At 70.4% G+C, this 115343-nt stretch carries 101 protein-coding genes and 4 pseudogenes (2 of these 105 cut by a window edge); 40 read left to right on the top strand and 65 right to left on the bottom strand.

The genetic code is table 11. The features are described from left to right. Together Afe05nite_RS25690 and Afe05nite_RS25685 are read right to left on the bottom strand one after the other, a co-directional pair. A protein-coding gene (locus Afe05nite_RS25690) for a sigma-70 family RNA polymerase sigma factor (protein ID WP_203819760.1) crosses the window boundary here: on the bottom strand, positions 1–523 show its 5' portion. It extends 92 nt beyond the left edge of the window; the window shows 523 of its 615 coding nt (coding positions 1–523); the start codon lies at positions 521–523; the stop codon falls past the left edge of the window. A 71-nt stretch (positions 524–594) separates the two neighbouring features. Next, the gene (locus tag Afe05nite_RS25685; protein ID WP_203819759.1) at positions 595–1194 is read right to left on the bottom strand and encodes an alpha/beta hydrolase; all 600 of its coding nucleotides are present in this window, start codon (positions 1192–1194) and stop codon (positions 595–597) included. A 186-nt stretch (positions 1195–1380) separates the two neighbouring features. Between Afe05nite_RS25685 and Afe05nite_RS25680 the strand changes: the two genes are divergently transcribed. Next, entirely contained in the window at positions 1381–2049 is a 669-nt protein-coding gene (locus Afe05nite_RS25680; protein WP_203819758.1) for a DUF1365 domain-containing protein, read from the top strand. Between the two features lie 116 nt (positions 2050–2165). On the opposite strand, the gene Afe05nite_RS25675 is transcribed toward Afe05nite_RS25680, so the two are convergent. Beyond that, positions 2166–5297, bottom strand: coding sequence for a diguanylate cyclase (locus tag Afe05nite_RS25675; protein WP_203819757.1), 3132 nt, complete (start codon positions 5295–5297; stop codon positions 2166–2168). 244 nt (positions 5298–5541) lie between these two features. Here Afe05nite_RS25675 and Afe05nite_RS25670 point away from each other — a divergent pair, with 244 nt between their 5' ends. From Afe05nite_RS25670 to Afe05nite_RS25655, 4 genes are all read left to right on the top strand, one after another. Beyond that, complete coding sequence (locus Afe05nite_RS25670) at positions 5542–5970, top strand: ATP-binding protein (protein WP_203819756.1); 429 nt, start codon at positions 5542–5544, stop codon at positions 5968–5970. A 123-nt stretch (positions 5971–6093) separates the two neighbouring features. Further along, positions 6094–6480, top strand: coding sequence for an ATP-binding protein (locus Afe05nite_RS25665; protein ID WP_203819755.1), 387 nt, complete (start codon positions 6094–6096; stop codon positions 6478–6480). A gap of 137 nt (positions 6481–6617) precedes the next feature. Beyond that, positions 6618–7424 carry a SigB/SigF/SigG family RNA polymerase sigma factor gene (locus Afe05nite_RS25660; protein ID WP_203819754.1) on the top strand — a complete coding sequence of 269 codons (807 nt, stop codon included), beginning with the start codon at positions 6618–6620 and terminating at the stop codon, positions 7422–7424. Between the two features lie 67 nt (positions 7425–7491). Continuing rightward, positions 7492–9669 carry a PAS domain-containing sensor histidine kinase gene (locus Afe05nite_RS25655; RefSeq protein WP_203819753.1) on the top strand — a complete coding sequence of 726 codons (2178 nt, stop codon included), beginning with the start codon at positions 7492–7494 and terminating at the stop codon, positions 9667–9669. Between the two features lie 167 nt (positions 9670–9836). On the opposite strand, the gene Afe05nite_RS25650 is transcribed toward Afe05nite_RS25655, so the two are convergent. The 3 genes from Afe05nite_RS25650 to Afe05nite_RS25640 form a co-directional block, all read right to left on the bottom strand. Then, positions 9837–11396, bottom strand: coding sequence for a PstS family phosphate ABC transporter substrate-binding protein (locus tag Afe05nite_RS25650; protein ID WP_203819752.1), 1560 nt, complete (start codon positions 11394–11396; stop codon positions 9837–9839). Between the two features lie 310 nt (positions 11397–11706). Further along, positions 11707–12411, bottom strand: a complete 705-nt coding sequence (locus Afe05nite_RS25645; RefSeq protein WP_203819751.1) for a VIT1/CCC1 transporter family protein — start codon at positions 12409–12411, stop codon at positions 11707–11709. A 105-nt stretch (positions 12412–12516) separates the two neighbouring features. Next, positions 12517–13095, bottom strand: a complete 579-nt coding sequence (locus tag Afe05nite_RS25640) for a DUF2231 domain-containing protein (protein ID WP_203819750.1) — start codon at positions 13093–13095, stop codon at positions 12517–12519. 156 nt (positions 13096–13251) lie between these two features. Here Afe05nite_RS25640 and Afe05nite_RS25635 point away from each other — a divergent pair, with 156 nt between their 5' ends. The 5 genes from Afe05nite_RS25635 to Afe05nite_RS25615 all read left to right on the top strand — a co-directional run bounded on the left by Afe05nite_RS25635 (position 13252) and on the right by Afe05nite_RS25615 (position 19219). Beyond that, a complete protein-coding gene (locus tag Afe05nite_RS25635) occupies positions 13252–14670 on the top strand; it encodes a ferredoxin reductase family protein (RefSeq protein ID WP_239118182.1) in 1419 nt (472 codons plus the stop codon). Between the two features lie 31 nt (positions 14671–14701). Further along, the gene (locus tag Afe05nite_RS25630; protein ID WP_203819749.1) at positions 14702–15163 is read left to right on the top strand and encodes an FMN-binding protein; all 462 of its coding nucleotides are present in this window, start codon (positions 14702–14704) and stop codon (positions 15161–15163) included. Positions 15164–15189: 26 nt separating this feature from the next. After that, entirely contained in the window at positions 15190–15867 is a 678-nt protein-coding gene (locus Afe05nite_RS44650; RefSeq protein WP_275407509.1) for a response regulator transcription factor, read from the top strand. Beyond that, positions 15864–17108 (top strand): sensor histidine kinase, encoded by a 1245-nt coding sequence (locus Afe05nite_RS25620; RefSeq protein WP_203819747.1) that lies wholly within the window; start codon positions 15864–15866, stop codon positions 17106–17108. Before Afe05nite_RS44650 ends, Afe05nite_RS25620 begins: the two co-directional genes overlap by 4 nt. A gap of 149 nt (positions 17109–17257) precedes the next feature. After that, a complete protein-coding gene (locus Afe05nite_RS25615; protein WP_203819746.1) occupies positions 17258–19219 on the top strand; it encodes a putative bifunctional diguanylate cyclase/phosphodiesterase in 1962 nt (653 codons plus the stop codon). A gap of 58 nt (positions 19220–19277) precedes the next feature. Here the strand turns inward: Afe05nite_RS25615 and Afe05nite_RS45145 are convergent, their stop codons facing one another. The 9 genes and pseudogenes from Afe05nite_RS45145 to Afe05nite_RS25585 all read right to left on the bottom strand — a co-directional run bounded on the left by Afe05nite_RS45145 (position 19278) and on the right by Afe05nite_RS25585 (position 28844). Beyond that, positions 19278–20042 (bottom strand): sensor histidine kinase, encoded by a 765-nt coding sequence (locus Afe05nite_RS45145; RefSeq protein ID WP_438868862.1) that lies wholly within the window; start codon positions 20040–20042, stop codon positions 19278–19280. Positions 20043–20066: 24 nt separating this feature from the next. Beyond that, a pseudogene (locus tag Afe05nite_RS45140) lies at positions 20067–21182 on the bottom strand (PAS domain-containing protein); the annotation flags it as partial. 93 nt (positions 21183–21275) lie between these two features. After that, positions 21276–22244, bottom strand: a pseudogene (locus Afe05nite_RS45135) (GAF domain-containing protein); the annotation flags it as partial. 18 nt (positions 22245–22262) lie between these two features. Further along, a pseudogene (locus Afe05nite_RS45130) lies at positions 22263–22700 on the bottom strand (GAF domain-containing protein); the annotation flags it as partial. 121 nt (positions 22701–22821) lie between these two features. After that, on the bottom strand, positions 22822–23877 hold the full coding sequence (locus Afe05nite_RS25605) for a methyl-accepting chemotaxis protein (protein WP_203819744.1): 1056 nt from the start codon (positions 23875–23877) through the stop codon (positions 22822–22824). Positions 23878–24060: 183 nt separating this feature from the next. After that, positions 24061–26709, bottom strand: coding sequence for a pyruvate, phosphate dikinase (ppdK, locus tag Afe05nite_RS25600; RefSeq protein WP_203819743.1), 2649 nt, complete (start codon positions 26707–26709; stop codon positions 24061–24063). Between the two features lie 127 nt (positions 26710–26836). Beyond that, positions 26837–27658, bottom strand: coding sequence for a nitroreductase (locus Afe05nite_RS25595; RefSeq protein WP_203819742.1), 822 nt, complete (start codon positions 27656–27658; stop codon positions 26837–26839). Positions 27659–27662: 4 nt separating this feature from the next. Then, a complete protein-coding gene (locus Afe05nite_RS25590; protein ID WP_203819741.1) occupies positions 27663–28181 on the bottom strand; it encodes a GyrI-like domain-containing protein in 519 nt (172 codons plus the stop codon). Positions 28182–28253: 72 nt separating this feature from the next. Beyond that, positions 28254–28844, bottom strand: a complete 591-nt coding sequence (locus Afe05nite_RS25585; RefSeq protein WP_203819740.1) for a hypothetical protein — start codon at positions 28842–28844, stop codon at positions 28254–28256. A gap of 208 nt (positions 28845–29052) precedes the next feature. Here Afe05nite_RS25585 and Afe05nite_RS25580 point away from each other — a divergent pair, with 208 nt between their 5' ends. Together Afe05nite_RS25580 and Afe05nite_RS25575 are read left to right on the top strand one after the other, a co-directional pair. Then, positions 29053–29502 (top strand): universal stress protein, encoded by a 450-nt coding sequence (locus Afe05nite_RS25580; RefSeq protein WP_203819739.1) that lies wholly within the window; start codon positions 29053–29055, stop codon positions 29500–29502. Positions 29503–29724: 222 nt separating this feature from the next. Further along, the gene (locus Afe05nite_RS25575; protein ID WP_203819738.1) at positions 29725–30444 is read left to right on the top strand and encodes a hypothetical protein; all 720 of its coding nucleotides are present in this window, start codon (positions 29725–29727) and stop codon (positions 30442–30444) included. A 57-nt stretch (positions 30445–30501) separates the two neighbouring features. On the opposite strand, the gene Afe05nite_RS25570 is transcribed toward Afe05nite_RS25575, so the two are convergent. Both Afe05nite_RS25570 and Afe05nite_RS25565 read right to left on the bottom strand, forming a co-directional pair. Then, on the bottom strand, positions 30502–32253 hold the full coding sequence (locus Afe05nite_RS25570; protein WP_203819737.1) for a sensor histidine kinase: 1752 nt from the start codon (positions 32251–32253) through the stop codon (positions 30502–30504). A 170-nt stretch (positions 32254–32423) separates the two neighbouring features. Next, complete coding sequence (locus Afe05nite_RS25565; RefSeq protein WP_203819736.1) at positions 32424–33161, bottom strand: sulfite exporter TauE/SafE family protein; 738 nt, start codon at positions 33159–33161, stop codon at positions 32424–32426. A gap of 252 nt (positions 33162–33413) precedes the next feature. On the opposite strand from Afe05nite_RS25565, the gene nhaA reads away from it, so the two are divergent. Then, entirely contained in the window at positions 33414–34730 is a 1317-nt protein-coding gene (nhaA, locus tag Afe05nite_RS25560; protein ID WP_203819735.1) for a Na+/H+ antiporter NhaA, read from the top strand. A gap of 36 nt (positions 34731–34766) precedes the next feature. Here nhaA and Afe05nite_RS25555 read toward each other — a convergent pair whose 3' ends face one another. Together Afe05nite_RS25555 and Afe05nite_RS25550 are read right to left on the bottom strand one after the other, a co-directional pair. Further along, entirely contained in the window at positions 34767–37691 is a 2925-nt protein-coding gene (locus Afe05nite_RS25555; protein ID WP_203819734.1) for a PAS domain S-box protein, read from the bottom strand. Between the two features lie 427 nt (positions 37692–38118). After that, on the bottom strand, positions 38119–38697 hold the full coding sequence (locus tag Afe05nite_RS25550) for a TetR/AcrR family transcriptional regulator (RefSeq protein WP_203819733.1): 579 nt from the start codon (positions 38695–38697) through the stop codon (positions 38119–38121). A 95-nt stretch (positions 38698–38792) separates the two neighbouring features. Here Afe05nite_RS25550 and Afe05nite_RS25545 point away from each other — a divergent pair, with 95 nt between their 5' ends. Next, positions 38793–39935 carry an FAD-dependent oxidoreductase gene (locus Afe05nite_RS25545; RefSeq protein WP_203819732.1) on the top strand — a complete coding sequence of 381 codons (1143 nt, stop codon included), beginning with the start codon at positions 38793–38795 and terminating at the stop codon, positions 39933–39935. 13 nt (positions 39936–39948) lie between these two features. On the opposite strand, the gene lysX is transcribed toward Afe05nite_RS25545, so the two are convergent. From lysX to Afe05nite_RS25525, 4 genes are all read right to left on the bottom strand, one after another. Further along, positions 39949–43203, bottom strand: coding sequence for a bifunctional lysylphosphatidylglycerol synthetase/lysine--tRNA ligase LysX (lysX, locus tag Afe05nite_RS25540; RefSeq protein WP_203819803.1), 3255 nt, complete (start codon positions 43201–43203; stop codon positions 39949–39951). A gap of 87 nt (positions 43204–43290) precedes the next feature. After that, positions 43291–44859: a methyl-accepting chemotaxis protein gene (locus tag Afe05nite_RS25535; RefSeq protein WP_203819731.1), complete on the bottom strand. Its 1569-nt coding sequence runs from the start codon at positions 44857–44859 to the stop codon at positions 43291–43293. A 182-nt stretch (positions 44860–45041) separates the two neighbouring features. Beyond that, positions 45042–45437: a TIGR03618 family F420-dependent PPOX class oxidoreductase gene (locus Afe05nite_RS25530; protein WP_203819730.1), complete on the bottom strand. Its 396-nt coding sequence runs from the start codon at positions 45435–45437 to the stop codon at positions 45042–45044. 14 nt (positions 45438–45451) lie between these two features. Then, positions 45452–46072: a TetR/AcrR family transcriptional regulator gene (locus Afe05nite_RS25525; RefSeq protein ID WP_239118181.1), complete on the bottom strand. Its 621-nt coding sequence runs from the start codon at positions 46070–46072 to the stop codon at positions 45452–45454. A gap of 75 nt (positions 46073–46147) precedes the next feature. Between Afe05nite_RS25525 and Afe05nite_RS25520 the strand changes: the two genes are divergently transcribed. Next, positions 46148–47317, top strand: a complete 1170-nt coding sequence (locus Afe05nite_RS25520; RefSeq protein ID WP_203819728.1) for an epoxide hydrolase family protein — start codon at positions 46148–46150, stop codon at positions 47315–47317. 436 nt (positions 47318–47753) lie between these two features. Continuing rightward, positions 47754–49802 carry a hybrid sensor histidine kinase/response regulator gene (locus Afe05nite_RS25515; RefSeq protein WP_203819727.1) on the top strand — a complete coding sequence of 683 codons (2049 nt, stop codon included), beginning with the start codon at positions 47754–47756 and terminating at the stop codon, positions 49800–49802. Between the two features lie 352 nt (positions 49803–50154). On the opposite strand, the gene Afe05nite_RS25510 is transcribed toward Afe05nite_RS25515, so the two are convergent. The 15 genes from Afe05nite_RS25510 to Afe05nite_RS25440 form a co-directional block, all read right to left on the bottom strand. Continuing rightward, positions 50155–50409 (bottom strand): hypothetical protein, encoded by a 255-nt coding sequence (locus Afe05nite_RS25510; RefSeq protein ID WP_203819726.1) that lies wholly within the window; start codon positions 50407–50409, stop codon positions 50155–50157. Between the two features lie 97 nt (positions 50410–50506). Further along, positions 50507–51901, bottom strand: coding sequence for a TfuA-like protein (locus Afe05nite_RS25505; protein ID WP_203819725.1), 1395 nt, complete (start codon positions 51899–51901; stop codon positions 50507–50509). A gap of 10 nt (positions 51902–51911) precedes the next feature. Next, positions 51912–53048 (bottom strand): YcaO-like family protein, encoded by a 1137-nt coding sequence (locus Afe05nite_RS25500; protein WP_203819724.1) that lies wholly within the window; start codon positions 53046–53048, stop codon positions 51912–51914. Further along, complete coding sequence (locus Afe05nite_RS25495) at positions 53045–54037, bottom strand: aKG-HExxH-type peptide beta-hydroxylase (RefSeq protein WP_203819723.1); 993 nt, start codon at positions 54035–54037, stop codon at positions 53045–53047. Before Afe05nite_RS25495 ends, Afe05nite_RS25500 begins: the two co-directional genes overlap by 4 nt. After that, positions 53976–55259, bottom strand: coding sequence for a radical SAM protein (locus Afe05nite_RS25490; RefSeq protein ID WP_203819722.1), 1284 nt, complete (start codon positions 55257–55259; stop codon positions 53976–53978). The genes Afe05nite_RS25495 and Afe05nite_RS25490 overlap by 62 nt, the downstream gene beginning before the upstream one ends. Beyond that, positions 55256–55414, bottom strand: a complete 159-nt coding sequence (locus Afe05nite_RS25485; RefSeq protein WP_203819721.1) for a hypothetical protein — start codon at positions 55412–55414, stop codon at positions 55256–55258. The genes Afe05nite_RS25490 and Afe05nite_RS25485 overlap by 4 nt, the downstream gene beginning before the upstream one ends. Before the next feature lie 150 nt (positions 55415–55564). After that, the gene (locus Afe05nite_RS25480) at positions 55565–56740 is read right to left on the bottom strand and encodes a nucleotidyltransferase family protein (protein ID WP_203819720.1); all 1176 of its coding nucleotides are present in this window, start codon (positions 56738–56740) and stop codon (positions 55565–55567) included. Then, entirely contained in the window at positions 56737–57240 is a 504-nt protein-coding gene (locus Afe05nite_RS25475) for an NUDIX hydrolase (protein ID WP_239118180.1), read from the bottom strand. The genes Afe05nite_RS25480 and Afe05nite_RS25475 overlap by 4 nt, the downstream gene beginning before the upstream one ends. After that, entirely contained in the window at positions 57237–58292 is a 1056-nt protein-coding gene (locus Afe05nite_RS25470; protein ID WP_203819719.1) for an aldo/keto reductase, read from the bottom strand. Before Afe05nite_RS25470 ends, Afe05nite_RS25475 begins: the two co-directional genes overlap by 4 nt. 20 nt (positions 58293–58312) lie before the next feature. Further along, positions 58313–59218 carry a protein kinase gene (locus Afe05nite_RS25465; protein WP_203819718.1) on the bottom strand — a complete coding sequence of 302 codons (906 nt, stop codon included), beginning with the start codon at positions 59216–59218 and terminating at the stop codon, positions 58313–58315. Continuing rightward, a complete protein-coding gene (locus Afe05nite_RS25460; protein WP_203819717.1) occupies positions 59211–59906 on the bottom strand; it encodes a dTMP kinase in 696 nt (231 codons plus the stop codon). Before Afe05nite_RS25460 ends, Afe05nite_RS25465 begins: the two co-directional genes overlap by 8 nt. Next, positions 59899–60552, bottom strand: coding sequence for a TylF/MycF/NovP-related O-methyltransferase (locus Afe05nite_RS25455; RefSeq protein WP_203819716.1), 654 nt, complete (start codon positions 60550–60552; stop codon positions 59899–59901). The genes Afe05nite_RS25460 and Afe05nite_RS25455 overlap by 8 nt, the downstream gene beginning before the upstream one ends. Positions 60553–60590: 38 nt before the next feature. Then, the gene (locus Afe05nite_RS25450; protein WP_203819715.1) at positions 60591–61286 is read right to left on the bottom strand and encodes a 2OG-Fe(II) oxygenase; all 696 of its coding nucleotides are present in this window, start codon (positions 61284–61286) and stop codon (positions 60591–60593) included. Then, entirely contained in the window at positions 61273–62118 is an 846-nt protein-coding gene (locus Afe05nite_RS25445) for a hypothetical protein (protein WP_203819714.1), read from the bottom strand. Before Afe05nite_RS25445 ends, Afe05nite_RS25450 begins: the two co-directional genes overlap by 14 nt. A gap of 25 nt (positions 62119–62143) precedes the next feature. Continuing rightward, positions 62144–63052: a class I SAM-dependent methyltransferase gene (locus Afe05nite_RS25440; protein WP_203819713.1), complete on the bottom strand. Its 909-nt coding sequence runs from the start codon at positions 63050–63052 to the stop codon at positions 62144–62146. 196 nt (positions 63053–63248) lie between these two features. Here Afe05nite_RS25440 and Afe05nite_RS25435 point away from each other — a divergent pair, with 196 nt between their 5' ends. Continuing rightward, positions 63249–63986, top strand: a complete 738-nt coding sequence (locus tag Afe05nite_RS25435) for a class I SAM-dependent methyltransferase (RefSeq protein WP_203819712.1) — start codon at positions 63249–63251, stop codon at positions 63984–63986. Here Afe05nite_RS25435 and Afe05nite_RS25430 read toward each other — a convergent pair. From Afe05nite_RS25430 to Afe05nite_RS25400, 7 genes are all read right to left on the bottom strand, one after another. Continuing rightward, positions 63967–65025 carry an LLM class flavin-dependent oxidoreductase gene (locus tag Afe05nite_RS25430; protein WP_203819711.1) on the bottom strand — a complete coding sequence of 353 codons (1059 nt, stop codon included), beginning with the start codon at positions 65023–65025 and terminating at the stop codon, positions 63967–63969. The two genes, Afe05nite_RS25435 and Afe05nite_RS25430, sit on opposite strands and share 20 nt — an antisense overlap. Further along, positions 65022–65618 (bottom strand): helix-turn-helix transcriptional regulator, encoded by a 597-nt coding sequence (locus Afe05nite_RS25425; RefSeq protein WP_203819710.1) that lies wholly within the window; start codon positions 65616–65618, stop codon positions 65022–65024. The genes Afe05nite_RS25430 and Afe05nite_RS25425 overlap by 4 nt, the downstream gene beginning before the upstream one ends. A gap of 156 nt (positions 65619–65774) precedes the next feature. Next, complete coding sequence (locus Afe05nite_RS25420; protein ID WP_203819709.1) at positions 65775–66923, bottom strand: ParB/RepB/Spo0J family partition protein; 1149 nt, start codon at positions 66921–66923, stop codon at positions 65775–65777. Positions 66924–67297: 374 nt separating this feature from the next. Beyond that, complete coding sequence (locus Afe05nite_RS25415; protein WP_203819708.1) at positions 67298–68260, bottom strand: transglutaminase-like domain-containing protein; 963 nt, start codon at positions 68258–68260, stop codon at positions 67298–67300. Beyond that, complete coding sequence (locus Afe05nite_RS25410; RefSeq protein WP_203819707.1) at positions 68257–68502, bottom strand: phosphopantetheine-binding protein; 246 nt, start codon at positions 68500–68502, stop codon at positions 68257–68259. The genes Afe05nite_RS25415 and Afe05nite_RS25410 overlap by 4 nt, the downstream gene beginning before the upstream one ends. Before the next feature lie 4 nt (positions 68503–68506). Further along, positions 68507–71332 (bottom strand): AMP-binding protein, encoded by a 2826-nt coding sequence (locus Afe05nite_RS25405; RefSeq protein ID WP_203819706.1) that lies wholly within the window; start codon positions 71330–71332, stop codon positions 68507–68509. Positions 71333–71352: 20 nt separating this feature from the next. Beyond that, a complete protein-coding gene (locus tag Afe05nite_RS25400; protein WP_203819705.1) occupies positions 71353–71592 on the bottom strand; it encodes an acyl carrier protein in 240 nt (79 codons plus the stop codon). Between Afe05nite_RS25400 and Afe05nite_RS25395 the strand changes: the two genes are divergently transcribed. The 9 genes from Afe05nite_RS25395 (at position 71591) to Afe05nite_RS25355 (ending at position 80108) form a co-directional block, all read left to right on the top strand. Then, a complete protein-coding gene (locus Afe05nite_RS25395) occupies positions 71591–72601 on the top strand; it encodes a transglutaminase-like domain-containing protein (RefSeq protein WP_203819704.1) in 1011 nt (336 codons plus the stop codon). The two genes, Afe05nite_RS25400 and Afe05nite_RS25395, sit on opposite strands and share 2 nt — an antisense overlap. A gap of 156 nt (positions 72602–72757) precedes the next feature. Continuing rightward, positions 72758–74455, top strand: a complete 1698-nt coding sequence (locus Afe05nite_RS25390; RefSeq protein ID WP_307835649.1) for an AMP-binding protein — start codon at positions 72758–72760, stop codon at positions 74453–74455. 37 nt (positions 74456–74492) lie between these two features. Next, positions 74493–74834: a hypothetical protein gene (locus tag Afe05nite_RS25385; RefSeq protein ID WP_203819702.1), complete on the top strand. Its 342-nt coding sequence runs from the start codon at positions 74493–74495 to the stop codon at positions 74832–74834. Then, positions 74831–75820 carry a ferritin-like domain-containing protein gene (locus Afe05nite_RS25380; RefSeq protein ID WP_203819701.1) on the top strand — a complete coding sequence of 330 codons (990 nt, stop codon included), beginning with the start codon at positions 74831–74833 and terminating at the stop codon, positions 75818–75820. Before Afe05nite_RS25385 ends, Afe05nite_RS25380 begins: the two co-directional genes overlap by 4 nt. Before the next feature lie 19 nt (positions 75821–75839). Beyond that, complete coding sequence (locus tag Afe05nite_RS25375) at positions 75840–76181, top strand: acyl carrier protein (RefSeq protein ID WP_203819700.1); 342 nt, start codon at positions 75840–75842, stop codon at positions 76179–76181. A 4-nt stretch (positions 76182–76185) separates the two neighbouring features. Continuing rightward, a complete protein-coding gene (locus Afe05nite_RS25370; protein WP_203819699.1) occupies positions 76186–77139 on the top strand; it encodes a transglutaminase-like domain-containing protein in 954 nt (317 codons plus the stop codon). Continuing rightward, positions 77136–78614 carry a class I adenylate-forming enzyme family protein gene (locus Afe05nite_RS25365; protein WP_203819698.1) on the top strand — a complete coding sequence of 493 codons (1479 nt, stop codon included), beginning with the start codon at positions 77136–77138 and terminating at the stop codon, positions 78612–78614. Before Afe05nite_RS25370 ends, Afe05nite_RS25365 begins: the two co-directional genes overlap by 4 nt. Next, positions 78611–79864 (top strand): type III PLP-dependent enzyme domain-containing protein, encoded by a 1254-nt coding sequence (locus Afe05nite_RS25360; protein ID WP_203819697.1) that lies wholly within the window; start codon positions 78611–78613, stop codon positions 79862–79864. The genes Afe05nite_RS25365 and Afe05nite_RS25360 overlap by 4 nt, the downstream gene beginning before the upstream one ends. Further along, complete coding sequence (locus tag Afe05nite_RS25355; protein WP_203819696.1) at positions 79848–80108, top strand: phosphopantetheine-binding protein; 261 nt, start codon at positions 79848–79850, stop codon at positions 80106–80108. The genes Afe05nite_RS25360 and Afe05nite_RS25355 overlap by 17 nt, the downstream gene beginning before the upstream one ends. Before the next feature lie 41 nt (positions 80109–80149). Here Afe05nite_RS25355 and Afe05nite_RS25350 read toward each other — a convergent pair whose 3' ends face one another. Genes Afe05nite_RS25350 through Afe05nite_RS25335 form a run of 4 tightly spaced genes read right to left on the bottom strand, consistent with a single transcriptional unit; the run spans position 80150 to position 86728 of the window. Continuing rightward, entirely contained in the window at positions 80150–81844 is a 1695-nt protein-coding gene (locus Afe05nite_RS25350) for an acyl-CoA dehydrogenase family protein (protein ID WP_203819695.1), read from the bottom strand. Continuing rightward, the gene (locus tag Afe05nite_RS25345) at positions 81834–83651 is read right to left on the bottom strand and encodes an ATP-binding cassette domain-containing protein (RefSeq protein ID WP_203819694.1); all 1818 of its coding nucleotides are present in this window, start codon (positions 83649–83651) and stop codon (positions 81834–81836) included. The genes Afe05nite_RS25350 and Afe05nite_RS25345 overlap by 11 nt, the downstream gene beginning before the upstream one ends. Beyond that, complete coding sequence (locus Afe05nite_RS25340; RefSeq protein ID WP_203819693.1) at positions 83648–85456, bottom strand: ABC transporter ATP-binding protein; 1809 nt, start codon at positions 85454–85456, stop codon at positions 83648–83650. The genes Afe05nite_RS25345 and Afe05nite_RS25340 overlap by 4 nt, the downstream gene beginning before the upstream one ends. Before the next feature lie 3 nt (positions 85457–85459). After that, complete coding sequence (locus Afe05nite_RS25335) at positions 85460–86728, bottom strand: aspartate aminotransferase family protein (RefSeq protein WP_203819692.1); 1269 nt, start codon at positions 86726–86728, stop codon at positions 85460–85462. Between the two features lie 230 nt (positions 86729–86958). Between Afe05nite_RS25335 and Afe05nite_RS25330 the strand changes: the two genes are divergently transcribed. Genes Afe05nite_RS25330 through Afe05nite_RS25320 form a run of 3 tightly spaced genes read left to right on the top strand, consistent with a single transcriptional unit; the run spans position 86959 to position 92193 of the window. Beyond that, positions 86959–89919 carry an AMP-binding protein gene (locus Afe05nite_RS25330; protein WP_203819691.1) on the top strand — a complete coding sequence of 987 codons (2961 nt, stop codon included), beginning with the start codon at positions 86959–86961 and terminating at the stop codon, positions 89917–89919. After that, positions 89903–90997, top strand: a complete 1095-nt coding sequence (locus Afe05nite_RS25325; protein WP_203819690.1) for a glycosyltransferase family 2 protein — start codon at positions 89903–89905, stop codon at positions 90995–90997. Before Afe05nite_RS25330 ends, Afe05nite_RS25325 begins: the two co-directional genes overlap by 17 nt. A gap of 56 nt (positions 90998–91053) precedes the next feature. Then, on the top strand, positions 91054–92193 hold the full coding sequence (locus tag Afe05nite_RS25320; RefSeq protein ID WP_203819689.1) for an inositol-3-phosphate synthase: 1140 nt from the start codon (positions 91054–91056) through the stop codon (positions 92191–92193). A 54-nt stretch (positions 92194–92247) separates the two neighbouring features. Here the strand turns inward: Afe05nite_RS25320 and Afe05nite_RS25315 are convergent, their stop codons facing one another. From Afe05nite_RS25315 to Afe05nite_RS25300, 5 genes and pseudogenes are all read right to left on the bottom strand, one after another. Then, complete coding sequence (locus Afe05nite_RS25315) at positions 92248–92820, bottom strand: DJ-1/PfpI family protein (RefSeq protein ID WP_203819688.1); 573 nt, start codon at positions 92818–92820, stop codon at positions 92248–92250. 16 nt (positions 92821–92836) lie between these two features. Then, positions 92837–93121 (bottom strand): annotated as a pseudogene (locus Afe05nite_RS44970) (helix-turn-helix domain-containing protein); the annotation flags it as partial. After that, on the bottom strand, positions 93121–93600 hold the full coding sequence (locus tag Afe05nite_RS44965) for a DJ-1/PfpI family protein (protein ID WP_369077027.1): 480 nt from the start codon (positions 93598–93600) through the stop codon (positions 93121–93123). The pseudogene Afe05nite_RS44970 and the gene Afe05nite_RS44965, both read right to left, overlap by 1 nt. Before the next feature lie 143 nt (positions 93601–93743). Further along, the gene (locus Afe05nite_RS25305) at positions 93744–94805 is read right to left on the bottom strand and encodes a hypothetical protein (protein WP_203819686.1); all 1062 of its coding nucleotides are present in this window, start codon (positions 94803–94805) and stop codon (positions 93744–93746) included. 124 nt (positions 94806–94929) lie between these two features. Beyond that, a complete protein-coding gene (locus Afe05nite_RS25300; protein WP_203819685.1) occupies positions 94930–95901 on the bottom strand; it encodes a helix-turn-helix transcriptional regulator in 972 nt (323 codons plus the stop codon). 98 nt (positions 95902–95999) lie between these two features. Here Afe05nite_RS25300 and Afe05nite_RS25295 point away from each other — a divergent pair, with 98 nt between their 5' ends. Next, positions 96000–96398: a VOC family protein gene (locus Afe05nite_RS25295; RefSeq protein WP_203819684.1), complete on the top strand. Its 399-nt coding sequence runs from the start codon at positions 96000–96002 to the stop codon at positions 96396–96398. 305 nt (positions 96399–96703) lie between these two features. Continuing rightward, a complete protein-coding gene (locus tag Afe05nite_RS25290; protein ID WP_203819683.1) occupies positions 96704–98152 on the top strand; it encodes a non-reducing end alpha-L-arabinofuranosidase family hydrolase in 1449 nt (482 codons plus the stop codon). Positions 98153–98214: 62 nt separating this feature from the next. On the opposite strand, the gene Afe05nite_RS25285 is transcribed toward Afe05nite_RS25290, so the two are convergent. The 3 genes from Afe05nite_RS25285 to Afe05nite_RS25275 all read right to left on the bottom strand — a co-directional run bounded on the left by Afe05nite_RS25285 (position 98215) and on the right by Afe05nite_RS25275 (position 100043). Continuing rightward, positions 98215–98865 carry a DUF6518 family protein gene (locus Afe05nite_RS25285; RefSeq protein WP_203819682.1) on the bottom strand — a complete coding sequence of 217 codons (651 nt, stop codon included), beginning with the start codon at positions 98863–98865 and terminating at the stop codon, positions 98215–98217. A 125-nt stretch (positions 98866–98990) separates the two neighbouring features. Continuing rightward, positions 98991–99167: a hypothetical protein gene (locus Afe05nite_RS25280; RefSeq protein WP_203819681.1), complete on the bottom strand. Its 177-nt coding sequence runs from the start codon at positions 99165–99167 to the stop codon at positions 98991–98993. A gap of 96 nt (positions 99168–99263) precedes the next feature. Beyond that, positions 99264–100043 carry an oxidoreductase gene (locus Afe05nite_RS25275; protein ID WP_203819680.1) on the bottom strand — a complete coding sequence of 260 codons (780 nt, stop codon included), beginning with the start codon at positions 100041–100043 and terminating at the stop codon, positions 99264–99266. Between the two features lie 80 nt (positions 100044–100123). Here Afe05nite_RS25275 and Afe05nite_RS25270 point away from each other — a divergent pair, with 80 nt between their 5' ends. Further along, the gene (locus Afe05nite_RS25270) at positions 100124–100714 is read left to right on the top strand and encodes a TetR/AcrR family transcriptional regulator (protein ID WP_203819679.1); all 591 of its coding nucleotides are present in this window, start codon (positions 100124–100126) and stop codon (positions 100712–100714) included. Between the two features lie 353 nt (positions 100715–101067). Here Afe05nite_RS25270 and Afe05nite_RS25265 read toward each other — a convergent pair whose 3' ends face one another. The 3 genes from Afe05nite_RS25265 to Afe05nite_RS25255 all read right to left on the bottom strand — a co-directional run bounded on the left by Afe05nite_RS25265 (position 101068) and on the right by Afe05nite_RS25255 (position 103976). Next, positions 101068–101706, bottom strand: coding sequence for a class I SAM-dependent DNA methyltransferase (locus tag Afe05nite_RS25265; RefSeq protein ID WP_239118178.1), 639 nt, complete (start codon positions 101704–101706; stop codon positions 101068–101070). A gap of 59 nt (positions 101707–101765) precedes the next feature. After that, on the bottom strand, positions 101766–102095 hold the full coding sequence (locus tag Afe05nite_RS25260; protein WP_203819677.1) for a transcriptional regulator: 330 nt from the start codon (positions 102093–102095) through the stop codon (positions 101766–101768). A gap of 108 nt (positions 102096–102203) precedes the next feature. After that, positions 102204–103976 (bottom strand): FAD-dependent oxidoreductase, encoded by a 1773-nt coding sequence (locus Afe05nite_RS25255; RefSeq protein WP_239118177.1) that lies wholly within the window; start codon positions 103974–103976, stop codon positions 102204–102206. A gap of 349 nt (positions 103977–104325) precedes the next feature. Between Afe05nite_RS25255 and Afe05nite_RS25250 the strand changes: the two genes are divergently transcribed. After that, positions 104326–104778, top strand: coding sequence for a hypothetical protein (locus Afe05nite_RS25250; RefSeq protein ID WP_203819676.1), 453 nt, complete (start codon positions 104326–104328; stop codon positions 104776–104778). Between the two features lie 188 nt (positions 104779–104966). Here Afe05nite_RS25250 and Afe05nite_RS25245 read toward each other — a convergent pair whose 3' ends face one another. Continuing rightward, a complete protein-coding gene (locus Afe05nite_RS25245; protein ID WP_203819675.1) occupies positions 104967–105341 on the bottom strand; it encodes a winged helix-turn-helix transcriptional regulator in 375 nt (124 codons plus the stop codon). Between the two features lie 98 nt (positions 105342–105439). Between Afe05nite_RS25245 and Afe05nite_RS25240 the strand changes: the two genes are divergently transcribed. The 4 genes from Afe05nite_RS25240 (at position 105440) to Afe05nite_RS25225 (ending at position 108558) form a co-directional block, all read left to right on the top strand. Continuing rightward, positions 105440–106243: an alpha/beta fold hydrolase gene (locus tag Afe05nite_RS25240; protein WP_203819674.1), complete on the top strand. Its 804-nt coding sequence runs from the start codon at positions 105440–105442 to the stop codon at positions 106241–106243. A gap of 142 nt (positions 106244–106385) precedes the next feature. After that, on the top strand, positions 106386–107093 hold the full coding sequence (locus Afe05nite_RS25235; RefSeq protein WP_203819673.1) for a hypothetical protein: 708 nt from the start codon (positions 106386–106388) through the stop codon (positions 107091–107093). 45 nt (positions 107094–107138) lie between these two features. Beyond that, positions 107139–107522: a nuclear transport factor 2 family protein gene (locus tag Afe05nite_RS25230; RefSeq protein WP_203819672.1), complete on the top strand. Its 384-nt coding sequence runs from the start codon at positions 107139–107141 to the stop codon at positions 107520–107522. A gap of 91 nt (positions 107523–107613) precedes the next feature. Continuing rightward, on the top strand, positions 107614–108558 hold the full coding sequence (locus Afe05nite_RS25225; RefSeq protein ID WP_203819671.1) for a serine hydrolase domain-containing protein: 945 nt from the start codon (positions 107614–107616) through the stop codon (positions 108556–108558). A 70-nt stretch (positions 108559–108628) separates the two neighbouring features. Here the strand turns inward: Afe05nite_RS25225 and Afe05nite_RS25220 are convergent, their stop codons facing one another. After that, positions 108629–109180 (bottom strand): RICIN domain-containing protein, encoded by a 552-nt coding sequence (locus Afe05nite_RS25220; RefSeq protein ID WP_203819670.1) that lies wholly within the window; start codon positions 109178–109180, stop codon positions 108629–108631. Positions 109181–109386: 206 nt separating this feature from the next. Here Afe05nite_RS25220 and Afe05nite_RS25215 point away from each other — a divergent pair, with 206 nt between their 5' ends. Continuing rightward, positions 109387–111633 carry an ATP-binding protein gene (locus Afe05nite_RS25215; RefSeq protein ID WP_203819669.1) on the top strand — a complete coding sequence of 749 codons (2247 nt, stop codon included), beginning with the start codon at positions 109387–109389 and terminating at the stop codon, positions 111631–111633. A gap of 12 nt (positions 111634–111645) precedes the next feature. On the opposite strand, the gene Afe05nite_RS25210 is transcribed toward Afe05nite_RS25215, so the two are convergent. After that, positions 111646–112719 (bottom strand): helix-turn-helix domain-containing protein, encoded by a 1074-nt coding sequence (locus Afe05nite_RS25210; protein WP_203819668.1) that lies wholly within the window; start codon positions 112717–112719, stop codon positions 111646–111648. A 188-nt stretch (positions 112720–112907) separates the two neighbouring features. Between Afe05nite_RS25210 and Afe05nite_RS25205 the strand changes: the two genes are divergently transcribed. Together Afe05nite_RS25205 and Afe05nite_RS25200 are read left to right on the top strand one after the other, a co-directional pair. Beyond that, positions 112908–113273 (top strand): PadR family transcriptional regulator, encoded by a 366-nt coding sequence (locus Afe05nite_RS25205; RefSeq protein WP_438868817.1) that lies wholly within the window; start codon positions 112908–112910, stop codon positions 113271–113273. After that, positions 113270–114643 (top strand): permease prefix domain 1-containing protein, encoded by a 1374-nt coding sequence (locus tag Afe05nite_RS25200; RefSeq protein ID WP_203819667.1) that lies wholly within the window; start codon positions 113270–113272, stop codon positions 114641–114643. Before Afe05nite_RS25205 ends, Afe05nite_RS25200 begins: the two co-directional genes overlap by 4 nt. A gap of 84 nt (positions 114644–114727) precedes the next feature. On the opposite strand, the gene Afe05nite_RS25195 is transcribed toward Afe05nite_RS25200, so the two are convergent. Continuing rightward, positions 114728–115213, bottom strand: coding sequence for a MauE/DoxX family redox-associated membrane protein (locus Afe05nite_RS25195; protein ID WP_203819666.1), 486 nt, complete (start codon positions 115211–115213; stop codon positions 114728–114730). Between the two features lie 2 nt (positions 115214–115215). Further along, on the bottom strand, positions 115216–115343 hold the 3' end of the coding sequence (locus Afe05nite_RS25190; RefSeq protein ID WP_275407506.1) for a S24/S26 family peptidase. 175 nt of this gene lie beyond the right edge of the window; the window shows 128 of its 303 coding nt (coding positions 176–303); the start codon falls outside the window, past its right edge — the gene reads right to left on this strand; it ends in the stop codon at positions 115216–115218.

The following is a 115343-nucleotide window of genomic DNA, read 5'->3' as shown; positions in this document are numbered from 1 at the left end:
GATCGGCGACCTGCGGGTAGGTGTTGCCCTTGTAGTACGCCAGGGTGACCGCCTCGCGCTGGAGCTCGGTCAACTCGTCCAGGCAGTGCCGCACCTGCTGGCGTTCGAGGCGGACGGCGACCTCCTCGGCCACCGCGTCGAACGGGGTGTCGATCGCGGCCGCGCCGACGCGTACGGTCCGGTTGGTGGACGCCTGCTCGGCCCGGGCCCGGTCGACCGACCGGCGGTGCGCGATCGTGAAGATCCACGCGGTCGGCGAGCCCCGGTCCGGGTCGAACTGCGACGCCGAGCGCCACACCTCGACGAGAACCTCCTGGGCCACCTCCTCGGCCTGGGCCGGGTCGCGCAGCACCCGCCGGACGAGGCCGTAGACGCGCGGCGCCACCAGCTCGTACAGCTTGCCGAAGGCCTTCTCGTCGCCGCGGGAGACGTCCTGCAGCAACGCTGCCGCGTCCGGGGCCGGCTCCGGGTCGGGCACCGATCTGAGGTGCTCGGGCCGCCGGTTGGTGTCGCGCTCGCCCATGGTTGCCATCCTTCTTGCGGAACGTACCGCTCAGGGCGGTATTCGGAGCGGTACCCCCACCGGATGGGTGGTCACCCTCGCGGGCGCGGGGCGGTGACGAAGCCGGTCACGAGGCGCTGCCAGACCAGCGGGTGCCGCAGCATGGTGTGCCCGTCGCCGTCGACCCGGACGAACCGGGCACCTGTCCGGGCGGCGTAGGAGCTGGCGGCCGCCGGGTCGGTGACGTGATCGCGGGACCCGTGGATGATCAATGTCGGCGCCGGCTGGGCGGGCACCGGCTCGCCCGGCTCGATCCACGGGGCGAGCGCGCACACCCCGGCCACGTCCGGGTCGCCGGCCAGCCGCAACGCGACCCGGCCGCCCATCGAGTGACCGACCACGACGATCGGTGCGCCCGGATGCCGGCGGCGGGCCTCGGCGAGCGCCCAGCGGGCGTCGATCACCGGGTCCTCGGCGGGTGCGTTCCAACCCTGTACGCGATAACGCAGCACCCAGACCGCCACGCCGGAACCGCGGGTGGCCCGCGCGGCGCCCACGGCGAAGGGGACCATGCGCGCCCATGCGGGACCGCGGCGGGCCGGCCTGGTGCCGTGCTCCCGGCCGCCGTGCAGCAGCAGGACCACGGCACGGCCGTCGCGGGCGGGACCGCGTACCTCGACTGTCGGTGACATCGCCACGTCTCCGCTCCGGAACCGGACAGGGGCCGGATCGCCACCGATCCGCGGGCCACCGCGCTCCGAAGCACCTTCTGTCGAGCGTCAGGAGAGGGGAGAGCCTATGCGAACGGTAGCCGTCATCGGTGCCGATGCCCGGCCGGCCGCCGGCGGTGCGGTGGCCCGGTCGCTCGGGGTGACCCGGTGAGGCCCGCGTTGTACGACTGCGCCGTGCGCCACGTGCGGGTCACCCCGGTCGAGCGCGCCGTCTCGTACCGCACCTACCAGTGGTTCGTCGACGTCGACGAGCTGCCCCGCGACCGGTGGCTCGCGTCCTTCCGGGCGGCGGACCACTTCGGCGACCCGGCCGCGAGCATCCGGCAGAACGTCGAGGCCTACCTGGCCGGGCACGGCATCGACCTGGCCGGCGGGGCGATCCGGCTGCTCACCAACGCCCGGGTGCTCGGCCACGTGTTCAACCCGCTGAGCGTGTACTGGTGCCACCACGCCGACGGGCGGCTCGTCGCGGTCATCGCCGAGGTCCACCACACGTACGGCGCCCGGCACTGTTATCTGCTGCACACCGACACGCGCGGCCCGGCCGAGACACCGATGGGCTTCTACGTCTCGCCGTTCGACGAGGTCGCCGGCGACTACCGGACGAGCCCGCCGGAGCCCGGCGGGCGGCTCGCCCTGACCGTCGCCCTCGACCTCGACGGCGGGCGGCGGTTCGTCGCCTCGCTGCGCGGCCGCCGCCGGCCCGCGGACCCCGGCTCGCTGATGCGCATCGCCGCCCGGCATCCGCTGGTCACGGCGGCGGTGAGCCCGCGGATCCGCCGCCGGGGAATCCGGCTCGCCGCCATCGGGGGCTGAACGCCGGCATCGCCGACGCCTCCGGCGTGCCGCCGAGCGACGTCTCTGCGGCTCCGCCGGCCGACGACAGCAGGACCGAGATCGGGTACGCAGTGACCGGCGGGGCGGCGACTCGGTCAGCGGGCGGCCCGGATGGTGTCGCGACCCCCGCTCTTCGCCGCGTACAACGCTTCGTCGGCGCGGCTGAGCAGCCGCTCGGCGGTTTCGGTGCCGTCCCAGGTGGCGTAGCCGATGCTGCACGTCTGCGCGTCGGGGCTGGCGGTGCGGACCCGGTCGAGGACGGCGACCGCGTCGTCGCCGGCGCAGTCGACGAGCGCGACCGCGAACTCCTCACCGCCCCAGCGCACGATCAGATCGCCGTCGCGCAGCACGTCGGTGAACGCGGCGGCGCAGCGGCGCAGCAGGTCGTCGCCGGCGGGGTGGCCGTAGGTGTCGTTGTAGCGTTTGAAGTGGTCGAGATCGATGATGGCGACGGTCAGCGGCTGCCGGTTGCGGCGGGCTCGGGCGAACAACCGGGGCAGGTCGGTCTGCCAGGTACGGCGGTTGGCCAGGCCGGTGAGGGTGTCGGTGTGCGCCATCCGCTCCAGCCGGCGCAGCAGCTGTTCGTGGATCATCGCCAGGGCGGTCTCGTCGGCGAGCAACGCCATCGCCCGGGCCCGATGATCGCTCATCGACTCGGCCCGCGCCCGCCAGAAGGCGATCAGCACGGCGACGACCTCGTCGCCGGCGACCACCGGCTGCGCCAGCATGGAACGGGCGTCGATGAGCTGCTGGAGCCGGACCGAGACGCGGGGGTCGGCGGCGATGTCGGGCACGAAGATCGCCGCGGCGCCGCGGTAGACCTCGACGGCGACAGCGCTCTCGTCGAGCGAGATCCGCGTGCCGACGAGCGGGGCGCCGATGCTCGCCGTGACGCTGAGCCCGGTGCCGGGGCCGGTCGAGTCGGGCTCGACCAGGCCGACGTAGTCGGCGTCGGCCAGCTGCTGAATGGCGGCCATGATGGTGGTACGCGCGTCCTCCCCGCTGCGGATCCGCCGGGAGACCGCCCCGACCGCGGCGAGCAGTTGCTCGGCCTCCTGAGCGGTTCGGGTGGCCGCGCGCTGCTGATCGGCCAGGCGGTGACGTTCGGTGACGTTGGTGCTGATCCCGTCGGCGAACAGCCGGTCGCCTTCGCGGCGCGGGGTGGCGCGCGTCCACACCCAGCGGGTGATGCCGTCGCCGCCGTGTACCCGGCATTCGATCTCGGCCGTTCGCCCGTCGGCCACCTTGCGCTGGAAAGCGGCGAAGGCCGGCATGTCGTCCGGATGCATCCGGCCGGCCATCTCGGCGGCCATGTCGGCGTCGGTGGGCAGCACGGTGCCGAAGACGCCCGAACCGTCGGGGCTCGCGTAGACGGGCCGCGTTCGACCGTCGGGAGTGATCTCGATGGTCCAGACGTAGTCGTTGACCCGGTCGATGACGCGATCGAAGTCGCGGCGCGTGGCGGCCAGCGCGAGGGTGAGGTCTTCGGTGTGCCGGCGCTCGATGAACCGGCCCACATGGGTGCATGCCGCGTCCAGCATCGCCGAGGTTCCCTCGTCGTAGAGCGGCCGGCCGCCGGTTGCGAAGGTCAGGACGCCGAGCACCACGTCGTCGGAGCGGATCGGGACGCCGACGCATGCCCCGAGGCCCGGGTGCGGGGAACCGGTCCACAGCTCGGTGCCGCGCCGCCACACCTGTTCGGTGAGGTCCGTGAAGGCCGCCGGGTCGGGCGGCTCCCGCAGGTCCGGGTCGCAGTACGTGCCGGCCGCAGCGATGTGTTCGTGGGTCTCGTCGACCTGCCAGTACTGTCCGCACGCCCAGCCCAGGGTGGCGGTGATGGCGGCGACCGCGCCGGCGGCGGCGTCCTCGGCGTTGGTGGCGTCGGCCAGTGCGCGAGTGACCGCGTGCCGGGCTCGGTGCAACTGTTCGGCATGATGTTGTTCGGTGACTTCGTGCATCGTGGCGACGGCGCCGAGTCGCCGCCCGTCGGGACTGTCGATCGGCTTGGCGTTGGCGACGAATCGGCGCGGTGGCCGGCCCGGGGGCTGCACCACGAGGTTCTGTCCACTCACCGTCTCCCCGGCGAACGCGCGTCGCAAGGCGATCTGGTCCGGTCCCAGTGGCGTCCGGCCGTCCTCGGCGTACAGGTGATAGTTGTCGGCCCAGCCCTCCCCGCCGCCCTTGGTGGGGTCGATTCCGTGGATCTGCCGCAACGCCCGGTTGAACAGGCTCAGCCGGCCCGCGCTGTCACACGCGACCACGCCGGTGTCGAGGCTGTCGAGCAGGGTCTGCAGGAAGGTCCGCTCGTCCGCGAGCTGGTCCTGCCGGTGCAGCCGGTCCCGTTCGGCCGCGTCGTCGACGGTGATGTCGCGCAGGAACAGATGGAATTCCGCCGGCTCGCCGGTCGTGGCCTGCACCGTGACCTCGGCCAGCAGCGACCGTCCGGCGGTGTCGACGACCGATTGTCGCAGCCGCGCCACCGACAGCGGCATCCGTGCCGCCTCGGCCAGGTCGGCCAGGAACGTGTCCCGGTGCCGGGCCGGCAGGATCAGGGACGTGACCGGCTTTCCCACGGCGTCGGCCGCCGGGCAGCCGAACATCGTCTCGGCCGCGGTGTTCCACTCCAGCACCCGGCCCTGCTCGTCGACCGAGATGAAGGCGTCGCGGGCACCGTCGAGCACCGCCCGCATCCGCGCCGCCGAACGCAGCAGCTCGGCCTGCGCCGACCGGGCGGCGATCTCCGACTCCGCCGCCACGGCAAGATCCCGCAGGACGGCCAGTTCGTCGGGCGTCCACTGCCGGGGCCGGGAGTCGATGACACAGAACGAGCCGAGTACCCATCCCGCCGGCGTGCGCACCGGGACACCCGCGTACGCGACCGCGGCGTACCGCTCAATCGCCGCGTTGCCGGCGACCCGCTTGTCGGTGCGCGCGTCGGTGATCACCACCGGCTGCCCGTCCCGCACCACCAACCGGCAGTACGAGTGCGCCAGCGGCAGCTCCCGGACCCCCGGCAACCCGTGCGCCGACCGGAAGACATGCGTCGTGTCGGACACCAGCGAGACGGCCGCAACCGGCGCCTTGACAAGTCGGGCGGCGAGGTCCGTCAGCCGGTCCAGTGCCGGGACCGCGGCTACCCCGATCAGCCCGGACGTCCGCAGCGCACGTAACCTGCCCGGATCTTCGAGCGGATCATGGACGGGCATGCCGTGGGGCGGCTCGTTCACTTTCTCCTCATCGGCCACTGGAAGGAACTGCCGGATCGGCCACCCCGGTCCGACGACCGGGCTTCGCCACCTCAGACGCTAGTTCCAGATCGCGGCACGGACCGTCGAATCGTGCCGGTCCACGAAAACGGCGCGTGGTCGTTCTCGCCGGCGGCCGGAGATCCGTCCCCGGCAGCGTGACGAGTGCCCGAAAGCGACGACCGGCGATGCTTCAACTGGTGGGTGGCCGGGCAATGCACCGGCCATGAGCCACCTTCCGCAGGCGCTTCCGCCGGACGCCGACGTGCTGAACACCTGGGTCCTGGACAGCACCGTCGAGCTGACCGGGTTACGCGCCGCTCTGGGCACGGCGCTGCGAGGCTCGGACACCGGGGACGACGACCGGCTCGGCGATGTGCCGGAACGGATGCTGCTGGTCGCGACGGAGCTCGCGACCAACGCCATCTGTCACGGTCTGGCGCCCACCGAGGTCCGGCTGCTGCGCGCCGGTGAGATGTTCGTCCTCGACGTCACCGACCACGACCCGGACACCGTTCCGGCGCCGACGGCCGCCAGCCCGCAGGACATGGGTGGCCGCGGGCTCGCCCTCGCTCAGTCGTTCGCGCTGGATGTCGGCTGGTACAGCACGCCGTCGACCAAACACGTGTGGGCGACCTTCGCCAGCACGAACTGACCCGGGGCGGCGGGTCACCGGCCGAGTCCGGCCACGGCAGTGCCTCGACCGGCGTGCTCGGGCGGGTACGGCATGATGGACGTCGGACGCGGCGAAACGGGGGTGCAACGGGCGGTGGAAGTGATGCGCTGGTCCTTTGCCCACGGCGAGCCGGCCGGGCCGCTGCGTCGGTGCGCGCAGGCCGCCTTCGCCCCGTGGCTGACGCCGGACGACCTCGACGACGCCATGGTGGTCGTGTCGGAGCTGGTGCAGAACGTCACCCAGCACACCAGCGGCGGCGGTGAGCTCGTGCTCGTCGCCGAGGCCCGGACGGTCACCATCGAGGTGCGCGACCACAGCCCGGTGCTTCCCGAGGTGCAGCCGCCCGATGCGCATCGCCTCGGCGGCCGGGGGTTGTTGCTGGTCGCCGGCATCACCGTCGCCTGGGGTGTGCGGCCGGAGGAGTCCGGGAAGGTGGTCTGGGCGCGGCTGTCCACCTCGGCCGCCGAGCCGGCCGGCGCGGCCGCGTAACGACCCGGCGGGTGACATCCACCTTTCGGCGGCGCAACCAAGCTGATCGTACGAGTTTGAGCAGACCAGCGATTCGGGCATGTACGGTGGGCGCGCCGAGCCGCTGCCCGGCGCCGAACACGCGAGGAGTCTGCTCCATGACGGTTGTCGCCAGCCCCGCCACCAGCACCGTGCAGACGGTCGAGGAGCCGGCGACCGCCGACCGGGCCGGTGAACTGATCGCCGCCCTGGCCGCGCTGCCGGCCGGGCACCCCTCGCGCCCCGCCGTGCGGGACCGGACCATCGAGGCGTGGATGCCGCTGGCCCGGCACCTGGCCAACCGGTACGCCGGCCGGGGCGAGCCGACCGACGACCTGTTCCAGGTGGCGCTGGTCGGCCTGATCAAGTCGGTGGACCGGTTCGACGCCGACCGAGGCGTCGAGTTCGCCGGGTTCGCGATCCCGACCATCGTGGGCGAGCTCAAGCGGCACTTCCGCGACCGCACCTGGTCGATCCGCGTGCCGCGCCGCCTGCAGGAGCTGCGCCTGGCGATCACCGGCGCCAACACCACGCTGACCCACACGCTGGGCCGGTCGCCGACGGTCGCCGACATCGCCGCCCACCTCGAGATCAGCGAGGAAGACGTCCTCGAGGGTCTCGAAGGCGCCCGTGCCTACAACGCGACCAGCCTGTCCACGCCGATCAGCGCCGACGGCAACACCGAGCTGGGCGAGACGCTCGGCGGGGTGGACCGGGAGTACGAGCACGCCGAGACCCGGCTGGCGCTGGCCCCGGCGATGGCCGCGCTCGACGAGCGCGAGCAGAGGATCGTCAGCCTGCGGTTCTACGGCAATCTGACCCAGTCGCAGATCGCCGAGCGCGTCGGCATCTCGCAGATGCACGTGTCGCGTCTGCTGACCAAGGCGCTCGGCAAGATGCGCGGTCACCTGGACGCCACCGTCTGAGCCGACGTCGGCATCGATCCGGCATCCGTTCCGCAGCGCTTCGGATTGTTTATCCTACTATGTCCGAATGGGGCATGAGGATGATCAGGATGGCACGGGAAGCCGGGAGGAGCGGGTCGACCATCAATCCCTGTTCCAGGCCCTCCCCACACCGGTACTGGTCCTGGACAGCGCACTGGTGATCGTCGAGACCAACGAGGCCTATCTGACGGCCACCATGCGCCGGCGCGGTGAACTCGTGGGCCGGCCGCTGTTCGCCGCGTTTCCCGACAACCCCGACGATCCCTCGGCCAGCGGGGTGCGCATGTGGGGCGCCTCGCTGCAGCGGGTGCTCAGCGAGCGGGTCACCGACGTGATGGCGATCCAGAAGTACGACATCCCGCGACCCGGAGGCGGGTTCGACACCCGGTACTGGGCGCCGATCAACGCCCCGGTGTTCGGCCCCGACGGCGAGTTGCGGTGGATCCTGCACCGCACCGAGGACGTCACCGCCTACGTGCGGTCCCGCCGAGGTGAGGCGGCTCCGGCCCAGGACCTCACCGCCGAACTGCGGGCGCGTACCGAACAGGCGGCCGCGGAGGTCTTCGCCCGGCGCGAACTGCAACAGCGGAACGAGACTCTGCACGCGCTGCTGGACAGCCTGGACACCGCTGTGGTGGGGTGCGACACGACCGGTCGGCTGGTGCTGTTCAACGAGGGTGCCCGGCGGTTGTTCGGTGACGTGATCGCCGACGGCGTGCCGATCGGACACTGGACGCAGCTCCGGTGGCTGTTCCACCCGGACGGGCGGCGCATGCGGGGCGAGGACGTACCCCTGGTGCGCGCTCTGCGTGGTGAACAGGTCCGCGATGCCGAAATCATGGTCTGGGCTCCCGCCGCGCCGCGGCGCTTCTTCCGGGTCAACGGCCGCCCGGTCAACGGTCCGCCCGGCCTGGCGGCGGTCGTGGCGTTGCACGAGGTCACCGCGCATCGCCACGCCGCCCGCTACAAGGAGTGCGAGCTGGAGATCTCCCGGCTCACCGGCCGGCCGGACCCACCGGACGAGGTGCTGTCCGACATCGTCGAGGTCATCGGCCGGACGGCCGGCTGGGTGGCGGTGGAACTCTGGCTCGTCGACGACGTGGCCCAGGTGCTGCGCCGGGCGACCGGCTGGACGGAACCCGGTTTCGACCTGCCGAGCCCGGCGCCCGGCCCGCTGCTGCCCGGCCAGGGCCTCGCCGGTCGCGCCTGGCAGAACTCGGAGCCGGTGTGGGCGGCCGACCTGCCCGCCGACCCCGTCGCGGCCCCGCCGACCGGCGACCGGGGGCCGCTGCTGGCCGCCCTCGCCACCCCGGTGCCCAGCGGCACAGCCATCCTGGCGGTGCTGGTCTGCTACAGCGACACCGCCGAGATCCCGGACGACGCCCGCACGGCGATCATGACCGGCGTCGGGGCGCACATCGGCGAGTTCCTCGCCCGCCGCCGCGCCGAACGCCTCACCACCGAGCTCGATCAGTCCCGCGACGAATACATCGCCCTGGTCGGCCACGAGCTGCGGACCCCCTTGACCAGCGTGCAGGCCTACACCGAGATGATGCTCGAGGAACCGGACCTGACCGCGGAGCAACGGTCCATGCTCGAAGTGGTGCAGCGCAACACCGACGCCCTGCGCGGCATCGTGGTGAAGCTGCTCGACGTGGCCGGCATGCGCTCCGGACACATCGACATGCACCCGCAGCCGATGGACCTGGCCCCCGTCGTGCACGCGGCCGTCGAAGCCGCTCGGATCATCTCGACGGCGCCGGTCTCGATCGACGCCAACACCCCGCCCGCGGCACCCCTGCACGGCGATCCGGCACGCCTGCGCCACGCCCTCGACGAACTGCTCTCCAACGCGTTGACCTGGGCCACCCCGGGCAGCACGGTGGGCGTCAACCTGCACACCGACGCGCATGCCCTGACCCTTGCCGTGTCCAACACCGGCAGCCGCATCCCGGCCGACGAACGCGACCGGCTGTTCGACATGTTCTTCCGCAGCGACAGCGCCCGGCACGGCGGGATCCCCGGCACCGGCCTCGGCCTGACCATCGCCCGCACCATCGTCGAACAGCACGGCGGCACCCTGTCGGTCAGCGAACCGGGCGAGGCCGCCACCACCTTCACCATCCGCCTGCCCATCCACCAGCCCGCCCCCGCGCCGGATCCCGAGCAGAACGACGGCCGGGCCGACGGGAACTTCGAGACCACCGACACCCCCTTCGCCTGATCGTCGACCTGTCCGGCGTCGATGCCATCAACCTGGGCACCCTCGCCGCGGCGTGCCACCTCGGCGACGATTACCGGGTAGCCGTGTTCCTCGACCGGGCGTCGTCGGCGCTGCGGGAACGCCTCATCGTCTCCGCAACGGGGATCCGGCCACCTGAGACAGTTCCGTCAGCGCGACTTGCAGAGTTCCTGGTGTGCGCTGCAGGGCGGATACCCGGCGTTCCGCAATGCCGCCCCCTGCGCCGGGCTGGTCAGGTAATCCGCGTAGTTCGCCGCCAGCGCGGCCCCGTCGGCCCGGTAGTACGCGTGCTCCACGGTCCAGAACGGATAGCCGGCGGTGATGTCCTGGATCGTGCCGGCGCGCCCGTCCAGCGTCACGATCAGCAGACGCGCGTTCGAGCGGGTGGCGTCCGGAGCGTCCGCGTAACCGATCGCGCCGGCGAGCTGACCGACTCGGCTGACGACCGCCGAGGTGGAACTCTCCTCGCACAGGAAGGTCTTCGACTTGTCCACGTCGTCCTGGTCGGCGCAGTTGGTCGAGGTCCGCTGGCCCTGCGACGCCTGCTGGCGGCCGTTGCCGAGCACGTACCGTTCGAAGGCGTTGCGACTGCCGGACTGACCCCGCGCGACGATCCTGACAGGCAGGTCGGCCAGCCGCGGATCGACGTCGGCCCAGCTCTTCTGCCGGCCGTCGAAGACCCGGCGTACCTGGGCGATGGTGAGGCTCAGCGTTCCGCCGGCGGCGGGGAAGACCTTCTGGTTCACCACGATGGAGTACGGGACGACCGCGACCGCCCGCTGTGCCGTCCTCGCGGTCACCGAGTCGTCGGCCAGACCGTCGGACATCGCCACTCGCTGGACCTTGTCGTTCGCGGTGATGCCGGCCTGGAGCTCGGCCAGGCCCTGTCCGCTGTTGCCGGTCCGCACGGACACCGTGGCCTGCGTGCAATAGCTCGAATAGGACCCGGCGACCTGGGCGGACGCGGTGGCGAAGGCGCTGGATCCGCCGACGACCAGGGTACCTCTGCTGCAATGCGGCGGGGACTGGGTCGGCCGGGTGAAGTAGAGCAGGCCGGCGGCGATCAGCGCGCCCAGCGACAGCGAGGCGATCGACACCGTGGCGATCCGCCACCGCCGTGTGGCGGCCCCGCGCGGCCGGCGGGCGTCCACGACGTCACCGCCGCGGATCAGCCCCGACACCGTCACGTCCTCGACGCGGCCGCCGCCGCCGGAGAGCAGGATCAGCAGTTTGAAGCGCTCGCCGGAGTTGAGGTGCTTGCGCGGGAGAATGACCGCGTTCTGGTCGATGGCGATGCCTTGCGAGATCAATTGGCCGAGCTCGCGTGGGTGCGCGTCGGTCACGTCCACCGTGCGCACCGTGCCGTCGGCGAACTCGATGCGGGTGGCGGCACGGTAGTCGTCCTCGCCGATGTCCGAGTCGCTGTCGTTGGTGATCCGTACGACCGCCAGCGACGGGCTCACGATCAGGTTGTCGTTGCGGTCGTTGAGGCGTACCACGTCACCGGCGTCGGGCGGATCGAGGCCGAGGCGGGAGTTGAGAAGGACGTTGTAGAGCAGCTTGCGGCGCTGTCGGCTCCGTTCCCGGCGGCGCAGCAGGACGTTCGCGACGATCGGCAGGACGACGCCGAGGATCAGCGACGTGAGCCCGGCGCTGGTGAGAAGTGACTGACCGAGTTCACTGAAGACGCCCCCGAGAATCCCCGTCACGGCGCTCAGGTTATCGATCGGTCCGCCCGTGGACACGGATGTCGCCCGCCGTTCCGCGAGCGTTCAACCGGTGGTTCATCAGTGCGACATGCATCTATCCCGACGGTTTGTAGGAGCCGAGCGGGGGAGAGGCATGGACACACTGCTCGCGGTCCGGGCGCGAGGCATCACGAAGTGCTTCCCGATGCGCGCCGCCTTCACCACCAAACCCGACTTCACGTCGTACGCGGCGCTGCCCAACCGCACGTCGCTGACGCTCGGGCCGTCCACTCCGCCGTCCTGCCGAGAAGGGACGCCGCCGCGGTGGGGGTCACCCCACGGTGTCACCGACCAGTTGCCCGATGCCGAAGGTGACGGCCATGGCCAGGGCGCCGCCGGCGACCAGCCGCACGACGGCGCGGGGGATGCCGGCCGAGCCCAGTTCGGCGCTGACCACGCCGGTGACCGCGAGCGCGGCCAGGACGACGCCGAAGGTGACCGGGACGCGCACCGTGGGTGGCGGGAGCAGGATCGCGGTCAGGGGGAGCAGCGATCCGAGGGTGAAGGCGAGTGCCGAGGCGCCGGCGGCGTGCCACGGGTTGGTCAGGGCGTCGGGGTCGATGCGGAGTTCGGCGTCCGCGTGGGCGGCGAAGGCGTCGACGGCGGTGAGTTCTTCGGCGACCTGCCGGGCGGTGGCCGGGGTCAGACCTTTGGCCCGGTAGATCTCGGTCAGTTCGTCGAGTTCCTGGTCGGGGAACTCGACGAGTTCGGTGCGTTCCTTGGCGAGCAGGGCCCGTTCGGTGTCGCGTTGGCTGCTGACCGACACATATTCGCCCAGGGCCATGGAGACCGCGCCGGCTACGAGGCCGGCCGCCCCGGCGGTGGCGATCGGTCCGCTGGACAGGGTTGCTCCGGCTACCCCGACGACCAGGCCGGCGGTGGAGACGATGCCGTCGTTGGCACCGAGGACCCCGGCGCGCAGCCAGTTGAGCCGTCCGGACAATCCGCCGGCGTGCGGTTCATCGGGGTGCGGCATGGCCTCGTCCTCCGTTGCTTCGTCGGTCGGATGACCATCGTCGTTCGCCTCGCGGGGCCGGGGAAGAGGCAGCCGGCCCCCTTCGCGGGGGCGCGTGCCCGGTGCTCAGTCGCCGTCGGGCCGGTCGGAGCCGGCATGTGCTGGCGCGGAGGTGAAGCTGTCGGTCCAGGCGGCCTTGGAGCCGGAGTCGCCGATGCGGTAGGTCTGCAGGACCGCGAAACCGGCGATGACGACTGCCAGCACCATGACGATCCGGGTGAGGGTCGTGGACAGCGGCGCCAGGTAGGTGCGGCGGCGAGTTGCCGTCGTGATCGACGAGCCCCCGGTCTCGGCGGCCCCGGCCCCGGCCCCGGCCCCGGCCCCGGCCTCGCGGTGCCGCCACCAGATCACCAGTGCCAGCAGGGCGACCGGGACGGCGGCCCAGATGGCGGTGTCGCCGAGCTCGGTGTGGGCTCGTAGCAGAGCGGTCTCGTCGACCCGGTGCTCGAGCCATTCGCCGGCGTCGGTGGTCACCGGCACCAGGGCGACGACGAGCACGGACAGGATGGCGTTGGGGCCGGCGAAGCGCCGTCGTGCCGCCGGCCAGACCGCTGTCAGCACCAGCAGCAGCGCGGCGAGCGGGAGCAGGACGACGATGGCGTGCACCAGCAGGATGTGGGCCGGTAATCCGTTGACGGTGCTCATGGAGTTCCTTCCGGTGCGGCAGAGGAGGACCCGGCGGAGCGCGCTGACGGCCGGCTCCCGCCTCGGCAAAGGCTAGGGAGTGAATCTTCGAGTTCTCCCATTTCTGGCGGCGACGCTGGACCGGTCAGCCGAACAGGAAAAGGAGCGAGAGCGGTCATGAGCTCGACGAACGTGATGGGCCGGGTCCGGCTCGCCGGCTCGGGCAGGCCCGCCGCCCGGCGAACTCCCGGGCGGCGCTGGTGGGCTGATCTGGCCGGCTCGGCGGCACTGCTCAGCGTCGTCGCGGTGGTCGCGTTGTGGCTGCACGACGGCGGGATCCGCGCCTTCGCGCAGCCGGGTGGCCCGGCCACCACGGCCGGCCGGCTCACCGGCCTGGTCGCTTCGGACCTGCTGCTGCTCCAGGTCCTGCTGATGGCGCGGATTCCCGGGGTGGAGCGCGGTTACGGGCAGGACACGCTGGCCCGCCGGCACCGGGTCGTCGGGTTCGTATCGTTCTGGTTGATGATCGGCCACCTCACGCTGATCACTGTGGGCTACGCGCAGTCCGGCGGTGCGGGTGTCGTCGCCGAGGCCTGGGATCTCGTCGTCACCTATCCGGGCATGCTCCTGGCGGCCGCGGGCACCGGGCTGTTGTTCCTGGTGGTGGTGCTGTCGGTCCGGCTCGCTCGGCGCCGGCAGCGGTACGAGACGTGGCACCTGATCCACCTGTACGCGTACCTCGGGGTGGGTCTGGCCCTGCCGCACCAGCTGTGGACCGGCGCCGACTTCGTCGCCTCGGCACCCGCGCGGATCTACTGGTGGGGTCTGTACGCCGCGACGCTGGGCGCGGTGGTGGTGTTCCGGGTCGGCCTGCCGGTGTACCGATCGGCTTATCACCGGCTGCGAGTGCACGCGGTCGTGCCGGAGGCGCCCGGTGTGGTGTCGGTGTACCTGCGGGGGCACCGCCTGGATCGGCTGCCGGCCCGGGGCGGCCAGTTCTTCCTGTGGCGTTTCCTCGACGGGCCGGGCTGGACCCGAGCACACCCGTACACGCTGTCGTCCGCACCCTCCGGTGATCTGCTGCGGATCACCGTCAAGGAGCTCGGCGACGGCAGCTCCCGGGTGGCGACTCTACGACCCGGTACCCGGGTGCTGGTCGAAGGTCCCTACGGCGCCCTGACCGCCGATCGCCGCGCCGCCGGGCGCAAGGTGCTGCTGGTCGCGGCGGGGGTCGGGATCACCACCATGCGGGCGCTGCTCGACGACTTCGCCCGCTCCGGGGCGCAGGTGACCCTGCTGTACCGGATTCGGCGGCCGGCGGACGCCGTGTTCCGCACCGAGCTGGACGAGGCGGCCCGCCGCGGCCTGGCCCGGGTGATCTACCTCGACGGCGGCCGGGCCCGGGCCGGCTCCTGGCTGCCCGCCCAATTCGCCCGGGTCGGCGACCTGGCCGGGCTGCGCCGGCTGGTGCCCGACGTCGCGCAGCACGACGCGTTCGTCTGCGGGCCGCCGCCCTGGATGGCCGGGGTCCGGACCACGCTGCGCGCGGCCGGGGTCGACCCCGACCACATCCATGCCGAGGAGTTCGCCTGGTGAGCCCACCGCACCGACCGGGGAGACGATGAGAATGCGCCGGATAACCCTGCTGATCGTGTCCACCCTGGCCGCTCTCGTGCTGCTGTTCAGCTACCGCACCAGCACCGGCGGCACACTGCCCGGCGCCACCTCGGCCGCCGCCGCACCGGGTGTCGTCCCGGACGTGTCCTCGGCCCCGCCGTCCGGCTCTCCGTCGCGCCGTCCGGCCCCGCGGACCACGACCGTCAACGGCACGGTGGCGCAGACCCGGTGGGGGCCGGTCCAGATCCAGGCCAGGATCGTCGGGAAGAAGATCATTGACGTACGGGCGCTGCAACGGCCGACCGGCAACAGCCACGACGACCAGGTCAACGCGTACGCCCTGCCGGTGCTGCGCCAGCAGGTGCTGCAGGCCCAGAGCGCCCGGATCGACGGCGTCAGCGGGGCCACCGTGACCAGCGACGGCTACCGTGAGTCGCTGCAGGCCGCTCTCGACGCGGCACACCTGGGATGACTGGACGGGCCTGCGACAGTGACATCATGACCGACGCTGTCCTACCCGGGGCCCGGGTCCTGGTGGTCGAGGACGACCGCGAGCTGGGCCCGTTGCTGGTGCGCCTGTTCCGTGGTGCCGGCTACGAGCCCGACCTCGCCCCGGACGGGCAGGCCGGGCTGCACCTGGCCCTGACCCGCCGCTACGACGCCCTGATCCTGGACCGGGGACTGCCCGCCATCGACGGCCTCGACCTGCTCGGCCGGCTGCGGCGCACCGGCATCACCGTCCCGGTCCTCGTGCTGACCGCGCTCGGCACCGTCGCCGACCGGGTCGCCGGGCTGGACCGTGGCGCCGAGGACTACCTCGTCAAACCGTTCGAGGTCGACGAGTTGCTGGCCCGCGTCCGGGCACTGCTGCGCCGGCGCCCCGCGGTGGGGGAGCAGATGGCAGTCGGCTCGGCGACCTTCGACCTGCTGGCGCGGACGGTGACCGGTCCGGACGGCTCGGTGACGGCCCTGTCCGGCCGGGAGAGCGATCTGCTGCGGCTGCTGGCCCGGAACCCGGCGCGGGCGTTCACCCGGGAGCAGATCGTCGCCCAGGTCTTCCCCGACGCCGCGGGCGTCGCGCTGGTCGACACCTACGTGCACTACCTGCGGCGCAAACTCGGGCCGGCGGCGGTCGCCACCGTACGAGGTGTCGGTTATCGGCTGGGCAGCGGATGAAACGCCTGGGCGGAGTCCGGACCGACCCTGATCAGGCTCTGCTGCTGCGGGCCCGGCGGGTGATCGCGGTGCAGACCGCGGCGGCGATCACGGTGAGTCTGCTCGTCCTCGGCGCGCTGGCCCTGGTCGTGATGATCCACAGCCAGAACACCGCCGCCGCGACCCTGCTGCGGCAGACCGCGGCGACCGCGGAGGACGTGGACGATCCGCCACCCGGTGTCTGGATCTTCATGCGGGACGCCGCCGGGCGGATCGACGCCACCGAGGACGCCCCCGCCGGACTTCCCGACCGGGTGACGCTCGACCGGGTTCGCGCCGGCGCGTCGGCCACGACCACCCGCATCGACGGCCGCGAAGGGGGCTACCTCGCCCTGACCCGGCAGCGGGGGACCCGGACCGTCCAGGTCGTGATGAGCCGGCACGAGCAGCACGACGAACGCGAACGGCTGCTCGGCGCGCTCCTTGCCGGCGAGGTGGTCGGTCTGCTCATCGCGGCGTTGTCGGCGGCGCTGCTCGCCCGTCGCGCCACCGCCCCCCTCGCGGAGGCGCTGACCCGGCAGCGGCAGTTCGTCGCCGACGCCAGCCATGAATTGCGGACCCCGCTGACCCAGCTGCACACCCGGGCGCAACTGCTGCAGATGGACCTGCGCGCCGGTGCCGGCCCGGCCGAGATCACCACCGATGTGGACCATCTCGTCACCGGCACCCGGCACCTCGGCGAGGTCGTCGAGGACCTGCTGCTGTCCACCCAGCTCGGCCGTCGCGACGACTCGCGGGCCCCGGTCGACCTGTGCACCGTCGCCGCGGAGGTGATCACCGAGCAGGCCGGCCGAGCCCGCAACCAGGACGTGACCCTGACGCTGGACCCGGGCGCCGGTGGGCCGGCCGTGGTCCGCGGCCATCGGGCGGCCCTGCGGCGGGTGCTGACCGCGCTGGTCGACAACGCCTTGAGCCACACCTCGGCGGGTGGACACGTGAGCGTCGCCGTCGGCCGGGAACACGCCACGGTCACCGTGGTGGTCCGTGACGACGGCACCGGTTTCGACCCGGCCGACGCCGAACGCCTGTTCGCCCGGTTCGCCCGGGCCGGCGGCAGCGATCACCGCCGGTTCGGACTCGGTCTCGCCCTCGCCCGGGAAGTGATCTCCGGACACGGCGGCACCATCGAGGCCTGGGGCAGCCCCGGGCAGGGCGCCGCCTTCACCTTCCGGCTGCCGCAGGCCAAGGACGACCTGTCTTGAACTCGGCACCGCACAGTGCAAGACGCTCCCGCACCGCAGACCCGCGAGTGAACTGACCGACAGGTCGCAAAGACCTGCGTCCAGCAACCCGGCCATCGTAAGGTCCGCTGAGAGATCGGCACGGGCCGGTGAGCCGAGGAGAACCAACGATGGTGCGTTCCCAGCGGGTACAACGCGCTGCGATCGTCGTTCTGGCCGCAGTGCTGATGGCTCTGACGGCGCTGAGCGTAGCGGGCGCCGCGGTGACCAGGAGCGCCGCGCGGGCCGCGGACCGGTCCGTTGCGCTGGCCGAGGCATATCGGGCTGCGGAGAGCGCTGTGGCGGCGGAGGAATCGCTGGAACGGCTGTATCGGCTGGAACCGGAACCCGCCACCCGCCGCGAACACCTGGCGGCGGGTCAGCGGCTCGATCATGCTTTGGCCGACGTCGCGGCCCTCGGGAACGACGGGGACGATCGCGTTTCCGTTCGCCTGTCGGCCGATCATCAGACGTATCTCGCGGCAGTGAGCCGCATGTTCGACGCCGTCGACGCCGGTGACCAGATCGCGGTACACACCATCGACGACGGCCAGACCGACCCGGCCTTCACCCGGATCAGTGAGGTGATAACCACGGCCAGCGCCCGGCACGCGAGAGCCGCCGATGAGGCTCTGCAGCGCCTGCAGCGCATCGAGGACGGCGTTTTCGGCACCACGGTGGCCGGCTTCGCCGTGGGATTGGCCCTGGTGGCGGGATTCGCCGTCGTGGTCGGCGCGTACCGGCGGACGTTCCTGCGGCAGGCCGCGGAAAGCCAGCACCGGGCCACCCATGACCCGTTGACCGGCCTACCGAACCGGGCCTTGCTGACCGAGTGCTTGCAGCGGGCGGTAACCGAAGCGGCGGACGGCACCGGCACCACTGTCATCGTGCTGGACATCGACCGGTTCCGCGAGGTCAACGACACCCTCGGACACGCCAGCGGCGACCAATTGCTGCGGCAACTGGCCGACCGCCTCGCCGGTGTCGCCCGAGAGGGCGATCTCATCGCCCACGTCAGCGCGGACGAGTTCGCGCTCCTGCTCCCCGGCGCATCCGACAACGACGCGATGCGGCTGGCCGACCGGCTGATCGAACGGCTCAACCGCAGTTTCAGCATCGAAGGCATCGACGTCGACATCGAAGCCAGCATCGGTATCGCCGTGTCCCCACGCCACGGCACTGAGGCGGGGGTATTGCTTCGCAACGCCGAGACAGCGATGTACACCGCGAAATCGGAAAAGACCGGTGCGGTCATGTACCGGGAGGCGATGAACAGCGACGGCGCGGCACACCTGCTGCTTCTCGGTGACCTACGCCGGGCGTTGGACGCCGACGACCAGCTCAGCCTGCATTACCAACCGAAGATCGACCTGCGAACCGGCGCCCTGAGCGGGGTGGAAGCCCTGATCCGCTGGCGGCACCCCGCCCGCGGGATGGTCTCCCCGGCCGACTTCGTCCCGGTCGTCGAGAACACCAGCCTGATCAACTCGTTCACCGTACGCGTCCTGCGGATGGCGGTTCGGCAGGCGCACGAGTGGCTGGTGGCCGGGAATGCGGTGCCGGTCGCGGTGAATCTGTCACCTCGCTGCCTGCTCGACTCCCAGCTGACCGACAAGGTCACCGAACAGCTCCGAAGCGCCGACCTGCCGGCTGGCCTGCTTCACCTCGAGATCACCGAGACCGCAGTGATGGCTGATCCCACGACGGCGCTCGTCACCCTGAATCAGCTTCGGGCGGCCGGTATCCTGCTGTCCGTCGACGACTTCGGGACCGGCTACTCCTCGATGGCCTACCTGAAACAACTGCCGGTCAGCGAGCTCAAGATCGACCGTACGTTCGTCGGTTCCATGGACACCGCCCCAGACGACGCCGTGCTCGTCCAGGCGGCGATCGATCTAGGCCACAATCTGGGACTCACGGTCACCGCTGAAGGCGTCGAGACGAAGGAACAACTGGAGGCACTCGGAGCGCTCGGATGCGATACCGCGCAGGGCTACTACCTGGCGCGACCGATGCCCGCCGCCGACCTGACCAGATGGATTCTCGCGCGCTCCGGGGTGCCGGCGCTGAGCAACGATCAGCACCCCCGATAATCGCCTGCACCGAAGGGGTGGGCTCGGTGACGACCCGGCTGACCTCCTGGTCTGACCTTCAGCCGGGCGGCTCGGCCGGTGAGGACTGGGCCGCTGACTGTGCGTGCGAGGCCGGGACCATGAGGTCGGCCGTCGGCGGCAGAAGCAGGGTGAAGATGGAGCCGCCGTCGGGATGTGGCCGGTAGGTGATGTCGCCATGGTTGGCGCGGGCAAGTTCCCGGACGATGTAGAGACCGAGGCCGGTGCCGCTGACCCGGCCGGCGGTGTTCTCGCTGCGGGCGAACCGCTCGAACAGGTGCTCCCGGAACGTCTCGGGCACGCCGGGACCGTGGTCCTCGACGCTGATCTGCACCTGGCCTCCGATCGGGTGGACCGTGACCGCGGTCGCGCCGCCACCGTATTTGGCGGCGTTGGACAGCAGGTTGGTGAGGATCTGGTCGAGGTGACCGGGCTGGACCAGCGCGCTCATCCGGTCGGTGCAGTCCACCGGAAAGGTCTCCCGGGTGGCGGCCATGGCGGCGGCGACGCGCGGAGCGAGCAGGGTCGGTTGCGGGTACGAGGTGAGTTTGCCGGCGTCGAGACTGACCAGGGCAAGGACCTCGCGGACGACGCCGCTGAGGCGGCGGGCGTTGCGGTCGATGACGGTGATGATGTTCTGCTGAGCCATGCCGGTGAGGCTGTCCCAGCCCGTCATGGCCTGCTCGGAGAAGCCGAGGATCGCCGTCAGCGGATTGTTGATCTCGTGGCCGAGCATGCCGATGAGATCGACTTTGAGCTGGTTGGCCTCTTCGAGCTGGCTGTTCTTGGTGGCCAGGTCGGCCATGGCGGTGTCGCGCTGGTTCTCGGCGGTCCTGCGGTCGGTGATGTCCTGGAAGATGCCGACGAAGCGCTGCGGACGGCCCTGCACGTCCCGGACCGCGGAGATGTTGAGGTGCACGTCGAGTAGGGTGCCGTCGGCCTTGACGAGGTGACCTTCGCGGCTGACGGAGTCCTTTTCGCCGGCGAACATGGCAGCCAGCGCCCGCTGCCGCGCGTCGGTGCGGGTGGGGTCGAACACGCGGGCGGCGGGGCTGCCGATCAGCTGCGCGGGGGTGTAGCCGAGCATGGCGGCGAATGCCGGGTTGACGTCCTCGATCGTGTCGTCGAGGGCCCGGATCATCTGACCGACGGTCGAGTGCTCGAACTGCGACCGGAAACGTCGTTCGCTGGCGGTCAGGGCGAGTTCGGCGGTGCGGCGTGCGGTGATGTCGGTGTTGATGGACAGAACCCCGATCGGCTGGCCGTCGGCGCCACGCTGCAAGGCCTTACGGGAGAGCAGGACGACCCGGCGGCCGTCGGCCCGGCGGTGTTCGACCTCGCCGGCCCACAGCCCGTGTTCACGCAGGGCGGCGTCGACCTCGGCCCGGGTGGTACCGTCGGTCCAGGTGGTGTCCAGCAGCCGGTCGAAGTCGTGACCGTGGGCGACCTGTGCCGGCCAGCCGTAGATACGTTCGGCGGCGGTGTTCCAGAACCGGATCTCTCCGTTCAACGAGCGCACGATCACCGCGTCCTGGGTCAGGTCGAGCAGCTGGGCACGTTCGGCCAGCTGGCCGGCGGCGGCGCGTTCGGCATCGATGTCCTCGATCTGCGTGACCAGATAAGCCGGTTGTGCGGTGTCGTCGTGCGCGACGGCGGTATGCAGGCGTACCCAGATGTAGTGGCCGTCGGCGTGCCGATATCGCTTGTCGAAGGTCATCTGTTGCACGCGTCCGGTGGCCAGGGCCGCCAAGGCCTCGACAGTGCCGGGTACATCGTCGGGGTGCTGCAGGTCGCGTACGTTCATGCCGGTCAGCACATCGATCGGGTATCCGGTGATGGCGGCGAGCGCCGGGTTGGCCTGCAGGAAGGTTCCGCTTTCCGGGCCGTGCAGGCCGGTCAGCGCCATGCCGAGCGGCGACTGGTCGAAGCTGAGCCGGAAACGTGTCTCGCTGGCCTCCAGCGCGGTCAGCGCCTCGGTCGTCCGGTTCAGCAACGCGGTCTTGCGGGCGGTGTCGTCGGCTTGGCGCAGGGCCGCGCTGAAGGCGTCGGCGAGGAGGGTGAGTTGTTGCTCGTCGTTCTCGTCGAAGGCGTCGACGACCCCGGCGATCAGGGTGACCGCCCCGATCACGCGGTCACCGCTGAACAGGGGCGCGGACATCATGGACATGATGTCGGCGGCCTCGCACACGGCTTTGTCGGACCGCGGATCGGCCGGCGCGTTGCCGGTGCGCAGCGTGGTCCCGGTGCGGACCGCCTCGCCGGACAGCGATGTGCCCGCCGTGCCCACTTCGATGCCGATCAGGTGTCTCAGGCCCGGGCTGACCGCTCCGGCCCGCAACGTCGTGCCGTCGAGCAATCCCACGATGACGTCCCGGCAGTTGCCGAAGATGTCACAGACCCGCTCGGTGACCAGGTCGAGCAGCCGAGCTCGATCGGTCGCGGCCCCGGTGAGTTCCCGCTGTACCGCGATCGTGGCGCGCAGGCGTTCGGTCTCGCGGGCGGCCTGCTTCGCGAGCACCTCCGCCTGAGCACGCTCGTCGGTGACGTCTCGTTGGACCACGACGGCGCCCAGCACCTCGCCGTCCGCACTGGTCAAGGCGCGGCCTGAGGCCACCAGCCGGACGGCGGGACGGTGCTGGGGGGCGACCACGAACTCGGCATCTCGCACACTGCCGTTCTGCAGGGCTCGCGCGAGTGGAACCTCGGCGGGTGCGAGTGGGGTCAACCCGTCCGTGGCGAACAGGCTGTAGTGGGCGGCGTGCTGATCGGGCTTGAGGGCGGGGTCGGCGTCGATACCGTGGCTGTCCCGGGCCGCACGGTTGAACAGCGTCAAGTGACCGGTGGCGTCGGCGGCGACGATGCCGACGTCCACCGTCTCGAGGAGGGCGTCGGTGAAAGCCCGCCGGACCTCGGTCTCGCGCAGCGCTTCGGCGAGGGCGACGCTCTGCCGTTCGGCCTGTGCCGCCAGCTCTCCGTAGACGCGAGTCTCGCGATGGCGTTCGAACATGGTCATCAGGGCCGTCGCGGCGTCCCCGAGCAGTGCGAGTTCCGCCGTACCGATCTGTCGCGCCTCGGAGTCGAAGACGCAGAAGGAACCGAGGGCGTAGCCGCCGGGGGTGACCAACGGGACCGACGCGTAGAACCGGACCTTGCCCAGGGTGCCGTCGACCCACGGGCTGTCCGCGAAGTCGGCGTGGTCACTGGCATCGGGAGTCCAGAAGACCTTCCCGGTCCGGAAATGCAGCGCACACATCGAATCCGCGCGCCGCGTCTGCGCCGCGGCGAAGCCGACCGTCGTCAGCTGGCACTGCAGGTGCTCGTCGATCAGGTTGACCGCCGCGAACGGCACTCGCACCGCGGCGGCCGCCAACCGGACGACTGCCTGCAACTCGCCGTCGGCCGGCCCGTCGAGTAGTCCGTACTCGCGCAATGCCGTCAGCCTCGCCGCCTCGGCCACGTCCATCTCGACTCCCCTGCCCGATCCCGTGCATATCATCCGCTGCGATCGGCGAGGAAACGGGCGGTCGGCGGAACCGGTCGGGTGCGAAACGAGAGCGGTCGCATGCGTCGTGCCCGGTTTGTCGTCAGGAGTCCTGACGGAGGAATTCGGATACCTCCCGGGTGACCGCGGCCGCGTCCTGCGCGGCGTTGTCCAGGCCGCGGGCGATTTCCTGGCTGGTGGCGGTCTGCTGCTCCACGGCCGCCGCGACGGCGCTCTGGTTTCCTTGGACGACGTCGACGATCGAGGCGATCTTCTGCATCTCCGCGGCCGCGGCCTGACTGAGCTGCTGGATGTTGCCGACGAGTTCGCCGATCTGCTCGGTTGCCGCCTGGGTCGCGCTGGACAGGTCCTTGACCTCGCCGGCGACCACGGCGAAGCCCTTGCCGGCCGCACCCGCTCGGGCCGCCTCGATCGTCGCGTTCAGGGCGAGCAGATTGGTCTGCCGAGCGATCGACGAGATCGTCGTGACCATGTCGTCGATCCGGCCCGAGGCGTCGCCGAGCCGAGTCATCGTCTCGGAGGCACTTCCGATCGCGGTGACCGCGTTGGTGACGACTTCGGCGGCGCCGTTGCCGGTCCGGGAGATCTCGTTGACGGCATCTGTCATCTCCCCCATGGCCGTGGATACAGCATGCAGCGAAGCACTCACCCGCTGGGTCTTGCCGATCGTCTCCTCCAAGCGGCCGGTCATCAGTTGGGCCTGGTTCTCCGCCGCGACGCGGTCACTGATGTCCTCCCAGGCCACCACGTAGCCGACGACCGTACCGGCCCGGCGGATCTGGTTGATGTGGGTGTCGAGGGTGATCGACCCGAAGCTGAACACCGCGTCCCGCGGCTGGAACCGCGGGTCGGTCAGGATCGCTTCGATGCGGCCCGGGTCCCGGTGGAAGCGATGAATGCTGCCGCCGAGGATGTCGGCCACGGAGACGTGGAATACGCGTTCGATCTCCGGACCGATCACCCGTAACGTCTCCAGCGCCTTCGGACTCGCATAAACCAGACTGAAGTTCAGATCGGCCAGGAAGATGTTGGCCTGAACGGCGTCCAGGATCTCTTCGCCGCCGAAACCCGCCACCATGGGTTCCGTCGTCGGACCGGGGCGCACCCGCACCCGCCGCCCCGGAAGTTCTTTCAGCAATACCCTCACCCACTCTCGCGTTCGTCTCTACCCGATCTTGCGTCCCCTCGCCCGGTGGTGCAGCCAACTGACTAATTAATCAGCCATAGGTCCTGAACCGGGCAAACGGCCTCAGTACGATCTGATGTGGGCATCCGACCGGCCGCCACATCGAGCACCTGACGGCCGGTCGTCGATCGTGGGTCATCTGCTGTCGGACCCGTTGGTGCAGGCAAGACCGGCGCGGCCGGCTTCGAGCCGGGCGACCGGGACCCGGAACGGGGAACAGGACACGTAGTCCAGGCCGGCGTCGGCGAAGAACCGCACCGAAGCGGGGTCTCCGCCGTGTTCGCCGCAGACCCCGATGGTCAGACCCGGCCGGGCCGCGCGGCCCCGTTCGACGGCGATGCGTACGAGTTCACCCACGCCGTCGCGGTCGATCGTCTCGAACGGGGAGACGGCGAAGATACCGAGCTCCAGGTAACGGCCGAAGAAGGCACCCTCGACGTCGTCGCGGGAGAAACCCCACGTCATCTGGGTGAGGTCGTTGGTGCCGAACGAGAAGAACTCGGCTGCCGAGGCGATCTGGCCGGCGGTCAGCGCCGCTCTCGGGACCTCGATCATGGTGCCGATCCGGATCGGGGGCGCGCCCGGGACCGATGCCACGATCCGTTCGGCCTCCGCCCGTACCGTCTCAAGCTCCTGCACGGCACCGACCAGCGGAACCATGATCTCCGGCCGCGGGTCGCCGCCCGCGGCGACCCGCGCGGCGGCGGCCTCCGCGACCGCCCGGACCTGCATCGCGAACAGGCCGGGAAGCACGAGGCCGAGGCGTACGCCGCGCAGGCCCAGCATCGGGTTCCGCTCGTGTATGCGCCGCACGGCCGTCAGCAGGGCACCGTCATGCCCCGGGTCCGCACCCAGGGCCTGCGCACGAGCAACGTTCGCGATCAGGTCCTCCACCGCGGGCAGGAATTCGTGCAGTGGTGGGTCGATGAGCCGGATGGTGACCGGGGCTCCGTCCATCGCCTCAAGGATCTGCTCGAAGTCCGCACGCTGAAGCGGCAGCAGTGCGTCGAGCGCCTCCTGGCTCTGCTGCAGGATCAACCGCTCGATAAGCACCCGGCGGTCGCCGAGGAACATGTGCTCGGTGCGGCACAGGCCGATCCCGGTGGCGCCGAACCGTGCCGCTCGCCGCGCGTCCGGGCCGTTGTCGGCGTTGGCGTGGACCTCGATCCGGGCGGTGCGGTCGGCGTGGATCATGAGTCGTTCGACGGCGGAGAGCAGCGGATCGCCGGATGCGGTCAGTTCGCCCTCGAAATAGCGGACGACCTTCGACGGACGCACCGCGACGGCGCCGAGGTAGATGTGGCCGGTGGTCCCGTCGATCGAGATGACGTCACCGGCGCGCAGCGTGCGACCGGCGACCGTCACCTGGTCGTCGCCGATGTCGAGGGCCTCGGCACCGCAGACGCACGTCTTGCCCATGCCTCGGGCGACCACGGCCGCGTGTGAGGTCTTCCCGCCGTGGCTGGTCAGAACGCCTTGGGCGGCGATCATGCCGGGCAGGTCGTCGGGGTCGGTCTCCCGGCGGACCAGGATGACCGGACCCGTCGCGGCGACCGCGGCGGCGGAGTCGAGAACGATCGCGCCGACCGAGGCACCGGGCGATGCCGGCACGCCGGTGGCCAGCGGTGCCGGGGCCGCGGATCGGTCGAAGCCGGGGAACATCAGGTGGGCGAGCTGCGCGCCGGTGACCCGTTGGAGCGCCTCGTCGAGGGTGATCGTGCCCTCGTCGAGCAGTTGCGCGGCGATGACGAAAGCGGCTGCCGGCGTGCGTTTGCCGACCCTCGTCTGCAACATCCACAGCTTGCCGTTCTCGATGGTGAACTCGATGTCGCACAGATCCTGATAGCGCTGTTCGAGCCGCTGCATGATCGCCAGCAGCTGCCGGTAGCTGCTCGGGTCGATGTCGGCGAGCTCGCTCAGGGCGACGGTGTTGCGGATGCCGGCGACGACGTCCTCGCCCTGGGCGTTGGGAAGGTAGTCGCCGTAGACGCCACGCCGCCCGGTGGCCGGGTCGCGGGTGAAGGCCACCCCGGTTCCGGAGTTCTCGCCGCGGTTGCCGAAGACCATGGCCATCACGTTGACGGCGGTGCCCAGGTCCTGGGGGATGCGTTCCTGGCGGCGATAGAGCACGGCCCGCTCGGCGTTCCATGACCGGAACACCGCGCTGATCGCGAGGAACAGCTGCTCGTGCGGAGCCTGCGGGAAGTCCCGGCCGGTGAACGAATGGAAGATCTTCTTGTCCGCCTCCACCAGGTCCCGCAGTGCCGGGGCGGCCAGTTCCGCGTCGCAGACCACGCCGGCGGACGCCCGGGCCGCGCCGAGTGGCGCCTCGAACTCGTCGCCGGGCACGCCGAACACTGTCCTGCCGAACATCTGAATGAGTCGGCGATAGGAGTCCCAGGCGAACCGTTCGTCACCGCTGCGCCGGGCCAGTCCGGCCACGGTGGTGTCGTTGAGCCCGATGTCGAGGATCGTCTCCATCATCCCGGGCATGGAGAACTTGGCCCCGGAGCGGACCGACAGCAACAGCGGGTCGGCCGGGTCGCCGAAGGTGCGGCCCGCGGCCGCCTGCAGTTGGCGCAGGTGGTGCTCGACCTCCGCGAGGAGCCCGGTGGGCATGGACCCGGTGGCCAGGTACTCGCGGCAGGTGTCGGTGGTGATGGTGAAGCCCGGCGGAACGGGCAGACCCATCCGGGTCATCTCGGCGAGGTTCGCGCCCTTTCCGCCGAGCAGGTCTTTGCGGTCCTTGTGGCCGTCGATGAAGTCGTAGACGTACCTGGACATGGGATGCTCCTTCTCCGTTGCGCTCCTCTTCGTCCGGTTGCGGTTCCTTCTTCGTAATATGCCGGTGGCGTCGCTGCGACCAGAGTCGAATGTCCCGGCCGGGCTCGCCTTGCTCATGCCGGAACGGTCAATCGGTGATCGCGATGACGTCGCGCGGGTCTCGGCGCGGAACCGGGGGAAGCGGCTCACGGTTCCGGGCGTGGCCCAGTCGCACCGCCACATAGGGTTCGCCCAGGCCGGCGAGCAGACCGCGCAGCAGCTGGTGGGGCCACGCGATCTCGACCGCGTCACTGAGCGGCGCCGTTGCCAATCCATCGGCGGTGGCGAGCAGCAGCAAGGCGGACAGTGCCTCACCGGCCCGCAGAAGGTCCAGGGGCTGACTGTCCACCCCGAAGAGAACGACGTAAGCGGCGCCCCGGTCGCGGGCCGCGTCGGCGGGCACCGCGACCTGGCTGCCCGGCGCAAGATCGCGCACGCAGGCGGCCAGCATCGGCAGTTGGTCGGGTCGCACCACGTGCAGATAGGTGCCCTCCGACTCGACGAACCGGCGCAGCTTGGTCAGCTCGAAGTCGCTCACCGGCTCGTCGGCGAAGGCGCGCCGATCGGTGCGGCGCCGGCGGATGGCCGCCGCCATCCGCCAGTCCTCGGGATCCGGTGTCGTCTCACCGGTGAGACGGATGCGCGCCAGTAGATCCGGCCGCTCCTGGTCGGGCAGCCGGTCCACCGTCGTCGCCCAGCCCGCCGAGTTCAAAGCGATGCGGGCGTGGTGCAGGGCGGCGCCGCAACTGAGCAGCAACAGGCGCCCATCCGGATCGATACTGCCGATCCGGCGGTCCGGATCGGCTGACAGTTCCATCACGTTTCCGGTGATCCGCCAGGTCCACGGCTGGGTGTTGAGGATCGACGGCGCGCGCTGCGCGGTACGAGCGGCCAATTCGAGCGGTGTCATGGTGTTACGCCTCCTCACCTCTGTCCCGGCTGCCGGACCCGGCGGGAGATCTTCGCCCGGCCGCGTCCCGGTAGGGCCACACCACATCGGTGCTCCAGGTGTCGGTGTCCGGCTGGGCTGCGGGGTTGGTGTAGTACACCTCCCAATGCGGTCCCGCGTGCTCGAGGCCTCGCTCGGTCAACCAGTCGTGGACGGCCTCGTGGGCTCCACCGATGTCTTCGTACCGGCCGAAGTGGGTGGTGACCGCCGCCGGTCCGCCGGGCAGCCGCGAAGCCGTGATGCGCCCGTTCCCGACCACCGAGCCCAGGACCGGGAATCCGGCCTCCACGTCGACGACGCCCTCGTGCAGGGCGTAGCGAGCGAAAGGCGGTCCGTCCGCCCGGACACCCCGGTCGCTCAGGTAGTGACGAACCTGCGCATACACGCTCGCTATCCATTCAGGAAGCTGAGCGACCGGCATGCTGGCCCGGCTGACCACGGTGTCCTGGGCAGTCAAGACCCGGTCTTCGATGTGATAGATCATTGCTCACCTCCGCGTCGTTGCCCGCCGCCCGGCCCGCTCGGCCCGCTCGGGCCGGGCGGGGCTGGTTGGTGCTCAGATGAGCCAGCGGTTCTTCTGCACGAAGGATTGCGAGGCCCACCAGCGGCCGAGGCCCCAGGTGTGTCCGGCGTAGGTCAGGGACAGGACGACAGCGGTGACGGCGTAGATGAAGTGGTAGTCGACGATCGGGTTGGTGGAGCCGCTCGGTTTGCCGGCGGCGGTGGTCTTGTCCAGCGGCCATTCGGCGATCCACATCAGTGCCATCATGGCGACGGCGGCGCCGGCGGCGATGCGCATGCCGATGCCGAGGAGGAAGGCGATGCCGGTGCCGAGCAGGCCGAGCATGAACAGCCAGTCCGTCCAGGGGTTACCGGCGATGTCGTGGAAGAGGGTCTGCAGCCAGCTCGGGCCGGCGTCGACGGTGGAGAGGAAGCCTTTGGTGGGGGAGCCGCCGTTGATCCAGGCACGTGCTGACGGGGTCGCGTAGCCCCAGCCGAGTGTTTTGTCGAGGAATGCCCAGAGGAACAGCAGGCCGGTGGAGATGCGTAGGACGGCGAGGCTCCTGGCGGCCGTCTTGGTGAGCATGGAGCCGGGTGCCTCCACCTTTTCCAGGTGGGTGGCCGAGCCCCGGCCGGTGGTGGTCATGGTGTCCTCCCTTGTCGATGTCCGTACCTTCGACATTGCCTTCCCGGCCGGGAAGGCGATGCGGCCTTGCGGCCCGATCGCCCGGGACTTCGGTCACTACGCGTCTCGGCGACTATCGACATGGGACAGCGACCCCTGTCCCGTAAAGGCCGACCGACTCTGGTCGGAGTTGCCGGCGCGAAGGAGGGTGGCCAGAAGGAGGTTCGCGATGTCTGAAGGTGTGCACATCGACAAAGTCCGGGACTCGGACATCATCGTCGGCGTCGACGGGTCCGTTCCGGCCAAAGCGGCTCTGCGATGGGCGATCGGTCAGGCGCGACTGACCGGCGCCCGGGTGCGGGCCATCATCGCCTGGGAGATTCCCACCTACCCGAGTTGGGGCCTGATCTCGTACGAGGACTTCGGTGCCGCCGCCGGCAAGCTTCTCGCCGAGGTGGTTCAGGAAGCCGTCGGGATCGATTCACCACCGATCCAAGTGGTCGAGTCCACGATGCCCGGGCATCCGGCTCAGGTGCTGATCGACGCGTCGGCGCACGCAGCCCTGCTGGTCGTCGGCTCCCGCGGGCACGGCGCGTTCGCGGGTACGCTGCTCGGCTCGGTGAGTCAGCTCTGCGTTCAGCACGCGCACTGCCCGGTGACCGTGGTCCGCGGCAAGTGAGACGAGAACGGTGGCCGCCGCCCATGCACCACGGGCGGCGGCCCTTCCTGGAAGAGATCTTCGGTGATGGCGACCGCTGCGGTCCTCCGGCCGGCGCAGTGGTCACCTGACGTCACCATTCATCGCTGTTGGCCCATTCACCAGAGGCTTCCGGCCCAGCGCAGAGAGCGGCAGCCGGAAAGTGCCATGCGGTCGATCCTGCTCTGTGTCAACCTACCCCGGGTGACCTCCCCCGAGACTCCGCCTGTCATTGTTGCCGCAGCCAGAAACAACGCCGACTGGTGCGCCGCCGTCGGCGACTCCCACGGCTTGGCACACACCTTCAGCGAGAAAGCTTGGCGCAGTTCCGACCGCACGCCGCCGTACTACCCGGACGCTGTCACCCTGCAGCCCGACGCGGCGCCCGCGGACTTTCTGTCCGAGATCGATACTGCCTCGCCCGGGTGCTCCGTCAAGGACAGCTTCGCCGCTCTCGACCTCGTTCCATACGGCTTCGTCGAGCTCTTCACGGCCCAGTGGATCCACCGCCGACCGGAACTGGCCGCGCCCTCGAAACCGAACCTGCGCGCCGAGCGCATCTCCACGGCGGCCCAGCTGCGGATCTGGCAGACAGCCTGGCACGGCGGCGGCAATGCCCCGGACGTCTTCCGGCCAGAACTGCTGGACGACCCGGCTGTACTGGTGGTCGGCCTTCACCTCGGCGACGACCTCCGCGCGGGTGCCGTCTTGAATGACAGCTCCGGGGTGGTCGGCATTTCCAACGTCTTCACTGTCGACGACAGCGACGCCGACGTCGCTTGGTCATCGGCGATCACCGCAGCTGCCGACAGCTTCCCCGGCGTCCCCCTGATCGGCTACCAGCACGGTGACGACCTCGCGCACGCACTCGCCGGCGGCTTCACGACGCTCGGCCCACTTCGCGTCTGGCTGCGCGACTCCTGAGCGTTACCCCGGGGCGTGCCGGTGCTCGGCGTCGAGCAGAGACGACGGCCCGCGGTCTCAGTCGACCGGCACCGACCACTCCACGCAGGTTCCCGAGGGTGTGTTCGAGGTCAGGGTGAAGCTGCCGCCGCGTCGTTCGGCGCGCTGGCGCAGGTTGGCGAGGCCGCTGCGGCGAGTGCCGGTGCCGGTGCCGATGCCGTTGTCGCTCACCCGCACCGACAGCCGGATCTCCGGGCCGGCGTGGACGGCGACCTCCACCTCGACCCGGCCGGCGTGCGCGTGCCGGGCGACGTTGCTGAGGCTCTCGCGCAGCACGGCGCTGAGGTCGTCGGCCAGGCCACCGGGGTCGGTGGCGTCCGCCATCAGGGTGTCCACCGGTCCGCTGAAGCGCAACGCGGGCGGGAAACCGAGGATCGCAGCGGACTCGGTGACCAGGCCGAGGACGCGAGCGCGTAAGCCCTCCGGCGTCGCGGTGGCGGTCTGCTGGATGGCGAAGATGGTGGTGCGGATCTGAGCGATCGTGTCATCGAGCTCGTCGATCACACCGGTGATACGCGGGATCGCCGGATGTCCGCCCATCCGGGCGGCCACTGCCTGCAGAGTCAGCCCGGCGGCGAACAGGCGCTGGATGATGTGGTCGTGCAGGTCGGCAGCGATACGGTCGCGTTCGTCCAGAAGGGTCATGCGGTCGCGTTCCATGCGCGCCTCGGCGAGTTCGAGCGCCACGGAGGCCTGGTTGGCGAAGGCTGCGGTGAGCTCGAGGTCGTCGGTCCTGAACGGCGGGCGTCCGGGGAGGCGGGCCACCGTCAGCACCCCGCGGGCCTGCTCCGATCCGATGAGCGGAGCGACCAGCACCGGGCCGACGTCGAGGCTCTCGGCCAGGACCGTAGGCGGCAGGCCGGACCGCTCGGTGGCGTCGTCGAGCCGCACCGGCGAGCCGGTGACCAGCACGTGGCCGCAGAGAGTGTCGTCCACCTCGGTGCGGGACCCGATAAGGGTCCGGGCCGCTGTGCCGGTGGCGGAACCGCCGATCGCTGTGTCCACGAGCAACGCGGTGCGGTCGGGGTCGGCCGGCAGGAGCACGGCGACGAGATCGGCGTCGGCGAGCCGGTAGGCGTGTTCCGCGATGGCTTTCAGCGGCGAGGACTCCTCCGTGGTGCTGAGCATGTCACGGGTGATCGTCGCGGTGGCCGCGAGCCAGTCACCGCGCCGCCGGCTGGTCTCGTAGTGCCGGGCGTTGTTGATCACTACGGCGGCGGTGGCGGCGAGCGCGACCGCGAGCTCCTCGTCGTCGCTGGAGAAACTCCCGTTGTGGCTGTCGGTGAAATAGAGGTTGCCGAACACCTCGTCGCGGATGCGGATCGGCACGCCCAGGAAGCTCTTCATCGGCGGATGGCCCGGCGGGAACCCCACCGAATGGAGGTGGGCCGCGATGTCGTCGAGCCGGATCGGCTGCGGGTTGTCGATGATCGCGCCGAGCAGGCCTTTGCCCCGCGGCAGAGGACCGATCGCCTGCACCGCGTCGGTGGGCATGCCGGTGTGGATGAACTCGGCCAGTCCGCCGTTGCCGTCCAGGATGCCGAGTGCGGCATATCGGGCGCCGACGAGTTCGCGGGCCGAGACGGCGAGACGCTGCAGCAGCGGGCGCACCTCGAGGTCGGACAGCAGGGCCTGGTTGGCCTTGAGCAATCCACGGAGTCGGCCCTGGGTCGACATGACCTCCTGCGCTCGTTCGACCAGCTGGGTCAGGAGTTCGTCGAGCTCCAGCCGGGGCAGATCAGGAAACGTCAAGTCGCCGTCGGCAGTCATGGCGTCCTCGCAACGGGGTTGCGTGCAATAGCCACTGCAGCCTGCCACCGCGGACAACGGGTCGCAAGACTCTGTCGCTGCGGAGTGCGCCGGCGAGCCGGCGAGCTCAGTGCCCGCTGCTCGGTGCTGACAGGGGTCTGGTGCTTGACGCCGCGCGCACGCGAGGTCGGTCAGCCCCGGATGATCAGCAGGAGGGCGGCCGCCAGCAGGCCGGCTTCCACCAGCCGGACGAACACCCGGTCGCTGACCCGTCCCACGGTCTGCTTGCCGGCCCACGTGCCGGCCAGCGTCGCCGGGGTCAGGACCAGTCCGAGCAGCAGCACCCGGCCGTTCAGCAGCGCTCCGGCGCCGTAGGCGAGCAGCTTGCTCACGTGCACGAGCAGAGCGCAGGCCGCCTCCGAGCCGATGTACGCCGCGCGGGTCGACCCGGCGGCCAGGAAGAACGGCGCGGTCAACGGCCCGACCGAGCCGAGCAACGCCGATCCGAGCCCCGAGCCGGCCCCGACCGTCGTGAACGTCCATCGGCCCGGCGGTCGCGGTCGCGGGCGGACCCGCCGCCACACCACCATCACGAGCAGGAACACGCCGAGCAGCCACGGCAGTCCGGCCGGTGGTGCATGGGACAGCAGCAGACCACCGGCCACCGCGCCGGGGACCGCACCGGCCGCGAACCGTCCGATGATCGGCCATCGCAGTGCCTCGCGGTTGAGCCACACCCGCGAGGCGTTGCCGGACAGCTGCGTCAACGTCAGCACCGGCACCGCCGTACGCAACCCGAACAGGCCGGTGAAGACCGGTAGCAACAGCACCCCGCCCCCGAACCCGGCCACCGCCGACAACCACGCCAGCCCGAACGCGGCCACCGACGCCACCCCCAGCGTCCCCGCCGACCCGGCGGCGCCGCTCATCCGAATGCCCGCGGCGCCGCCGACGCCGGACTGTGCCGCGGCGCCGCGGGCACAGCCGGAGCAGGTAGATCGACGCCGGCATCCCTCGCGGCCGTCACGCACCCACCCCCGGATCGATCCTCCTACCAGGCATACCTCAAGCACACGGGAACGGCCGTCGGTCCCGGGGCGGCACGGTAGGATGCTGTTCAGGTGTGCCGGGAAGTCTGGTCGGCGAGGTTACCGTCGTGCTCGTTTCCCCGGAGGAGTTCTGTGGCCCCGACCCCGACCCCGACCCGCCCCCAACGGCACCTTTTCAGTCGCGGCAGTTGGCCTGAGGCCAGCCGCATCGGCGACATCCTGCGCACGGAAACCGTCGGTGGTGCTCTGCTGCTCGGCGCCGCCGTCCTCGCGCTGCTGTGGGCGAACTCGCCGTGGTCGTCGGGTTACCAGGATCTGATCGGGTTCAAGGCCGGCCCGCACCTGCTGCACCTGGATCTGACGTTGGCGCAGTGGGCGGCCGACGGGCTCCTGGCGATTTTCTTCTTCGTCGCCGGTCTCGAGTTGAAACGAGAATTCGTGGCCGGGGACCTGCGTGATCCGCGTCGGGCGGTGCTGCCGGTCGCCGCCGCGGCCGGCGGCATGGCCGCACCCGCGCTGATCTACGCGGCGGTCAACGCCGGGACGGTCGGGGGAGCGGTGCGAGGATGGGCGATCCCCACCGCCACCGACATCGCCTTCGCGCTGGCTGTGCTCGCGGTCATCGCCACGCACCTGCCGGCCGCGCTGCGAACCTTCCTGCTCACCCTGGCGGTGGTCGACGACCTGCTCGCGATCCTGATCATCGCGGTGTTCTACACCAGCTCGCTGCACCTGCTGCCGCTGGCCGCGGCGCTGGTGCCACTGGGCCTCTTCGCGGTCCTGGTGCAGCGGCGGGTCCGCTCCTGGTGGCTGCTGCTACCCCTGGCCGCGGCAACCTGGGGGCTGGTGCACGCCTCCGGTGTCCATGCCACTGTCGCGGGAGTGCTGCTGGGCTTCATGGTCCCGGTGGTCCGCCGCGGGGACCGGGACGGGCCCGGTCTCGCGGAGCACTTCGAGCACCGGTGGCGGCCGGTGTCGGCCGGGTTCGCGGTGCCGGTCTTCGCGTTCTTCGCGGCCGGGGTGTCGGTAGCCGGTGCCGGTGGGCTCGGCGCGACGGTGCGTGACCCGGTCACCGTCGGCGTCGTGCTGGGGCTGGTGGTCGGGAAATGCGTCGGGGTGCTCGGGTCGACATGGCTGGTGCAACGGTTCACCCGGGCCACCCTCGGCGACGGGGTGAGCTGGTGGGACGTGCTCGGCCTGGCACTGCTGGCGGGGATCGGGTTCACCGTGTCATTACTGATCGGTGAACTCGCCTTCGGGGTCGGCACCGAGAAGGACGAACACGCCCGCATCGGCATCCTTGCCGGGTCGCTGATCTCAGCGCTGCTTGCCATGGTGGTGCTGCGGACACGTAACAGCCATTACCGGAGGGCATGCGCGGCTGAAGCACGAGACACCGACGCCGACGGCGTCCCCGATGTCTGGGACGCCGATACCGTGCGGCGCTGACCGGGCTCGATCCACCCGCGGGAGCCAGGCCGGACATCAGGTCCGCGTTTCTCCCGCGGGGGTGACGGTTGCGACCGGCAATTCCATGGTGAAGGTGGTGCCGCCACCGGCGGCGGGATGAGCGGTGATCGTACCGTCGTGCGCGGTGACGATGGCTTTGACGATGGCAAGGCCGAGACCGGTGCCCTTGATGCCGTGCTGGGTTGCGGTGGTAGCGCGGAAGAACCGACTGAACAGGCGGTGATATTGGTCCGCGGGAATACCGATACCGTTGTCGGTGATATCCACGAGTATTCTGCCGTCGGCGACTCCGGCGACGATCTTGATGGTGCCGTCGTCCAGGGTGTACTTGATCGCATTGGCTATCAAGTTGTCGAAGACCTGGCGCAACCGGGCAGGGTCGGCTCGGACGGGTAGGTTCTGCGGAAGGTCGACGACGAACCCGATCCGCTTGGCGTCGGCCCGGCCTCGGTGGTCGTCGACCGCTTGGGCGATCAACGAAGTCAGTGATGTCAGAGCCGGCATGATCGTCACGTGTCCCGCATCGAGGCGGGCGAGGTCGAGCAAGTCGTTGACGATCTCCTGAAGCCGGGCGCTGTGGCGGTCGATCACCTCGATGGAGTTACGGGCGTCGGCGTCGAGGCCGACATCATCGAACAGCATCTCGGCGTAGCTGCGGATGGTCGCGATGGGATTGCACAGTTCATGGCTCACCACGGCGACGAGTTCGTCCTTCATCCGATCGAGTTCGCGGAGCCGGTCGAGTTGCTGCTTCTGCTGGGCCACGAGCTGTTCGCGTTGCTCGGCGAGCTGACGGCGTTCGGTGATATCGGTGCTGATGCCGTCGACGAACAGGCTCGCACCGTCGCGGCGGGTGGTCGCTCGGGTCCAGATCCATCGAGTGCGGCCATCGGCGGCGCGGATACGGAACTCGACCTGAGCCTCTTGCGTGTCGGCGAGGCTGCGGCGGAACCGGTGGAACATGGGTAGATCGTCCGGGTGTACGCGGTCAGCCACCGAAGCCGCCACATCACCGTCGGTGGGCAGGGCATCGCCGAATACACCGGCGCTGTTCGGACTGGCGTAGACCAGGTAAACGGTGCCGTCGGCGATTCCGACGGTCCAGACGAAGTCGTTGACACGCTCGATGACCCGGTTGAAGTCGCGTCGTGCAGCGGCCAGGGCGAGAGTGAGGTCGTCGGCTCGGCGTCGTTCGATGTGCTGACCGATGTAGGCGCAGATGCCTTCGAGCACGGCCAGGAGTTCGCCATCGTCCTCGATGGTTTCCGCGAAGAAGGTGAGCACCCCGAGGACGCGTCGGCCGCTACGAACGGGCAGGCCGATTGCGGCGTGCAAGCCGGCCTGCTGGGCTTCACGTCGGCGGGTGAAATCGTCGGTGTCCGCCTGCACGTCACGGATCCACCGGGCGTGACCGGTCGCCCAGACCTTCCCGGCCAGTCCTTCGCCATGGTGAAGGCTGATCGATTGGTCACCGGTGAATGCCGATAGCCCTGCTCCGGGCGCCACCCAGGAGCAGAACCGCACGATCCGTCCGGAGCCGCCGTCGACGCCGTCGTGGACGTGCCAGTACTCCCCGCAGGCCCAGCCGAAGGCCTCGGCGACCGCCGCGACCGTGGTCGCGGCGGCGTCTTCCGCGTTTTCGGCGTCGGCCAGGGCGCGAGCGACGGCGTGTTGCGCGGCTCGGAAGGTCTCCAGGCGATGTTGTTCGGTGATGTCGTGCATCGCGACTACCGCCCCTAGCGGTTGCCCGTCCGCAGCATCGATGCGGCGGCCGTTGGCCAAGAAGCGGCGTGGTGACTCCCCGGGAATGCGAATGATCAATTCTTCGCCCTGGACGTCGATTCCGGCGAACGCCTTGTTCAACGGCTCCTCCTCCGGGAGCAATTGACGCCGGCCGTCCGCGGCGAATTGCTGATACGGATCGGGCCACTTACCGGCCTTTTCGAGGTGCTCGACCGCGTGCCCGGCTCCGCGGAGAGCGCGATTGAACAACACTAGGTTGCCGCCCCTGTCGCAGGCCACGACACCGGTGTCGAGACTGTCCAGCAGGGATTGCAGGAAGGTTCGCTCGTACTCCAGCTGTTGCTGAGCGGCTTTGCGGTCACTGATGTCGTGGATGAAGGCGTGAAACACCGGCTTACCGTGCTCACGCCCGACTTGTAGCAGCATTTCGACCGGAAACTCGCGGCCGGTGTCATCGATCGCGGGGACCTCGAGACGCTGACCGGCCTTGGTCAACGTCCCGTTGATGCGGGCGGCCGCGAAGCCCCGTTCATGCGCCGGCCGAAATCGCGGTGAGACGATCAGTTCGGTGACTGGTCTCCCGATCACCGCATCGGCCGGCCGGCCGAAGAGGCGTTCCGCTGCGGCGTTCCACGCCGTGACGGCGCCGTCCATGTCGATGGTCACAAAGGCGTCCTGCATCCCGTCCAGCACGGCCTGCAGTCGTTCCGCCGTGTTCGATCGGTCGGCATGGGCCAGCCGCAGGGCGATCTCCGTGGATGCGGCGCCGGCCAGGTCCCGTATCACCGACACCTCGGCGTCCGTCCAGTCACGGGGGCAGACGTCGGCGACACAGAACGATCCGAGGACCTGTCCGCCGGGGGCGAGCAACGGAAAACCCGCGTACGACCGGAGGGCGATCGTGCCGTCGGTGAGGCTGTCGCACACGAGTGGATCCGCGGCGGCATCCTCGATGATCAACGGTCCGTCCCTGGTGACCAGGTGCTTGCACCATGACTGCGACAACGGGGTCTGCCGTTCGGCGGCCAATGGGGGGTCGAGACCTACGGCGCTGGCGAAGAACTGCCGGTCCTTGTCGACCAGGGAGACCAGCGCCACCGGTGCCCCGGTCAAGCGGGCCACCAGCCGGGTGAGCCGGTCCAGCGAGGGCACCGCCTCGGCGGTATCCAGCAAGTGGGTGTCGTGCAGGATCTGCAAGCGAACCGGATCAGTAATCGGATTCGCGGCGCCGCCCCCAGCTGAGATGCTCGGCCTCACGATGTCCCCATCGGTCGGCGGAGCCCTGGCCTGAGCTGAAACGCGAGTTTCAGATGGGGAACCAGTTGTCTCCACTGCGGTCGAACGAGGGCGCTGTCGATCGTTGCGCGCGGCGCTGACCCGGCCGTCATCGTGTCTGCTGGAACGTTCCGCTTCGAAGGTTTCCACGCTGAGCTTTCCGAGGTGCAGGACGGGAGCAAGTCGGTTCGGTAGTCGAGCCCTGGTGTCGCACACGCCCCGGGCCGTTCGCGGCTGCGCTGGTTCGGGCCGGGCTGACCCGCAACGTCTGGTGGTTGCTCTCGGAGCTTTATCGCAGCCGTGCCGGGCCCGCCGTGCTCGTCTTGGCGGGCGAGGCGGGACAGATGCGTCAGCCTGCGGTGACGTCCGCGGGGTACGGGCCGAGCAGGTAGCGCTGCACGGTCGGGGCGATCCAGGCGATCGTCTCGGGGCGGCTCATCGTGGCCATCGGAGCGAGCGCCAGTACGTACCGGCACAGGGCCAGGCCGAGGATTTGCGAGGCGACGAGGCCGGCCCGTACCCGCGGTTGATCGGTGTGCAGTTGCTCGACGACCGGCACCAGCTGGGCCGTGAAGATCTCCCGCATGCGGTCGGCGGCGGCCTGGTTGGTCACGCTGGCCCGCAGCAGCGCGGTCAACGTCTCGTCGTCCTCCCAGCGTTCGAGGAAATGCGTGAGAAGCATCGAGGCGACCTCTGCCGCCGGGGTGCCGGACAGCTCGGGCAGGCGCAGGTCGAACTCCGCCGCGGCCGCGAACAGGCGCTCCTTGCTGCCGTAATAGCGCATCACCATGGAGGGGTCGATGGCCGCGTCGGCCGCGATCGCGCGGATGGTGGCCCGTTCGTACCCGTCCGCGGCGAACCGCTCCTTGGCCGCGCGCAGGATGGCGGCCCGGGTGGCGTCGGAGCGCCGCGGTCGTTCGTCGGTCACGCCGCCAGCATATGCCAACGCTTGTTGACTGTATCGGCCCGCCCGCCTACAGTCATGCCAACAAGTGTTGGCAAACAATCGTTGGCAGGTGTTCCATGCGTCCCTCCACCACCGACGTACTCGTCGTCGGAGCCGGCCCGGTCGGGCTGGCCACGGCGGCCGCTCTGCAAGGCGCCGGCGTGGACGTGATCGTCGTCGACCGATCGGCCACGACCGCGCACACCAGCCGGGCCGCCGTCGTGCACGCCCGTACGCTCGAGGTGCTGGAGCGCATCGGAGCGGCGCGGCCGCTGGTCGCGGCCGGGCTCCCGGCGCCGCGGTTCACCATCAGAGACCGTGATCGCGTCCTCGCGCCGATCACGTTCGGCGCCTTGCCCACGCCGTACCCGTACGCCCTGATGGTTCCGCAATCGACCACCGAGGCGATACTCGACGACCGGCTGACCGCCGCAGGCGGGCGGGTGGCCCGCGGCCACGAAGCGGTCGGCCTTTCCGGGGCAACGGTCACCTTCGCCACCGGCGAGCAGATCGCCGCCCGCTACGTGGTCGCGGCCGACGGTATGAACAGCACCATCCGCCGCCTCGCGGGCATCGGCGCCGGCTCGCCGCCGGCCACGAGCTCCGGGGGAGACTCATTCGCCCTGGCGGACGTACGGGTGCACGGGGGCCCACCGCGCGACGAGGTCGTGCTGTACTTCTCCCGGGCCGGCCTGCTCGTGTGGGCACCGCTGCCCGACGGGACCGTGCGGATCGTGGCCGCCGCCGCCGACGCGCCCGAACGAGCGGAACCCGAATATGTCCAAGCGCTCCTGCGTGACCGCGGACCCGTCCGGATCCCGGCCCGCGTCACCGAGGTGACGTGGAGTTCCCGGTTCCGGGTCCATCATCGCGTCGCGGAGACCTTCCGGGCCGGACCGGTGCTGCTCGCCGGGGACGCCGGGCATGTGCACAGCCCCGCCGGGGGCCAGGGCATGAACCTCGGGATCAAGGACGCCCTCGCCCTGGCGGACGCCCTCGTCGACACGTTGACCTCCGGATCGGAGGAACCGCTTGACCGGTACGCCGCGGAACGGCTCGTCGCCGCGCGCCAGGTGGTCGGATTCGCGGCCCGGCTGACCCGCCTCGCCACCGTGCCCGCGCCGGTGCGCCCGATCCGCAACGCCGTACTGTCCACCCTGGCCCGAGTGCCCGCGGTCCGCAGCGGCCTCGCGCACCGCCTCTCCGGTGTGCCGGGGTGACCGGCCGGCTCGCCTACCGGTGGAACGGAAAGGCAAGCGTGGTGCGGATGTTGGTGCCGGTCAGAAGCATCACCAGGCGGTCGACGCCGAGACCGAGGCCGCCGGTCGGGGGCATCGCGTACTCCAGGGCGGTCAGGAACGCCTCGTCGAGCTGCATCGCCTCCATGTCACCGGCGGCTGCCTTCAGGGACTGGGCGGTGAGCCGGTCGCGCTGTTCGACCGGGTCGACCAGCTCGGAGTACGCCGTGCCCAGCTCCATCCCGAACGCCACCAGGTCCCACCGCTCGGACAGCCGCGGGTCGCTGCGATGGGTGCGGGTCAGCGGCGACGTCTCGAGCGGGAAGTCGGTGTAGAAGGTGGGATAGGTGGTCTGCTTCTCGACGAGCGCGTCGTAGAGCTCCAGCACCAGTTCACCCGAGGTGGCGTCGGCCGGCGCGTGCACGCCGTGGGCGTCGCAGACCACGCGGACCTTCTCCGCGGCCGTGGCCGAGGTCAGCTCGGCCCCGGCTGCGCGGCTCACCGCCTCGTGCACGGTCAGCACCGGCCACTCGTCGCTCAGGTCCACCGGGCCGTCGGGGCGCATCGCGATCGGCCGGCCGTGCACCGCGGTGGCGACCTCCAGGATGATCTCGCGGGTCAGCTCGCGCATCGTGTTGTAGTCGGCGTAGGCCTGATAGGCCTCCAGCGACGTGAACTCGGGGTTGTGGGTGGCGTCCACGCCCTCGTTGCGGAAGTTCCGGTTGAGCTCGAAGACCTTCTTCATGCCGGCCACGCAGAGCCGCTTGAGGTAGAGCTCGGGCGCGATCCGCAGATAGAGGTCCATGTCGTAGGCGTTGATGTGGGTGCGGAACGGCCGGGCCGCCGCCCCACCGTGTACGGCCTGCAGCATCGGGGTCTCCACCTCGGCGTACCCGCGTACCGAGAAAGCGTCACGCAGAGCCTTCACCGCCGCACTGCGATGCTGCAGCACCCGCATCGCGTCGGGGTTGACCAGCAGGTCGAGGTGGCGCTGGCTGAGCCGGGCCTCCGGGTCGGTGAAGCCGGCGTGGGTGTCCGGCAGCGGGCGCAGGCACTTGGCCGCCATCGTCCACTCGCCGACCAGGATCGACAGCTCGCCGCGGCGGGACGCGACGACCTCGCCGGTGACGCTGACGTGGTCGCCGAGGTCGACGGTGCGCCGCCACCGGTCCAGGACCGGCGCGGGGGTGGTCTCGTCGGCGAGCATCGCCTGCAGGGTGTCGGCGCCGTCCTGCAGCGACGCGAACACCACGCCGCCGTGGTCGCGTACGGCCCGGACCCGGCCGGTGACCGAGACCAGGGCGCCGGTGCGCTCGTCCGGGTCGAGCGCGGGGTACGCGGCCCGGATCGCGGCGATCGGGTCGGAGAGCGGAACCGCGACCGGGTAGGGCTCGTGGCCCAGCTCGACCAGGCGCTGGGCCTTCTCCAGGCGGGCCAGCTGCTGCTGGCTGAGCCGCCGCGGCGGGGCGACCGGGCGCAGCAGTTCGTCCTCCTGCTTGCGCACCGACTCGGCGATCTCGTCACCGCGGGCCGGCGCGGCCGGGGCCAGCGACGGCAGGAAACCCTCGGCGATGCCGGCCGCGATCGCGGCCCGGCTGAGCGTGAGCGAGGAGTCGAAGCAGAGGAACCGGGGGTACCACGACGGCAGGTATTTGGCGTTCGCCCGGTAGAGCGACTCCAGCTGCCAGAACCGGGACGCGACCGACAGCACGGCGTCGGACAGGCGGGTGACCGGGCCGGCGCCGACACTGTCGGCCGAGCTGAAGATCGAGCGGAACATCGCGAAGTTGAGCGAGACGCGGCGGACGCCGAGGTCCTTGGCGGCGGCCATCAGCGAGGCGACCATGAATTCGGTGAGGCCGTTCTCGGCCTGCCGATCGGCGCGCATCAGGTCGAGCGACAGCCCGTGTACGCCCCACGGGACGAAGCCGAGCACCCCGCGGACCGCCCCTTGGCTGTCGTGCGCGGTGACCAGCACGCAGCGGTCGTCGGCCGGGTCCCCGATGCGGCTCAGCGCCATCGTGAAGCCGCGCTCGGTGTCGTCGCCGCGCCACGCCGCCGCCACCCGCTCGATCTCGGCCCGGTCGTCGGCGCCGATGACCGCCTGCCGGCGCACCTGGCAGGTGTAGCCGGCCGTAGTGACCCGGGTGACGGCCCGCCGGACCGGGCTCATCGCCCGCGACTGCAGGCTGAACTCGGCCGTCTCGAGGATGGCCTCGTCGCCGATGGTCAGAGCTTTCAGACCCGCCTGGACGTACGCCTTGGCCCCCTCCTCACTGGCCGAGAGCACCGCCGGGAACCAGCCGTGGGCGCGTGCCTCGGCCTGCCAGGCGTCGATCGCGGCGGGCCAGGAACCGAGGTGGCCGATCGGGTCGGCGCTGGCCATGCTGACCGACGCGACGACCCGGTAGGTGATCGCGGCCCGCCCGTCGGGGGAGAAGATGACCGACTTGTCGCGCCGGGTCGCGAAGTAGCCCAGCGAATCGCGCTCGCCGTCCTGCAGGATCAGCCGGCGTAGGTGCAGCTCGGCGTCGGCGCTCATGTACTGCGCGGCGCGGGCCGAGCGCAGGAAGACGCTGACCGCGGCCAGCAGCACCAGGGCCGATATCGTCGAGACCGCGATCGCCGCCCAGTGGTGGCCGTGGTGGTCGTGCAGGCCCGCGGTGCTGCCGACGGTGTCCAGGCCCAGGGCGGTGCGGTTGGCCCAGACCACCCGCTCACCGACGCCGCGCAGGCTGGCCGGGAAGAACACGGTCAGACCGAACGCCACCGCCCAGGAGACGGCCAGGCCGGCGGCGAGCAGGGCCAGGGCCGTCCGGCGGGAGCCGTGCGCGAGCCGTGCCGGGAACGCCCGCCTCGCCCGCCACAGCAGCACGATCACGGCCACCCCGATCGGGGCGGCGATGATGACCTGGATCAGATCGGCCCGGGAGATGTCGAGGTCGGCCCGGCCCGGATCGTTCCAGAACACCAGGCCGACGGCCGCTGCCGTCAGGTCGACGAGCGTGGCCAGCACCTGGTAGACCAGCAGCAGCAGGAACGCCGCCCGCAACCGCCGCCGCAGCGCGCTGCCCAGCACGAGCAGCGCCGCCGCGATGAACAGGTTGGGCTGGGCCGGCAGGTTGAACAGCCCGAACCCGTCGTCCACCCACCAGGTCCAGTGGAACGCGCGCAACGGGAAACTGAGCAGCACCCAGATCCCGGCGAGCGTGACGAGACGGCCCGGCCAGGCCGCGAATCGGGTCTCCATGCTTGCCACACCGATACGTTAACCACGGCAAGCCACCCCCTTGGCGGCCGGTCTGCGCCCGGACCACGGCCGCCGGACGATCTCCCGCTAGAAGCGGAAGCCGGCGACCAGATCCTGGAGGTCGCGTGACGCGCGGGTCAGCTCCTGGGCGGTGTTCTCGGTGCGGGTCGCATTGGCGGTGGTTTCCTGCGCGGTTCGCGCGACGGCGCTGATGCTGGCGGCGATCTCACCGGCACCCGCGGCGGTTTCCCCGACGTTGCGGCTCATCTCGGACGTGGTCGCGGTCTGCTCCTCGATCGCCGCGGCGATCGTCGTCTGAGTGACGTTGATGTCCTCGACGATCTGGGAGATCTGCCCGATCGCGGTCACGGCGGCGTCGCTGCCCCGGCGAATGGTGTCGACCTGCGCGGCGATGTGCTCCGTCGCCGCGGCAGTCTGCTGGGCGAGGTCCTTGACCTCGCCCGCGACCACGGCGAAGCCTTTGCCGCTCTCGCCGGCCCGGGCGGCCTCGATGGTGGCGTTCAAGGCCAGCAGATTGGTCTGCTGGGCGATGGCCGTGATCAGCTTGACGATCGATTCGATCTCCGTCGAGGAGGCACCCAGCTGGGTCACGGTCCGGTCGGCGTCGGCGGCGGCGCGAACCCCGTTCCCGGCGATGAGGGTGGCTTGCGCCGCACTGCGCGAGATCTCGGCGATGGATGCGCTCATCTCCTCCGCGGACGCGGCCATGGTGGCAACGATGGCCGAGACCTCTTCGGCGCCCGCGCTGACCACGCCGGCTTTACCGCTGGTGTCCGCGGCCCCGCCGGACAGCTGCGTGCTGATCGTGCTCAGTTCGTCGGCCGCCCGGGCGACGCGGGTCGCTTCGCCGGCCACCTTGGCGACCAACGTCTGCATCCGGTCGGCGAACCGGTTGAAGCTGTGTGCCGCTTGGGTGATCTCGTCACGACCGCTGTCCAGGACGCGCTGGGTCAGGTCGCCGTCGCCGTCGGCGATCTCGGCCAGCCGGTGGTTCAGGTCGCGCAGGGGCCGGGTGATGGAACGGATCAGCAGGAGGGCCAGGACGGCGCCGATCGCCACCACACCGGTGCCGGCCGCGATCATCAGCACGGACGCTCGCCGGGAGGCGTCGTCCGACGCGGAGACGGCCGCGACCGCCTCCTCGTCGATCGAGGCGACCAGGCTGTCCACGGCGGCGGCGACCTTGTTGAAGATGGCGATCTCGTCGACCGCGACGAGCTTCTCGCCGTTGGCGGCGCGGCTCGGATCGCCACTGCGGAAGTCCGCGATGATCTTCTCGTCGAGGGTCATGAACTGGCTGAACATGTTCAGCGCCTCGGCGACGGTGGCCTCCTCGGCCGGCGTCAAGCGGGCCTGGCGCAACTCGGTCAGCTCGACCCGGAAAGCCTGGGCGGAAGCGAGGAAGGCGGCGCGGCTCGGCGCCTTGTCCGACGTCGCACCCGGCACCTGCCGGGACACGTCGTAGGCGTAGGCGGTCTGCCAGCCGTTGAAATCGGCGGACCGGAACTTGACCTGCATCGCCAGCCGCGTCGCGATCCGATAGTCCTGGACCGTCCGGGTCGCGTCGCGCTGCCCCGACATGGCGGCAAGACCCACGCTGATCATGGCGACGATCAGACTGAGAAGGAGAGTCATGCTGCCCACGAGACGCGCCGCGATCTTGACTTTGCGCAGGTTCGACAACACCAACCGCCCTTCGAGCCATCAACGTTGGCGCCGTGCCGGCGTCCGCGAACCCAAGATCGACGCGGATCGCTGATACTTGAAGGAACGGAGGGGTCCGACCTTTTCCGGGCCCCCGGGACCGGGGCGCCCGCCTACGGCGTGTGCAGCTTTTCGACCTTGACGGTGAGCAGGACGCGTTGCTGCTCGCCGGTCCCGTTGCCAAAGCCGGGGTACGGGCGGCCGATGTACTTCTGGGACAGCTCGTCGATGCTCTCCCGGGCCCCTACGGTGGTGGCCTCCACGACGGTGCCGCGCAGCGCCCAGGACCGCAACGGCCGGGCCGGGTCGGCGATGCCGATGGCGATCCGGGGGTCGCGTTTGATGTTGCGGGTCTTCTGGTGGGTGTCCACCGTGTTGATGAGCACGTGCTCGCCGTCCGTGCCGGCCCAGGTCTGGGAGATCTGCGGCGATCCGTCGGGCATGAGCGTGGTGACGAAGCAGATCGCCTTGCCGCGCAGAACTTCGAGTAGGTCGTCGGGCAGCGTCATGAGGAGCGGAACCTTCAATCCTGGTTGTTGTAGAGGCGGCCGATGATGGTCTCGTCCGGCGGGTCGCCGGGTAGTTCGGCGTGGCGCAGGCCGGCCAGCGCGATCGTGAGAGCGCGTCGCCACAGCTCCGGGGCGAAGGCGCGGGACGCGTCCATGACGCTGCCGACCATGACGTGCACCGTGGCGAAATCGGCGGGGGTCGTGCCGGCCGGTAACTGACCCGCGCGTACGGCCCGGTTGATGAGCTCCGCCACCACCGGGGTCATGCGTTCGTGCGCCCGCTTGACCACCGCGGTGGCCTGGTTCTGGCCGCGGAGCAGTTCCCCCAGCCCTCGGCTCCTCGCTTCGATCTCGAGTTGCCGCTCGAGGAACCGGGTGAGCCCGGCCCACGCGTCGTCGTCGCGGGCGGCCTGCTCGACGAGACCGATCACCGTGTCGATGTGCTCGCTGAACAGCGCGTCGAGCAGGTCCTGCCGGTTCGGGAACCGGCGGTAAACGGTGCCCATCCCGGTGCCGGCGGCTCGGGCGATGTCCTCGTACGGCACGTCGAGACCCCTGGTGGCCATCAGCTCGTCCGCCGTTCGCAGCAGGAGCTGGCGGTTCCGCTCGGCGTCGCGGCGCAGGGGCAAGGTCACGCCGGTGACTCTAGCCATGTGGAAGAGAAATTCCAAGTTGAATTTCTCTTCCACTTCTGGCCTATAGTGGCCGCCATGACGACCGACGACCTCATCAAGCCGTACCCGATCGGGGTATCCGACGCTGAGCTGCGGGACCTGCGCCGCCGACTCGAAGCCACCCGGTGGCCGGACCGCGAAACCGTGCCGGACGCCGGTCAAGGGCCGCAGTTGGACCGCATCCGAGCGCTCTGCGACTACTGGGCCACCGGCTACGACTGGCGACGCACCGAGCGCGACCTCAACAGCCTCGGATCGTCCAGCACCGTCCTCGACGGCCTCGACATCCACTTCCTGCACGTCCGCTCGGCGGAGCCGGGCGCGGTACCGCTGCTGCTGTGCCACGGATGGCCCGGCTCGATCCTGGAATTCCGCCGGCTGATCGGACCGCTGACCGACCCGGTCGGGCACGGCGGGACCGCCGAGGACGCCTTCCACGTGGTCATTCCCTCGATGCCCGGCTTCGGTTTCTCCGGCAAACCCACCACCACCGGCTGGAACGTCGCCCGGACGGCGGACGCCTGGATCACCCTGATGCGGCGTCTGGGGTACGACAGCTGGTTCGCCCAGGGCGGCGACTGGGGCGCGGCCGTCGTCGAACAGATCACCCGCAAGGCACCCGAGCGCAGCCGGGGAGTGCATTTCAACCTGCCGCTCGTGTTCCCCACCGCCCAGGAGATGAGCGAAGCCACCAGCGAGGAACAACAGATGATGGGGCGCGCTCAGCGCTACCGGACGGAGCTCGACGGGTACGCCCGGGAACAGGCGACCCGGCCGCAGACCATCGGATATTCCCTCGCGGACTCCCCGGCCGGACTCGCCGCCTGGATCTACACGCTGTTGCAGGACGTCACCGACAACGACGGCGATCCCGAGAAGGTCGTCGATCGCGACCAGATCCTCGACGACATCATGCTCTACTGGCTGCCCAACGCCGGTGCCTCCGCCGCCCGGCTGTACTGGGAGGACCGGCAGAGCAACGCCATGAACACCGGCACCGGCGGCCGCAATCCGGTTCCCGCCGGGTTCAGCATCTTCCCCGGCGAAGCCGTCCAGGCCTCCCGGCGCTGGATCGAACGGCGCTACGAAACGGTGCTGCACTACGCCCAGCTCGAACACGGCGGTCACTTCGCCGCCCTCGAGCAGCCCGCCGTCCTCACCGACCAGATCCGGACGACCTTCCGGGCCGCTTCTCGTCGAGCTTGACGCGGAGCTCGCCGGCCAGGGGCGGGCTGGTGTGCTCGACCAGATCGAGCGCCCGGTGGAGATGCGGACGCTCCGACCGGGGTTCCGTGCGGGTGGGGGTAGAGGTACGTATCGGGGGCCGGCAACCGGCGGACAAGAACCTCAACGCGGTCGACTCCCCGCTTGCCGGGCGACGGCGTGGGTGGTGCGGGGTCTGGCTTGTGGCCGTGTTCCTCCACGGTGGATGTTCGCCGGTTCGGGTCCCATTGCAGTCGCCGAACGTGCGGGCAGCAATTCGCCGTGCCGGTAGCGCCCACCCGGGCGCGGTAACGGTGGATCTCGCGGCTGCCGGCGTCGCCGGCCGGCGCCTGTTTCGGCATGGTCAGACCGTTTACTGTGGGCCGTCACCTGCGGTAATCGGGCTTTTGGCGCAGCCGGTGGTCGTAGGCTCGGCGTTGTGTCAGCATCATCTGCGGCCGACGGCGCGCCCGCGACCACCACGGCGCCGGACGAGGTCCTGATCCGGCTCTGGGAAGCCGCGCCGGACGCGGTCCTGGCCGTCGACCGAGCCGGGTTGATCGTGGCCGCGAACGCCGCGACCGAGCGGATCTTCGGATACCCGCGCACCGAACTCGTCGGCAAACCCGTCGACCTGCTCGTTCCGCACCGATTCCGGGCAGCGCACCCACGCCGTCGGGACAGCTATGACAGCCGCCCGGTCCCTCGACCGATGGGTGCGGCCGGGACGACTCTGGCGGCGCTACGCAACGACGGCAGCGAGTTCCCGGCCGAGATATCCCTGTCCGCGCTACCCGAGTCCGGGCTGGTCGTCGCAGCGGTCCGCGACGTCACCGAGCGGGTCAGCATCGAACACAAGTACCGCGGCCTGCTGGACGCCGCCCCGGATGCCATCGTCGCCGTCGACGAGAGCGGACGGATCCTGCTGGTCAACTCACAGGCCGAACGGCTCTTCGGCTACGACCGCGCCGAACTGGTCGGCCAGGCGATCGAGACTTTGGTGCCCGAAGCATCCCGCAGCCGGCATCCACAGCTACGCCGCCGCTACACCGACCTCCCGGTCACCCGGCCGATGGGCGCCGGTCTGGCCCTGGTCGCCCGCCGCAAGGACGGCACCGAGTTCCCCGCCGAGATATCCCTGTCCGCCCTCTCCTGCGGCGGCGACATGATCGTGTCCGCCGCGGTCCGCGACGTATCCGATCGGATCGCCGAACAGGACGCCCAGCGGCAACTCGCCGTCCACCGCGAACAGGTCACGGCCGCCGAACAACGCCGGCGCCTGGAAGAACAACTGCACCAGGCGCAACGACTGGAAAGCCTCGGCCAACTCGCCGGCGGGGTCGCCCACGACTTCAACAACCTGCTCGCCGTCATGCTCAACTACACCCGCATGGTCCTCGACCTGCTCGAAGACCCCGCCGCCCCGTCCGCACCCGACCGGGGCCAAGCCTGCCGGGATCTGCACCAGGTGCTCCGCGCCGGTGGACGGGCCACCGAGCTGACCCACCAGTTGCTCGCCTTCGGCCGGCGCGAAGTCGTCCGCCCCCGTCCGCTCGACCTCAACCAGGTCATCGATGACGTGCAGCAACTGCTGCGCCGCTCGATCGGCGAACACATCGACCTGCACGTCGAACTCGACCCCCACCTCTGGCCGATCATGGCCGACCCCGGCCAGATCGAGCAGATCCTGGTCAACCTCGCCGTCAACGCCCGCGACGCCATGCCCGGCGGCGGCACCTTGAGCGTGCACACCCGCAACATGGACCTTCCCCACGACGGCGCCGACCGCACCCTCCCCGCCTTGCCCGCCGGCCGGTACGCGCGAGTCCGGATCGCCGACACCGGCCACGGCATACCCGCCGACGTGCTCGATCGAGTGTTCGAACCGTTCTTCACCACCAAACCGGCCGGACAAGGCACCGGACTGGGACTCGCGACGGTATACGGGATCATCAGCCAGGCCGGCGGATACGCGACGATTCAATCCACCCCAGGAGCAGGAACCGCGTTCATCATCGCGCTGCCCGCCACCGACGAGGCGATGCCGGCAACCGGCGACCCGGCTCACCACACCCCAGCCACCGAGCCGACAACGCGGCAACCGCCCCGCGCCGGTGAGACCATCCTGGTGGTCGAGGACGAGGAAGCCCTGCGCGAAGTCACCGCGAGAATTCTGAGCCGCAACGGCTACCAGGTGATCGCCGCCGCCGACGGCCCCCAGGCGATCAAGATCTGCCAAGACGTGGCTCAGCCGGTCAGCCTCGTGTTGTCCGACGTGGTGATGCCGCGCATGAACGGCGCCGAACTCGCCGAACAGATCCACCAGATCCGGCCCGACGTCAAAGTGTTGTTCATGTCCGGCTATGCGCAACCGTTCGCGACCGGCAAAGGAGTCCTCGACGCCGACACCGTGCTGATCACCAAACCTTTCAGCCAAGCGGAACTGATCGACCGGATCCGCGAAACTCTCGACGCCGACTACGGCTGACCAGCAGCGCGGCCTGCCCGACCCGGACACCGATCTACCAGGCATCCCGGCCAAGCAGCGCAGGCACTCGACAACGCTCTCGCCGCCCGCCCGCCCGGCCGATATCGACCCAGCCGCGCTGAACGACGTCGACGCCGCCATCGCCACGATGTGCCGGGTGCGAGCGGCACTCATCCGCGGCGCGAATCGCCTCTCCGCCGATCCGCCCAGGACGTGAGCGATCTTTTCGTGGGGCCGGGCTCTCAGCGTGTTCGGCGACCTGGCGCGTCGATACGGCCGTTGTCGGGTCTCGGCCACCGGCCGCCAGCAGGGTAGGCAATGGCGGAACGGGCGGGTGCGGGGCCTGCGGCCGTCAGCTGCTGCGTCGCCGCATCCATCGGTAGAGCAGCCACAGCGCGAGTGCGACCGGCGTCAGGACTGCCGCGCCCAGGATTGCGAAGATCACTCCGTACCCGTGCGGATCGGAGTTCCAGCCGGCGGCGCTGACCACCGCCTCGCCGACGAGTACCGCTATCAGCGCGGCGGTACAGGCGAACAGGCCGAGTACGAGGTACCGAAGCGCTCCCTGAAGGGTGCCGGTGCGGGTCGTGTCATCGGGCGTGTCCATGGGTTGCTCCCCGAACCGTACGACGTGGGGCCGTCGACGTGGGAACGACCGCTCGGCCGCCGCCCGTTCGCGCGTCCTCGGAGAGACACCGGGGCGCCTACCGCACCGCATCGTCCACGGCTGTCATCACCAGGCCGTCGATCTCGGCGTCGCAGCGGGCGGCGAGATAGACCGGGCGCGCGGCGCTCAGCAGATCTTCCGTCGAGGAGAAGCCGCGGTCGAAGGCGGCCAGCTCCAGCTCGTCCGGGGTCGTGGACCAGCGCGCGCACAGCCAGGCGGTGATCTGCTCCGTCGCGATGTCGGCCGGGTCGAAATCCGTCCGATGCCGGCGACCCATCTCGTTGATCTGCCGGACGCGCGTGCCGAGCCCGAGCATCCGGGCGTGGGCGGGTTCGCGTCGGAAATCGGCCAGCATCCGTTCGGTGTCGACGATGCCGGGGCGGATGCGCAGGGCCCGTACCAGGAACCGGGCCAGCAGTTCGACGGTGTCGCACGTGGCACGCTCGGCCGCGGTCGTCCAGCACAGCAGGAAGTCCAGATCCTCCCGGCCGGCGGAGAACGGCTCGGTGAACGGGCCGGGGGAGTAGAAGCCGCGATGTGCGCCGTGCCGGACCGCGTCGGCCGCCCGGGCAGGCCCGTCGGTTGCGGCACGGATCGTCCCGCAGTCCCGGCGGCACTGCTCGACCAGGCCGGTCAGCGTCAGGTTCCGGTGCCGGAGCGGATATGAAGCGGCCAGCACCTGACACATCCGCATGGCGGACAGATCCGCCGCGGCCGAGGCGGTCAGCTCCCACCGTTGCAGATAGACGGTGCGCTGCACCGGTCGGCGGGCCGGCCGTGGCGCCGGCTCCTCGGTCAGCCGAACGACCAGTTCCCGGCCGTCGGCTCGCTTACGGTCGACCGGATTGTCCCGGCAGAAATCGGCCAGCCGCCGGGCCGCCGGGGGAGTCAGTCCGGCCTCGCGGGCGTACGCGTCGATCCGCCGGTGGTTACGGTCCCGGTAGGGTATCCGCCCCAGCGCGCCGACGATGTCCCGGACCTGCCCGGCAGTGCAGAGCCCCGCCCTTACGGCGACCGCCAAGCCGGCGCGGATGTTCACCAGGGGGGCCGACAGCGGCCGGAAGTGGTCCTCGGCGGGGCCGTGCAGCAATGCCACCTCGTCGTCCGCCCGCAGCCGCCCGTCGCGGTAGTCGGCGAAGATGCCGCCGATTCCCGTCATCCCGAACGAGTGGAGTTCCGCCGCTCGGAGAGCCCCGATACTGGCCGCTCCGAGCACCCGGACCCCGCGGTCCAGGACCGCGAGGATTTCCTTGTGCGGTATCGCCTGGTTCTGATGGAAGTAACCGTCGATGATGCCGACGACGTCTCCCGGCCGCAGGGGCAGGGCCAGCAGATCGCCCGCGGCGACCGGCGGCCGGATCACCAGATCCGCGTCGCCGGGCACGTCGGTCGTCTGCAGGGTCGGTCCGACGAAGAGATACCTCATGATCATGACGCCACCCTCAATAGCCGTTCGGGCAGTGCAGACCCGGGCACACCACGCGGACGACCGGGATGCCGAACTCCGGCCGGGTGTGGTCGACTACCAGCGGGCTGAAGCCGGTCAGTGCGTTGATCTCGCGGGTGAGCTGCGCTATGGCGGCGCCGCGGTCCGGCGGAGCGTCGATCCGTGGGCCGGGCGGCTGAGTCGTTGCCGGCTCCGGCCACGACATCGGTGCCGCAGCCGCACCCCGGTGGTAGAGCTCGGCGCTCAGATCCTCCCGGGTGCCCGCGACCGCGGCGACCCGGGCCTGCGCGGCCTCCATCATCGCCTGCAGAGCGGTGGCCGGGGCGTCGAAGCCGGCGGCGGTCCCATGGAATTCGGCCGGGAAGTCGTCGCTGCGGATCCGGACCGCGAAGCAGGCCACCCGCACCGGGGTGTCGATGGCCTCGATGCGCACCGCCACGTCGGCCCGCCGGAATCGGTCGGCCAGAGTGGCCACCGTGGTCCCGAGGGCGGCGGGATCGACGGCGCAGCCGCGCTCGCCGCCGAGACGGGTCAGTGCGTCCCGTTCGACCGTCTCCAGGAGGCCGTGCAGCACCGCCTGGTCGCGGGTGGCGCCGCTGGCCAGGCCGTTGCTCGTGCACTCGAACAGAACCGGCGCCCACTCGGGCGCCACGGTGCTGTCCAGCCGCAACAGGTCGGTCGGGACCAGTGTTCCGACGCCGTCCAGCAGGCGCGTCGCCGGGCTCCAGCCGAGCACTGAACCCGGGTTCAGCGGGCTGCGTGCCGTCGTCCGCAGCGCGGCCAGTGGATAGCCGAGCCCGGCACTCACTTCGCGAACCCGAGCGATGTGCGGGGCCGGCCCGAGGTTCTCCGCGTGCCATACCTCGATCGCCTCCATCGCCGCCGAGATGGCGGCGAGCAGGACCGTCGCGCCCTTGCCCTGCGACACCGACAGGGTCCGGGCGTCCGGCCGGATCGCCTGGCAGGCGGGAATCCCCATGTCGTCCAGCCAGGTGATGTCGGCGACCCGAGTGACCCCCACCCGGTTGAGCACCGGCTGGATCCGCTGCCAGAACGCCTCGTCCGCGCCGGTCTCGCGCGGTCCGCCGTCGAGGACGCCGCGCGCGGGGCCGATGGTGCCGGCGAAGGTCACGACGGGGTCGATCCGGCCGTGACGCCCTCCAGCACCTCATCGCGGTAACGAGCGATGAGCTCGGCCAGCGGCGGGACCGGCAGCAGTCGCAGCGCTCGGTCGAGGTCGGCGCGAGCCGTGGCCAGTTGCTCCGCGTGCTTCAGGTACATCGCCCCGGCGAACGCCCGGACCTCGGGCGACGGGCCCGTCTCGGAGAGCCAACGGCAGAAGAGCGCGACGTGCGAGAACGCCCAGTTGCCGTGCAGGAAGCCGAACACCGGGCGATGCGTGTCGAGCCAGGGCGCATAGTACGAGACGTCGGCTGGCAGGTCGACGCCGTACGCGGCGAACAGGTCGTTGAGCTCGGAATGCGCAGCCTCGTGGATCAGGTCACGGGCGACGTATCCGGGTTCGGCGAAGTAGTCGAGATGGACCGTGGCGGGCAGGGCAGTGGTGGTCCAGCTGCGGACGTTGTCGTCCGTCGGACGCCGTTCGGCGAACAGCACCACCACCCGCGAGTTGCGCCGCATCGTCGACCCGAAGCCCGCGGTCACCGCGATGTCCCGCGCCCTGCGAACGAGTTCGTCCCCGTCGCCCGTGGACGTTGCCAGTTCGGGGGTCAGGATCACCACCGGGGAGGTGGCGAGCGCGGGGTCGTCGACGAAGGCGGCACGGTCCGGCCGGACCACGACCATCGTGCCGGACTCGGTTCGCACCGGCCGGAGCGCCTGCTGGTCGGTGCGCAGGGCGAGCGACCGGGTCACCGCGGCCACATCGCCGTGCTGCGCGGCCCGGCTGACGCCCTCGAAGACATGATGGGCGAGGGCGTAGCACAGCGCGGATTCCGCTGCGGCCGGGCCGCCCCAGGGGTACCGGTCGGAGCCGGGGATCCGGTCGAGGATCTCGGCCAACCGGGCAAGCCGCTCGCAACGGTACGCGTCGACCCGTTCAGCCAGCTCCGACGGCAGGTCGAAGCGGGACGCCGAAGTGTTCACAGCGATTCCGGACATAGTCGATCAACCACCTTCGCGATTCGCAGTACTCGTGATCCCAATCGGTTCCCACCAGCCGTAGCCGGTCGGCGAGTGAGCCGCCCGCGCAGACCCGGGCGTGTGAACATCCCGTACAGGAGTCGAGCAGGCTCTCCATCGCTTCGCGCAGTACGGGATTGCGCTGCATCGCGACTATCTCGTCGAGGTCGCGGACGGTGTCCACGTGGCCGATGCGGGCGTCCGGTGTGGAGATCTCCTCCGACGCGCCGATCGTGCCGTCGGGGTAGAGCGCCACGATGAACGGCTCCTTGGTCAGCGACCAGTCGGTCAGCGTCACATCGGCACCGGAGAAATGCAGCAACATCGAGAAGAGCGGTTCCACCAGGAACTGTCTGAAGTGCCGTTCGTGCCACACGTCGAAGCAGTCGGCGACGAACCGGGCGTACTCATGTGGTGTCGTCGCCCAGCCGGCGGCCCCCTGACCTGAACCGTTGAGCAGGCTGAGCGACTGGGCGTTGCCCTTGGGGAATTTGATGGTGGTCACGTTGTAATCCAGGCAGGGACTCAGCCGGACGGCCCGGACGTGCGGAAGCTCGGCGATCATGGCCATGGTCTCGGCGGCCCGGTCCAGCACCAGTTTGGTCACCGTGACACATACGGCGATCGTTTTGCCCCGACGGTGCAGCAGCTCCACTCCGCGGAGCATCCGGTCGAACGTCGGCAGGTCGCGGTAGTCGACGCGGTAGGCGTTGGCCGACCGCGGACCGTCGATCGACACGCCGATGTCGATGTCCGGGAAGTATTCGTCGAACAGGTCGACCCAGGCGTCGGTCAGCAGCATGCCGTTCGTCTGCATCGTCATTTCCAGCGGCCCCGGGTAAGACCTCATCAATTCCAGCAGCGGGCGCATCCGTGCGGTTCCGATGAGCAGCGGCTCGCCACCGTGCAGAACAATGCGGAGCGGGCGGGTGCCGGCAGTGCGCAGGAATTTGCCCAGTGTTTCCGGGCTCAGCCAATTCTCGTCCGGGTACGGTTTACGCTTTTCGTAGCAGTAATAGCAGTTGATGTTGCAGGCTGCGCCGGCCAGCTTGAGAATGACGGTCAGCGACTCGTCCGGCCGGGGAAGTCTCAGTTCCATCCGTGCCTCCCATCGGGCATTGGTATTGCCGGAGAACGCCATTTCAGCGGTGGGGTGGCGAGGAACCGGCCAGGCGGCACGCCGCCTGGCCGGCCCGGTCACCGGCGGTTCGCTCCGTCGGCGAGCGCCTGCTCGACGCGTTCCCAGTCGCGGGTGCTCACACTCGACGTGTGCGCGGTCGGACGGGCGACGTCGTTGTCCCGGCGGAAGTCGCCGAGCGCCTGCAGGAACTTGCCAAAATCGATCTTCTCTTCCATTTTTCCTCCCTTCGTTGTTATCGATGAGCGTAGCATTGCTGTCATTTCAAACAAGGTCGTGAGCAGCCTTTTAAGAAACAATTCGCGAGGCTTGAAAAAGGGCATGAAGAATAGCCGGACCGGCATTCGGTCCGGCTATTCAAATGGTTTTTATACCGGTGAACTGGAGGCCGGCAGGTTCGGCCGGGTCTCCGCGGCGAAGGTGCGGTTGAGGAAATCGCTCTCCCACACCAGCGGGTCCGGGAGATCCACCGTGGCGTACTCGTCCAAGAACGTCGGCGATGCGCCGGTACGCCAATCGTCGAGCAGAGCGGGCGGAACCGTGCCGGGAAAGAGCATCTCCAGGTGGGCGAGTGCGTAGTAGGCGACCAACTCGACGCCGTGCTGACGTACCAGCGCGGCGAAGCGGTCCCAGAAGTCGGGGCCGCCCAGCCGGGCGAGCGTCTCCCGCAGGTCGCAGTACTGGATCAGGCGCTGATGCTTGAGCCGGTGCAGGTAACGCAGGGTGGTGGACTCCTTGTAGAGGTGCGCGCACAGGTCCAGCACGAGATCCGTGGGCGCCGGCACGAGGATGTCCACATCGCCGAAGTGCGCCGGCACCGCCCGGCCGAGCACCTCCTCGGTAGGAACGGTGAAGCCCGCGCGGGGCAGGAAGAGGCCCACACTGATATCCACGATGAACTCGCGGACGTACGGGTCGCTGGTGGTGCGGAACATCGGGGGCAGGTTGTTCACGTGCATTCGCCAGAACGCCATCTCGTTCGGCGGGAGCGGCTCCACCCGGCGGCTGTCCGGGGTGGTGTCGCCCATGGCGTACCCCAGGTCGTTCAGGATCTCCGTCGCCCGGCGGGCGTCGCGGCGGGTCATGAGCAGGTCCATGTCCGCCATCGGCCGGGAACCGAGATCGCGATAGATGTGCTGGGCCAGGTAGAGCCCTTTCCGGATCAGAACCCCGGGAACCTCGGCGGCGATCCTGGGCATGAACTCGGTCAGTTCCCGCTGCAGCGTGGCGTTGCGGGCCTGGTGGTAGAGATGGACCGCACGGAACGTTTCAGCCGACGCATACAGGAAGGCGTCGAGCTCCCACAGCAGCAGCCGCTCGAAGTTGCGGGCGACCAGGCCGATCACCCGGTGCCGGCGTGCCTGCGCGAGGAAGAAGTCCCAGTCGACTCCCTCCTTGATCACTTGCTCCGCCGCCGCGCCGACCTCCGGGCCCGGCGAGACCCGGCTGAGCAGCAGCAGCAACTCGACCGCGGTGCGGTGCTGGGCGGGCAGCCGGTCCAGCCCGGCCCGAGGCACCAACCGGTCGCCGACGACGTCGGTCATGCGCTGTCACCCGCCGCCGCATCGCGTGGATGGACCAGATTCAGGAAGGTGCCCTGCCCGACGACCAACTCCGAGAGCTCCGGGTGGCCCAGGGGCAGCCAGGAGAATCGGAGTCTGGTCGGCGGCCGCTCGCCGTCGTGCATCTCGTAGTTGATCCATTCCCGTTCCTGGCCGAGCGGCACGCTCAGCTGGAAGACGAACCGGTCCTGGATCTCCTCCCGGATCGGCGAGATGTCGAACTGGTAGCGGCCCAGGAACGCCGTCACCTCGAGACCGTTCAAGCCGGTCTCCTCCACCGCCTCCCGCAGCGCACCCGCCGCCGGCTCCTCGCCGTCGCGCAGCGTGCCCGCCGGAACCTGCAATCCCGAGTCCTCGTCGTCCTGCCGGAACACCGCGATCTCATCGCCGTGCAGGACGAACGCGACCACCTTCGGCACGACCTTCTTGCCGTCCTGCTGCTCCTCGTGCGGCGACATGTCGCCCGCCGGATCCTGGCTCACCGGGGCCGCCTCCGCTGCGCGGGTTTGCGGAACGGCTCGGCGGTGAAACCGGAGTCGCCCCGGTTCGAGCTCATGCATGAACCCGGCGACGCATCCACGTACGTACCCGGCTCGACCAACTTGTCGATCTGTTCCAGCACGTCGAGGCTCAGCCTGGTCCCGGCGGCCGTGAGACATTGGTCCAGCTGGGCGACGGTGCGCGGGCCGATGATCGCCGACGAGACGGCCGGATGCTCGGTGACGAAACCGAGCGCGAGCTGGGGCAACGTGAGATCGGCCGATCGGGCGAGCTCGGTCAGCTGCTCCACGAGCTGAAGCTTGTGCTGTACGCCCGGGTGCGCGACATCGATATTCATTCGGGCGGCTCGCGAGTCGGCCGGCATCGGCTGCCCGGCCCGGTACGCACCGCTGAGCCAGCCGCCGTTGAGAGCGCCCCAGGCGAGGACGCCCATGCCGTAGCGCTCGCAGGTCGGCAGCAGGTGACCTTCGACCGCCCGGGCGAAAATCGAGTAGGGCGACTGTTCCGCCCGGAAGCGCACCAGGCCGCGCTTCTCGGCGACCCAGTGCGACTCGACGATGAGCTCGGGCGGGAAGGTCGACATGCCGATCGCATTGACCTTGCCCTCGCGGACCAGATCGGTCAGGACGCCGAGGGTCTCCTCGATGTCGGTGAACTTGTCGAAGCGGTAGAACTGGAAGAGGTCGATGTAGTCGGTCTTCAGGCGGCGCAGGCTGCGCTCGACGCATCGGCGCACCCAGCGGCGGGAACCGCCCTTGCCGTTGGGGTCCGTGGTCAGGCCTTTGACGCCGAATTTGGTGGCGAGCACGACGTCGTCCCGCCGGCCGGTCCGGCTCAGGTAGTCCCCGATGATCGCTTCCGACTCGCCGTAGATGTCGGCCGTGTCGATGACGTTGATGCCGGCGTCGAGGCTCGCTGCCAGCAACCGTTCCGCCTCGGCGACGTCAGTCACCCCGGGAATCCCGAAGTTCTGCGCACCCAGGCAGAACTTGCTGACCTTCAGGCCGGAACGGCCCAACGGTCGATACTCCATGGTTTTCTCCTTCGATCTATTCAGAGCGTGTGTAGCACGCGCGTTACGTCCACCATGGATCTCGGCCGGTTCTCCGGGAGGTATTCGAGACAGGCGTCGGCCAGAGCGCCCAGCTCGAGCGGAAGGCCTCGAGAGGCGGCGCGGCCGGCGCACGGGGGTGCCCCGTGGCGAGGTGCGCGGCCGGTTGCCATCTGGTGCAGGATGACACCGAAGGAGTAGACGTCCGCTTCGACGCCGGCCCGGTCGTAGGCCTCGGCATACTCGGGCGGCCAGTGGAACTCGTCGGGCTTGCGCTGCGGCCCGCTCCTCGCGGCGTGCAGATCCCGGGCGCAGCCGAGGTCGCCGACGACCGCTCCGCCGTCATCGGTGAGCAGGACGTTCTCGGCGTTGAGGTCCCGGTGCGCGACGCCGAGCCCGTGCAGCGTCGCCAACCCGGTGGCGATGTCCGTGACGGTCCGCATCAGGAAGCCGGCCGGGAACTGCCACCCTTGGGCCGCACCGTGCGCCGCGAGCGATCCCCGCGGGTAGTGCCGCATCACGTAGTAGGGGACCTCGGCATGCATGTCGCCCGACCACACCTCGACCCAGTTGGGGTCCCCGGACAACCGGGTCAGCGTGCCGAACTCGAACGCGAACGCGGTGCGCCAGATCTCGTGCTGTTCCGGTCCGTATCGCTTGTACCAGTAGTAGCCGTAGACGCCCGGCTGCAGTTCCGGCGGAGTGTGCTCGATGACGTGGTAATAGCCGGACAGCCCCTTGACCACGGCCAGGTCGTCCTTCGCGTCCGGTAGCGCGGCCGCGTCCACGACCACCAGGGTGCTCAGTCCGGCGAAGGCGAGAGTTCGGTTGACCGGGAGCCCCCGCGTACCCAGGAACCGGGCGAAGTGGGCGGCCGGCAGATCGAGGTCGAGATCGAGGTCAGACATGTTGCACCGCACCCTCCCGAAGATGGTGATGGGCTACGGCGTCGTCCGCCGGGAACAGCGCCCTGATTCGCGGCATGATGGCGTCCAGGGTCTCCGCGGCAGCCGTCTCCGTGTTCTCGGCCCGGATCACGTTGAGCGTCGGATCACCGAGCCGGCCATCCAGGAAAAGCTCCTGGTAAGCACGGTGCAGGCGCCGCAGCGTCGGCTCGTTCTCGTGCGGCCGCGGGTTCTGGCCGCGGGTGACGACCCGTCGGCTGGCGATGTCCGCGTCCGTGTCGACGAAGATGACCGCGTCCGGCCGCAGCATGTCGCTCTCGCGGTGGAAACGCAGGGTCTCCTCCATCGGGATGCCCCAGAGGACCTCGTGATAGACCGCGTGGCTGTAGATGTACCGGTCGGCGATCACCGGCACCGTTGCCAGGGCCGGCCGGATGTTGTGCAGCTGGTGCAGCCGCACGTCGGTGGCGTAGGCCTCGCGGAGATCCCGTCGGCTGTACCCGGTGCGCTGGGTGCGGGCGGCCATGATGACCCGGCCGGCATCCGGGTCCAGCCAGCTGAACTGGCCCACCATGAAGCAGCTCGGCCCGGTCGCGTTGAGCCGGTCGTGGAGCAGGCGGCGCAGGGTGGATTTGCCGCTGCCGTCCGTTCCCTCGAGGACGATGAAGGGATATCTGCGAGCGTCACTCATCGCCGAGCGGCTTCCGGATCGCGGCGAAGCTGAGATCACCGGTGCCGCCCACCACCTCGAGCAGGGGCGAGCCCACGCCGAAGTACGTGTCGCAGGCCTTCTTGACGCCCGGCAGACCGTTCCAGGCCCGCGGATTCGCGTCCAGGTCGCAGTAGTCGTCGACGAGGATGACACCACCCGGCGCGAGGCGCGGGTAGACGTTCTCCAGGCTGGTCATGATGGAGTCGTAGAAATCGCCGTCCAGATAGGCGAAGGCGATCTGCGGCGGGCAGCTCTCCGGCAGGGTCCGGTCGAACCAGCCGGGGTGGATCCGCGGCTGGGGCAGCTTCCACGTGGCGAAGTTCGCCTCGACCTCCGACCGTGCGGCCGAGCAATCCCCCTTGTCCAGGTAGGTGTCCAGCTCACCGGGCGCGGGCAGCCCCTCGAACGAATCGAAGAGGTGCAGCTCTCGGGCGGGGTCGAGATCCTGGATGATCTGGGCGAGCCAGACGCTGGTGAGTCCGGCATTGCAACCCAGCTCGACGACCGCTCCGGGAACCCGGTAGTGCAGCGCTCCGGACAGCGCCCAGTAGATGGTGGTGAGCCGCTCGAAGTCCGACATCTTCTCGTTCTCGGCGGCGAGCTGGATTGCCATTCGTACGCGCACGGCGGTTCCCACTTCCTTTGCTTCGGGACGGGGACAGGTCAGGCGGTGACAAATCCAATGAACTTCTCGATCCGGCCGGCGGTGACCGGTTCGGTGCCGTGGGTCATCTGGGAGCCGTAGAGCACCGCGTCACCACGGTTGGGCCGACAACGCCAGCGGGTCCGGGGCTGCCGCCGGTACCACTCGGACGACTCGTCGCACTCGGCCCGGACCCGCGGCGTCCCGGTGCCGTTCGTCATCCACTGGTCCGGATCGCAGGCGGTCTCGACGAAGAACTCGCCGCCGCGGTAGTCGGCGATGTCGGTCAGGCAGATGCTCAGCCCGGCCACCTTCGGCCGGTCCGGATCGGGGTCGTTGTCGCTGAGGTCGATGTGGGGGGAGATGAACTGGCCCTCGGTGTAGCTCACGAAGGTCCAGTAGGTCATCGCCCGCGCCGACGGCAGAACTGTCCGGAGTCCGGGGAGCGCCCGCGCCGCGGCGCGATCGAGAACCGCGGTCACTCCCGCCGGCAGCGACATCAGCTCGTCGCGCCCCTGCGGCTCGTAGACCGCCATGGCCTGCGCCGTGGTGAACCCGTCGATGCTGTGGACCGACTCGGCACGCGCCGTGGCGCTGAGCCGGCCGCGGTCGACGTCGTCGCGAACCTCGCGCAACGCGACGTCGAGATCGAGGAGATCGATCGGGTCCAGAAAGCCCTGGATGCTGCTGACAGTCAGCGTTTCAGCTACGTGCATGTGCCGGCTCCAAGCTCGTCAGGTAGTCGAACGGGGAATTGAAGATGTGCTGCGCCCGCCCGGATGCCGGCCACCAGCAGCGCACCAGCTCGGAGACGAGCGGCAGACTCGGCTCCTGCACCGGTTCCGGGCCGGACCAGGTGTTTCTGGGGGCGCCGGCCCGGCGCCGGGCCTCGGTGCACACTCCTACGGCGAAGTCACGGGCCAGCGCGGGGACGCTGGGCGGTAGCCCCGCAAGGCCGTAGGCGCGTGTCTCGCTCCCGGCCCACTGGCCGACGATCGCCCGGGCCGCGCCGGCGAGCACCAACTCGGCAAGATCCGCCGTGGGCAGTTCCCACTGCTCGGCGGTGAGGAACAGGGTCTCCCGGTGCGCTCCGGCGAACTGCCGGGGCGGGGAGCCGACCCCGATCATGCCCAGGCCGATCCGAGGAAGGATGCCGAGGGTCAGTTCATCGATGTGGGTCAGGGCACGCGCGATGCCGTTTCGGGCCGGCGCCGCGGAACCGTCGGCGCACACCAGCACGGACCACGGTCGGCCAGTGCCGTCGGTGCTCACCTCGATCGTCTCGACCAGCTCGTGCAGCTCGATGCTGCCCGCCAGTCCCGTGCCCGCCATGTCCCGCAGCAGTCGGGCGAAAACCCGATGCCGGGGGAGGGCCGAGTCCAGCGACGTGGCCACTGTCGCCGCCGTCGAACGGTCCCGCAGCAGAACCTCCACCTCGGCACGATGGTCCTGGTGGAGTTGCTCCTCCACCAGCGTGACGTGCAGGTGGACCAGCCGGCCGAGAATCATGTTGGCCCAGTAGGGATCGGGCAGGATCGTTTGCGTCACCGCAGTACTCCCGCACTAGTAGTGGTCATCGGTGGGCCAGGACGAAGTGACGGGCCCGGTGTGCCGCGTCCGGCTCGTCGCCGGCCGGGCCGTGAAGCCGATGCTCGCCGGAGACCACGAGCCCGGCCGCCGCGACCATCCGGGCGACCGTGCTCGCGGTGGGATACCACTGCCGGTAGCCGAAGTGGAACAGACACCGGTCGCCGGCGAGGTGGTGCACCCGGTAGGCGATCGAGACGCCGGGTGCTGCCCGGGTCGGGACCCCCTCCACCACCGCCACGCACGGCCCCGGATCACCGGCGCGGTAGCCGTCCGGGAGTTCCGCCGCGGTGCGGAAGGGACTTGCCGGCAGTCCGTCGGCAAGCGCGAGATCGGCCAGGATGTGCCCGTCCGGCGCGAGTGCGCCCGCCGCCCGCCGCAACAACCGGCGGGCGGCGTCGAAGTCGACGTGGTTGAGTGCCTCATAGGTCAGCAGGACCGTGTCGCAGGGCTCCAGAGCAGTGTCGTCCTCCGACACGTCAGCATGGACGAATCGGATCGGACCGGCCGGATACCGCGATCGGGCCACCGCCAATGCCGCGGTGCTGACATCGATACCGAGATAGGACCGGTAGCGCTGGCCCGCGTCGACAATCGCGGCGAGGTAGTTGCCCACTCCGCACATGAGGTCGAGGACGCGCCCACGATCGTTGCCGGGCAGCAGCTCGACCTCGCGGAGGCGCGCGCCGGGACGTCGCGAACCGTCGTCGGTACCCGGCTCGAGCTGCCGTTCGACGGCGAGAGCGGCGAAGTCCGCATCGCTGTACAGCGCGGCGGGCGTGGCGGTGGTCAACCGGCGGCAGTCGGCGGACGGCAGCCGGCCGCCTTTCAGGAACTGGCCCGCCAGCTCGCAGACCAGAGTCTCCGAGTCCGTGCCGGACTGCTGTCGCACCACCGTTCGTCCCTCTCAGCTGGTGATCTACCTCGATTCAGCGACAGTAACGGCATGCTGCGGACACGTCGTGTCACGAGTTCCGGCGACGTGGCCGGCGGTGCACCAGTTCCTAGCATCGAGGAATGTTCAGATTCCTGTGCCGACGTCCGCCTACGCCGGACCCGGTCGCGGCCACGGCACCGCCGTGGTGAGCGCCGTGGACCGATCCGGGACGGCGTACGCCCGCCTGTATCTCGATCCGGACCTCAACCACTCGTCGGGCTACTTCACGACTGCTGACATGTCACTGGCGCAGGCGCAGCGGACGAAGATCGACACAGTCCTGACGCACTGCCGGGTGGAGCGGGGTCATCGCCTGCTTGACGTCGGCTCGGGATGGGGCGCGGCGGCCATCACCGCGGCCCGGGACCTTGGAGCCGACGTCGTCGGGATCACGCTGGACCCGGACCAGGACGAGTACGCCCGCGAGCGGCTGGCCCGCCTGCCGGGAGCGGCCCGGGTCGACTTCCGGGTCCAGAACTGGGAATCGTTCGCCGAGCCGGTCGACCGGATCATCTGCGTGAACGCCTTCGAGAACTTCACCGCCAAGCGGGAGTTCTTCCCGCACTGCCGGACCCTCCTGCAGCCCGGTGGTGTCATGGTCGTTCTCGCGGTCACCGCCGACCGCCCCATGTTCCGCGTCCTCGCCAAGGACGCGATGATCCGTTCCGCCGCCGACGCCGGATTCGACGTCCAGGTCTCGGCATCGCTGGCGCCGCACTATGTGCGAACGCTGGAGCACTTCGTGGTCAATCTGACCGCGAATCGGGACGAGGCGGTACGGCTGCGTCCCGCGAGCGACGTCGACCGGCATCTCAGGTACTACAGCCAGTGCGCCGACTACCTCCGGACCGGCGTGAACGACATGTTCGAGTTCACTCTCGTAGCTTGCTGAAGGCGGACGGCTGCCGCCCGTCGCGGAAGCGGCTGAAGACCTGGTCCGCGTGCCGGTAGTCGTCGGCGGTGTTGACGCCGGCCGCGAGGACCGTCCGTACGCCGGCCGCGTGGTACTGGCCGAGATACGCGCCGACCTGTTCGTAGTCGCCGACCAGCAGCGGGAACGAGGAGGCCCCGCTGGTGAAGGCGCCGGTCCAGTAGACCTCGTCGTAGGTTTCCGCACCGGCGGCCAGCACCGCCAGCCTCCTGGTCCACTCGGACGGGGACTTCTGCTTCAGCCGGGTGCGGACGATCGCGGCCCGGTCGATCGGGTAGCGTGCGCGGGCCTCGTTCCACGCCTGCTCAGCCGTCGGACGGGCGAGCACACCGATCCGGATGCCGATGCCCGCGCCGGGTGGTGCGGTGGCGGCGAAGTCCCGGCTGAACGTTCCCACCGGGTCGGGGTGGGTGACGGTGACGTCGGCGACGGCCGCGGCGGTCTCCCGTCCGGCCGGGGAGGAACCGGCGACGAGCACCCGTGGACGTAGGCCCGGTTCCAGGAACGCGTTGAGGAAGAGCCGATCGAATCGATAGTGCTCGCCGGCGTGGCTGAACGGCTCGTCCGATTCGAGGGCGTTGCGGAGGACCTGGACGTACTCGGTGGCACGGGCGTAGCGGGCGTCGTGCTCGGTGGTGTCACCGATCTGTGCGAGCTCGGCCGGATCGGCTCCGGCGATCAGGTTGATGTCGATTCGACGGCCGTACAGCTTCGCCAGGGTGGCGGCCATCTTCGCGGCCGCCGTCGGCGGAACGGCGTACGGCTGGAGCGCGATCAGGGGAACGAGCCGGGGCGTGCAGTGGATCAATGCAGAAGCCAGCAGCCACGGCTCGAGGCTCCGGTGATTGTAGAAGAGCAGCATGCCCGTGTACCCGTAATGATCGGCCAGACGGGCCGCCTCGGTGAGACTGGCCAGGGGATCCGCGGCCGTGCCGGGTGGCCCCTGCGTGTACAACGCGAACTCGTCGTTGTCCCGGCCGGGGGAGTTGGGCCCCTTCATCCGGCGAGCCGGAGGAGGAGAGCGGCCCGGGTGAGTTCCGCCTTGTTGCCGGCGTCCAGCTTGGCCCGGATACGCCGGACGTAGGTGTCCACCGTGTGCGGGCTGATCCCGAGCCGCGTCGCGATCTGATTGTGGGTGAGGCCGTGCGAGATCTGGGACAGGACCTGCTCCTCGCGTTCGGACAACGGCTGGCCGGGGAGCGTCCGGACGGCTGCCGCCGGCGCTGTCCCGATGGTGTGCACCGGCGGCCACGGCCGTCGGCAGGCGACCTCGCGCACCGCTTCGATCAGTACGGGTCCCGGCTCCGACTTGCTCACCAGCCCGTACACCCCGCACAGCTCGCTCAGGCTCGGGTCCGGCGCCTCGGAGTACATGATCAGGACCCCACGTCCGGCGGTCTCCCGGTTGAGTCGGGCGGCCGAACCGGGCGGCCGTACCACGATCGCGTCGATCAGTAGCACCTGTGCCGACCGGCACGGCTGGTCGCCCAGCGAGGTCTCAGCGCTGAGAACCTCGATCCCTGCTTCCTGCAGGACTCTGGTGAGCCCGGAAAGGAATATCGGCGAACTGTCGATGACATCACATGTGATCACGCCACACCCGTCCACTCAGCAAACTGCGAAGGTGAATGGTCGAGGCCGCGTTGTTCCATCTTTACCATGGATTTCCGCGGCGTCGAAATAAAGTGAAACGGCGGGCCGGACGATGCCGTCCCGGTCGAATTGACCGTACATTCGCGGGATGTTCTGTCATCCGGCCCGATCGGTTATCGCTTTCATCTCGGCGGCGAAGCCGAGCCATTCCTCCGCGCATTGCCGGGCCAACTCGGCCACCATGTAGCTGCAATGCGGTGGAATGCTGTCGATTATGTCCGACCAGTCCTTCAACGGCTTCGACGTGGCGAACAGCCAGCGCAACAGTCGCCGTCCCGATTCAGTGAATCGCAAGGACGGATCGTTCGCGAGATTGTTCAGGGTGACCGCGACATCCGGCTCGTCCTCGGTCAGCCGGGTCACGGTCAGGTGGCCGCGGCGCGTGGGGCGGTGACCGGCCGGCGCCTCGTTCGTCGAGGTCTTGGCCCGGGCCGGCCGGACGGTGTCGGCGATGTCAGCCGGCTCAGCCGGCGCCCAGGCCGCGACCTCCGGGCCGTCGGCGCCGGCGGTCGGGTTCCGCGCGCGGTGCAGCGGCGGCAGTGGGTCCTCTCCGTGCTGAATCCGTTCCCGTACGTCCCGGGCCGTGGCCAGGGACACGCCGGCCTCGCGGGCGATCTCCCGAAGTGACGCATCGGGCCGGCGGGTGACGACGCGGCTGGCGGCGAGGCGGCCGGCCACCGCGTCGAGCGGACGGTGCCGACCGTCCCGCCCGACCCGGACGGTCGCGTTCGCGGTTGCTCCGAACTTGTGGCGGAACAACTTGATCGTGCCGGCGGACAGGCCGGTGACGGACGCTATCAAGCGATTTGACCAGGCCGGATACATGGTGAGAATCCGGTGGGCCGCGGCCGTCCGGTCGGCTCGGCTCAGCGGGAGACCGTGCTCGACGTTGAGCTTCACCGCGAGCACGAAAGCGTCGTGGTCGGAGCCCTCGAAGAAGCGGACGTCGATGACCTCCTGCGCCCGTTCGCAAGCCGCGTGCAGCCGGTGCATGCCGTCGATGACCCGCATGGTCGCCCGGTGCACGACGATCGGTGGCAGTTTTGCGTCGCTGGCGGCCAGCCGCTGGATGTGCTCGGCATCCTCGCCGGTCAGCCGCGGCGAGTCGGCCGGCAGGATGGCGCTGATGGAGACTTTCTCGATCTTCGTCCGGTCAGCTTCCCAGGCGATCTCCAGTGAATCCTGCCCGATGACCGGTGGACTGGAAGGCGCGGAGCTTAATGGGCCTGCTTGATCGTTCTGCATACTGCATTTCTCCCCCGAGAAAAACTTGAATGCGGAATGCGATTGACAAATTCGGTCATCCCGAGGTTTTGGAAAGCCTTGGCGATGGCGTTCATTTGCATGGGGGAGTAGACGTTCTGTGTCGACAGATGAGATCCACTCGCCCCCGCGTTGGATCTTGCATTGACCTGATGCAGAATACTACACGGACATCGAGCGTGGTCAACACTGATCGGCGGGCGGGCCGATTGGTTGGTCCGAGGGCGGGGCTATGGCCTGGAAATTTGTGGCGCGAGTGGCTCTATGGGCGGTGAAGCCACGAGTGGGCTCATGTCGGTGATCATGAAGTTCCCTGCACCTCGCCAATTGCCCAGAAAGTGTCGGAAGCGTCCGCCTTACCGGCTCGCGGCGTCCGGCCCGGCCGGGATCGGAATCCCTCGGTGCACCGGTGCCAGCCTGCGGGTCGAGAGGCTCACCGCCGCCGGCGATCCGTTGTGCGTGGCCAGCGCGACCCGCTGATCGGACAGCCCCACCACGACCGGGCCGATAGACCGGTTCCGGTGCCAGATGTCCGGCCGGAGGAGCTGCCAGTTCAGCATCGAATCGAGCAGCACCGGATCCACCGGGACCCACCGGTCGTCCACGAGGAACTCCGCCCAGTTGTGGTGGGTGGAATAAGGCGGCGCGACGATCAGCCCGAATCGGGTCCGTGCCCGCAGTCCCCGGCGGGTGCCTTCGTCGGCCAGCAGGCGAGCGGCGCCTTCGCAGGCACACAGGCCGGTCCGGACGGCGAAGTCCAGGTCGGAACGCAGGGCCGGGGGAAGGAACATGAAGTGCAGCCCGGCAGTGGTATCGAGCACCGCGGTCACCTGGGGTGGCAGCGCGGGCCAGTCGGAGGCGATTTCGACGGTCACCTCCGCCACCGGTGCTCGTCCCCCCGGTTCACCGCGGCACTCGAGGATGCCGCCGGGTGTCGCCACACCGAAACGGCAGGAGCCCGGATGGTCCGGGTCCGGGCACCGGGGCTGGTAGTAGATCGTGGTCGGCCGGGAGCGCACCTGGGGCGGCGGGTTGAGTCCCGCCGCCCAGAACCGCCGGGCGGCCATGGCGGCCGATCCGGTGCCGAGGTGCATCGAGACGTTCATGAGGTCGGTGCGGTCGAACAGCGGCCCACCCGGTGACGGCCGGCATCTCAGCCCGGCTCCGGTCATCGACGCGATCAGGTCCGCGGGCAGCCGCATGAGACGGTCGGCCTCCGCGAGCGAGACCTCGAAGCGGCGAGCGTCGTCGGGGACCAGCGTCAACCGATCCATGATCTCGGCCACCCGGTGTTCTTGCCCGGCCGTCCCGGCACTCATCCGGCGGCCACCGGCAACTCGGACAAGGCCCCCCACAGCGCGGTCGCGGTGGCGAAGGTCTCCGGAACCAGCTGCTCGTCGGTGAAAGTCACCGAGAACGCCTCCTCGAGGTCCATGAGCACGCTTACCGTGCCGAGCGAATCCAGTCCGAGGCCGGCCAGTTGGGCGTCGGCGGGCAAGGGCTGCTCGGCCGGCAGCACCAGGTATCGGCGGATGATCTGCTCGAACTCGTCGTTCCACATCGAATTACTCCTTCGCCCCGAGGCCCGGCACCGTGCCGGCCGTCCGTACCGCCGGGTCGAGCAGGCAGAGGGCGCCGCTCGCCACGTCGAGCCGGCTGTCGTCAAACGTCAGGCTCGCTGCCCGGAGATCCCGCAGCAGCCGCTCGAGCGGGATCGTCGAGTCCTTGAGATATCCCGTGCTGAGCCCGGCGAGGGAGATCATCGCGTCGGCGGCCCGATAGGTCTCTCGCGATGCGATCACCTTCAGCATGTTCAGGTGGATCTGCACCGCCGGCGCTTCCAGCGACAATCCGCGCTCGAGAAGATCTGTCACCTCGGCGAGTGTGGTGTGCAGGTAGGAACCGACCACCTCCAGGCGGCGGCGGATGTCGGCGATCCGGGTGGCCGTCAGGTCGGACCGCACGTCGAGACGGACGCGCCCACCGGTGCGAACCTCACGCAGCAGGGCCGAGAAGGCGGCCCGGGCGGCGCCGAGCCAGCAGGCCGACCACCCGAGGTGGGCGGCCGGGGCGAAGGTCTCGACCGTGACCTGCCGGAAGTTCCCGAGCCCGCCGACGATCTGATCCGCGGGCACGACACCGCGCAGCGTCATCGCCACGTTCTCGGTCCCGCGCATCCCCAGCGCGTCCCAGCCCGGACCGGTCTCCACCTCGGCCTGCGTTCGGTCGAGGTAGACCATGGTCACGTCGTGCGCCGGGGCGTCCGGGGAGGTACGCATCTTCAGCAGGTAGCCGTCCGCGTGGGCGCCGCCGGTGACCACCGGAGCGCTGCGGGTGACGCGGTACCCCGCCGGGACGGCGATCAGCGACTCGTCCGCTCGCAGCAGCGTGCCGCCCGTCGCCCGCTCGGCGGTGACCGAACCGAGGTAGGCGCCCTCGGCGGCGACCCTCGGCAGGATGCGCGCGCGCAACGCCGGGGTGCCGAACCGAACGATCGTGAGGACTTGCTGGCAGTGCATCACCCAGATCAGCGCTGTTGACAGGCAGGCCGAGGCGAGCTGCTGCGCGGTTTCGGTGAAGTCGGTCAACGTGCCGCCCGCCCCGCCGTACTCGGTCGGCACCAGCAGACCCATCAGGCCGGCCGCGCGCAGAGCGGCCAGTGACTCGACTGGGAACGCGCCGTCCCGGTCGGCGGCCCCGGCCCGCTCCCGCAGCACCTGCAACACGTGCTCCATCGACGGCGCCGGGCGGGCCGCGATCGGGTTCGAGTCCCAGACCCGGTACTTGTCGTATCCGCCGCGGGTGAGCGTCCGCCACATCGAGTGCCGTTGTGGCTTACCGCTGGTGGTGAGGTGGAAGCCGGCCGAGGGAGCCGAGAGCACCATGACCCGCATTCCCGGCGACTGCTGCGCCACCGACCGGCCGATCCCCTCCGGGTCGGCCACCTTTCCTTCGATCAGCACCGCCACGGTCGGCCGGTCGTTCAGCATGCCGAGCAGCGCCACGGTTCGTTGCGGTCGGGCGAGCAGCGCGGCCACGGTCTTCTCGACGTCCTCCGCGAAATGCCAGCGCCCGAGCTGTTTGATCCCGTCGCCCAGACGGCCGACCACGAACAGCTCGCCGTCGTGCATGAAGCCGGCGTCGCCGGTGCGCAGCGGATTGCGCAGGGGCACGTCGCCGTCGGACTCGGTGAGGCAGCCGACCGACAAGGATTCGCTGCTGATCTCGATCTCACCCAGAACGTCTTCCTTGACCTCGGCGCCCTGTTCGTCGACCACCCGGGCGCTCACTCCCGGCAGGGCGCTGCCGCAGCCGAGCAGTCCATGGGCGCCGTCGTGATCGGTCGTCGGCCGGACCGCCTCACCCAGTGCCAGCGAGGACGGATCGAAGTAGTGGGTCCGGAAGCCGTTTCCGGCCGGCACGCCGGTCACGGCCAGCGTGCTCTCGGCCAGGCCGTAGGCCGGGACGATCGTGCTGCGGCGCAGTCCGGTCGGCGCGAACTTGGTGAGGAAGGCCTCGACCGCCCGCGGTTCCACCCGCTCCGCGCCGACGATGATGGTTTGCAGATGACTCAGGTCGACTCCCTCGAGCTGCTGCGGCCGGACCCGGCGGGTCAGGTGCTCCAGGCCGAAGGTCGGAGTCGCGGTGCCGGTGGGACCGTCCGGCCCGAAACAGGACAGCCACCGCATCGGTGCCCGGACGAACTCCGCCGGCTCCATCAGCCACAGGTCGGCCGCGCAGTGCAGAGGCAGGAGGAGCAACCCGACCAGCCCCATGTCGTGGTGCAGCGGCAACCAGCTGGCGTAGGTCAGCTCGGACGTGGGGTTCAACCATCGGTAGAGGGTGCGGACGTGGGTCTGCAGCGCCTCCAGGGAGATCCGGATCCCCCGGGGACGTCCGGTCGAACCGGAACTGAACTGGAGGAGCCCGATCTCGGGCGGCGCCGTGGGGGAATCGAGCGGTGCGTTGCCGGCGGCCGGCCCGGTGACGATCGGACAGGTCCACGGTGGCTCCCCGCCCGCGGGACCGAGCAAGCGGCCGATGTCGGGTGTCGTTGCGATCGCCCCGGGCCGGACCAGACCGATCACCCGCCGGACATGCTCCAGGTAGGCCGTCCGGTCGCGTGCGGCGTTCGGCGGCGCGACCGGTGACGGCGTGGCGCCCAGGAGCAGAGCGCCGAAGAAGTCGGCGACGAACTCCGCCGAGGAGGGCCTGATGATCACGACCACGTCACCACGGCGCACGCCCGATTCGCGCAGCCCGGCCGCGGCCCGCAGGGTCAGCTCGGCGATCTCCGGGTACGGCCGCAGCGGCCATGTCCCCGTCTCCGGGTCGAAGATCCGCAGGCCGCGATCAGCCGGCGGGTCGTGCAGCCATCCGAACAACGACATTCTCGTCTCCCGTATCCCGGTCAATCACGGACTCCGAGCTCGCGCAACGTGCTGAGCGCGGCGGCGAAGGACGAGATCCCGATGAGTTGATCGCTTGTCAGTTCCACCTCGAACTCATCCTCGATCGCCACGACCAGGGCGAGATGGCCGAGCGAGTCCCAACGTGGATGATCGCGGTGCTGTAGATGCTCGACGTCGTCGTCCGGGACGAGTTCCAGGGCGGTGACGAATACCGAATGCAGCCGATCGGCCACAGGCATGGTCGTACTCCTTCGTCGCAGATACGCACCGGGCAATCCGGCTTTTGACACCTGCCGCACGCACTTCGAGGATGCTACGACACGATGCAGCAGACTTGGAGGTGTCGCGATCACCACGGATAACAGCGTCGTCGAAGTCATGGAACGGATACTTCTGGTTCCCGACGGGGCGCGCGAGTTCACCGAGGATCTGTCCGACGTGCGCATTCATCACCGCATCAGGGCCGCATTGCTTCAGCAGCTTCTCGACCTCGGCCTGCCCCATCGGGGCACCGGCGAGGAAATGCGGTTCGATAAATGGGACATGGCGAATGTCGGCGTATCGCTCGGCTTGCCGTGCCCACGTCGGCTCGCCATGCGGTGGTGGTCCAAAGCGTTGGCCGAGACGCCGACCTGCCGGTCGATCGGTTACACGCTCGAGGTGGCCGCTCGCTGTCCCGATCCCGGTCACGCCGAACCGTGCGAATTCTCCCTGAGCCCCGAGTTCCAGGGCGCGGCGCGGGTCCGTGCGGTGCGCTCGGGAGTCTACTCGTGCGAGATCGGACTGCCCGGTGGGTTGCGCTATTTCGGGGACCCCTTCACCGACCTGTTCGCGTCCGTTCTCGACATTCGCTTCCACCTGCTGCCGGTGGCCCTCTCCGACGACCTCGGGTTCGTCGCCGAGACCAACCTGGCCGACTGCCGGGCCGCGACGATGCACCTGCTCCGGCAGGCCCGGGAGCGCGAGTTGCCGGTCCGTACGGCGGTCGGGTATTTCGTCGCCCCGCCGTACGCGACCCCGCACGCCTGGATCGAGTGTCAGCTCGAAGACGCCTGGTGGCCGGCCGATCCGTTCCTGCTCAACGCGCTTATCAGGTGGCAGATCATCGATCCGTCCCGGTGGCCGGTGAACCGGTCGCCGCAGGCCCTGCTCTGGCCACTGCACAAGCGTCACTTCGTGGCCATGACACATCGGGGCGCCGAGGTCTACCCGACAGTCGCCATGACGGAGCGCCGGCTGTCGGGGTGACCGGGGAATGGCCGGGGTGTTCAACTGGCCGTCCTGAGCACTTGAACGGACCGGTTCGCGCCAGGCGACACATTGTCGCGGTTCGAATAGCATCGGCAGCGGCGCCGACCGGTTCGCCGTTCGATCACTGTTTCCGGACCGCTCAGGAGGTGGCGTGTGCCGCTGTGGAATTGGTTCGTGGATCCGTCTTCGGACCGGGGACTGCATTTAGCTAGTACGGACGTCTCCGAATGGATATTCACCCCCTACTCCGAACTCGCGACGATGACTCGTCGGTCGGCCTGGCAATTACGTGAAGCAGGCGTGACGGCGGGCGACGTCGTGGCCGTGGCCCGATCCGCCGGACCGGAATTTGTTGCCGATTTCTTCGGCGCGTTGCTGATCGGTGCGACACCGGCACCGGTCGCGCCGCCGGTTGCCCTGGGCGAGGAGAATCGCTACCTCAAAAAGGCGCGACAGGTCTTCGTGTCCGCCGGTGCTCGCGTCGTCACCGGCACCGAAACGGTTGGGCGCAGACTCCGTCCGATTGCCGACGAGTTGTCCGTGCGAATCCTTACCGATACCACCGCCGCGACCCCGTTGAGCGATGCGGGGCCGCAGACTCCGGAAATCGCCCTGATTCAGCACAGCTCCGGATCGACGACCGCGCCGAAAGGGGTTCGCATACCCTTCCGGTCGCTGCAGGCGAGCGTCACGGCGATGCGTCACTGGCTCGAACTGGAGACCACCGACTCCTTTTCCACCTGGCTGCCGATGCATCACGACATGGGACTCGTCGGCACGCTGCTGCTCCCCCTGGACTCCGGCTTGGACATCTGGATGATGCGGCCGGAGCAGTTCGTCCAGTCGCCCGCCCGGTGGGTCCGGTCGTTCAGTCCCGGGCAGGGGACCGTCACCGCGACCCCGAACCTGGGCCTCGCCCACGTGGTTCGGCGGATGCGGCCGGCCGACCTCGAGGGCCTCGACCTGACCGGCTGGCGCACCGCCGTGGTGGGCGCCGAGCGTATCGACCACGACGTCATCCGGTCCTTCACCGACCTGTTGAGCCCTTGCGGGCTCCGGCCCGATGTCCTGGTCCCGGCGTACGGCATGGCCGAGGCGACGCTGGCCATCACCGGCCGGCGGGCCGGATCGCCCATGCGCAGCGTGACGGTGGACCCGTCGAGCCTGACGATGGGCGGAGCCGTCCGGGTCACGACCGACGAGGCGGTGGGAACCACCCTCGTGAGCTGTGGGGAACCGTTGGACGGCATGTCCGTTCAACTCCGCGGCGAGGCCGGCGAGGCCCTCGGGGACGACACGCTCGGCGAGATCGAGGTGTCCGGCGTGTCGATCGCCGCGGGCTACACCGGCGGGACGGGCGGATCGGCCATCACCGCCGACGGCACGCTGACGACCGGAGACGCCGGATTCCGGCACGACGGGGAGTTGTACGTCGTGGGTCGGCTGGGCGACTCGATCAAGCAGTTCGGGCGCTGGTTCTTCGCCGAGGACATCGAGCAACGGGCGGCGGCCGTGTCGCCGTACCCGACCCGGACGGTGGCTCTGGTGGGCGGTCTGCAGGGCCGGAACACCGCGGTGGTGCTGATGGAGAGGGAACCCTCCCCGGCGTCCGCCCAGCGGATCGGCGCGGCGGTCATGCGTCATCTGAACGACATCCGGGTCCTGGTGCTCGGCGTGCCGGTCGGGACGATCATGAGGACCACCAGCGGCAAACCGATGCGTCGGGCGATGTGGCGCAGGCTGGTCGACGACGACATCGAAACCCGCGTGTGGTGGGACTCCGGCGATCCGGCGGCAGTACCCGCGGGGGCGGCCGAAACGGGCGGCCGTACCGAGCCGGCGCGCTTGTGATCACGTGCCCGACCAGCCGACAGCGGAGGGACCAAGGATGACGAATTCCACCGCGGAGACCGCCGACGATCCCTCCGTCCGTGCCACGGTGCACGAGACGGTGGTGCGTGTGGTTTCCGCCTGGGCGCCCGATCCGGCCATGGCCGTGCGATCGGAGGACCACCTCATGGACAACCTCGAATTCAGCTCGCTCCGGCTGGTGGAGCTTGCCTTTATCCTGGAGGAGCTGTTCGTCATGGACCCGGCGACGATGGGCGAGGCACCACCGGTGGGTACGGTCGGCGACCTGGCCGCCTTCCTGCTTGAGAAGGTGGTGGGCGGCGACGCCGAACTGCCCGATGCGGACAGCATCGATTCGCTGATCGAGAGCATGCGATGAGCCCGGTCGCCTCGTCGCCGAGCCAGGACTTCGGGCCGGACCGGATCCTGGCCGTCAAGTCCTCGATCACCACCCGGTTCGACTGGGACTACAGCACCAAGTCCCCCAAGCTGCGCGCCCTTTACGAAAAGGGCAAGGCCGCCCAGTGGAACGCCGTCACCGACATCGACTGGACGCCGCAAATGCAATTCGGCGCTCCGCTGCGCCCCACGACGGAGTTGCGTGGCTCCCACGCGCGCCGGCCGGCCGGGTTTCCGCTGCCGGAAGATATGTGGGACATGTACCGGTGGGAGTACCACTCCTGGATGACCAGCCAGTTCCTGCATGGGGAGCAGGGCGCCCTCCTCGCCACCGCGCGGCTGGTCGAGACCGTGCCCGACCTGGACGACAAGTTCTATGCCGCGTCGCAGGTCGTCGACGAGGCCCGGCACGTCGAGGCGTTCTCGATGTACGTCGAGCGGCTGGGCCACCACTACCCGATCAACCCGGCGCTGCGCAGCATGCTGTCCAACGTGGTGACCGAGGATCGCTGGGACATCATCTACCTCGGGATGCAGATCATCGTGGAAGGTCTGGCCCTGGCCGTGTTCCGGCTCGGGCACGCGACCTCGTTCGACCCGGTGATCCGGCAGATCACCGATCTGGTGGCCCGCGACGAGGCCCGGCACGTCGCCTTCGGCGTACTGGCCCTGCAGGGTCTCTACGACGACCTCACCTCGCGGGAGATCGCCGACCGGGAGGAATTCATCAAGGAGGCGGCGCTGCTGATGTCACGCCGCTTCCGGCTGGAAGAGATCTGGGAGCGAGTCGGGGTCGCCCCGGCGGTCGGCGTCGAGTACGCGTTGACCGACCCCGTGATGCGGGACTTCCGCAGGCTGATGTTCGCCAAGATCGTGTCCGCGCTGGCGCGGCTGGGCCTGCTTACCGAGGGCGTCCGCCGGCACCTGGAGGAGCTGGCGTTGATGCTTCCCTCCGCACACCGCTGATCCCGAGGGGAGAAGGACGATGACTGATCGGGACCTGGTGCCGGCCGGCGCCGCCGCGACGCAACAGGAGTTGGTGGAGGAGATCGTCGCGCAGTTGGTCGGCGACATCGCGCCCGACGGCGACGAGAGGCTCTCACCGGATCTGTCGCTGGTGGCCGATCTGGGGTACAACTCCCTGCTGGTGATCGAGCTCGCTTTCGCGTTGGAGGATCTGTTCGGCCTGGGATCGACCCGGCCCGAGGACGCCCCGCCGATCGGGACGCTGGGGGACCTGCAGCGCTACATCGCCGAGAAGGTCGCTTCCGGGCAGGCCACCGTGCCGGCTCCGGATGACGTCCAGCTGTTCCTGGGCACGCGGTAGCCGGATGACGACGGATGATCTTCCGCGTGGCGTGCCGCCCGGCACCACCTGGGACGAACTCGCCCACCTGGTCGAGAAATTGCGCCGGATCCCCGATCGGGTCCGGATTCTCGACCGGACGCCACACTGGGCCTGGACGCGGCTGCGGCTGCGGCCCGAGCTTCTGAGCTGTCTGACCGAGCTCGGGCTGCCCCGCCGGACCGCCGAGGACGGACTGCTCTATGACCGCTACGACCTGGCCAACAGTGCCATGCAACTCGGGCAGGGGCCGCTCGCCCGTTCCGCCCGGCGGTTCTGGCCGATCGCCATGGACCGCGTCGACGCGGGGACCAGCACGCGGTACGAGATGAAGTATCAGATGCGCTGCCCGGACCCGGGACACGGACCGGTGTGCCACTACCTGCTGACGCTGCCCGGTGGGGAGGTGGTGGCGCGGGACGTGCCGGCGGGGGAGACGATGCCCGACGTCACCGTCGAGATCGTTCCGGAGATCGACTGGCCCGAACTTCCCGACCGGATGCGGGCCCCGCTGGCCGCCGTGGGTGAGCTCGATTTCATGCTGCTCCGCGAGGAGATCCGGCGGGACCTGTCGTTCGTACGGGACAGCGGATTGGCCGACTGCGCCGGGACGGCGATCCTGGTTGTCGAGGAGGCCCGCAAACTCGGGCTGCGGGCACGGGCGTCGTTCGGCTGCGTGGTGGCTCCTCCGTTCGGGGTCGAGCACTACTGGGCCGAACTGCTGGTCGGCGATCGGTGGCTTCCGGTGGACCCGGTCCTGATCCGGCAGATGGTGGTGTGGGGGGTGCTGGACGGCGACCGCTGGCCACCGCATCGGTCCATCGGTCCGCTGGTGGCCCGCATCGGAGACCTCGGTGTTCCGCTCGTGCGTCACGAGGGCGAGGAGATTCCGTCCACCCTGCCTGTCCGCCTGCTGACCGAGCCGGTCGGTGCGGCATGACCGGCCCGCTCGTACCGGACCTGCTGGACGACGCGGCCCGGCGATGGCCTGGGGCGGCGGCGATCTCCGACGGTTCGCGCCGGTTGAGCTACGCCGAACTCGAAAATCTGAGCCGGATCGCGGCCGGCCGGCTGCATCGCAGCGGCGTTCGGCCCGGCGACCGGGTGGTTCTTCGCCTGCCCGGCGATGTGAACTTCGCCGCGCTGCTCTTCGGAGCGTTGCGGCTCGGGGCGGCGGTCGTACCGATGAACCCGGCGCTGAACCCGTACCTGCTGGAATGGATCGTCGAGGATGCGGCGCCGGCGCTTCTGGTGACCGGCACCGACGACGTCCCGGTGATGCGGGGCCGGTCCCGGCCGCCGGTGCTTTGCCTGCCGCCCGGCGAACAGCTGTCCGGCGCGGCCGTGGCCGACGCGGATCTTCCCCGGCCGGCGTCGTCGGGCGTCGCCCTGTTGATGTACACCTCGGGCAGCACGGCGATGCCCCGAGCCGTGGTGTCCAGGCACGACCAGATCCGGTTCGTCGTCGCGGCGATCGCCGCCCGGCTGCGCTACACCGCTGAGGACGTCGTCTTCAACCGGTCGCCGGTCTCCTTCGACTACGGGCTTTATCAGTTGTTCCTTTGTGCCCGGGCGGGCGCGAGGTTGGAAACTCGGCCGGGCCTCGCCGAGGTTCGGTTGCTGTCCGAGATCCGGGCTACCGGGACGACCGTTCTGCCGATCGTGCCGACCGTGGCGGAGATTCTGTTGCGGCTGTCGGCCCGCGACACCCGGCCGACGTCGGTACGCATGATCACGAATACCGGGGCCGCGCTCACGGGCGGGCTCGCCGCCGGGTTGCGCAAGACGTTCCCGCGGGCGGCGGTCGTACCGATGTACGGCATGACCGAGTGCAAGCGGATCACCGTGGCGGAGCCGGACGAGGACCTCGATCATCCCGGCACCGTCGGCCGGCCGCTGGACGGCACCGAGGTCACGGTCGTGGACGACGAGGGGCAGCCTGTCCCGGCCGGCACCGTGGGTGAGATCTGGGTTCGCGGCCCGCACGTGATGGCCGGCTATTGGGACCGAGCCGCCCTGGCGGCCCGGCCGTTCGCCGGAGCTTCGCCGGCCGACCCCGTGTTGCGCACCGGCGACTACGGGCACGTGGATCGGGACGGACGGCTGTACTTCGCCGGCCGGCGCGACGACATCTTCAAGCGCAAAGGGGTCCGGACCAGCGTGCAAGAGATCGAGGCGGCGGCGCTGGACGTCCCCGGTGTCCGGGCCGCGGCGGTCCGCCGCCCGAACGACGACGGCGAGTTCGTCGTCTGGGTTGCCGGCCAGGTCGAGCCGGAACAGGTTCTCGCCGGTGTCCTGGCCCGGTTGGAGCGCGCCAAGATGCCGGACCGGTGCGTCGTGCTGCCGGAACTGCCGACCACCCCCAACGGCAAGGTGGACAAGGCCGGTCTGGCCGGACGGCAGTCCGTTCGATGAGCGCCGGTACCCGGCTCAGCGGCACGCTGACCGACATCGCCCGGGAATACGGCACTCCGGCTTACGTCTATCGGCTCGATGCGGTCCGGACGGCTGCCGCCGCTCTGCGCGCCGCTCTTCCGCCCGCCGTCCGCGCCTATTACTCGGTCAAGGCCAACCCCCACCCGCTCCTGGCCGCGGCCCTGGTCTCGGCCGGGTTCGACCTGGAGATCAGTTCCATCGGTGAGCTGGCGGTGGCCGCGACCACCGGTACCACCGGCCGGAGTCTGTACACCGGGCCCGGCAAGACCGAGGAGGAACTGGTCGCGGCGCTCCGGGCCGGCGTGCGGCTCTTCTCCGTCGAGTCGCGGACCGAGCACGATCGACTGCTCCGGCTCACCGACCGCACGGAGGCGACCGATGTACGGCATCTGGTGCGGCTCAACCCGGCCGGTGCGCAGGCCCCGGCCGGGCTCCGGATGGCCGGCGCCCCGTCGCAGTTCGGGGTCGCGGTCGAGCAGCTGGAAGCGGGGGAGCCGATGCTGACGGCGGCCGGCCGGCTGCGTTTCGCGGGCTTCCACCTCTATTCGGCGAGCAACGTTGCCGACGGCCCGGCCCTGCTGACCGAGCTCTCCGGTAACGCGGCCGTCGTGGCCGCCGTCGCCCGCAACACCGCAGCGGTGCCCGAGGTGGTCGACATCGGCGGCGGGTTCGCCGCTCCCTTCGCCGTACCGGGAGCCCGTACGGCTTACCCGGACCTGCGCGCCGGCCTCGCCGCGGCCCTCGACGCGCATCTGCCCGGGTGGCGGTCCGGTGAGCCGGCTGTCGCCGTGGAGTCCGGTCGCCATCTGGTGGCCGAGGCGGGCGTGTTGCTGACCACCGTGATGGACGTCAAGACCACCGGTGGGCAGCGCTACATCGTCTGCGACGCCGGGGTGAACGCCCTGGGCGGGATGTCCGGCCTGGGGCGTCTGCTGCCGCCGCGCGCTCAGCCGGAGCGGCACGAACCCGGTGGTCAGGAGGGTGTGTTGGTCGGTCCGCTGTGTACACCGCTGGACATTCTGAACCGGCGGGTCGAGCTCACCGAGCCGGCTGTCGGCGATGTTCTGGCCATCCCGAACACCGGTGCCTACGGGTTGACCGCAGGACTCGTGGCCTTCCTCGGCCGGCCGATGCCGGTCGAGGTGGTCCTGGACGGGACGGACGTGGCCGGTGCCCGCCGGCTGATGCTCTCCGAGACGGAGGTCGGGTGTCGTGAGTTCCTGGGATAGCGCATTCGAGGAGCTGCTCCGGCAGTTCCTGCCGTTGCTGCCGGAACGGAACCCAGTCACCGCGGATCTCGACCTGGTCGCGGCGGGACTGGACTCGCTCGGCCTGGTCGAGCTTCTGATCCAGATCGAGGAGACCTACGAGATCCGGCTCGCCGACGAACTGGTCGCCCAGGAGACGTTCGCCACGCCTGATCGGCTGTGGTCGGTCGTCTCCCAGCTGCGCCTGGGTTACCTGCCTCGCTAGGTCGATGCGGGGAACCCGTTCCGCATCAACGACTCACGCCACTAGGCGGATACCCGTGCGCGTACCCGGTCACGGCATGCGGTGGCCGGGTCCACGGTGTCGGTGGCCTCGATGGCCAGCCGGGACAGCCGATCGGCCAGCCGGTCGCCCAGCCAGGAGATCGCGTATCGGGCCGCGTCCTCGTCCGGCTCGGCCACCGGTCCGAGGCCGAATTCCCGGCGCGCGCCGGCCAGGGTCAGCTCCGCCGTGGCGAGCAGTGCCTCCAATTCGGCCAGCACCCCGGTCACCTCGAACCGCATGGCCTGACCGGCGGTCCAAGCTCCGCTGGACCGGGCCGCACGCACCACCGTGTCGAACGAGGCCACCAGGTCGGCGACGCGCGCCGCCATCGGGTCCGCCGTCAATCGCACCAGATCGCCGCATCGGGCGCTCAGGGCCGGGGCGTAGGGGCGCCAAGGCCGGGCGGCCTGCGACCGGATGGGTTGCGGCTCGGCGGTGTAGCTCGAGCGGAGCTGCTCGAAGGTACCCGGACGGGCCTCTCCCGCAGCGGCGAAACGCGGCGGGTACCAGCTCAGGTCCTCCAGCATGACGTGGCTGGTGCCGTCGAACACGCCGTACAGCAGGATGTCGCGGACGAACCGGGAATACCCGGAGTCGTCGAGCAACGCTCGCGCGCCCAGGACCTGCCGGCCCTCGGAAACCGCCTCCTCGGCGAACCGGCAGCACGCGTACTTGGCCGCGGCCGAGAAGTACGCCGCGGCCGGTCCCATCGCACCGGCCAGCAGGCTCGCCTTGATCGCCAGGGCGGCCACCACCACGTCCAGCGCGGCCATCCGGGCGCAATGGTCCGCGATGGCGCCTAGCCCGGCGATCGGCTGACCGTAGACGTCGCGGGTCCGGGCGTGTGACACGGCCAGCTCCAGCGCCCCCGAGACCGCGCCCGAGGCCAGGGCCGCGATGCCGGCGTGCGACATCCGGAGCGATTTCTGGATCACCGAGAAGCCGTCGCCCTCGCGCCCGACCAGCGCCGTGCGCGGGACCGCGGTGTTCTCGAACCGGACGCCGGAGATGTCCGCCGACCGTGCCGGTACCGTGCGCCAGCGCGGCAGGGCCGGGGTCGTCGCGTCCCGGTCGACCAGGAACACGCTGAAGTCGCGCAGGACCTCCATCGGCCGGTCGGCCGGTGACCGCCGGGTTCGCATGAACGTGACCAGCATTTCGTGCTCGGTGCCACCGTTGATCAGATGCTTCTCACCGATCAGCCGGTAGCCGTCGTCGGTCACGGCCGCGCTCGCCTCGTTGCGAAGGAGGTTCGAGCCGTGCGCGAGCTCGGTCAGCAGCATCGCCGCGGATCGGCCCGCACGCAGGCGGCGCGTCACCTGCTCGCATTGCTCCGGTGATCCACCCAGATAGACCGGGAGCAGGGCCAGGGCGTTGACCCCCACAGTGATCGCCAGACTGCCGCTTCGCCGGGCGGTGAGCACGTTGAGAAGGCCGAGATGCGGACTGGTCGCACGGTCCGGTACGAACAGCTCCGCCAGGCCGTGCCGGCGCATTCCCGTCAGCACTTCGCGTGGGTACTCACCGGCGGTCTCGGCCGCGGCGAGCGAAGCGGTCGTGCCCGGCTCGGCCAGGTAGCCGTCCAGCGCCTCGAGAATCTCGGTCAGGCCGGAATCGGCGGACGGCCGCCGGTCGGCCGTAGGGGGCGCCAGTCGCTGCCACGCGCTATTCGACACGTTCCCGATCCCCGTTCCCGATGACGTCGGATTTCCCGGCGAAGGCCTTCTTCTGCAGTTGGAACATGGCGGCGTACCGGCCGCCGGCGGCCATCAGTTCGCGGTGGTCACCGACCTCGGCCACGGCGCCGTCGTGCAGAACGACGATCAGATCCGCCAGCCGTACGGTGGTCAGCCGGTGCGAGACGAGCAGGGTCACCGAGCCGCCCGCCCGAGCCGCCTCGACCTGCCGGACGAACCGGCGGAAGAGATCGAATTCGGCCTGTGGGTCGAGCGCCGCGGTCGGCTCGTCGAGAACCAGGAGCAGCGGCGAACGGCGCATCAGTCCACGGGCGAGGGCGAGCCGTTGCCACTGGCCGATTGACGGGTCCACACCGCCGAAGGCGCGGCCCAGCCGGGTGCGGAACCCCTGCGGCATCGCGGCTACGAACCGGTCGGCGCCCGCGTCGACGGCCGCCCGCTCGACCGCCGCCGCGTCGTGCAGGCGGGGCAGGTCGCCGACCCCGATACCGACGTACACCGGGAGGAGGAAGCTGGTGAAGTCCTGCATCACCCCGGAAACCCGGGACTGCCAGCCGCGTGGGTCGTACTCCCGCAGCGGCCGGCCGTCCACCCGGATCTCCCCGCCGGTGGGCTCGTGCAGACCGGCGAGCAGTTTGACCAGGGTGCTCTTGCCGGCGCCGTTGTCACCCACCAGCGCAACCGTGGTGCCCGGTGGGATCCGGAGGTCCACGCCGCGCAGCGTGTCACCGGGCGCACCGGGATAACGGAACCGAAGGTCGTCCAGGACGATGCCCTCGGCGAGGGCCGCCGGCGGCTGCGCCCCGCCCCGCCGCTGATCGCGCGCATAGCCTCGCAGCCACCAGTAGTGGTCGGTCAACCGGCCGTTCTCCGCCAGCCGGCCGACGTCCTCGAGCGCGAAGCGGATCTGTGACTGGAGTTGCACGGTGAGGGAGAAGACCAGCACCGCGTCGCCGAGGCTCGCCTGACCCCGGCTGGACAACTCCGCTACGAGCAACAGCGCCGCGACGATGCTCGCCGTGAACACCGCCCAGCCGACGCTCTGCCAGCCGACCGCTGTGGCCTGGGCGTTCCGTTGCCGGACGACCGATCGTTCCCACAGTTCGTCCGCCCGTCGGTTGAGTTCGGCGCCCCCGCCGGTGACGAACAGCTCCTTGGCCGAGCCGGGACGGGTGCACAGCTCGTGCAGCAGCTGTTCCTGCCGGTGCAACTCGGTGCATTCGTCCTGCGCCCGGCTCAATGCCGCGGTGGCCCGGCGACCGGCCAGCAGCGGTGGCAGGGCCAGCAGGGTCAGGGCGGTCAGCAGCGGATGTACCGAGGCCAGCAGGACGACGCTGACCACCACGCTCGCGCCGGCGGCGACCGCACCTAGCGCGGTCCACGGCAGCCACGCGAGCGCGTTGCCGGATCGGCGCAGCCGTTCCAGCCGATCCAGTTGTTCCGGGCGGCTCAGGTGAGTGATGGTCGGCACGCCGGAGCTCAGCTGCTGGATCTCCGTGGTGACGGCGATGGTGACCCGCGTGGTCAGGTAGAGCAGCATGTTGGTCTGCACCCGCGAGCCCGCCCCACCCAGGGCGAAGGCGAACGCACCCAGGGCCACGGCTGCGACGACGCCGTTCCGGTTGCCCGCCGCCGAGCTGTCGACCAGCCAGCGCTGGCTCAGGCCGGTCAACGCGACGATCGACGACCGGGCGAGGAGCAGCGCCGCGGCGGTGACGGTGGTCCGGCGATCCGCTCGCAGGGACAGACGGATCATGTGGACCAACAAGCGCCACTGCCGGTTCACCGGTGCTCCTCCTGGAACGGTTCGGCCTGGAGTCGGAAGAAACGCGCGTAACCGCCGTCGAGCGTCAGCAGTTCGCTGTGGGTGCCGCGCTCGGCGACCTGGCCGTCCCGTAGCAGCACGATGCGGTCGGCGTGACGGACGGTGGAGAGCCGGTGGGACACCAGGATCGCGGTCGTCCCGGAGACCGACCGGATCACGCGTCGGTAGAAGTCGGCCTCCGCGGACATGTCGAGATGCGCGGTCGGTTCGTCGAGCACCAACAGGTGGCGTCCGGCCTGCCGGGCGTACAGCAACCGGGCGATGGCGACCTGCTGCCACTGTCCGCCGGACAGATCCACGCCATCGGCCCCCTCGGCCCAGAGGCGGGTGTCGAGGCCCGCCGGGAATGCCGGATCGCGGTCGTCGCCGCCGGCGGCCCGCAGCGCGGCGCGGACCGCGTCGTCGTCCTGTTGCCCGGGTGCGGACAACGCGATGTTGTCCCGCAGGGTTGACGGATAACGGATGAAGTCCTGGAAGAGGACGCCGATTCGCGCCCGCCAGGCGTGTGGATCCATGGTGGCGAGATCTTGGCCATCCACCGTGATCCGTCCCACGGTGGGCCGGTACAGACCGCACAGCAGCTTCACCAATGTGGTCTTACCGGCCCCGTTCTCGCCGACGAGCGCGACCGTTTCGCCCGGCCGCAGAGTCAGTGTCAGCCCGGCGAAGACCGGCCGGTCGGCACCGGGGTAGGTGAAGCCGACGTTCTCGAAGCGGATCAGCGGCGGAGCCGACCCCGTCGGCCGGGGAACCACGCCGACAGCGGCCGCTGTCCCGAACCGATCGGTGAGCCGGTCGAGCGCCCGCATCGCGTGCAGGCCGTACTCGATGTCGAAGGCCTCCTGGCCCATCGCGGTGATCGCGAAAAGGCTTACGGCGAGGAGCAGACAGGCCACGAGGCGGTCGGCCGGAAGCGTACCGGCGAGTGCGGCGGACGCCGGCACGGCCAGCGCGGCCACGGCACATACGGCCAGCACCAGCACGGTCCACCATTGCCGCCGGAGCACCGGCCACATTCGCCGCCAGGTCGGCGCGGCCGAGGCGAAGGCGGCGCCGCGGAAGCGGCCGGCGAGCCAGTCGCCGAGCCCGAAGACGCGGATCTCGGCGGCGCCGCGGACCGCCAGCTCGGAGAGGTAGTAGACCATCCGCTGGTCCTGGGCGCGCGCGTCGAGCGACTTGGCCAGCGCGGTCCACTGCCTGCGGATCACCGAGCGGATGAAGAGCGCCACCACCAGCAGCGCGACCGCGAGGACCGGGAAATAGGCCGCCAACAGAGCCGTCGAGGCCAGCGCGGACAGCACGCGGAACATAATGGTGAGCTGCCCGGTCGCCGCACTGCCGAGCGAGCGGCTGCGGCCGAGCGCCGAGTCGCGGTCGGCGCTGCGCATGGCGTCATCGGCGAAGTCGGAGTTCTCCAGGTGGCCGATGCCGTCGGGGGCCAGCGCGAGCCGCCGCACCGCCGACCGCACCGAGGCCTCGACCCGCATCGCCACGACGTGCGCGAGCCCTTCCCGGCCCTGGTCGCTGATCTCACCCACCAGGAGCAACACCCCCAGCACGACACAGGGCACGAGGGCCGGGCGTGGCGCGTTCATCGCCTCGACGACCAGACTCGCGGCGTATGCGGTCAGTGGTGGGGTGACCGCCGCCAAGAGGTGGACCGCGCACAGGCCGAGCGTCGCACCGGACGACGAGCGGCCCAGCAGGCGGAGCAGACGGATGCGTTCGACGATCAGGGAGCGGACGGCCTTTCCCGCCTGCGGCATCGGTCAGGCCCCCGCCTTCGCCGGCACATCGGCGAGAGCCCGATCGACCAGAGCCAACGCATCGGCGAGATCGGTGTCCGTGGCCACCAGCGGCGGAAGCAGACGCAGGACTTCCGGGCGCCCGAGGCACGGTGACACGAGCAGACCGGCGCGGGCCAGACCGGTCATCACCTCGCCGGTCACGCTCCCCGAGGCCAGCTCGATGCCCCAGAGCAGCCCTTGGCCGCGTACCGCGCGGACGACGTCGCCGTGCCGGTCGGTCAACCGGGCGAGACCGGCCGCCATGACGGCCGCGATCTCCGCTCCGCGGTCCGCGAGCTCCTCGATGGCGGCCAGGGCCGCCGGCACGGCCGCGCAGGCCAGTGGATTACCCGCGAAGGTCGCGGTGTGCATCATCGGGTCGGTGGCCAGGGGCGCGTACAACTCGTCGTCGCAGACGACCGCGGAAATCGCCGTCACGCCGCCCCCCAGCGGCTTACCGAGGAGGACCGCGTTCACCGGCAATCCGGCCGCGAGCGCCGACGAGGGTGAGCCGCAACGGCGCAACCCGGTCTGAATCTCGTCGGCGATGACGAATACGCCGTTCTCGCGGGCCGTTCCGGTCCACTCCGCGAGAACCGCCGCCGGCAACGGCTGAACACCGTTCTCGCCCTGGAGGGGCTCGAAGATCAGGGCGGCCACGTCACCGGCGGCGATCTCGCGGGCGACCGCGCCGGGGTCGTCCGGCGACACATGCGTCACGCCCGGGAGCAGATGCTCCAGACCGGCTCGATAGCGAGGGTTGTGGGTCACCGCCAGGGCCCCCATCGACTTCCCGTGGAAGCCGCCGGTCACGGCGAGCACCCGGCCGCGCCCACTGGCCAGCCGGGCCAGCTTGATCGCGGCCTCCACGGCGTCGGAGCCGTTCAGTCCGAAGTAGACCCGGGGCAGGCGGTCGCCCAGATAGTGCGCCAGTGCCGCGGCCGCGGCCGCGGTCGACGGGTTGAGCAGGATGCGTGACGACACCGTCATCGCGTCGAGCTGCGCACGGACCGCGGCGACGACAGCGGGATGCCGGTGGCCCAGCAGCGTCACGGCGTACGAGCCGAAGTCCAGCACGTCCCTGCCGTCGGACAGCCGGATCCGCGCTCCCGCGGCCCGCATCTCGACGGCGCCGCCGCCGGCGAGCCGGCCCGCGACCCCCAGGCCCGGTTGCAGATGCCGCCGGACCTGCCGGAACACCTCTCGAGCATCGGGGTGGTGCGTCTCAGCCTCGGGCGGTGACAAGGTCATGCGCGTAGTCCTCCCGTGGACGAACCGGCCACGCACCGGAATCGAGCCGAGCCTAGCCGCCGCCGGACCTCCGGCTCACCGCGTTCAAGTGGCCACGTCGGGCAGTTGAACACCCGTGCCGGTCGGCGATCACCCGGATCCTTGTGCGTCCCACCGGCGGCCACCACAATCCGCTGTGTCCGCGATCCGTAGCCCGTCCCGGCGCGCTCCGCGGTTGAGGAGGATGCTCGGTGAGCACATCGGACGACAACGTGTTCGTCACTCGATTCCGGCGGGGTCTGCAGGTAGCACCGCTGAATCCCGCCCTGTGCGTAGCCGGCCGGACATTGACCTACGAGCAGGCGGATCGGCTGGCATTGCGGTGGGCGGGCGGTCTGGTCGCCCGGGCCGGCGGCCGCCCGGCCGCCGTGGCGGTCCTGGCCGGCCGCGGCGTCGAGGGCTATCTCGGTGTGCTGGCGGCGCATTACGCGGGTGCGACTGTGGTGCCGCTGCAACCCGACTGGCCGGCCGCCCGGGCCCGTCAGATGCTGGAGGCGGCGAGGGCCGGAGCGGTCCTGGCCGACGCCCAGGGCCTGGCCAAGCTGGCGGAGACCGGTCTGGACCTGCCCGTCCTGACGCCGGACACGGGACTGTGCCGTTCCGACGACCTCGACCAGCCCCTGCCGGTGACCGGTGACGCCACCGCGTACGTGCTCTTCACCTCCGGGTCGACCGGGCGGCCGAAGGGGGTGCCGCTGCCCTATTCCGCGTTCCGGCACTACTTCCGGCTGCTGGACGAGCGCTACGACTTCCACGCCGGGGACGCGTTCGCGCAAACGATGGAGCTCAACTTCGACTGCGCCATCTTCGACCTGTTCTGCGCCTGGGGTGCCGGCGCCGCCGTCCTGCCGGTGCCGCCGTCCGCCTACCGTGACCTGGCGCGGTTCGCCGCCGAGCGGGCGATCAGCGTGTGGTTCTCCACACCCTCCTCGATCGCGTTCCTGCGACGGCTCGGTGCGCTGCGCGCAGGTGCGCTGCCGGGCCTGCGGTGGAGCTTCTTCGCCGGCGAGGCGCTCCTCGCCACCGACGTCGCCGACTGGCAGGTCGCCGCGCCCAATACGGTGGTGGAGAACCTGTACGGGCCCACCGAACTGACCGTGACCATCTGCAGCCATCGGATCGATCGGGGCGCCGTTCCGGATTCCTCGGTCAACGGCGTGGTGCCGATCGGTGCGGTGCACGACGGGCACGAAACGCTGCTGCTCGACGCCGCCGGGCAGCCGGCCGTCGGCGAGGGCGAGCTGTGCGTCACCGGGCCGCAGATGACGCCGGGCTATCTCGAACCGGCCGACGACCGCGACCGGTTCCTGGAGTACGGCGACCGTCGGTGGTATCGCACCGGCGATCGGGTCCGCCGGATCGCCGGTGACGTGCTGGCCTACCTCGGTCGGGACGACGCGCAGGTCCAAGTGAAGGGGCGGCGCGTCGAGCTGGCCGAGATCGATGCCGCCGTACGTGCTCATCCCGCCGTGCAGGACGCGGTCACCGTCGCCCGCGACGCCGACGGTTCCACCGCGCTCACGGCCTTCTACACCGGGACACCGATTCCGCCGATGGAGTTGTCCGCCCATCTCCACCGGCTGCTGCCGCCCGGGGTGGTGCCCGGTGATTTCCAGCATCTGGAGGTCTTTCCCCTGAACGCCAACCGGAAGATCGATCGAATCGCCCTGGCCGGCGGGCCGGGTGCCCCCTCGGTGCGGTCGCTCGCGCCCAGCCAGGAGACGATCTACGAGTTCGCCTGGTCCTACAGCCCCGAGGACCCGGGCGCGTCCGGGGTGAACGTCATGTCCTGGACGGAATGGCCGGTGCGAATCGACGCCGGGCTGTTCCAACGGGCCGTCGACGATGTGGTGGCCCGGCAGGATTCGCTGCGCATGGTCATGGTCGACCTCGGCGCGGCCCCGACGATCCGGTTCGTCCCGGACCTTCCGGTGACCGTCGGGTGGTGGGATCTCGCCGACGAAGCCGAGCCGTCCCGGATCGAGCGTCTGACGGCGATCGGCGACGGCGTCTGGAGACGGGAGTTCGATCTGCGCAAGGGGCCGCTCTGGACGATCACAGTGGTCCGCCTGGCGTCTGACAGGCACGCCATCGGGGTGTGCCTGTGCCATCTGATCGCCGATGGCTGGTCGGTCAACCTGCTGCTGAACGAGCTCGCCCAGGCGTACCGCCACCGGGTCGGCGCCGGCCCGGCTCTGCCCCCGCTCCGCACCGGGTTCGAGCAGATCGCCGCACTCCAGGAGCCGAGGGAGGACGTGCGCACGGCCCGCGCCGAGTTCTGGCGGAGCCGGTTGTCGCCGCCGGCTGACGGCTTCCCGTTCCCGCCGCAGGCGCCGCCTCCGGGGGCCGACCTCTCGGAGCGGGCCTCGGTCCCGGTGTCGTTCAGCCGGGCGGCGACGGACGGACTGGCGAAGCTGGCCGCGCGGAAGCGCACCACCCGGTTCATCCTGCTGCTGGCCTGCTACAAGCTTTGGTTGGCCGGCTGGACCGGGTGGGAGCGCGTCGTGGTGGGTACGACCACGCACGGCCGGCGGTTACCGGGCTCGGAGCAGGTCGTCGGTCAATTCACCACCAACCTGTACCTGGCCACCGAGATCTCGCCGCAGGACACGCTCGCCGAGGTGGCTCGCCGGGTACACCAGGAGATGACCGGTGCGATGCGGCATGCCGCCTCGTTCACCGAGATCGCGCGTGCGGTGAATCCGGACTTCGATGCGGTACGCCCGTGGCCGTTTCTCAATCTCTACGACGCGTGGTTCCAGGCCACCGCCGCCAATGGGGAAATGGCCGGCGCCGCGTCGCCGGAGAACGACGGGACGAGCCGGGCGGCCCCCCGCGGCTCGCGCGCCGCCTGGGCCGGGCACCTATCGGCCTGTCCGGGGGAGATGCGCAAATGGGCGAAGCGCGGCGAACCCGGATTCATCCTCGACCAGACCGAACTCACCGGCAACTTCGTCTATTGTCCCGCGTTCTATCCGGCTGAATTGGTCAGCGAGGCGGCACACGGATTCTCGGCGACGATCGATGCGTTTCTCGCCGATCCCGGCCAGCGTGTCGAAGACCTTCCGCGATGGGTTGATCGATCTGTTGCGCCCACAGGTCTGCCCACCCAGCCCCGAGATGTGGAGGTTGTCGATGACACCCAGAGCTGATCCCACGGAAAAGTACGCCGGCGATGTCCCGGGTCTCTCCGTCATTGTCCCGGTCAAGGACCGGGTGACCGAGCTCCGCCGGTTGCTGGAGAGCATCCGGCGGACGGCCGCGGATCACCCTTTCCCGATCGAGGTCATCGTCGTGGACGATTCCGCGCCCGACGCGGCCCGGCAGCACGCGATGAACTGTGACCGGCTCGGCGCCCGCTACCTACGCGGGCCACGGCACGTGGGGGCCAAGCGCAACGTCGGCGCCCGGCACGCCGACCACGGCATGCTGCTGTTCGTCGACTCGGACTGTCAGGTGACCGACGGCCTGTTCAACCATCACTACAAGACGCTGCGGTCGGCGCCGGATCAGGTGGTGGCGGTGGCCGGGCCGACCCGTCTGATCGCCGGCGCCGGCCGGATGTTCGAGGTGGCCCGCCGGTCACGGCGACTGAACAACGCCTTCGACATGCCGCTCGAGTTCGAGTCGGTCGGCTGGGCGACCACCAGCAATCTGGCAGTGCGCAAGGAGGCCTGGAATGCGGTCGGCGGCTTCCCCGAGGACGGTTTGACCGTGGTCGCCGGCGAGGACGTCGATTTCTGCCTCCGCCTGGTCCGGGCCGGCTATCGGATCGTCTGCGATCCGGAGGCGGTCGTCCTGCACGACGCGGGCAACTCGAGCTCCTTCTCGCCGGTGCTGCGTCGCCTTTACACGTACGGCCGGTCGGGCTCCTGGCTCGGTGCCAGATACCCGGAACTACGCCGCTGGAAGGTGAATCCGATCGTGGCGGTCGCCGCAACGTACGCCTTGGCCAAGACGCTCCCGACGACCCGGCGCCGAGGCGGCCTGCTGGCCGCGGGCGTAGCCGCGGGCATCCTGGCGATTCAGTCGGTCGACAGGCGGCGCGGCCCGACGCGCGAGGAGACCGGCTATGCCGTCCTGGCCGCCCTGCTCGACTGGTCGGCGGACTGGGGTGAGGCGGTGGCCGCCGTGCAACTTCGGCGACCCGGTCTGCTGCTTACCGGCTTCGGCTGGCGCGACGATCCCGCGTTCGTGCCGCGCGCCGCGGTCCGGCCGGACGACGCCTGAGCGCTGCGGAGCTTGTCGCAACCTGTCTGTGTGCGGAAACGATTTAGGGAGCTGGTATGCGTACTGGAGTGTGGCTTGTCGGTGCCCGCGGCTCGGTCGGGGTCACCGCGATCGTCGGACTTTCCGCCCTGCGAGCGGGGCTGGCCGAAACCATCGGCTGTGTCACCGAACTGCCCCACTTCCGAGAGGCCGGCATTCCACCGCTGGACGCGCTCGTCGTCGGCGGCCACGACATCGTGGACACGCCCCTGCAGAAACGCGCTGAAGAACTCGGTGCCGCCGGAGTCGTCCCGGCAGATCTGGTATCGGCGATGAGCGCCGAGATCGCCGAGGTGGAGACCGACATCCGGCCGCTGCCCGGTGGCGCCACCCAGGCGGACATCGCCGAGGCGGTGATGGCCGACCTGACGGAGTTCCGGAACCGGCGTGCCCTCGACGAGCTGGTGGTCGTCAACGTCGCCAGCACCGAACCGCAAGCTCCCGGCGATCCGGCGCACGACGACCTGGACACCTTGCGTGCCGCCCTGCGGCAGAGCGGTGAGGTCCTCCCACCGAGCAGCCTGATCGCCTACGCGGCGTTCGAAGCGGGATGCTCCTTCGTCGACTTCACCCCGTCCACCGGCGCCCGGCTGCCCGCCCTCGACAGCCTGGCGCGGGAACGCCGCGTCCCGTATGCCGGAAGCGATGGCAAGACCGGCGAAACGCTGGTCCGCTCCGCACTCGCACCCATGTTCGCCCAGCGGAACCTCCGGGTGAACAGCTGGTCGGGGACGAATCTGCTGGGCGGGGGCGACGGCGCCCGCCTCGCCGAACCGGGGGCCAACGCGGCCAAGACCCAGAGCAAGAGCAAGGTCCTCGAGAGTGTTCTCGGCTACCGGCCGCAGGGCGTGACCCGCATCGACTTCGTCGAGGAACTCGGCGACTTCAAGACCGCGTGGGATCTGATCAGCTTTTCCGGGTTCCTCGGCACCCGGATGCGGATGGAGTTGACCTGGCACGGCTGCGACTCCGCGCTGGCCGCTCCGCTCGTGCTCGACCTCGCCCGGCTCACCGCGGCGGCACAGCACGCCGGCCGCGTCGGTCCGCTCGGCGAGCTGGGCTTCTTCTTCAAGGATCCGGTCGGCACGGCTGAGGCGAGCCTGGCCGACCAATGGGCCGGGCTGATCGAGTTCGCTACCGGCCTCGCACCCGCCTAGGACACCCGACTGCCGGACCGGCGACCTGATCGAGCCGGCCGTCCCCCACTGCCCTCAGCTCCGGGTCAGGATGAAGTCCTTGAGGCTACGGACCGCGGCGAGCACCTCGCGGGGTGCCCGCTCCGGTGAGCCGGCCTGGTAGAGCGGCTGGGGGTCGTACTCGTGAGCCAGCTGCACGGCCTGGGCGACCGCGTCGCCGGCGATGCGGCCGGCCAGGGTGAACGCCATATCGAGTCCGGCGGACACGCCGGCGGCGGTGATGTACTTGCCGTCGGTCACCACCCGCTGCGCGACAGGGACGGCTCCGAGCGGAGCCAGCTGGTCATGGGCCAGCCAGTGGGTGGTGGCGCGCCGGCCGGTGAGCAGCCCGGCGGCGGCCAGCAGGAGCGAGCCGGTGCAGACCGAGGTGGTCCAGGCGCTGGTGGGGTCCACAGCGCGCAGCCAGTCACGGATCGGACCGTCGCCCATGTGGTGGCGTTGTCCGGGCCCGCCGGGCACCACGACCACGTCCGGTCTGTCCACCTCGGACAGCATGGCGTCGGCGGTCAGTGCCAGGCTTCCGACGTCCGTGCGTACCGGCCCGGGTCGCTCGCCGACGAAGACGACGTGCGCTCCGGGCAGGTCCATATCCGCAGCGGGCGGCGATGCGCTCCAGCCCGTCGTCACCGTCGTGCAGCAGGCGGCGCGCTGCCTCCAGCCGTACGCCGTCGACGTACCGGCCCGGAGTCTGGCCGACCTCGCCGGTGAAGGCCCGCGCGAACTGGCGCGGCGACAGGCTCGCCCGCCGGGCGAGAGCCGGCACGCTGAGATCCGCGTGCGGGTTGTCGGCGATCCACCGCTGCGCCTCGCGCAGTCCCGGCCGCGCCGCCAGCTGCGCCGACAGCTGGGTGCTGAACTGCGCCTGGTTGCCCGGCCGGCGCAGGAACATCACCAGATGCCGGGCGATCTCCAACGCGATCTCCCGCCCGAGGTCCTCCTCGACCAGCGCCAGCGCCAGGTCGATGCCGGCCGTGACGCCCGCCGAGGTGGCGATCGGCCCGTCGCGGACGAAATGGGTTGTGGATCCACCTCGACGTCCTGATATCTCCGCGCCAGACTGGCGCACATCCGCCAGTGGGTGGTGGCCCGGCGCCCGGCGAGCAGCCCCGCCTCGGCCAACAGGAACGCGCCGCTGCACACCGAGGCCACCCGCCGCGTTCGCGGCGCATGCCGCCGCAACCAGTCCACCACCGCGGGGTCGTTGCTGCGGGTCCCTTCGCCGCCGGGTACGACCACTGTGTCCGGCGGCGGCGCGGCGGACAGGTCCAGGTCGGGAACCAGGGTCAGGCCGCTTGACGTACGCACCGGAGTCCCGTCGGGGCCGGCCGTCACGACCCGGTAGGCCCCCGGGCCGGCGCCGGTGAACACTTCCAGCGGACCCGTCACATCGAGGCTCTGCACACCCTCGAAGACTATGATCAACACGTCGCGGCCCGTCACGGACTCAGCTTGCTGGCCGCACGCGCCGACAGCAATGTCGTAGACCCCACCTTTCCGGCCACCCGCCGGCCTTACCCCGTCGCTCCCACCTCACCGGATGCCCGAGTGGATCCCGTCCGCAGGATGCTGCTGGCCAGACCGAGCAGCAGCAGGTCGACGACGACGCCGGCGACCGCGGTGAAGGGGGATGCGGCGAAATGGAACACCTGCGTGATCAGCAGACTGCTCAGCGCCGAGCGCTGCAGCCATTCCACGGCGGTGCGTCCGTCGCCGGCCCGCCACCGCCACAGTCCGAGCCCGATGAACGCCACGGAGACGGCCGTTCCGGTCAGCGTGCCCGCGGTGATGAGACGGTACGACTCACTCGCGCGCCACAGGGAGATGACGACGACGGCGGCTCCGAGCGCCTGCAGAACCAGCAGCGCCGTCACCACCGTGACCGCGAAACGGGACGACGCCACCCGCGCCAGGGCGGCCGCGATCCGCCGCCAGAGCACCTCGAAGCGTTGCGGTAGGGGGGAGACGCGCGGTTCCACGTCCGCCAGCAGGTCCCGCAGTTGCTGTGCGCCGCGCACGTCGCTGATCGAGTCCAGGGTGCGCAGGACTTCTTGCCGGCGACTGTCCGGCAGCCGTCCGGCCAGCCCGTCGACGAGCACGTGGGCGGCGTTGGCGACCTTCTCCCGGTCGCTCAGGGGGCGGCGGTGGCGCCCGACCTGGGCCGTCACGACGAGTAACACGAAAACGACGTACATGATCGCCGGGGCCGGCCCGAAGAAATAGTCGTTGTCGGCGGTGACGAACTTGCCGACCTCGTCGAGGAACAGCCCGAAGCCCACCCCGCCCACCAGCGCGGCCACCGGCCGCGGTCCGCGGCCGATGAAGGCGAATCCCATCACCAGCGCGGCGAGCATCAGCAGGCCGCCGGGAAGTACGTGGGCGACGTGCAGCCCGCTGTCGCCGCCGATCTGCGGGTAGCCGGTCAGGGCCAGATAGCCGCGGGTGATCATGATGGTCGAGACGGCCGAGACGACGAATGTCGTCAGGTGGACGGTTGCCTTCTCCGATCGCACGAGATCCAGGTGCAGCTGCTGCCGCACCTGTCGAGCTGCGGTTATCTTCTTCGGCGAGGGCACCGGCCGACGATAGGCCGACCCGCCGACCGGGGTGTCGCCCACCCTGGTGCGTCCGGAGCCGGGTCGTCCGCGCCGAGTCTGTGCGCGGCGCATCGAGTCCGGTGACCCCGTGTTCGAGGATGCGTTACGACAACGTCCGTCCTGAAGTCGCCAGCCGGTCAGCGAGCGCGATGACACGGTCGCGGAGCTCGGCCGGGCGTTCGATGACGAACGGCAGGTCGAGCGCGGCGAGCACGGCGGGCAGCCAGTCGAGACTTTCCGCCCGGATCTCCACGGACTGCCAGCCTTCGTCCTCGTCCTCTCGCACCTCGGCGAGGCCGGCCGGTAGCCTGGTGCGGATCTGCTCGAGTGTTCCTCGTATCCGCAGCGTTACCGCATGCTGGTACGGCGCTTGTGCCATCGAGGTGAGAAGGCGCCTGGCGGGATCGTTTCCGGCGGGCGGCGGCTCGAACGAGCCAGGAAGTGTTCTCGCGTCCACGATCCGGTCGAGCCGGAACGTCCGATCCTCGCCGACCTCCGGATCGGCCCCGGTGACGTACCACCGGCCGGCATGGTTGACCAGCCCGAACGGATGCAGCACGCGAGCGCTCTGCCGGCCGTCACGCGAGGTGTATCGGAGCGAGATCGGCCGGTGATGGCGGACCGCGTCGGCGACGGTGAGTAAGACACCTGTCTGCGGCGCAGGGAAGTCGCCGGGTTCGGCGGTGAAAGCGAGGGATTCGAGTACGGCGTCCAGCCGATCCGCGATCCTCGGCGGCAGGACGCGACGAATCTTCGCGGCGGCCGTCTCGCCCGCCGTACCCGTTGCCGTCGCCAACCCGGCGCGTCGGCCGGCAACCAGGCCGAGCAGGACGGCCAGTGCTTCGTCGTCGCTGAGCATCAGCGGCGGCAGACGATATCCGGCGGCGAGCCGATACCCGCCGTAGCGACCCCGCACCGACTCGATCGGCACCTCGAGGTCGACCAAATGACCCACGTAGCGCCGCACCGTGCGCGGTTCGACACCCAGGCGCTCGGCGAGTTCGGCCATCGTCCGGACGCCGCCGGACTGCAGGAGCTCCAGCAGCGTGAGTACCTGAGCTGTCGGTCGTGCCACGGCTCGAACTCTACTGCGAGTACTGGACCAGATCTGTCCAGTATTTGTTCTAGCGTAGGTCTCGTCTCCGACACGACCGTACTGAGCAGGGAGAAGACATGGACTTCGTCTCGATCCGCATCATCACCGGCGACATCAAACGCCTGGTCGACTTCTACGAGAACATCACGGGCGTGCAGGCGGCCTGGGGCAACGAGGACTTCGCCGAGTTGCGCACCACCCACGGCACGCTGGCGATCGGCAGCACCCGCACGGTCCCGCTGTTCGCGCCCGGCTCGGCCCGCCCGGCCGACAACCACACCGTGATCATCGAGTTCCTCGTGGACGACGTGGACACGCTCTACGAGAAGCTGAAGAACGCGGTTGCGGACTTCGTGAACGAACCCACGACCATGCCCTGGGGTAACCGCGCCCTGCTCTTCCGCGACCCCGACGGCAACCTGGTCAACTTCTTCACCCCGGTGACCCCCGAGGCGATCGAGAAGTTCAGCCGCTGACCGGATCGCCGCAGCGTCGGCGCTGCGGTACCCGCGGGCCCGGCCCGGCCGCGCTCGACGACGGGATCGACCCGGAAACCGGCGCCGCCGAGCTGGTCCCGCACCCTGACGTCGAGTTCGGCCTCGGCCGCACCCCGTTCCGGTAACCGCCCGAAGACAGCGCCCTATTTATAGATGCATCTAAATTTATTGCCGATTCGCGTTGAGAGTTGGGCAGCATCCTCGTAACATGCAGGTAACCGTTGTTAACGTTAACAACAAGAATTTCTCGACCTTGAGAGCCGCCCCCCTTCAGGAGAGAATCTGTGAACAGATCCAGACGAACGAATGTCGCGCTGGCCTCGGCCGGCGCCGTGCTGCTGGGATCGAGTGCGCTCGCGGTGACGCTGCCCGCCAGTGCCGCCGCCGCGGGATGTTCGGTCAACTACACCATCGCCTCGCAGTGGCAGGGTGGATTCGGCGCCAACGTGGCCATCAAGAACCTCGGTGACGCGGTCAGCAGCTGGTCTCTGACCTGGACATTCGCCGCCGGGCAGGCGGTGACCCAGTCGTGGAACACCGCGCTGACCCAGAGCGGTTCCGCCGTCACGGCCGCGAACGTCAGCTACAACGGTTCGATCGCCACCAACGGCGAGGTGTCGTTCGGCTTCAACGGCTCCTCGAACACCACCAACCCGATCCCGACCGACTTCGCCCTCAACGGCGTGGCCTGCACCGGGCAGCCGACCACCACCACCCCGCCGACCTCGCCGCCGGTCACCCCGACCTCGCAGCCCCCGACGAGCCCGCCCACCTCGCAGCCGCCGACCTCGCAGCCGCCGACGAGCCCGCCGGCCTCCTGCGCCCTGCCGACGTCCTACCGCTGGTCGTCGACCGGCCCGCTGGCACAGCCGAAGTCCGGCTGGGCGTCGCTCAAGGACTTCACCATCGCCCCCTACCAGGGCAAGCAGCTGGTGTACGCCACCACCCACAGCAGTCAGGCCAACGGCGGCTGGGGTTCGATGGGCTTCAGCCCGGTAGACAACCTCAACCAGCTCGGCTCGGCCACCCAGACCGCCATGAGCCAGGGCGCCGTCGCGCCGTCGCTGTTCTACTTCGCGCCGAAGAACATCTGGATCCTCGCCCACCAGTGGGGTCCGACGTCGTTCTCCTACCGCACGTCGACCAACCCGGCCAACGTCAACGGCTGGTCGGCCCCGCAGACCCTGTCGACCGCCAAGGTCACCGACCCCGGCACCGGCGCGATCGACCACACGATCATCGGTGACGACCAGAACATGTACCTGTTCTTCGCCGGCGACAACGGCAAGATCTACCGCCAGATCATGCCGATCGGCAACTTCCCCGGCAGCTTCGGTTCGAACTTCACGACGCTCATGAGCGACACTTCGGAGAACATCTTCGAGGCGCCGCAGGTCTACAAGGTGCAGGGCCGCAACCAGTACCTGATGATCATCGAGGCCAGGACCAGCTCCTGGGAGCGTTACTTCCGCTCGTTCACGGCGACCAGCCTGGGCGGCACCTGGACGCCGAACGCGACGACCTACAGCAACCCGTTCGCGGGCAAGGCCAACAGCGGTGCCACCTGGACCAACGACATCAGCCACGGCGAGCTGCTGCGCACCAGCGCGGATCAGACGAACACGATCGACCCGTGCAACCTGCAGCTGCTGTACCAGGGCCGGGCCACGAACTCGAGTGGTGACTACGGCCTGCTGCCGTACCGGCCGGGTCTGCTGACCCTGCGCCGCTGATCCATCGGATGAGGTGACGAAAGGCGGGCCCGGTTTCCACCGGGCCCGCCTTTCGTGGTGGGTCAGCTGCCGAAGCCCGCGATGCTGAATCCGGCGAAGCCGACGGCCGCGAGCGCCGCCGCCGCGGCGAGCGCCTGGAGACGGACCCGGTGGGTCGGCGCGATGAACAGGATCAGTACGACGCCGAGGGTGGCCTCGATCGCGGCGGTCTGCAGGCTGTCAGCCCGGTAACGGGGACCGCCGCCGGGGTTGCCGCTGCGGTCGACGAGCACGGCCGACTCGGCGAGCAGGACCGCGCCGGGCATGGCCACGGCGATCGCCCGCCGCCACGGTCGCCGGTCGTGACTCAGTCCGCCGGCCGCGCCGAAGAGTGCACCGGCGAGGACTCCGAAGAACGACCACATCACTGCCGTCGAGGACCACAGCGTTCGCGCGTCGTCGTTCAGCACGACGACCGCCGCCAGATAGTAGGCCTCGACGGCGACGACGAGCAGCACGATCCCGGCGAGGGCCGACCGCCACCAGCCGCCGCGAAGCCACCAGCCGATGCCGAACGCGCCGAGCGCCCAGACGGCGCTGGAGTTGGCCAGGTTCGCCCAGGGGTACGGCAGGCCGCGTTGCAGGAGCAGGTCCACCACTCCGAGGAGAACCCCGCAGGCCACTACGGTCAGGACCCGGTGCCGTCGCCGCACGTCGTGGTCGATTGTCGTCATGCGGCGATCCTGCCGAACCGTACTGTCCGGGACATCCGCCAAAAGACAGGCTCCCGGCCTCGTGCAATCAGCCTTCCCGCTGATCGTGGGCCGTCGTCAGCGGCCTACCTCCGGCCCGGCCGCACCTACCCCGGGCGGCGCAGCCGTTCACGGGTCCGGTCGGTCAACGGCGCATGTTCGGCAGCGAACAGTCTGACGTCGGTCTCGCAGTCCCACAGCCCTTCCACCGGAGCACCTTCCGCGCCCGCCGGGTCCAATGTGACGTGCCAGGAGTCATCTTCGTCATCGGTGGTGAGACTCATCGCCGCGCAGGTTTGCCGCATCGGCCGTCAGCGGATAAGGAGTTTCCCCGCCCCAGAGGCATCACAGCAGACCGCGAACCTGGCCCCGAAGGGTGTCTAGATGGCGGGAAGTTCGCCGCCGTCGACGTTCAGGGTCACTCCGGTGATCCACTGGGCCCGGTCCGACGCGAGGTAGGCGACGGCCTCGGCGATGTCGCGGGGGTCACCGGGTCGGCCCAGCGGGACGGCGGCCGTGGTCGCGGCGAGGTCGACGCCCATCGCGTCGGCGAAGGTCTGGCGGACCGCGTCGGCGCCCGGGGTGAGCACGTTGCCGGGCACGATCGTGGTGACGCGGATCCCGGCCGGGGCGAGTTCGGCGGCGAGCGCCTTGCCGTAGTTGTTGAGGGCGGCCTTGGCGGCGGCATAGTGCGCCATCGGCGGGCCGGGCAGGATCGCCGCGCCGGAGGAGATGTTGACGATCGCGCCGCCCGCTCCGGCCTCGCGCAGTGCCGGCAGCAGCGCGTTGGTGACCCGTACGGCGGACAGGAAGTTGAGGTCGAGGGCGTCGAGCCATTCCTCGTCGGGGATCGTCGAGATGCCGCCGAGGTGGGTGCGGGCGGCCCCGGCGTTGTTGACCACGATGTCGACACCGCCGAGTTCGCGCAGTGCCGCCTCGGCGAACGCCTGGACGCCGGCGAGAGTGCTGATGTCACCCGGCAGGAAGGTCGCGCCCTTCGGCGTCTCGTCGGTCGCGGTGCGCGCGGTGGTGACGACGCTCGCGCCGCCGTCGAGCAGTCGTTGCACGATGGCCGCGCCGATGCCGCGGGACCCGCCGGTGACGATCGCGCGTTTGCCGGTGAACTCGGTGAGGTCTGCTGGAACCAGGGTTTTGAACATGCGTTCAGAATAAACAGGTTTTGGAACGAACGTCCAGAACTATTTTGGAACCAACGTTCAGAACGGCGTATCGTCAGAGCATGGGGCGTCCCCGCAAGTTCGATGAGCACGACGTGCTGATCGCTGTGCGCCGGCAGTTCAACGAGACCGGCTACCACGGCACCTCGGTCGACGATCTCTCCCGCGCGACCGGGCTCAGCAAGGGCAGCCTCTACAGCGCCTTCGGTGACAAGGACGCGTTGTTCCGGCGCATCTTCGACGAGTACTGCGCCGGCTCCGACCAGAACGCCGCGGCCCGGGTGGCCGGTCCGGAGGACCAGGCGCTCGACCGCCTCCGCGCCTGGCTCACCGCGCCGGACGGCGGCCCCGACCGGCGTGGCTGCCTGCTGGCCAAGACCACCGCCGAGCTGGCGTGGGAGAACGAGGGCATCGCTGCCCGGTCGCTCGCCGCCTACGAGACGCTGCTCGAGAGCTGCCGTCTGCTGATCGAGCAGGCTCAGCGCGCCGGGCAGGTCGATCCGGCCGCCGACCCCGAGGCGCTCGGCGGGCTTGTTCTCGCCACGCATCGCGGTATCGAGGCGCTTCTCAAGGCGGGGGTCGACACGGCGACGCTGAACCGCATCGCCGCCACCGCGATCGACAGCATCACGCTCCGTCCCGCGAGCGCGTGACGGGCCGGCCGGTCTACAACAGGTCGCGCGGGTCGGGGACTGTGCTAAAGGTCTTCATTGAGGGGCGCGAGGAGAGATGACGCCGATCCAGAGGCACGTGAACCGGGAATTCGCCGAAGGTGTGCTCGCTGCGGTTCTGCCTGGCTCGGAGACTCGACGGTGGCTGCTTACCGTCCGCGGATAAGCCACACCATCACCGCAAGTCAGAACGGATCTCCTGCTGGAGTATTGGCGGCCGTCTGGCGAGTACGTGCGGTTCAGGTCTGGGTGAATGACAGCGCATGGGTGGGTCTGGTCCAACTGACACCTTGATCCGGCGGGTGGGTGGGGGAGCGGCGGCGGCTTCGCCGCGGTCAGGTGGCTGGGCGGCGGGCTACGACGATGCCGGCCGGGTGTCGGTCGTCGAGCCAGAGCGTGTGCGCCTCCACCGCGAAGCCTGCCTGCTCGAGGCGGGCGCCGACCTGCGCGGGCGTACGGCGATGGACGTAGATTTTCATCGGGTGCCCGCCGTACCCCTCGGTCTTGAGGTTGGACCCCTCGCCCGCGTGGAACCCCAGCAGCAGCGGAGCGCCCGGCCGCAGCACCCGGTGGAACTGTGCGAACGCCGTGCCGAGTTCCTCGTCCGGCACGTGGATCGTCGAGTACCAGGCCACGATCCCGCCGAGCGAGTCGTTCTCGAGGTCGAGCGCGGTCATCGAGCCGACCTCGAACCGTACGCCCGGGTGCTCGCCGCGGGCCAGGTCGATCATCCCCGGCGAAAGGTCCACGCCGAACGCGTCCAGCCCCAGGCCGCGCAGATGGGCGGTGACGTGCCCCGGCCCGCATCCGATGTCGGCGACCGGTCCGCCGCCGGCGGCGTTCACCAGGTCCGCGAAGAGCGCGAACGTCGACAGCGAATAGATCTGCCCGTCGGGATAGCCCCGCACGAAGTCGGCGTAGCTCCTCGCCACGGTGTCGTAGGACTGCCGCGCATCCGCGAGCCAGTTCTCCATCCCGTACTCCCTCTCCATGATTTGTCTGGTCCGGCTCAGCGGCGGTCACCCGGGCCGCATCATGGTCTCAGTCGTGATCGGTGCCGTGGAGAAAGGTCAGTACGGCGAGGACCCGTCGGTGCTCGCGCTCGTCGGCGACCAGGCCGCCGCAGCACGTCCCGCTCCCGGCCGGTCAGGTCGCGCAGCGGATCTCGCTCCCGGCGCCGCGCGACCAGCCGGGTGACGAGCTCGGGACCGATGACCGTGTCGCCGCGGGCCACCGAGCGGATCTGCGACCCGAACAGGGCCAGGTCCGGCACCCGGTCCTTGAGCAGATAGCCGACCCCGCCGTCGAACTCGGTCATCAGCCGCAGCGCGTGGTGGACCTCGACGTACCGGGACAGGATCATGAGGCCGGCGCCCAGCCGGCCCGGCGACCAGCGCGAGGTCTCGCTCGGCCACCGCGGGTGACCGGCCGGTGCCGGCTGGGCGGGCGCGGCGGGGGCCGCGGCGCCGGATCAGGCGGCCGTGCCGAGGACCTGGGCCAGGACCGACCGGAGCCACCGGTCGGCCTCGGCCGGCGAGGACGGCCCGGCCGCGTGACGGGCGGCGACGTAGAGGTCCGGGCGCACCAGCAGAACGCCGTCGTCGGCGATCTCCGACAGGTCGGCCCACGTCCCGTACGGGTCCTCGAGCTCGTGGCCGGGCCCGATCGAGACGGCGGTGATCGGCAGACCGGTCTCGGCCGTGAGCGCGGCCGCGGCCTCGATCCACGCCTCGCCACCGACGCCGGTGAACACGCTGAACGCCCCACGCCCGGCCAGGTCCAGCGTGGACACCCGGTGTCCGGCGCGGGTCACCCAGGTGTGCGGCAGTTTGGCGCCCGGCCAGGTGGTCGGCTGGGCGTACAGCTCGGGGTCGCGGGTGAACTCGGGCATCGGCGTGCCGTCCGTGACGACCGCGGCCGAGGCGTACCGATGGTTGTGCTCGACGCCGTGCGCGTTGAACTCGTACGACTTGTAGGCGATCGCCTCGCGCAGAGCCTGCCGGACCTTCGCGCCCTCCGCGCCGGCCTCCTTGCGCTTGGCCAGCTGCCGCTCCAGCACGTCGCCGTCGGTGCTGTCCTCGACGCCGAGTGCGGTCAGGATCCGGCCGGTGTCGGCGATGCTCTGGTTGGCCCGCTCGACGATCTGGCGGGCGACCGGGGCCCGCTCGGCGTCGTAGGAGTCGAGCAGCGCCGGTGCGGCCAGGCCGCGCACCACGTGGTGCAGCTTCCAGGCCAGGTTGTACGCGTCCTGGATCGAGGTGTTGGAGCCCAGTCCGTTGGTCGGTGGGTGCCGGTGCACCGCGTCGCCGGCGCAGAACACCCGGCCGGCGGCGATCGTGGTGGCGAAGTGGTGGTTCACCGTCCACGGCGAGGTCGACTTCACCCGCATCGTGAAGTCGTCGGTGCCGACCAGCTTGACCGCCAGCTCGCGGACGAACTCGTCGGTGAACTGCGGCGGACCGGCGGCGGCCTCGTAGCCCCACATCAGCATCCACTCGGTCCACGGCTTGATCATCCGGAGTACGCCCAGTCCGACGCCCTCCTTCTCGGCGCCCGGCTGCACCATCCAGTACAGGACCGACGGCCGGTGGGCGACGAAGCGGCTCAGGTCGGCCTCGAAGATGATGCCCAGCGCCCCGCCGACCGCGCCCGGGCCCTCGAACGGCAGACCGAGGTCGGCGGCCACCCGGCTGCGGGCGCCGTCGGCGCCGACCAGGTACTTCGAGCGGACGGTGTACTCGCCGCCGGTCAGCCGGTCCCGGACCGTGGTGGTCACCCCGTCGGCGTCCTGCACGTGCGAGAGGTATTCGCTGTCGAACCGGACCTTGGCGCCGCGCGCCTGAGCGGCCCGCATCATCACCGGCTCGGTGATCGTCTGCGGCGCGTCCAGCATCGTGCACGGGCTCTGCAGCAGGTAGTCGGCGTGCCGGGCGGTGTCCGTACCCCAGGAGGACACCCGGCCGAGTTCCTCGCCGGCCAGACTCGTGCAGTACGTCGTGTTGCCCATGTTCTCCCAGGGCGTGGCCTCGCGCATCAGCTGGTCCTCGAGGCCCATGTCGCGCAGCGTCTCCATGGTGCGCTGGTTGGTGATGTGCGCCCGGGGCGTGTCCGACAGGGCGCCGTACTTGGTCACCACCAGGGTCCGGGTGCCGTACGTGGCCAGGAACAGCGCCGTGGCCGCGCCGGCCGGGCCCGACCCGACGACGAGGACATCGGTTACCACCTGGGGAGAGTCCTGTGTCACGACGACACCTTCCGGTCAGCCCGCCGACTAATGATCGTGACAGTAGCGCTCGATCGGGCACTCGTCGCCGTTGCTTCGTACAAATTTTCAGGAAGTTGTCGTCCAGGTCCCTCGGCGCCGCACCCGAGATCACCCGGCACCCGCACCGGCTCGGTGAACGTCGTCCGGCGCGCCCCGGACGGGGAGCGTTGCACCTGCGCCTGGTTCGCCACCCACGGCCCCGCTCGCGGCCCCGGCAAACACATCCTCGCGACCCGCCTGCCCACGACCCGATGACGGTGCTGAACCCCGCTCGGCGGATGCGGCTCCGGCCCGCCCGGGGCTCGTCGTGGCGGCCTAGGGTGAGGCGATGGTCGATGGAGCGGACGGGATGCAGCCGTACCCGGGAATGGTCATCTCCTACGTGCACCGTGAGGACGCGGTGATCATCGATCCTCCGGGCTTCCTTGCCGCGGCGCGAGCCGCGTACCGGGCGGACAACCCGGACGCCGGCGAGGAGGACGCCCGTCGCGCGATCGCTGACGTGTACGACGCGGCGCACGCATTGATCGACCGGTACGGGTCGATCGCCTCGGAGCACGGGGAGGTCGCCGCCGGCGCCACGCCCCGCCGGCGGATGAGCGGCGGTGTCGGTTTGCCGCCCGGTGACCGCGTCCGCGATCGGCCGGACGGGTTGTCACCGGCGGGGAGCATCGGCCAGGTCGCAGTCGGCGAGATCCCGTCGTTGCAGGACTACGGGTGCGCTCTTCCCGATCTGGTCGACCTCATTGTCGAGCCGCTGCGCCGAGCCGAGCCGGGGTGAACCGGAAGGGCCGGTGATCGGCGGCTGATCCCCGGCACGCCGGGGCCGGGCGGCGCTCTCGATAAACCCAGCCTCCTAGGACGCTTTAGGGGGCGCTCCGCGGACCACCACGCGGACTGCACCCGGACCGGTCTGCCGGGGCCTTGTTCGGCGGCATCAAGGTGGGGTCGATCGAGGAGCGGGGGCGGTCAGCCTGAGGGGGCGCGCTGGGCGAAGTCGTCGATGTCGCCCATGTGGCGTTCGGCCCAGTCGCGCAGGGCGGCCAGCGGCTCGTCGAGCGATCGGCCCAGGTCGGTCAGCCGGTAGTGGACCCGGGGTGGGGTGGACGGCTCGACCCGTCGGTCGACCAGGCCGTCGGCGGCCAGCGACCGCAGGGTCTGGGACAGCATCTTGTGCGAGATGCCGGGGATGCGGCGTTCGAGTTCGGCGAAGCCCAGTTCCGGCGATCCGGCCTCGGCCAGCACCTTGACGATCATGGCGACCCACTTGGTGCCGACCCGGTCGAGGAGCCGCCGGGTGGGGCACGCCGGATCGAACAGGTCGCCGCGGCGGGCAGGCACCATCGGGTAACCACCTTCCGGCGAAGTGCGTTCTTCCCGACCACCTTATAGGTACCTACGGTGATCAGGTAACTATTGGTTACCAGCTGGGTGGGAGCGACATGACGGCGACAGAAATCAGGCGCGTCGAGGCGAACGGGATCGTGCTGAACGTGGCCCTGGCCGGGGACGGGCCGCCGATCGTGCTGCTGCACGGGTTCCCGCACACCTGGGCGGTGTGGTCGCGGATCATTCCGGAGCTGGCCCGCACCCGGCGCGTCATCGCCCCCGACCTGCGTGGCCTGGGCGGCACCAGCCGGGCCGCGACCGGCTATGACGCGGGCACGGTGGCCGAGGACGTACGGAAGCTGCTTGATGCCCTCGGTGTCGCCCACGCCGACGTGGCCGCCCTTGATCTGGGGGTGTCGCCGGCGGTGCTGCTCGCCCTGCGCCACCCCGAGCGGGTGAGCCGGCTGGTCGTGATGGAGGCGGTGCTCGGCGGCCTGCCGGCCGACTTCGCCGCGCCGTGGTGGTTCGGGTTCCACGGGGTTCCGGGCTTGGCCGAGCGGGTGCTGGTCGGGCACGAGGGCGAGTACCTCGACTTCTTCCTGCGAGCCGGAACCCACGACGGGAACGGTGTCGCCCCGGACGTGCGGGCTGCCTTCGTCGCGGCGTACAGCGGACCGGAGAGCCTGGGATGCGCCTTCGCGCACTATCGCGCGATGAGCGTGACCGCTGATCAGATCGCGGCCGAGAGCCGGCGGCGGTTGCCGATGCCGGTGGTCGCGATCGGGGCGCGGCCGGTCGGGGACCGGCTGCACCGCCAACTGGTGGCCATCGCCGACGACCTGACCGGCCACGTCCTCCCGCAGTGCGGGCACATCATCCCGCTGGACCGGCCCGAGCTGCTGCTCCCACTGCTCTGACCCGGCCGGCCGGCCGGGCCGGGCGAGCTCGCGGATGAGCTCGGCGAGTTCCACCGGCATGGTGAGCCAAGTCTCAGGTCGGCGCGCGGGCCGCCGAACTAACGCCGGACGGAGTCGAACAACACCACGGACGGGTCGCCAAATGACAGCAGAACCGCAGGCCAACGACTTGTGGAAGACCGCTCAGCCGGTGCGGAGCACGCAGTCGCCGACGTACGCCGGTCGACCCGGGCAATCGCCTGCCGGTTACGGACAGGCCGGTCAGACCGGTTACCGGGGGCCGGCGGCGCAACCCGCACCCTACGGTTACGCGGCGCCCCGCTCCGGCCAGTCCGCTTGGCCGCCGCCGGGCCAGGGCGGATATTCCGGCCGGGTGGCCCGAGGCCAGGCTCCGGGCATCGGCGCCGTCATCCTGTTCACGACGCTGTTCGGTGTTCTCGGTGCCATCTCGGCCCACGGCCGGGCCCGCCGGGCAGCCGCGATGGGCCGGCCCGGCCAGAAGTACTGGGTGGCTTTCGCCGCTACCCTCGGGGGCTGGACGTTGGTGTCCGTTCTGCTGGCCCTGGCGATGATGGCGACCCTCGCCGGTATGGCCGGCACCCCGACGAGCACCTCGTCGGGTCGTTTCACGGCGGCCTGGCTCGAGCAGTCAATCGTCAAGGACGGCGGCGTCAAGGACAGCAGCGGCGCCGCCGCCACTCCGACCGGCGCGACGTGTGCCTCGCTCAGCGTCGACGCGGACGGCGTGGGCGACTGGCGTTGCCTGGTCGATTTCGGCGCGACCGATCGGCAGGCCTTCGACGTCGCTGTCGGCTCGGACGGCCGCTGGGTGCCGAGTCGCGGCGAGTGAACCCGCGCCGCCCGGCCGGAGGTCTGCCGAGGTAGCGTCGCGGACGTGGACGACACCGCCAAGACCCGGCAGATCGCGATCGCCTACGTCGAGAGCCTCGACCAGCGTGACTGGTCCCGGCTGGCCGGCTTGCTCGCCGAGGACGTGGTCTACGAGATGCCGCAGACGCGCGAGCGCATCCGCGGCCGGCCCGCGTTCCTCCGGTTCAACGTGGACTATCCGGGCGACTGGCATCTGCGGGTGCGTCAGACGGTGGCCGACGGCCGCCTTGCCGCGTTGTGGCTCGACGTTCGCGTCGGTGCCGACGGGCAGGACGCTTGCGTCTGGCTCGAGGTCGGCGAGCAAGGTCGCATCAGCCGGATCACCGACTACTGGCCTGAGCCGTACGACCCGCCGCCGGGGCGGGAACATCTCGTGGAGCGTTGGTAGTCCCGCGCGTCCTCCGGCAGAGGCGGCGGCGCGCGGGCTCCTCGGTACTAAATCGGTGTACCCGGTGGCGGCGGTTCCCGATACTGGCCCGGTGGATCGTGAGATGTCCGAGCGGGCCGGCGCGCTCATCGAGGCGGCGGGGTACGGCGGCGGCGACCGGGTCGTGGTCGGGCTGCGGCACGGGGACACGCCGCCGGTGTACGTGAGTCACGGTGAGCCGTTCACGACGGCCTGCGTCGCGTCGGTGTCGAAGCAGATCACGGCCGCCTGCGTGGCGCTGCTCGCGCGGCAGGGGAAGATCGACGTCGAGTCGGCGCTGGCCGACTGGATGCCCGAGCTGCCGGCGTGGGCGGCCACCGTTCGGGTGCGGCACCTGATCCACCACACCGGCGGACTGCCCGAGGCCGGTGAGTTCTTCGCGCTCAAGCGGGCCGGGCGGGACCGGACCGTCCCCGGCATGCTGGCCGAGCTGGGCGGGCACGAGAAACTGGAGAGCCCGCCGGGAACCGTCTTCGGCTACCGCAACGCCGGCTACACCTGCCTGTCGGTCATCGTCGAACGGATCGCCGGCGAGCCGTTCCCCGACTTCGCCCGCTCGCGCCTGTTCGAGCCGCTCGGCATGACCGCCACCCGCTACTGGCCCGGCCCGGAGCCGTTCCCGCCCGGCGCCACCCCGACCGAGCTGGGTTCCCCGGCGCCGCTGTCGCTGGGCGACTGCGGCGTCTGGTCGACGGCGGCCGACCTGATGCGCTGGAACGAGGCCCTGGCGAACGACGAGCTGGGCGTCTCCGACCTGCTGCACACGGCGGGCCGGCTCGACGACGGCACGCCCCTCCCGTACGGCTGGGGGGTCGACGTGCTGACCCGGGCCGGTTTCCCGCTGCACCGCCACGGCGGCTTGTGGGCCGGTCTGAGCGCCCAGGTCGCCCGGTTGCCCGCCCAGCGCGCCGCCATGGTCGTGATCGCGCTGGACCACACCGAGGCCCGCACCCAGAAACTGGCCGACAGCCTGATCGACGAGCTGATCGCCCGCTGAGAAGGTCAGCCGCTCGGCGGCCGAGCAGCGGAGCGGGAGACGACCGGACGCCCGGTCGCCTCCCGGCGTCTCAGCTCAGCAACCGCCAATCCTGGTACGACCCGTCGTTGCACGACCGGGCGTACGCGTCCTGACTCGCCGAGCCGTGACTGTCGAGGCAGACCAGCCTGCCCTCGTAGTATTCCTGGCGCAGTGACACTGTCTGCCAGTTCTGCCCCACGCCCTCCAGGACGTCCGTCGACGGTGGACGGCCGTTGCTGCAACCGGCGGTATAGAGGCGCGGGCCGCCGTACTCGTCCATGCTCAGACACAAGCCGGTGGCCCGGTTCCGGATCTGGGTGAGCTCGTAGCCGAACCGGGACTTGCCCTTCGGCCCGTACACCTCCCAGGTCTGGTAGTTGTTGCCACTCTGGCAGGGCCGGGTGTAGACCGGCCCGAACGCGCTTCCCGAGGCCGGGAAGCCGCTGTCCAGGCACAGCCCGGAGACGTGATTCTGGAATCGGCCGACGAGCGTGTACGCGAAGGCCGGCGAGCCCGCCACCAGCAGCCCGCCCGCGACCATCGCACACAGGGCGACGACGCGGGTGACGAGCCGGCGTCCGCCGTTCCGGTTCTTGAGCACAGGTGGTTCCTCCTGTCGGGTCCGGTGACCGCGGTCGGTCACTGACGCACCGAGTAGAGCCGCCGCGCGTCCCGGCCTCCATGCAGAACATCAGGCAAGAACTAGCCGTCGGATGTCGGCCCAGCTCAGCACGTCTCCGATGGACCTGTGACGTAGTCGATACACTGGGTGAACCGCACCCGATCCTTCTCGACGGGGGTTACGCCGTGGCCGGTCCCACCCTCGGCGGCCGGCTGCGCGGTTACCGCACCGCCGCCGATCTGACGATCGAGGAGCTGGCCGAGCGGGCGGGCGTGAGTCCGCGAGCGCTCAGCGACCTGGAGCGCGACCGGGTCCGGCGACCGCAGCGCCGTACGCTGACCGCCGTCCTCGAGGCGCTTGCCCTTCCCCCCGCGGATCGCGATCTGGTGCGGCGGGCGGCCGACGCGGAGCGGTTGCCCGCCGGTGCTTGCCCGATGCCGGAGCCGCCGCCGCACTTCACCGGCCGCGGCGACGCCCTGGCGGCGATTCGGGCGCTGGCCGGCCCGCCGGACGTCGCCGCCGGTCCGGCGGTCGTCGTCGTGCTCACCGGACAGCCCGGGGTCGGTAAGACCGCGCTCGCCCTGCGTGCCGTCCACGACCTGGCCGCCGACTACCCGGACGGGCGGCTCTTCGTCGATCTGCGCGGCACCCAGGAACGCCCGGCCGCGTCCACCGAGGTCCTGCGACGGCTGCTGCTGGCCCTCGGCGTAGCCGAGAGCCGGATACCGGCGGGCCCGGACGAACGGGCCCGGGTCTACCGCGGTCTGCTCCACCACCGCCGGGTCCTGCTGGTGCTCGACAACGCGGCCGACGAGGAGCAGGTGCGGCCGCTGCTGCCCGGCGACGGCCCCGGCCTGGTGCTGCTCACCTGCCGGCGCTGGCTGAGCGGGCTGGAGGCGGTGCACTGGCTGCCGCAGGAACCGCTCCCACCGGCCGACGCCACCGCCCTGCTGCGCGCCGTCGGCCGGCCGCACACCGGGGACCCGAACGAGATCGCCGCCCTCGCCGTCCACTGCGGGCACCTGCCGTTGGCGCTGCGGGTGACGGGGCAGCGCCTGCATGACGAACCGGAACTGACAGTGCCCGCGCTGAACGCGCAGCTTGCCCGGACGAGGAACCGGATCACCGTGCTCGACGGTGGCGCACCCGGTCTCGCCGCGGCCCTCGAGGTCTCCTACCGGTCGCTGCCGCCGGCCGGCCGGCGCACGCTGCGGCGGCTGGCCCTGGTCCCGGGCGCGGACTTCACCGCCGACGCCGCGGCGGCCCTCTGCGGGGTCGATCCGGTCGTCGCCGAGGACGCGCTGGACGCGCTGGTGGAGAGCGGTCTGGCCGCGATCCGGCCGCCGGATCGCTTCAGCCTGCACGACCTGATCCGGGACTTCGCCGACGCCTGCCTGCACCGCGACGAGCCGGACGGCGGCCGAGCCGCCCGCGCCGGGCTGGTCCGATGGTTGCTGGAGACCACCGTGCGCGCCGGACTGCACTTCGAGCCGGGCGGTCCCGGCCCGGTGGCCGGCCCGGCCGGGCCGGCCCTCGAGGACACCGATCAGGCGCGGGCCTGGCTCGACGCGGAACTCGACAACTGGTTTCCCGCCCTGCGCCTCGCCGCCGCGGCGGGCCGGCACGATCTGGTGATCGCGGTCGCCGACGCTCTGCACTGGTTCTCCGACCAGCGGCTGCGGGCCGGCATCTGGACGGAGGTGTTCCGGCTGGGCGCCGCGGCGGCGACGAGCCGCGGCGACCGGAGGACCCAGGCGGCGCATCTGAACTACTTGGCCTGGGCGCAGACGATCTGCGACGCCGATCCCCGCGCGGGCGTCGTCACCGCGGGTGAGGCGTGGCGCTGCGCGCAGGCGGCCGGTGACCTTGCGCAGCAGGGCTGGGCGCTGCTGTACGACGCCTCGGCCCGGACCGCCCTCGGTGAGCATGCCGCGGCTCTCCGGCTCAGACAACGGGCGTGGGTCGCGTTCCGGAAGGTCGGTGAGCGGGAGGGGCTGCCCCAGGCGATGCGCTGCCTCGGGCAATCGCTGAGCGCTCTGGGCCGGACCGGTGACGCGTTGCGGGTCCACCGGGCGACACTGCGGCTGCTCCGGGACCCGGATTATCCGATGAGTGCCGTCGTCCGGGCCTACTCCGACGCCCTGACCTGCCTGCGGATCGGCATCGGCCTCGCGGCCGGCAAACGGTGGCCGGACAGCGTCGACGCGTTGCGGGAAGCCGTCGCCGGCGCGCGCGACTGCGGCCTGCGTACGGTGGAACTCGGTGCCCTGATCGAGCTGGCCCGCGCGCTGCGGCACCTCGGCGCCGCCGCCGAGGCCGCCGACCGGCTGGCCACGGCCGCCGAGCTGGCTGACGAGCTCGACGACGCGGACGCCGCCACCCGGGTCCGCGCCGAACTGGCCGCGCTCCGCTCGGCCGCCGCTCCGCGTTGACCCGGACCCCGCTCACAGCGTGGCGGCGAAGGCGCGCAGCATCGGATACGCCTCGTACCCTCCGCGGGGTCCTGGCCAGGACCAGCCGCAAGCGGCGAGCTCGGCCAGGGCGGCGGGCGGCGGCTCCTGCGCCAGGGCGCGGACCGCGAGCCGGGCGGTGGCCGGCAGGCTCCGGTAACCACGGTGGAACGCCGCACCGACCGACAGGTCACCGGCCGCCAGTTCGTCCAGGAGCCGCCCCGGCTGGGCGAGACGGTGGGCGATCCGGTCGACCGGCCACCGGCGCCGGGTCAGTACCCGGTTCGCGACCGCCCGCAGGGCCAGCGGCAGTCCGTGACAGTGCCGCGCCAGGCCGGTGAGCACCCGGTCCGGGCCGGTCGCGCCCAGCATCCGGTGCAGCGTCCGCTCGCCGGTCGCGTCGGGCAGCGCGGTCAGCACCCGGCAGCGCCCGTCGGGCAGGGGTAACCGCCGGGCCGATGTCACCATGGTGACCGCCGGTCCCCGCGTCGGCAGCAGCCCGGACACCTGGGCCGGATCGGTCATCCCGTCCACGATCAGCAGCACCCGGCGGCGCTCGAGCAGGTCACGTCCCTGCTCGACGGTCCGGCCGCCGAGGGCCTGCGCCACCTGCCGGGCCACCGCCGGCGCCGGCAGCGGCCGGCCACCGCCGAGATCGACGAACCGCACCCCGTGCGGGAAGTCGCCGGCCAGCCGCGCGGCCGCCTGGAGCACCAGGGCCGTCTTGCCGATCCCGGGCAGCCCGGTGACCTGGACCAGCCGGCTCGACCCGGCCGCGGCCACCAGCCAGGCGAGCTCCTCCTCGCGCCCGGTGAAGAACGGCGTCACCCGGGGCAGACCGGCGCCGGCGGCCTCGGCTCCCACCGCCGCCCGCAGCCGGTCGCCACTGCCCGGACCCAGCTCCAGTCCTGCGGCCAGGGCGCCGAGGGTGCGTTCGTGCGGACGCCTGATCCGCCCCCGCTCGATGCCGCCGATCGTGCGCGAGCTCACCCCCGACCGCGCCGCGAGTTCGTCGATCGTCAAGCCGGCCCCGATCCGCAAGGCCCGCAGTGCGGAACCGCCCGGCATGATCCGACCCCCTGTCGCCGCCGCCGGCCACCGACGCTATCAACCCGGTGTTTCGGCCCGCGGCCGCCGATGTGGCCCGGCGATGTCGAGGCCCAGCCACGCCGTCGGGGCGGACCAGCTGGTTGCGGGCCCTTGATACCTAGAACTACTATGCATCGTACTTCTAGGTATGGGGGGTGCTCTTGCGGGTGACCAAAGATCTGGTGGCCGCTTCGGCGACGCCGATCGTGCTCGGCATTCTGGCTGAGGGCGAGAGCTACGGGTACGCGATCCTGCGCCGGATCGGTGACCTGTCCGGTGGCGAGCTGGACTGGACCGAGGGCCTGCTCTATCCCCTGCTGCACCGGTTGGAGCGTCTCGGTCACGTCGAGTCGAGCTGGCAGGTGGTCCCGGGGGAGCGGCGGCGCAAGTACTACCGCATCACTCGCCAGGGCCTGGCCGAACTGGCCGAACAGCGACGTCAGTGGCAAACGGTCGTCGAGGCGCTCCAGCAGGTCTGGCCGAGCATCGCCGACATCCGGCCCCTGTTCACCCCTCTGGAGGGCAACGCGTGACGATCACCGACGGCAAGGACGAGCTCGAGGCCCAGTTCACGTTATGGCGGGAGCACGTGCGCCGCCGTCCGGAGCTGGTCGAGTCGGACACCGACGAGTTGGAGGACCACCTCCGGGACTCGGTCGACGGGCTGATCTCGAAGGGGCTGGCCGCCGACGAGGCGTTCCTCATCGCGGTCAAGCGGATGGGCGGCCTGGACGAATTGTCCCGCGAGTTCGCCCGCGAGCATTCCGAGCGCCTGTGGAAGCAGTTGATGTTCACCGGCGAGGCCGGCGACCCGGTGCGCCGCGGCCGTTCCCGGCGCGACGTGATCGTCATGCTGGTGTGCGCGTTCGGGGCCGCCGTCTCCGTCAAGATCCCGGAGCTGTTCGGACGAGGCTTCAACGAGGACAGCCTGTTCTACAGCGTCAACCTGGCCCTGTTCGCGCTGCCCTGGCTGGCCGGCTTCCTGGTCTGGCGGCGGCGCCCCGGCGCCGGTCCGGGCGGTGCGCTGGCCGCGTTGTTCGGGCTCGGCGCCGTGGTGGCCAACGCCTACCCGCTCGACGCGGACTCCCAGTCGGCCCGCCTGATGGCCACGCACCTGCCGATCGCCCTGTGGCTGGTGGTCGGCCTGGCCTACGTCTCCGACGATCTGCGTTCGGCCCGGCGGCGGATGGACTTCATCCGCTTCACCGGGGAGTGGTTCGTCTACCTGGTGCTCATGGCCCTCGGCGGCGGGGTCCTCATTGCCTTCCTGTACGGCATCTTCGACGCGATCGGCGTCGACTCGGACAGCGTGATCGGAACCTGGGTGGTGCCCTGCGGCTTCGTGGCCGCCACGGTCGTCGCCGGCTGGCTGGTCGAGGTCAAACAGGGCGTCATCGAGAACATCGCCCCGGTCCTGACCAGGATCTTCACCCCGCTGTTCACCGTCGCGCTGCTCGCCTTCCTGATCACCATCGGCTGGAACGGCCGGGGCATCGAGATCGACCGGCAAACGCTGGTGATGTTCGACCTGCTGCTGGCCGTGGTCCTCGGCCTGCTGCTCTACTCCCTGTCGGCCCGCGACCCGCAGGCCCCCCGAGGCCCGTTCGACGTGCTGCAACTGGCCCTGGTGGTGAGCGCGCTGATGATCGACGCCCTGGTCCTCTACACCATGGCCGGTCGCATCGCCGAGTACGGCACCACCCCCAACAACGTAGCCGCCCTGGGCGAGAACATCGTCCTGCTGGTGAACCTGGCCTGGTCGGTTTGGCTGCTGCTGCGGTTCGTGCGCCGCCGCGGCACGTTCCCGGCGATCGAACGCTGGCAGACCGCTTACCTGCCGGTCTACGCCCTCTGGTTCTGGACCGTGGTCCTGCTCCTGCCCCCGCTGTTCAGCTTCCGCTGACCCGTAAGGCGAGCGGCCGGCGGTCGCGGACATCGACCCGGTCAGCGGTGCCGTGGTGGCACGGAGGGCGGCCGCGGCGCCCGATCAGGCGAACAAGAAACGCAGGTCGTCGAGCATGACGATCAGCCCGCCGGCGACCAGCCCGGCTGTTGCCGCCAGGACGCCGGCCGCCGGGCTGACCGGGCCGGGCGCGGCCGTCGCGGCCAGTGCGCCCAGGGCCGCCACGGCGATCAGGAAGGCGTTGCGCCAGACGTGGTGCCGGCCCAGGGGCGCCGAGGCCCGGCCGAAGCAGCGGCAGGGCTTGGCCTGGCCGCGGCGCAGCGCTCGGGTGATGGCCGCCGCGAAGGCCAGCAGCAGCAGGGCGGCGAGCGGGAGGCCGACCGCCGGGCGGACCGCGACCAGGCCGGCGACACCGATCTCGCCGGCCAGGACGAGCGCGGCGATCGGTGCGGCGGGCCGGAGGCCCAGGTCGCCGACCGAGGTCACGAAGGCCGGGTAACCGGTGGCCTTGCCGAGCACGGCGGCCACGAACACCACGCCGATCAGGAACTGGCAAGCTACGACGTACACGCTCATCTCCTGTGCCTCACCACTCCGAGAACTGCCGTGCCGGGCACCGCGCCGAAATGCCGCGAGTCCTGGCCGTGGGGGTTGTCGCCGCGTACGGTGACCGATCCGTCCGGGGCCACCGCCGCCGCCC

The sequence above is a fragment of the Paractinoplanes ferrugineus genome (assembly GCF_016862195.1).
GTDB lineage: Bacteria > Actinomycetota > Actinomycetes > Mycobacteriales > Micromonosporaceae > Actinoplanes > Actinoplanes ferrugineus.
Note: the sequence above shows the minus strand (reverse complement) of the source record. Positions and strands in the feature narration are given on the sequence as shown.

Bases quoted from the DNA above. Each gene is read 5' to 3' on its own strand.
- Afe05nite_RS25685 (WP_203819759.1), bottom strand. From the start codon at position 1,194: ATGTCACCGACAGTCGAGGTACGCGGTCCCGCCCGCGACGGCCGTGCC.
- Afe05nite_RS25670 (WP_203819756.1), top strand. From the start codon at position 5,542: ATGAGCCACCTTCCGCAGGCGCTTCCGCCGGACGCCGACGTGCTGAAC.
- Afe05nite_RS25665 (WP_203819755.1), top strand. From the start codon at position 6,094: ATGCGCTGGTCCTTTGCCCACGGCGAGCCGGCCGGGCCGCTGCGTCGG.
- Afe05nite_RS25660 (WP_203819754.1), top strand. From the start codon at position 6,618: ATGACGGTTGTCGCCAGCCCCGCCACCAGCACCGTGCAGACGGTCGAG.
- Afe05nite_RS25655 (WP_203819753.1), top strand. From the start codon at position 7,492: ATGGGGCATGAGGATGATCAGGATGGCACGGGAAGCCGGGAGGAGCGG.
- Afe05nite_RS25645 (WP_203819751.1), bottom strand. From the start codon at position 12,411: ATGCCGCACCCCGATGAACCGCACGCCGGCGGATTGTCCGGACGGCTC.
- Afe05nite_RS25640 (WP_203819750.1), bottom strand. From the start codon at position 13,095: ATGAGCACCGTCAACGGATTACCGGCCCACATCCTGCTGGTGCACGCC.
- Afe05nite_RS25635 (WP_239118182.1), top strand. From the start codon at position 13,252: ATGAGCTCGACGAACGTGATGGGCCGGGTCCGGCTCGCCGGCTCGGGC.
- Afe05nite_RS25630 (WP_203819749.1), top strand. From the start codon at position 14,702: ATGCGCCGGATAACCCTGCTGATCGTGTCCACCCTGGCCGCTCTCGTG.
- Afe05nite_RS44650 (WP_275407509.1), top strand. From the start codon at position 15,190: ATGACCGACGCTGTCCTACCCGGGGCCCGGGTCCTGGTGGTCGAGGAC.
- Afe05nite_RS25620 (WP_203819747.1), top strand. From the start codon at position 15,864: ATGAAACGCCTGGGCGGAGTCCGGACCGACCCTGATCAGGCTCTGCTG.
- Afe05nite_RS25615 (WP_203819746.1), top strand. From the start codon at position 17,258: ATGGTGCGTTCCCAGCGGGTACAACGCGCTGCGATCGTCGTTCTGGCC.
- Afe05nite_RS45145 (WP_438868862.1), bottom strand. From the start codon at position 20,042: ATGGCCGACCTGGCCACCAAGAACAGCCAGCTCGAAGAGGCCAACCAG.
- ppdK (WP_203819743.1), bottom strand. From the start codon at position 26,709: ATGTCCAGGTACGTCTACGACTTCATCGACGGCCACAAGGACCGCAAA.
- Afe05nite_RS25595 (WP_203819742.1), bottom strand. From the start codon at position 27,658: ATGACACCGCTCGAATTGGCCGCTCGTACCGCGCAGCGCGCGCCGTCG.
- Afe05nite_RS25590 (WP_203819741.1), bottom strand. From the start codon at position 28,181: ATGATCTATCACATCGAAGACCGGGTCTTGACTGCCCAGGACACCGTG.
- Afe05nite_RS25585 (WP_203819740.1), bottom strand. From the start codon at position 28,844: ATGACCACCACCGGCCGGGGCTCGGCCACCCACCTGGAAAAGGTGGAG.
- Afe05nite_RS25580 (WP_203819739.1), top strand. From the start codon at position 29,053: ATGTCTGAAGGTGTGCACATCGACAAAGTCCGGGACTCGGACATCATC.
- Afe05nite_RS25570 (WP_203819737.1), bottom strand. From the start codon at position 32,253: ATGACTGCCGACGGCGACTTGACGTTTCCTGATCTGCCCCGGCTGGAG.
- Afe05nite_RS25565 (WP_203819736.1), bottom strand. From the start codon at position 33,161: ATGAGCGGCGCCGCCGGGTCGGCGGGGACGCTGGGGGTGGCGTCGGTG.
- Afe05nite_RS25545 (WP_203819732.1), top strand. From the start codon at position 38,793: ATGCGTCCCTCCACCACCGACGTACTCGTCGTCGGAGCCGGCCCGGTC.
- lysX (WP_203819803.1), bottom strand. From the start codon at position 43,203: ATGGAGACCCGATTCGCGGCCTGGCCGGGCCGTCTCGTCACGCTCGCC.
- Afe05nite_RS25535 (WP_203819731.1), bottom strand. From the start codon at position 44,859: ATGACTCTCCTTCTCAGTCTGATCGTCGCCATGATCAGCGTGGGTCTT.
- Afe05nite_RS25530 (WP_203819730.1), bottom strand. From the start codon at position 45,437: ATGACGCTGCCCGACGACCTACTCGAAGTTCTGCGCGGCAAGGCGATC.
- Afe05nite_RS25520 (WP_203819728.1), top strand. From the start codon at position 46,148: ATGACGACCGACGACCTCATCAAGCCGTACCCGATCGGGGTATCCGAC.
- Afe05nite_RS25510 (WP_203819726.1), bottom strand. From the start codon at position 50,409: ATGGACACGCCCGATGACACGACCCGCACCGGCACCCTTCAGGGAGCG.
- Afe05nite_RS25505 (WP_203819725.1), bottom strand. From the start codon at position 51,901: ATGATCATGAGGTATCTCTTCGTCGGACCGACCCTGCAGACGACCGAC.
- Afe05nite_RS25495 (WP_203819723.1), bottom strand. From the start codon at position 54,037: ATGTCCGGAATCGCTGTGAACACTTCGGCGTCCCGCTTCGACCTGCCG.
- Afe05nite_RS25485 (WP_203819721.1), bottom strand. From the start codon at position 55,414: ATGGAAGAGAAGATCGATTTTGGCAAGTTCCTGCAGGCGCTCGGCGAC.
- Afe05nite_RS25480 (WP_203819720.1), bottom strand. From the start codon at position 56,740: ATGACCGACGTCGTCGGCGACCGGTTGGTGCCTCGGGCCGGGCTGGAC.
- Afe05nite_RS25470 (WP_203819719.1), bottom strand. From the start codon at position 58,292: ATGGAGTATCGACCGTTGGGCCGTTCCGGCCTGAAGGTCAGCAAGTTC.
- Afe05nite_RS25465 (WP_203819718.1), bottom strand. From the start codon at position 59,218: ATGTCTGACCTCGATCTCGACCTCGATCTGCCGGCCGCCCACTTCGCC.
- Afe05nite_RS25460 (WP_203819717.1), bottom strand. From the start codon at position 59,906: ATGAGTGACGCTCGCAGATATCCCTTCATCGTCCTCGAGGGAACGGAC.
- Afe05nite_RS25450 (WP_203819715.1), bottom strand. From the start codon at position 61,286: ATGCACGTAGCTGAAACGCTGACTGTCAGCAGCATCCAGGGCTTTCTG.
- Afe05nite_RS25430 (WP_203819711.1), bottom strand. From the start codon at position 65,025: ATGAAGGGGCCCAACTCCCCCGGCCGGGACAACGACGAGTTCGCGTTG.
- Afe05nite_RS25420 (WP_203819709.1), bottom strand. From the start codon at position 66,923: ATGCAGAACGATCAAGCAGGCCCATTAAGCTCCGCGCCTTCCAGTCCA.
- Afe05nite_RS25415 (WP_203819708.1), bottom strand. From the start codon at position 68,260: ATGAGTGCCGGGACGGCCGGGCAAGAACACCGGGTGGCCGAGATCATG.
- Afe05nite_RS25410 (WP_203819707.1), bottom strand. From the start codon at position 68,502: ATGTGGAACGACGAGTTCGAGCAGATCATCCGCCGATACCTGGTGCTG.
- Afe05nite_RS25405 (WP_203819706.1), bottom strand. From the start codon at position 71,332: ATGTCGTTGTTCGGATGGCTGCACGACCCGCCGGCTGATCGCGGCCTG.
- Afe05nite_RS25395 (WP_203819704.1), top strand. From the start codon at position 71,591: ATGGTCGTACTCCTTCGTCGCAGATACGCACCGGGCAATCCGGCTTTT.
- Afe05nite_RS25400 (WP_203819705.1), bottom strand. From the start codon at position 71,592: ATGCCTGTGGCCGATCGGCTGCATTCGGTATTCGTCACCGCCCTGGAA.
- Afe05nite_RS25385 (WP_203819702.1), top strand. From the start codon at position 74,493: ATGACGAATTCCACCGCGGAGACCGCCGACGATCCCTCCGTCCGTGCC.
- Afe05nite_RS25380 (WP_203819701.1), top strand. From the start codon at position 74,831: ATGAGCCCGGTCGCCTCGTCGCCGAGCCAGGACTTCGGGCCGGACCGG.
- Afe05nite_RS25375 (WP_203819700.1), top strand. From the start codon at position 75,840: ATGACTGATCGGGACCTGGTGCCGGCCGGCGCCGCCGCGACGCAACAG.
- Afe05nite_RS25370 (WP_203819699.1), top strand. From the start codon at position 76,186: ATGACGACGGATGATCTTCCGCGTGGCGTGCCGCCCGGCACCACCTGG.
- Afe05nite_RS25365 (WP_203819698.1), top strand. From the start codon at position 77,136: ATGACCGGCCCGCTCGTACCGGACCTGCTGGACGACGCGGCCCGGCGA.
- Afe05nite_RS25360 (WP_203819697.1), top strand. From the start codon at position 78,611: ATGAGCGCCGGTACCCGGCTCAGCGGCACGCTGACCGACATCGCCCGG.
- Afe05nite_RS25340 (WP_203819693.1), bottom strand. From the start codon at position 85,456: ATGCCGCAGGCGGGAAAGGCCGTCCGCTCCCTGATCGTCGAACGCATC.
- Afe05nite_RS25335 (WP_203819692.1), bottom strand. From the start codon at position 86,728: ATGACCTTGTCACCGCCCGAGGCTGAGACGCACCACCCCGATGCTCGA.
- Afe05nite_RS25325 (WP_203819690.1), top strand. From the start codon at position 89,903: ATGACACCCAGAGCTGATCCCACGGAAAAGTACGCCGGCGATGTCCCG.
- Afe05nite_RS25320 (WP_203819689.1), top strand. From the start codon at position 91,054: ATGCGTACTGGAGTGTGGCTTGTCGGTGCCCGCGGCTCGGTCGGGGTC.
- Afe05nite_RS25315 (WP_203819688.1), bottom strand. From the start codon at position 92,820: ATGGACCTGCCCGGAGCGCACGTCGTCTTCGTCGGCGAGCGACCCGGG.
- Afe05nite_RS25295 (WP_203819684.1), top strand. From the start codon at position 96,000: ATGGACTTCGTCTCGATCCGCATCATCACCGGCGACATCAAACGCCTG.
- Afe05nite_RS25285 (WP_203819682.1), bottom strand. From the start codon at position 98,865: ATGACGACAATCGACCACGACGTGCGGCGACGGCACCGGGTCCTGACC.
- Afe05nite_RS25280 (WP_203819681.1), bottom strand. From the start codon at position 99,167: ATGAGTCTCACCACCGATGACGAAGATGACTCCTGGCACGTCACATTG.
- Afe05nite_RS25275 (WP_203819680.1), bottom strand. From the start codon at position 100,043: ATGTTCAAAACCCTGGTTCCAGCAGACCTCACCGAGTTCACCGGCAAA.
- Afe05nite_RS25270 (WP_203819679.1), top strand. From the start codon at position 100,124: ATGGGGCGTCCCCGCAAGTTCGATGAGCACGACGTGCTGATCGCTGTG.
- Afe05nite_RS25265 (WP_239118178.1), bottom strand. From the start codon at position 101,706: ATGGAGAACTGGCTCGCGGATGCGCGGCAGTCCTACGACACCGTGGCG.
- Afe05nite_RS25260 (WP_203819677.1), bottom strand. From the start codon at position 102,095: ATGATCCTGTCCCGGTACGTCGAGGTCCACCACGCGCTGCGGCTGATG.
- Afe05nite_RS25250 (WP_203819676.1), top strand. From the start codon at position 104,326: ATGGTCGATGGAGCGGACGGGATGCAGCCGTACCCGGGAATGGTCATC.
- Afe05nite_RS25245 (WP_203819675.1), bottom strand. From the start codon at position 105,341: ATGGTGCCTGCCCGCCGCGGCGACCTGTTCGATCCGGCGTGCCCCACC.
- Afe05nite_RS25240 (WP_203819674.1), top strand. From the start codon at position 105,440: ATGACGGCGACAGAAATCAGGCGCGTCGAGGCGAACGGGATCGTGCTG.
- Afe05nite_RS25235 (WP_203819673.1), top strand. From the start codon at position 106,386: ATGACAGCAGAACCGCAGGCCAACGACTTGTGGAAGACCGCTCAGCCG.
- Afe05nite_RS25210 (WP_203819668.1), bottom strand. From the start codon at position 112,719: ATGCCGGGCGGTTCCGCACTGCGGGCCTTGCGGATCGGGGCCGGCTTG.